Source organism: Desulfosarcina sp. BuS5, from assembly GCF_028752835.1.
GTDB lineage: Bacteria > Desulfobacterota > Desulfobacteria > Desulfobacterales > BuS5 > BuS5.
The window spans coordinates 3546886-3662228 of the sequence record NZ_CP087952.1 but is presented as its reverse complement, the minus strand read 5'-3'; the positions used below and the strand labels follow the sequence as shown (position 1 = coordinate 3662228).

The 115343-nt window shown below is 40.7% G+C and carries 114 protein-coding genes and 1 tRNA gene (2 of these 115 only partly in view); 52 read left to right on the top strand and 63 right to left on the bottom strand.

Annotated features, from left to right (window positions below):
* Both BuS5_RS17745 and BuS5_RS17740 read right to left on the bottom strand, forming a co-directional pair.
* A protein-coding gene (locus BuS5_RS17745) for a hypothetical protein (protein WP_274427840.1) crosses the window boundary here: on the bottom strand, positions 1-284 show its 5' portion. 40 nt of this gene lie to the left of the window's left edge; 284 of the gene's 324 nt are visible here — the first part of the coding sequence; the start codon lies at positions 282-284; the stop codon falls past the left edge of the window.
* A 1002-nt stretch (positions 285-1286) separates the two neighbouring features.
* Positions 1287-1460, bottom strand: a complete 174-nt coding sequence (locus tag BuS5_RS17740) for a hypothetical protein (protein WP_157487422.1) — start codon at positions 1458-1460, stop codon at positions 1287-1289.
* Between the two features lie 1441 nt (positions 1461-2901).
* On the opposite strand from BuS5_RS17740, the gene BuS5_RS17735 reads away from it, so the two are divergent.
* From BuS5_RS17735 to BuS5_RS17720, 4 genes are read left to right on the top strand one after another with little or no spacing between them, the layout of a single operon-like run.
* Positions 2902-4299 carry an AAA family ATPase gene (locus tag BuS5_RS17735; protein WP_051374890.1) on the top strand — a complete coding sequence of 466 codons (1398 nt, stop codon included), beginning with the start codon at positions 2902-2904 and terminating at the stop codon, positions 4297-4299.
* Between the two features lie 26 nt (positions 4300-4325).
* On the top strand, positions 4326-5432 hold the full coding sequence (locus BuS5_RS17730) for a tetratricopeptide repeat protein (RefSeq protein WP_198012275.1): 1107 nt from the start codon (positions 4326-4328) through the stop codon (positions 5430-5432).
* Complete coding sequence (locus tag BuS5_RS17725; protein WP_027354333.1) at positions 5429-7078, top strand: GspE/PulE family protein; 1650 nt, start codon at positions 5429-5431, stop codon at positions 7076-7078. The genes BuS5_RS17730 and BuS5_RS17725 overlap by 4 nt, the downstream gene beginning before the upstream one ends.
* The gene (locus BuS5_RS17720) at positions 7071-8288 is read left to right on the top strand and encodes a type II secretion system F family protein (protein WP_027354334.1); all 1218 of its coding nucleotides are present in this window, start codon (positions 7071-7073) and stop codon (positions 8286-8288) included. The genes BuS5_RS17725 and BuS5_RS17720 overlap by 8 nt, the downstream gene beginning before the upstream one ends.
* A gap of 133 nt (positions 8289-8421) precedes the next feature.
* On the opposite strand, the gene BuS5_RS17715 is transcribed toward BuS5_RS17720, so the two are convergent.
* The 9 genes from BuS5_RS17715 to BuS5_RS17675 all read right to left on the bottom strand — a co-directional run bounded on the left by BuS5_RS17715 (position 8422) and on the right by BuS5_RS17675 (position 16821).
* Entirely contained in the window at positions 8422-9294 is an 873-nt protein-coding gene (locus BuS5_RS17715; protein ID WP_027354335.1) for a type II secretion system protein, read from the bottom strand.
* Positions 9295-9319: 25 nt separating this feature from the next.
* On the bottom strand, positions 9320-9748 hold the full coding sequence (locus BuS5_RS17710) for a hypothetical protein (protein ID WP_157487420.1): 429 nt from the start codon (positions 9746-9748) through the stop codon (positions 9320-9322).
* On the bottom strand, positions 9718-9894 hold the full coding sequence (locus BuS5_RS17705; RefSeq protein WP_198012276.1) for a prepilin-type N-terminal cleavage/methylation domain-containing protein: 177 nt from the start codon (positions 9892-9894) through the stop codon (positions 9718-9720). The genes BuS5_RS17710 and BuS5_RS17705 overlap by 31 nt, the downstream gene beginning before the upstream one ends.
* A gap of 119 nt (positions 9895-10013) precedes the next feature.
* Complete coding sequence (locus BuS5_RS17700) at positions 10014-11462, bottom strand: type II secretion system protein GspD (RefSeq protein WP_274427837.1); 1449 nt, start codon at positions 11460-11462, stop codon at positions 10014-10016.
* A gap of 86 nt (positions 11463-11548) precedes the next feature.
* The gene (locus tag BuS5_RS17695) at positions 11549-12091 is read right to left on the bottom strand and encodes a hypothetical protein (RefSeq protein WP_027354337.1); all 543 of its coding nucleotides are present in this window, start codon (positions 12089-12091) and stop codon (positions 11549-11551) included.
* 1 nt (position 12092) lies between these two features.
* On the bottom strand, positions 12093-12623 hold the full coding sequence (locus BuS5_RS17690; protein WP_027354338.1) for a hypothetical protein: 531 nt from the start codon (positions 12621-12623) through the stop codon (positions 12093-12095).
* On the bottom strand, positions 12620-13984 hold the full coding sequence (locus BuS5_RS17685; RefSeq protein WP_027354339.1) for a hypothetical protein: 1365 nt from the start codon (positions 13982-13984) through the stop codon (positions 12620-12622). Before BuS5_RS17685 ends, BuS5_RS17690 begins: the two co-directional genes overlap by 4 nt.
* Positions 13985-14107: 123 nt before the next feature.
* Positions 14108-14752: a flagellar brake domain-containing protein gene (locus BuS5_RS17680; RefSeq protein ID WP_027354340.1), complete on the bottom strand. Its 645-nt coding sequence runs from the start codon at positions 14750-14752 to the stop codon at positions 14108-14110.
* An 86-nt stretch (positions 14753-14838) separates the two neighbouring features.
* The gene (locus tag BuS5_RS17675) at positions 14839-16821 is read right to left on the bottom strand and encodes a peptidase U32 family protein (RefSeq protein WP_027354341.1); all 1983 of its coding nucleotides are present in this window, start codon (positions 16819-16821) and stop codon (positions 14839-14841) included.
* A gap of 99 nt (positions 16822-16920) precedes the next feature.
* Between BuS5_RS17675 and BuS5_RS17670 the strand changes: the two genes are divergently transcribed.
* Positions 16921-17370: a thioredoxin family protein gene (locus BuS5_RS17670; protein ID WP_051374895.1), complete on the top strand. Its 450-nt coding sequence runs from the start codon at positions 16921-16923 to the stop codon at positions 17368-17370.
* Between the two features lie 101 nt (positions 17371-17471).
* Positions 17472-17948: an NUDIX hydrolase gene (locus BuS5_RS17665; protein WP_232223081.1), complete on the top strand. Its 477-nt coding sequence runs from the start codon at positions 17472-17474 to the stop codon at positions 17946-17948.
* 5 nt (positions 17949-17953) lie between these two features.
* On the opposite strand, the gene BuS5_RS17660 is transcribed toward BuS5_RS17665, so the two are convergent.
* Entirely contained in the window at positions 17954-18196 is a 243-nt protein-coding gene (locus tag BuS5_RS17660) for a hypothetical protein (RefSeq protein WP_027354343.1), read from the bottom strand.
* A 29-nt stretch (positions 18197-18225) separates the two neighbouring features.
* Positions 18226-18582 carry a sulfite exporter TauE/SafE family protein gene (locus tag BuS5_RS17655; protein WP_035265694.1) on the bottom strand — a complete coding sequence of 119 codons (357 nt, stop codon included), beginning with the start codon at positions 18580-18582 and terminating at the stop codon, positions 18226-18228.
* A gap of 115 nt (positions 18583-18697) precedes the next feature.
* On the opposite strand from BuS5_RS17655, the gene BuS5_RS17650 reads away from it, so the two are divergent.
* The 5 genes from BuS5_RS17650 to BuS5_RS17630 are packed head-to-tail and all read left to right on the top strand — an operon-like array spanning position 18698 to position 24193.
* Positions 18698-19738, top strand: coding sequence for a 3-oxoacyl-ACP synthase III (locus BuS5_RS17650; protein ID WP_027354345.1), 1041 nt, complete (start codon positions 18698-18700; stop codon positions 19736-19738).
* Positions 19732-20655: an alpha/beta fold hydrolase gene (locus BuS5_RS17645; RefSeq protein ID WP_035265696.1), complete on the top strand. Its 924-nt coding sequence runs from the start codon at positions 19732-19734 to the stop codon at positions 20653-20655. Before BuS5_RS17650 ends, BuS5_RS17645 begins: the two co-directional genes overlap by 7 nt.
* Before the next feature lie 28 nt (positions 20656-20683).
* Positions 20684-22354: a fatty acid CoA ligase family protein gene (locus tag BuS5_RS17640; protein ID WP_027354347.1), complete on the top strand. Its 1671-nt coding sequence runs from the start codon at positions 20684-20686 to the stop codon at positions 22352-22354.
* 4 nt (positions 22355-22358) lie between these two features.
* Positions 22359-23369: an NAD-dependent epimerase/dehydratase family protein gene (locus BuS5_RS17635; RefSeq protein ID WP_027354348.1), complete on the top strand. Its 1011-nt coding sequence runs from the start codon at positions 22359-22361 to the stop codon at positions 23367-23369.
* Positions 23342-24193, top strand: a complete 852-nt coding sequence (locus BuS5_RS17630; RefSeq protein ID WP_232223082.1) for a glycosyltransferase family 2 protein — start codon at positions 23342-23344, stop codon at positions 24191-24193. The genes BuS5_RS17635 and BuS5_RS17630 overlap by 28 nt, the downstream gene beginning before the upstream one ends.
* A 314-nt stretch (positions 24194-24507) precedes the next feature.
* Here BuS5_RS17630 and BuS5_RS17625 read toward each other — a convergent pair whose 3' ends face one another.
* Positions 24508-24783 carry a hypothetical protein gene (locus tag BuS5_RS17625; protein ID WP_157487421.1) on the bottom strand — a complete coding sequence of 92 codons (276 nt, stop codon included), beginning with the start codon at positions 24781-24783 and terminating at the stop codon, positions 24508-24510.
* A gap of 300 nt (positions 24784-25083) precedes the next feature.
* Between BuS5_RS17625 and BuS5_RS17620 the strand changes: the two genes are divergently transcribed.
* Both BuS5_RS17620 and BuS5_RS17615 read left to right on the top strand, forming a co-directional pair.
* Positions 25084-26238 carry an IS4 family transposase gene (locus BuS5_RS17620; protein WP_036019371.1) on the top strand — a complete coding sequence of 385 codons (1155 nt, stop codon included), beginning with the start codon at positions 25084-25086 and terminating at the stop codon, positions 26236-26238.
* Positions 26239-26324: 86 nt separating this feature from the next.
* A complete protein-coding gene (locus tag BuS5_RS17615) occupies positions 26325-27524 on the top strand; it encodes an ISL3 family transposase (RefSeq protein ID WP_274427836.1) in 1200 nt (399 codons plus the stop codon).
* Here the strand turns inward: BuS5_RS17615 and BuS5_RS17610 are convergent.
* From BuS5_RS17610 to BuS5_RS17500, 23 genes are all read right to left on the bottom strand, one after another.
* Positions 27521-27973 (bottom strand): hypothetical protein, encoded by a 453-nt coding sequence (locus BuS5_RS17610; RefSeq protein ID WP_035266568.1) that lies wholly within the window; start codon positions 27971-27973, stop codon positions 27521-27523. The genes BuS5_RS17615 and BuS5_RS17610 overlap by 4 nt on opposite strands.
* A gap of 822 nt (positions 27974-28795) precedes the next feature.
* Positions 28796-30577, bottom strand: a complete 1782-nt coding sequence (locus tag BuS5_RS17605; RefSeq protein ID WP_027355047.1) for an AAA family ATPase — start codon at positions 30575-30577, stop codon at positions 28796-28798.
* A gap of 161 nt (positions 30578-30738) precedes the next feature.
* On the bottom strand, positions 30739-31284 hold the full coding sequence (locus BuS5_RS17600) for a hypothetical protein (RefSeq protein WP_274427835.1): 546 nt from the start codon (positions 31282-31284) through the stop codon (positions 30739-30741).
* 102 nt (positions 31285-31386) lie between these two features.
* Complete coding sequence (locus BuS5_RS17595) at positions 31387-31866, bottom strand: hypothetical protein (protein ID WP_274427834.1); 480 nt, start codon at positions 31864-31866, stop codon at positions 31387-31389.
* Between the two features lie 122 nt (positions 31867-31988).
* A complete protein-coding gene (locus BuS5_RS17590) occupies positions 31989-32393 on the bottom strand; it encodes a hydantoinase/oxoprolinase N-terminal domain-containing protein (protein ID WP_338000294.1) in 405 nt (134 codons plus the stop codon).
* A gap of 5 nt (positions 32394-32398) precedes the next feature.
* A complete protein-coding gene (locus BuS5_RS17585; RefSeq protein WP_051374871.1) occupies positions 32399-33445 on the bottom strand; it encodes an RluA family pseudouridine synthase in 1047 nt (348 codons plus the stop codon).
* Positions 33417-33989: a CarD family transcriptional regulator gene (locus BuS5_RS17580; protein ID WP_157487413.1), complete on the bottom strand. Its 573-nt coding sequence runs from the start codon at positions 33987-33989 to the stop codon at positions 33417-33419. The genes BuS5_RS17585 and BuS5_RS17580 overlap by 29 nt, the downstream gene beginning before the upstream one ends.
* 205 nt (positions 33990-34194) lie before the next feature.
* Complete coding sequence (locus tag BuS5_RS17575) at positions 34195-36228, bottom strand: sodium-translocating pyrophosphatase (RefSeq protein ID WP_035265645.1); 2034 nt, start codon at positions 36226-36228, stop codon at positions 34195-34197.
* Positions 36229-36325: 97 nt separating this feature from the next.
* Positions 36326-36913 (bottom strand): aminoacyl-tRNA hydrolase, encoded by a 588-nt coding sequence (gene pth, locus BuS5_RS17570; RefSeq protein WP_051374873.1) that lies wholly within the window; start codon positions 36911-36913, stop codon positions 36326-36328.
* Between the two features lie 3 nt (positions 36914-36916).
* Complete coding sequence (locus tag BuS5_RS17565) at positions 36917-37567, bottom strand: 50S ribosomal protein L25 (RefSeq protein ID WP_027354263.1); 651 nt, start codon at positions 37565-37567, stop codon at positions 36917-36919.
* A gap of 237 nt (positions 37568-37804) precedes the next feature.
* Positions 37805-38743: a ribose-phosphate diphosphokinase gene (locus tag BuS5_RS17560; protein ID WP_027354264.1), complete on the bottom strand. Its 939-nt coding sequence runs from the start codon at positions 38741-38743 to the stop codon at positions 37805-37807.
* Positions 38744-38804: 61 nt separating this feature from the next.
* Positions 38805-38879 (bottom strand) — tRNA-Gln (locus BuS5_RS17555).
* Between the two features lie 36 nt (positions 38880-38915).
* The gene (gene ispE / locus BuS5_RS17550; protein ID WP_051374875.1) at positions 38916-39818 is read right to left on the bottom strand and encodes a 4-(cytidine 5'-diphospho)-2-C-methyl-D-erythritol kinase; all 903 of its coding nucleotides are present in this window, start codon (positions 39816-39818) and stop codon (positions 38916-38918) included.
* Positions 39819-40173: 355 nt separating this feature from the next.
* Entirely contained in the window at positions 40174-40479 is a 306-nt protein-coding gene (locus BuS5_RS17545) for a DUF1844 domain-containing protein (protein WP_027354266.1), read from the bottom strand.
* Between the two features lie 34 nt (positions 40480-40513).
* Entirely contained in the window at positions 40514-42094 is a 1581-nt protein-coding gene (serA, locus tag BuS5_RS17540; RefSeq protein ID WP_027354267.1) for a phosphoglycerate dehydrogenase, read from the bottom strand.
* 173 nt (positions 42095-42267) lie between these two features.
* Positions 42268-43056: an MlaA family lipoprotein gene (locus BuS5_RS17535; protein ID WP_027354268.1), complete on the bottom strand. Its 789-nt coding sequence runs from the start codon at positions 43054-43056 to the stop codon at positions 42268-42270.
* On the bottom strand, positions 43040-43669 hold the full coding sequence (locus BuS5_RS17530; protein ID WP_027354269.1) for a Tgt2/MlaC family protein: 630 nt from the start codon (positions 43667-43669) through the stop codon (positions 43040-43042). Before BuS5_RS17530 ends, BuS5_RS17535 begins: the two co-directional genes overlap by 17 nt.
* A 12-nt stretch (positions 43670-43681) precedes the next feature.
* Positions 43682-44131 (bottom strand): outer membrane lipid asymmetry maintenance protein MlaD, encoded by a 450-nt coding sequence (gene mlaD, locus BuS5_RS17525; RefSeq protein ID WP_027354270.1) that lies wholly within the window; start codon positions 44129-44131, stop codon positions 43682-43684.
* Positions 44128-45351, bottom strand: coding sequence for an ATP-binding cassette domain-containing protein (locus BuS5_RS17520; protein WP_232223075.1), 1224 nt, complete (start codon positions 45349-45351; stop codon positions 44128-44130). Before BuS5_RS17520 ends, mlaD begins: the two co-directional genes overlap by 4 nt.
* An 18-nt stretch (positions 45352-45369) precedes the next feature.
* Positions 45370-46248 (bottom strand): MlaE family ABC transporter permease, encoded by an 879-nt coding sequence (locus tag BuS5_RS17515; RefSeq protein WP_084446049.1) that lies wholly within the window; start codon positions 46246-46248, stop codon positions 45370-45372.
* A gap of 30 nt (positions 46249-46278) precedes the next feature.
* A complete protein-coding gene (trpD, locus tag BuS5_RS17510) occupies positions 46279-47289 on the bottom strand; it encodes an anthranilate phosphoribosyltransferase (protein ID WP_027354272.1) in 1011 nt (336 codons plus the stop codon).
* Positions 47282-47848 carry an anthranilate synthase component II gene (locus tag BuS5_RS17505; protein ID WP_027354273.1) on the bottom strand — a complete coding sequence of 189 codons (567 nt, stop codon included), beginning with the start codon at positions 47846-47848 and terminating at the stop codon, positions 47282-47284. The genes trpD and BuS5_RS17505 overlap by 8 nt, the downstream gene beginning before the upstream one ends.
* Positions 47845-49365: an anthranilate synthase component I family protein gene (locus BuS5_RS17500; protein WP_027354274.1), complete on the bottom strand. Its 1521-nt coding sequence runs from the start codon at positions 49363-49365 to the stop codon at positions 47845-47847. Before BuS5_RS17500 ends, BuS5_RS17505 begins: the two co-directional genes overlap by 4 nt.
* A gap of 480 nt (positions 49366-49845) precedes the next feature.
* Here BuS5_RS17500 and BuS5_RS17495 point away from each other — a divergent pair, with 480 nt between their 5' ends.
* Entirely contained in the window at positions 49846-50151 is a 306-nt protein-coding gene (locus tag BuS5_RS17495; protein WP_027354275.1) for a hypothetical protein, read from the top strand.
* A 67-nt stretch (positions 50152-50218) separates the two neighbouring features.
* Entirely contained in the window at positions 50219-50341 is a 123-nt protein-coding gene (locus BuS5_RS17490) for a hypothetical protein (protein WP_255342822.1), read from the top strand.
* Between the two features lie 88 nt (positions 50342-50429).
* Here BuS5_RS17490 and BuS5_RS17485 read toward each other — a convergent pair whose 3' ends face one another.
* Both BuS5_RS17485 and BuS5_RS17480 read right to left on the bottom strand, forming a co-directional pair.
* On the bottom strand, positions 50430-51233 hold the full coding sequence (locus BuS5_RS17485; RefSeq protein ID WP_027354276.1) for a hypothetical protein: 804 nt from the start codon (positions 51231-51233) through the stop codon (positions 50430-50432).
* A complete protein-coding gene (locus tag BuS5_RS17480; protein WP_274427833.1) occupies positions 51223-51939 on the bottom strand; it encodes a hypothetical protein in 717 nt (238 codons plus the stop codon). The genes BuS5_RS17485 and BuS5_RS17480 overlap by 11 nt, the downstream gene beginning before the upstream one ends.
* A 40-nt stretch (positions 51940-51979) precedes the next feature.
* Between BuS5_RS17480 and BuS5_RS17475 the strand changes: the two genes are divergently transcribed.
* The 4 genes from BuS5_RS17475 (at position 51980) to BuS5_RS17460 (ending at position 53538) form a co-directional block, all read left to right on the top strand.
* The gene (locus tag BuS5_RS17475) at positions 51980-52195 is read left to right on the top strand and encodes a hypothetical protein (protein ID WP_274427832.1); all 216 of its coding nucleotides are present in this window, start codon (positions 51980-51982) and stop codon (positions 52193-52195) included.
* A gap of 51 nt (positions 52196-52246) precedes the next feature.
* On the top strand, positions 52247-52708 hold the full coding sequence (locus BuS5_RS17470; protein ID WP_274427831.1) for a hypothetical protein: 462 nt from the start codon (positions 52247-52249) through the stop codon (positions 52706-52708).
* A gap of 276 nt (positions 52709-52984) precedes the next feature.
* Entirely contained in the window at positions 52985-53254 is a 270-nt protein-coding gene (locus tag BuS5_RS17465; protein WP_232223076.1) for an antitoxin, RHH family protein, read from the top strand.
* Positions 53254-53538, top strand: coding sequence for a type II toxin-antitoxin system RelE family toxin (locus BuS5_RS17460; protein ID WP_051374879.1), 285 nt, complete (start codon positions 53254-53256; stop codon positions 53536-53538). Before BuS5_RS17465 ends, BuS5_RS17460 begins: the two co-directional genes overlap by 1 nt.
* Positions 53539-54002: 464 nt before the next feature.
* On the opposite strand, the gene BuS5_RS17455 is transcribed toward BuS5_RS17460, so the two are convergent.
* The 3 genes from BuS5_RS17455 to BuS5_RS17445 all read right to left on the bottom strand — a co-directional run bounded on the left by BuS5_RS17455 (position 54003) and on the right by BuS5_RS17445 (position 55697).
* The gene (locus BuS5_RS17455) at positions 54003-54233 is read right to left on the bottom strand and encodes a hypothetical protein (protein WP_157487416.1); all 231 of its coding nucleotides are present in this window, start codon (positions 54231-54233) and stop codon (positions 54003-54005) included.
* Between the two features lie 565 nt (positions 54234-54798).
* Positions 54799-55050, bottom strand: coding sequence for a hypothetical protein (locus tag BuS5_RS17450; RefSeq protein WP_027354280.1), 252 nt, complete (start codon positions 55048-55050; stop codon positions 54799-54801).
* Positions 55051-55223: 173 nt separating this feature from the next.
* Complete coding sequence (locus BuS5_RS17445; RefSeq protein ID WP_232223077.1) at positions 55224-55697, bottom strand: transposase; 474 nt, start codon at positions 55695-55697, stop codon at positions 55224-55226.
* Between the two features lie 202 nt (positions 55698-55899).
* On the opposite strand from BuS5_RS17445, the gene BuS5_RS17440 reads away from it, so the two are divergent.
* From BuS5_RS17440 to BuS5_RS17425, 4 genes are all read left to right on the top strand, one after another.
* Complete coding sequence (locus BuS5_RS17440) at positions 55900-56190, top strand: AbrB/MazE/SpoVT family DNA-binding domain-containing protein (RefSeq protein ID WP_035265648.1); 291 nt, start codon at positions 55900-55902, stop codon at positions 56188-56190.
* Positions 56190-56591, top strand: coding sequence for a PIN domain-containing protein (locus BuS5_RS17435; protein ID WP_027354281.1), 402 nt, complete (start codon positions 56190-56192; stop codon positions 56589-56591). Before BuS5_RS17440 ends, BuS5_RS17435 begins: the two co-directional genes overlap by 1 nt.
* Positions 56592-56726: 135 nt before the next feature.
* Positions 56727-57846, top strand: a protein-coding gene (locus tag BuS5_RS17430; RefSeq protein ID WP_245266731.1) for an IS3 family transposase whose coding sequence is annotated in 2 segments (ribosomal slippage) — positions 56727-56999 and positions 57001-57846 — 1119 coding nt in all. Because the reading frame shifts where the segments join, the coding sequence is not laid out codon by codon here.
* A 234-nt stretch (positions 57847-58080) separates the two neighbouring features.
* Positions 58081-58278, top strand: a complete 198-nt coding sequence (locus tag BuS5_RS17425) for a hypothetical protein (protein ID WP_274427654.1) — start codon at positions 58081-58083, stop codon at positions 58276-58278.
* Between the two features lie 336 nt (positions 58279-58614).
* On the opposite strand, the gene BuS5_RS17420 is transcribed toward BuS5_RS17425, so the two are convergent.
* Both BuS5_RS17420 and BuS5_RS17415 read right to left on the bottom strand, forming a co-directional pair.
* Entirely contained in the window at positions 58615-58896 is a 282-nt protein-coding gene (locus tag BuS5_RS17420; protein ID WP_027353684.1) for a nucleotidyl transferase AbiEii/AbiGii toxin family protein, read from the bottom strand.
* Positions 58893-59519 carry a type IV toxin-antitoxin system AbiEi family antitoxin domain-containing protein gene (locus BuS5_RS17415; RefSeq protein WP_027353685.1) on the bottom strand — a complete coding sequence of 209 codons (627 nt, stop codon included), beginning with the start codon at positions 59517-59519 and terminating at the stop codon, positions 58893-58895. Before BuS5_RS17415 ends, BuS5_RS17420 begins: the two co-directional genes overlap by 4 nt.
* A gap of 472 nt (positions 59520-59991) precedes the next feature.
* Here BuS5_RS17415 and moaC point away from each other — a divergent pair, with 472 nt between their 5' ends.
* The 6 genes from moaC to BuS5_RS17385 all read left to right on the top strand — a co-directional run bounded on the left by moaC (position 59992) and on the right by BuS5_RS17385 (position 67294).
* Positions 59992-60474, top strand: a complete 483-nt coding sequence (moaC, locus tag BuS5_RS17410) for a cyclic pyranopterin monophosphate synthase MoaC (protein WP_027353686.1) — start codon at positions 59992-59994, stop codon at positions 60472-60474.
* Between the two features lie 5 nt (positions 60475-60479).
* A complete protein-coding gene (uvrA, locus tag BuS5_RS17405; RefSeq protein WP_027353687.1) occupies positions 60480-63308 on the top strand; it encodes an excinuclease ABC subunit UvrA in 2829 nt (942 codons plus the stop codon).
* 257 nt (positions 63309-63565) lie between these two features.
* Positions 63566-64828, top strand: a complete 1263-nt coding sequence (locus BuS5_RS17400; protein ID WP_157487365.1) for an ATP-binding protein — start codon at positions 63566-63568, stop codon at positions 64826-64828.
* Positions 64829-65121: 293 nt separating this feature from the next.
* Positions 65122-65382, top strand: a complete 261-nt coding sequence (locus BuS5_RS17395) for a BrnT family toxin (RefSeq protein WP_027353689.1) — start codon at positions 65122-65124, stop codon at positions 65380-65382.
* Positions 65372-65602, top strand: coding sequence for a type II toxin-antitoxin system BrnA family antitoxin (gene brnA / locus BuS5_RS17390; protein WP_027353690.1), 231 nt, complete (start codon positions 65372-65374; stop codon positions 65600-65602). Before BuS5_RS17395 ends, brnA begins: the two co-directional genes overlap by 11 nt.
* 381 nt (positions 65603-65983) lie before the next feature.
* A complete protein-coding gene (locus BuS5_RS17385) occupies positions 65984-67294 on the top strand; it encodes an ATP-binding protein (RefSeq protein WP_035265152.1) in 1311 nt (436 codons plus the stop codon).
* Between the two features lie 83 nt (positions 67295-67377).
* Here the strand turns inward: BuS5_RS17385 and BuS5_RS17380 are convergent, their stop codons facing one another.
* The 3 genes from BuS5_RS17380 to BuS5_RS17370 all read right to left on the bottom strand — a co-directional run bounded on the left by BuS5_RS17380 (position 67378) and on the right by BuS5_RS17370 (position 73684).
* Positions 67378-68352 carry a transposase gene (locus BuS5_RS17380; protein WP_027353691.1) on the bottom strand — a complete coding sequence of 325 codons (975 nt, stop codon included), beginning with the start codon at positions 68350-68352 and terminating at the stop codon, positions 67378-67380.
* 170 nt (positions 68353-68522) lie between these two features.
* Positions 68523-71234 (bottom strand): DUF262 domain-containing protein, encoded by a 2712-nt coding sequence (locus BuS5_RS17375; RefSeq protein ID WP_027353692.1) that lies wholly within the window; start codon positions 71232-71234, stop codon positions 68523-68525.
* Between the two features lie 212 nt (positions 71235-71446).
* Positions 71447-73684: an AAA family ATPase gene (locus tag BuS5_RS17370; protein WP_027353693.1), complete on the bottom strand. Its 2238-nt coding sequence runs from the start codon at positions 73682-73684 to the stop codon at positions 71447-71449.
* Between the two features lie 94 nt (positions 73685-73778).
* On the opposite strand from BuS5_RS17370, the gene BuS5_RS17365 reads away from it, so the two are divergent.
* Complete coding sequence (locus tag BuS5_RS17365; RefSeq protein ID WP_027353694.1) at positions 73779-74804, top strand: helix-turn-helix transcriptional regulator; 1026 nt, start codon at positions 73779-73781, stop codon at positions 74802-74804.
* 76 nt (positions 74805-74880) lie between these two features.
* On the opposite strand, the gene truA is transcribed toward BuS5_RS17365, so the two are convergent.
* Entirely contained in the window at positions 74881-75636 is a 756-nt protein-coding gene (gene truA / locus BuS5_RS17360) for a tRNA pseudouridine(38-40) synthase TruA (RefSeq protein WP_035265155.1), read from the bottom strand.
* A 180-nt stretch (positions 75637-75816) separates the two neighbouring features.
* A complete protein-coding gene (locus BuS5_RS17355; protein ID WP_198012232.1) occupies positions 75817-76131 on the bottom strand; it encodes a transposase in 315 nt (104 codons plus the stop codon).
* A gap of 468 nt (positions 76132-76599) precedes the next feature.
* Here BuS5_RS17355 and dfsP point away from each other — a divergent pair, with 468 nt between their 5' ends.
* On the top strand, positions 76600-77289 hold the full coding sequence (gene dfsP, locus BuS5_RS17350) for a DUF166 family (seleno)protein DfsP (protein ID WP_274427830.1): 690 nt from the start codon (positions 76600-76602) through the stop codon (positions 77287-77289).
* On the opposite strand, the gene BuS5_RS17345 is transcribed toward dfsP, so the two are convergent.
* Together BuS5_RS17345 and BuS5_RS17340 are read right to left on the bottom strand one after the other, a co-directional pair.
* Entirely contained in the window at positions 77280-77780 is a 501-nt protein-coding gene (locus tag BuS5_RS17345; RefSeq protein WP_027353696.1) for an NUDIX hydrolase, read from the bottom strand. The genes dfsP and BuS5_RS17345 overlap by 10 nt on opposite strands.
* 2 nt (positions 77781-77782) lie before the next feature.
* The gene (locus BuS5_RS17340) at positions 77783-79078 is read right to left on the bottom strand and encodes a class II fructose-bisphosphate aldolase (RefSeq protein WP_027353697.1); all 1296 of its coding nucleotides are present in this window, start codon (positions 79076-79078) and stop codon (positions 77783-77785) included.
* A 190-nt stretch (positions 79079-79268) separates the two neighbouring features.
* On the opposite strand from BuS5_RS17340, the gene BuS5_RS17335 reads away from it, so the two are divergent.
* Positions 79269-80279 (top strand): FAD:protein FMN transferase, encoded by a 1011-nt coding sequence (locus BuS5_RS17335; protein ID WP_035265158.1) that lies wholly within the window; start codon positions 79269-79271, stop codon positions 80277-80279.
* Positions 80280-80343: 64 nt separating this feature from the next.
* On the opposite strand, the gene BuS5_RS17330 is transcribed toward BuS5_RS17335, so the two are convergent.
* Positions 80344-80601 carry a hypothetical protein gene (locus tag BuS5_RS17330; protein ID WP_051374718.1) on the bottom strand — a complete coding sequence of 86 codons (258 nt, stop codon included), beginning with the start codon at positions 80599-80601 and terminating at the stop codon, positions 80344-80346.
* A gap of 111 nt (positions 80602-80712) precedes the next feature.
* On the opposite strand from BuS5_RS17330, the gene BuS5_RS17325 reads away from it, so the two are divergent.
* Positions 80713-82641 (top strand): penicillin-binding protein 1A, encoded by a 1929-nt coding sequence (locus BuS5_RS17325; RefSeq protein WP_051374719.1) that lies wholly within the window; start codon positions 80713-80715, stop codon positions 82639-82641.
* A gap of 24 nt (positions 82642-82665) precedes the next feature.
* Here the strand turns inward: BuS5_RS17325 and BuS5_RS17320 are convergent, their stop codons facing one another.
* From BuS5_RS17320 to BuS5_RS17300, 5 genes are all read right to left on the bottom strand, one after another.
* Positions 82666-83124 (bottom strand): DVU0298 family protein, encoded by a 459-nt coding sequence (locus BuS5_RS17320; protein WP_051374720.1) that lies wholly within the window; start codon positions 83122-83124, stop codon positions 82666-82668.
* A gap of 62 nt (positions 83125-83186) precedes the next feature.
* A complete protein-coding gene (gene rd / locus BuS5_RS17315; protein WP_084445856.1) occupies positions 83187-83348 on the bottom strand; it encodes a rubredoxin in 162 nt (53 codons plus the stop codon).
* A gap of 147 nt (positions 83349-83495) precedes the next feature.
* The gene (locus BuS5_RS17310; RefSeq protein WP_027353698.1) at positions 83496-83933 is read right to left on the bottom strand and encodes a flavodoxin domain-containing protein; all 438 of its coding nucleotides are present in this window, start codon (positions 83931-83933) and stop codon (positions 83496-83498) included.
* 13 nt (positions 83934-83946) lie between these two features.
* Entirely contained in the window at positions 83947-84426 is a 480-nt protein-coding gene (locus BuS5_RS17305; RefSeq protein ID WP_027353699.1) for a ferritin-like domain-containing protein, read from the bottom strand.
* Between the two features lie 432 nt (positions 84427-84858).
* Positions 84859-85845, bottom strand: coding sequence for a DHH family phosphoesterase (locus BuS5_RS17300; RefSeq protein WP_027353700.1), 987 nt, complete (start codon positions 85843-85845; stop codon positions 84859-84861).
* A gap of 254 nt (positions 85846-86099) precedes the next feature.
* On the opposite strand from BuS5_RS17300, the gene BuS5_RS17295 reads away from it, so the two are divergent.
* From BuS5_RS17295 to BuS5_RS17245, 11 genes are all read left to right on the top strand, one after another.
* Positions 86100-86462 carry a DVU0772 family protein gene (locus BuS5_RS17295; RefSeq protein ID WP_027353701.1) on the top strand — a complete coding sequence of 121 codons (363 nt, stop codon included), beginning with the start codon at positions 86100-86102 and terminating at the stop codon, positions 86460-86462.
* Between the two features lie 34 nt (positions 86463-86496).
* Positions 86497-88647, top strand: a complete 2151-nt coding sequence (locus BuS5_RS17290) for an acetate--CoA ligase family protein (protein ID WP_027353702.1) — start codon at positions 86497-86499, stop codon at positions 88645-88647.
* Positions 88648-88977: 330 nt separating this feature from the next.
* Positions 88978-90375, top strand: a complete 1398-nt coding sequence (gene extI / locus BuS5_RS17285; protein WP_027353703.1) for a selenite/tellurite reduction operon porin ExtI — start codon at positions 88978-88980, stop codon at positions 90373-90375.
* A 36-nt stretch (positions 90376-90411) separates the two neighbouring features.
* Positions 90412-91506 (top strand): YedE family putative selenium transporter, encoded by a 1095-nt coding sequence (yedE, locus tag BuS5_RS17280; RefSeq protein WP_274427829.1) that lies wholly within the window; start codon positions 90412-90414, stop codon positions 91504-91506.
* A 17-nt stretch (positions 91507-91523) separates the two neighbouring features.
* Positions 91524-91742 (top strand): sulfurtransferase TusA family protein, encoded by a 219-nt coding sequence (locus tag BuS5_RS17275; RefSeq protein ID WP_027353705.1) that lies wholly within the window; start codon positions 91524-91526, stop codon positions 91740-91742.
* A 4-nt stretch (positions 91743-91746) separates the two neighbouring features.
* Positions 91747-92301: a DUF3343 domain-containing protein gene (locus BuS5_RS17270; RefSeq protein WP_027353706.1), complete on the top strand. Its 555-nt coding sequence runs from the start codon at positions 91747-91749 to the stop codon at positions 92299-92301.
* Positions 92289-93164, top strand: coding sequence for an NAD(P)H-hydrate dehydratase (locus tag BuS5_RS17265; RefSeq protein ID WP_027353707.1), 876 nt, complete (start codon positions 92289-92291; stop codon positions 93162-93164). The genes BuS5_RS17270 and BuS5_RS17265 overlap by 13 nt, the downstream gene beginning before the upstream one ends.
* 761 nt (positions 93165-93925) lie before the next feature.
* Positions 93926-94531 (top strand): ATP-binding protein, encoded by a 606-nt coding sequence (locus tag BuS5_RS17260; RefSeq protein ID WP_051374721.1) that lies wholly within the window; start codon positions 93926-93928, stop codon positions 94529-94531.
* A gap of 36 nt (positions 94532-94567) precedes the next feature.
* The gene (locus BuS5_RS17255; RefSeq protein WP_027353708.1) at positions 94568-95575 is read left to right on the top strand and encodes a transposase; all 1008 of its coding nucleotides are present in this window, start codon (positions 94568-94570) and stop codon (positions 95573-95575) included.
* A gap of 67 nt (positions 95576-95642) precedes the next feature.
* Positions 95643-96482: a pyrroline-5-carboxylate reductase gene (gene proC, locus BuS5_RS17250; RefSeq protein WP_027353709.1), complete on the top strand. Its 840-nt coding sequence runs from the start codon at positions 95643-95645 to the stop codon at positions 96480-96482.
* A gap of 11 nt (positions 96483-96493) precedes the next feature.
* The gene (locus tag BuS5_RS17245) at positions 96494-96991 is read left to right on the top strand and encodes a MauE/DoxX family redox-associated membrane protein (protein WP_051374722.1); all 498 of its coding nucleotides are present in this window, start codon (positions 96494-96496) and stop codon (positions 96989-96991) included.
* Here BuS5_RS17245 and BuS5_RS17240 read toward each other — a convergent pair.
* Entirely contained in the window at positions 96985-98490 is a 1506-nt protein-coding gene (locus BuS5_RS17240; protein WP_027353710.1) for an AAA family ATPase, read from the bottom strand. The genes BuS5_RS17245 and BuS5_RS17240 overlap by 7 nt on opposite strands.
* A gap of 339 nt (positions 98491-98829) precedes the next feature.
* Between BuS5_RS17240 and BuS5_RS17235 the strand changes: the two genes are divergently transcribed.
* From BuS5_RS17235 to BuS5_RS17215, 5 genes are all read left to right on the top strand, one after another.
* Positions 98830-100143 carry an FHA domain-containing protein gene (locus BuS5_RS17235; protein ID WP_198012233.1) on the top strand — a complete coding sequence of 438 codons (1314 nt, stop codon included), beginning with the start codon at positions 98830-98832 and terminating at the stop codon, positions 100141-100143.
* A gap of 334 nt (positions 100144-100477) precedes the next feature.
* Positions 100478-101794 (top strand): transposase, encoded by a 1317-nt coding sequence (locus BuS5_RS17230; RefSeq protein WP_274427662.1) that lies wholly within the window; start codon positions 100478-100480, stop codon positions 101792-101794.
* Between the two features lie 246 nt (positions 101795-102040).
* Complete coding sequence (gene fusA / locus BuS5_RS17225) at positions 102041-104116, top strand: elongation factor G (RefSeq protein WP_027352966.1); 2076 nt, start codon at positions 102041-102043, stop codon at positions 104114-104116.
* Positions 104117-104121: 5 nt separating this feature from the next.
* The gene (locus BuS5_RS17220; protein ID WP_051374577.1) at positions 104122-105276 is read left to right on the top strand and encodes an SPL family radical SAM protein; all 1155 of its coding nucleotides are present in this window, start codon (positions 104122-104124) and stop codon (positions 105274-105276) included.
* Between the two features lie 60 nt (positions 105277-105336).
* On the top strand, positions 105337-105675 hold the full coding sequence (locus BuS5_RS17215; RefSeq protein WP_027352968.1) for an AAA family ATPase: 339 nt from the start codon (positions 105337-105339) through the stop codon (positions 105673-105675).
* Positions 105676-105688: 13 nt separating this feature from the next.
* On the opposite strand, the gene BuS5_RS17210 is transcribed toward BuS5_RS17215, so the two are convergent.
* From BuS5_RS17210 to BuS5_RS17195, 4 genes are all read right to left on the bottom strand, one after another.
* A complete protein-coding gene (locus BuS5_RS17210; protein WP_255342793.1) occupies positions 105689-105811 on the bottom strand; it encodes a hypothetical protein in 123 nt (40 codons plus the stop codon).
* 292 nt (positions 105812-106103) lie between these two features.
* Positions 106104-106583, bottom strand: a complete 480-nt coding sequence (locus tag BuS5_RS17205; protein WP_051374578.1) for a DUF5658 family protein — start codon at positions 106581-106583, stop codon at positions 106104-106106.
* A gap of 199 nt (positions 106584-106782) precedes the next feature.
* Positions 106783-110847, bottom strand: coding sequence for a hypothetical protein (locus BuS5_RS17200; RefSeq protein ID WP_035264373.1), 4065 nt, complete (start codon positions 110845-110847; stop codon positions 106783-106785).
* A 73-nt stretch (positions 110848-110920) separates the two neighbouring features.
* Positions 110921-111145, bottom strand: a complete 225-nt coding sequence (locus tag BuS5_RS17195; protein WP_027352970.1) for a type II toxin-antitoxin system MqsA family antitoxin — start codon at positions 111143-111145, stop codon at positions 110921-110923.
* A gap of 140 nt (positions 111146-111285) precedes the next feature.
* Here BuS5_RS17195 and BuS5_RS17190 point away from each other — a divergent pair, with 140 nt between their 5' ends.
* From BuS5_RS17190 to BuS5_RS17180, 3 genes are all read left to right on the top strand, one after another.
* The gene (locus tag BuS5_RS17190) at positions 111286-111435 is read left to right on the top strand and encodes a hypothetical protein (protein ID WP_157487313.1); all 150 of its coding nucleotides are present in this window, start codon (positions 111286-111288) and stop codon (positions 111433-111435) included.
* A gap of 309 nt (positions 111436-111744) precedes the next feature.
* Positions 111745-112980: a hypothetical protein gene (locus tag BuS5_RS17185; RefSeq protein WP_274427826.1), complete on the top strand. Its 1236-nt coding sequence runs from the start codon at positions 111745-111747 to the stop codon at positions 112978-112980.
* A complete protein-coding gene (locus BuS5_RS17180) occupies positions 112973-115246 on the top strand; it encodes a S16 family serine protease (protein WP_027352972.1) in 2274 nt (757 codons plus the stop codon). Before BuS5_RS17185 ends, BuS5_RS17180 begins: the two co-directional genes overlap by 8 nt.
* A 35-nt stretch (positions 115247-115281) precedes the next feature.
* Here the strand turns inward: BuS5_RS17180 and BuS5_RS17175 are convergent, their stop codons facing one another.
* A protein-coding gene (locus tag BuS5_RS17175; protein ID WP_027352973.1) for a hypothetical protein crosses the window boundary here: on the bottom strand, positions 115282-115343 show its final stretch. It continues 127 nt past the right edge of the window; 62 of the gene's 189 nt are visible here — the last part of the coding sequence; its start codon lies beyond the right edge, outside the window; it ends in the stop codon at positions 115282-115284.

Genomic DNA, 115343 nt, shown 5'->3' with positions numbered 1-115343 from the left:
GGAAGAGCATAATCTCTTGTCAGACTTTTTTTTGTGTGCATGGGAACCAGGCCGACGCTGAAGTCGTATTTCATAGCAAGACCCAAAACCGTCTTGATGACATCCAGTGCCCCTGAAACCACCACGTGGCCTACCCCGTCAAGCAATCCTTCAGGATCCTGCATCATTGTGTCAAATGCAACAGGGGTTATTTTTACACCAAAAGGATTGTTTTGGAGTCGCTCGATCAGATCCTTGGTATCCTGAGTGTAAACAAACAGTGCGGAGTCTACATGATCTGTCATAAATATGTTCTCCCAAGCCAAAGATGGCCATCAAAGTAACGATCTTCGTCCTTGATTCCAGCTAAGCCATAGATGATAAGATTCAAATACTGTAACGCTTTTTTTCGAGGTCCTTTTTAAGGTAGGATCTTTATCTTTTGTGAAATCAGTCGGTTAAAAAAATATTGCAAAAAGGAAGATTTGCAAAATATTGTAACGATCAAATAAAATTTCATTTTTAGCCATAGAGCGCTAAAATGAAAAACATAAGGCAGTTAATATTTATCCAATGAAATAAAATACTTAGGAGTAATTAATGCGGCTACAAAAAGAAAATGTCTCCAATTGAAGACAAAGTGCAAATCCTGTAAATTTAGCTTTTTCGAATTTTTTCGACAGATAACATGTTATTTTGATCGTTGCAAGTATAATTTCAAAAGCCGGGTAATACGGCGGAATAAGCTGGGTACTTTTTTAAATTTCAGATGGATAAGCGGCGGGATAAAATCCAGCCAAGGCGTTACATTATTTTGTCATTGATTCGGGGGTAAGGCGTTACACTATTTGAATCTTAGCACATAGATTGTCAGATAATAACCCTGTTTTAAAATTTGGCACAAGGCCAGGGGGGGCAGGGGTTCAAAATCTTGACCCCCTACTCCGACGACCGATAACGCAGTAAAATTATTTATGTGACAATCTATAATACGATGCATCTGAGTGGGGAGCTGAATCTGAAAATTTATTCAACCAGGATAAGGTGTTGTCGGATAATTTTGTAAAAAAGGACTTGAGACACTACGCCATAAAATATAACCCTTTTATGGGTCCCGTTTGTGGGTATTGTTTCGGATTATTTTGTTTCAGAGAAATAGAAACGGGGGCGAAATAACGTCCCCAACTATACATCATGGCTTCAGGCTGAATTTTGTGTGATTAGATGGATAAAATTTGGGCAGAAGCCTACATAACATTGATTTTCTTCAGACCATTCAACAATTTTTAGATAGCGATCAGAATTTTTCATTTTTTTGACTCCTCAATTGCCTTTTGAACATCCTTTTCTTGGTAGTGCAAAGCGTCAGTCCCAATTTTTCCTAAAATAATAACAGGCTTTGCCACTTTCGGATGAACAAAGTTCCGGTGACTTCCTTTCCCTCCACGATTAATAAATCCAGCTTTTTCAAGTTCTTTGATAAGTTGTTTTACCTTCCGTCAATAAAAATATAATATTATTTTGATACTGCTAAGTCAATTTTCTATTTAAAATGAGGCTCTTCCACTAATACGGTGCCGGCTCACGTCGGAACAAGGTAAAATCCCAGGGAGTTACATCCCGGAATCAGGGCTTGCGACTATTCCGGTGTCTATGTCGGAATAGTTTTGTAAAAAAGGGTTTGAGACACTATGCCATAAAATATAACCCGTTTATGGGGGGCAGGGGTCAAATCTTTTGATTTGACAAAAGGTTAAGTTCATCCGCTGATTTTTTTTCAATTAAAGCTCCAGCAGTTTCTTCTGCGCTTTCTACTTGATGATTATTTGATGTCTCCAATTTTTCCCTCATAGCGTCAGGAATGCGGATAAATTGTAAGCGCTGCAGATAATTGCAAGCAATCTTTATGCAAATTTTGAACAGCGCCGTTCGAATGTTACAAGCCCAGGAGCCATGCAGGGATGTCCCTTTGGAATACCCTTACATTCCTGTATCGGATTTCCCGATCATTCCCATCAAGCATTAAAAGTGTGTTGTCTCCGGCATCAAGGTTCGTATTCTGCAAGAGGAACGAAGACATTTCCCTTTCATAATTATCGTCATGAAGGGTTTTCGTAACTTGATACTTATCGAAATTACCGTCTTTGGAGCGCGCAATAAAATCTATTTCCTTTCCTGAAGAAAGAGCTCCGAAACAAATAGTTTTACGATCTCTTTTGAGCTTGAAAAATACAACATTTTCAAGCTATTTTGAAACATTACTCACGGAAGGAGGATACACATTGATCAGACCTGTATCAACCGCATAATACTTCCGGGTCGTGCCAAACAATTTTCCTGATTTCCAGTCGAACTTGTTTGTTTCGTAAATCGCAAATGATTTCAGCATGTACTGCACATACTTTATGACGGTTTCCTGCTTAATACTGGTGCCCACTTGTTTTAGATAGTTGGATATCTTTTAAAAGGATACGATGTTCCCTGCCGCTGAAAGCAGATAAAAAAGATCCTTTCCAAAACCATTGAATGCTTTATGTTAAACCGCTTAATAATATCATCCAGAATAACTTTACTGATAATGCCTTCAATATAGGAAAAACAGGCCGTGTCACTTTGAATGGTCAGGATTTCAGGGAGCCCGCCAAATTTCAAATATCGATAGAAGTGCTTTTCTCCTTTTAATTTCGATATCTTTTTCAACTGTTAACCGTAAACTGATAACCGTGAACGGTTAGGAATATCTTAAGCCTTATAAGATTCAGTCAAAAAATTGACATTCACTCAAGGCAGGGGCGGATTTCATATCCGCCAAAAATGATACAGGGGCAGAAATGGATTCTGCCCCTACACCTTGGCACATTAAATGCAGTAATCTTACCAGGAACTTTATAATATAGCCGGCAGCCGATAGCAGGATCATATTTGTTCATAGATATTACAATGCATAAAACCGAAGCAAAGGTGGTTTATCTTGATTATTACGGCCTTCGGGAAGCGCCGTTTTCCATAACTCCGGATCCGGAATTCCTGTTTGCTTCAGGTACCCACCAGAGCGTTCTCGACAGAATTATATACGGTATAGAAAATTGGTTCGGATTTATCCTGCTGGTGGGAGAAGTGGGAACAGGGAAAACGACTATTTGCAGATCTATCCTGGACAGACTCGAAAACAGAGCCAGGACAGTATTGATTATTAATCCTGCTGTTTCAGGAAAAGAGCTTATTTCCGGCATTCTGCATGATTTGAAAGTTACCCATCGCAAGAATGCATCAAAAAAGGAGTTGATAGATTGTTTAAACCGGTTTTTAATTAAAGTTGCAGATAACATTCCTGTAGTCGTTATTATTGATGATGCACAGGCAATGCCGTTTGATGCTCTCGAAGATCTCAGGCTTCTATCTAACCTTGAAACTGACAAGAAAAAGCTGCTTCAGATAGTGCTTGCAGGCCAGCCTGAACTGGCGGAAAATATTTCCCGCAGAGAATTAAGGCAGCTTCGGCAAAGGATTTCGATCGACTGCCGTCTTGATGTTTTGTCAAAAAACGAAATCGAAGGATATATCCGGCACCGGCTTTATATCTCAGGAGATAATGGCCGCATCTGCTTTACGGGCAAAGCGCTTAAGCTGATATTTCGATTATCAAGGGGGATACCAAGATTAATCAACAAGCTTTGTGATTATGCTTTAACCGCAGGTTATATAACAAACGACTATGTGATCGACCGAAGTCATGTAAAAAAAGCAGAAAAAGAACTTTTTAGTCCTGTTTTTAAAAATAATTTTTTTAAAAGCGCTGGATTGCGAGCCTCCTCATGGAATATGGTAAAGTATTGGCCGGTTTTGCTCTTTCTGATTATTTTACCGATGGCGCTTTGCTGGCGGGATATTATTCCCTCTACTATTTTATCCGTCAAGGCTTTGACAAAACAAGAGATAGCGTCATGGGTAATAAAAAATCAACACGTTGCTGATAATACAAAAACCGGATTTTATAAAATACCGGACCAGAATGGGAAAAATATTTATAGTAAAACTGATGGGGCTAAAAAATTTCAAAATCAGATAACTGCAGTTAAACAGGTTGAAGGTGAAAAGAACTGGGTTATACAGGTAGCCTCTTTAAAAAAATCAAAAGCTGCGGATAGAATGGTTGCAGAACTTCAAAATAAAGGTTTTCAGGCCTTTACTCAAAAAAAAGAGGTTCCGGGCAAAGGCGTCCGGCACAGAATCCGAATCGGTTATTTTAAAGATATTGATCAAGCCCGTTTAGCGCAAACAAGATTAAAATCGCTAAACTATCAAGGAGTAATCTATTAATTTTTTGCGAAAAAATGGAGCTGAGGATGAGCCTGTTAAACGATGCCTTGAGAAAAAATAATGCCGGGCGTAAAAAAAAGGAACCACTCGATGCGCCGGAATTAAAAATAAACGGCGCGTCAAAAATAAAAACCTGGTTAAAGCTTTCAGCCTGTGGCGGGGTCGCATTTTTTTTAGCGCTTTTTATCTGCCGGCAGGTTTTTTTCTGTTCCGATTCCGACGGCATGGAACAAAAGCCTGGTAATTTTTTTAATGCGGCAAAACATACGCCGGAAAAGGTCGAACCTGTTTTAACCTGTGAAATAGCGTCCAGGAAAAAAAGCGGTTTTTCAAGCGCGCCTGAAAAAAAAGAATCACAAGCTGAAAAGGTTATTTCTGAGCCGGAAGTTATTGCCAAAATTGATTTGCCTGTAAAAAAGAAAGACACAAGCAATAAACTTTTAGCAAAAAAAAAATTTTCCTCCAAAAAAAATAAACAAAAAGAAAATTATGAAAAAAAGGTAAGATCAGAGGAAATTTTTTATAAAAAAGCCTTAACATATCAAAAAGCAAACAGGTTCAATCAGGCAATCCGGATGTACAGGGAAGTTTTGAAAAATAATCCTGAGCGCCGGGATGCGCTGTTAAATATAGGAGCATGCTATATAAAAATTTCCGAGTTTTCAAACGCAATCATATATCTTGACAAGCTTAAAACCCTGGAAACCGGATCTTGTGATGGATTGATAAACATTGCGGTTGCGCAGATCAAACTGGGTCGGTTCAATAAAGCCCTTGTCTGCCTGGACGAAGCGGAAGCGCTGATAAAAATCCCGCGATTCGAAATATTTCTTTATCGCGGGTTGGCTTTCAGCCGGCTTAATGAACCGGATCAAGCCTTAAAGTGGTACCGCAAGGCAGAGCAGCTTGTTCCGAAAAATTCTCTTTTACTTTTTAACATGGCAATTTTATTTGATAAGCAGAAGATCTATCCCGAGGCGGTAAAATACTATTCAGCCTGTTTGGGAGGCGCTGATTTACTCTCGGATGAGGAACAAAAAGCCGTTAAAAAACAGGTAGGCTTGATTAAGAGATTTATGAAGCCGCGCGAATATGCCGGCCTGAAAATTACCGGAAATAAAAAGGCAAAATGAAAAAAAGAATCGGAGATATTTTGGTCGAAATGGGGTTTATAGACAATGACCAGATAGAATTGGCCTTTGTTGAAGCAAAAAAGACAGGCCTGATGCTGGGAGAGGTCCTGTTAAGGCTGGACTGGATTAGCGAAGAAGAGCTTCAGATGGCTATTGCCGTTCAAAGCGGGGCTGAAATGCTCAATACCTCCACCGTGGAGATTGACCGGGGGCTGATTTCGCAGATACCTGTCGATTTTGTAAAAAAAAATTCAGTTTTTCCCTTTGCCAGAGTCGATAAGACCATCAAAGTGGCCACTGCCAATCCTTTTGATGTGATTGCCAAAGACAATATTGCCAGAATGACCGGCTGCCGGGTGAAAACATACCTGGCGCCGGCGGAATGGGTTGCAAAGTCAATCAGGCTCTATTACCAGACAGCAGCAATGGTCGATAGTGAAATAGAAGAGATAACCCGGAGCGGAGCGGAAAAAGGGACGCAGGACGAAAACCGGGTAATCAGGCTTGCCGGGCTGCTTGTGGAAAAAGGGCATGTTCTGGGGGCCAGTGATATTCACGTAGTGCCGGATACAAATCTGGTCAGAGTCTTTTACCGGGTTGACGGGGTGCTTCTGCAGGAATATCTTTTCCCCAAAAAATTTCACCAGGGTCTTGTAACCCGTTTTAAAATTATGGGCGACATGGATATTTCAAATCCGAACATACCGCATGACGGCCACATCAAATATCAGGGCCCGGCCGGCAAATTTGATCTCAGAGTTTCCACCTTTCCTACTCATCTTGGCGAAACCGTTGTAATGCGGCTCCTGATTTACAGCAGTGTTGTCGGTGAAATAGAAGATCTTGGTTTTGAAAAGGATGAGCTTGCAAGATTTTTGGCAAATTTAAAGAGGCCTTATGGTCTGATCCTTACAACCGGCCCGACCGGGTCCGGCAAAACCACCACCCTTTATTCAGCTCTTATGGCAGTGAACCGGCCTGAAATTAATGTGATGACTGTTGAAGATCCGATTGAATATGTAATTCCCACAATAAGGCAGACCGGGGTAAATCCAAAGGCGAATTTTACATTTTCCAATGCATTAAGAGCAGCCATGCGGCAGGACCCGGACATAATCCTGGTAGGAGAAATCAGGGATCGGGAAACAGCCGAGCTGGCCATGCGGGCTTCGATCACCGGCCATCTGGTTCTGTCAACGCTGCACACCAATGACGCTGCTTCCGCGATCAACAGACTTATCGATATCGGAATTAATCCCAGCACCCTGGCGTCTTCACTCTCTATGGTTGTGGCCCAAAGGCTTATGCGACGTATTTGCCCGCAATGCCTCAACGTAAGGACTGCTGCGTCAGACGAAAAAGAGCTCTTTATCCGGCACGGCATCAAACCGCCTGCAAAAATACCAAGCCCCGGAAAATGCGACAGCTGCCACCGGTCCGGCTACAGCGGCCGTACCGGAATCTATGAAATCATGGTTGTTAACAGGGCGATAGTCGAGATAATCCATGCTGGAGCTCTGAAAGCCTCTATTGAAGATGCAGCGGTAAAGGGAGGAACAAATCTTTTAATAAAACAGGCCTTAAAAAAAGTAGCCCGTGGTATTACATCCATGGAAGAGGTCTTCAGGGTGGTTGCAGATGCCTAATTATAAATACAGCGCAATTGATAAATCAGGCAAACTGGTTAAAGGAACAGCGGCTGCCATTGGAGAAGAGAACCTGGAAAATCGTCTGCAAAATGATGGCTTGACTCTGATTAAAGCAAAGCAGGTTAAAAGCAATATTTCCAGTTTTTTTTTAAAAAAGAATAATGTCAAGCCGAGAATTTTGATCGAATTTTATCACCGGCTTTCCCAGGCTATGAACCTGGGGCTTCCGTTGATGTCTGCCCTGGATGAAAACGCCAGGTCACTCCCTTCGGCTCGATTAAAAGATGTGGTTGGCGAGGTTCGGGTTGCCGTTGAGAGCGGCAATACTCTTTATGAAGCCATGAGCCGGTATCACAAAATATTTGGGAAATTAGACCTCGGCATAGTCAGGATGGGCGAACTTGCCGGAGTTTTGCCGAAATGCATGAGTGATTTGGCTGATTTTCTGGAATGGAAGGAGGATATCAGGTCAACCCTTAAAAGAGCTGCCATGTATCCTGTTTTTATGATGGTTGTGATTGTTGCTGTAATAGGTGTCTGGGTTGGATACGTTCTGCCGCAGATGGCCGCAGTGTTGATTGAGATGGGGGTAAAACTTCCCGGCATAACAGAGACGGTTTTAGGGCTAAGCGGTTTTGTCCGGGCCAACTGGTTATTTTTAATCGGGTTGATATTCGGATCTCTGGCCGTATCTATTTTTTATTGTAAAACAGTAAATGGAAAAATCAGGTTTCACAAATACCTGCTAAAGGTCCCTTTAATAGGAACGGTTATCGCAAATTCTGTTTTTGCCCAGCTAAGCCACAATTTTGCCACAATGTACAGGTCGGGAATGAAAATAACCGATATTTTCGATATCCTGGCGAATAATGTGCTCGGGAACAGGTATGTTGAAAAGCGTCTTGAAATTGTGTTTCAGTATATCCAGGAAGGCCATCAGATTGCTGAAGGTTTTGAAACGGTAAATATTTTTCCGCCGTTGCTGCTTGGCGCTATCAGAAGCGGGGAGATAACAGGTACCCTGGATGATTCTTTTAAACGCCTGGGGGATTATTACGATGGTGAAGTCAAGCGAAGCGTTCAGACCATGATAAACGCGGTTGAACCGGCCACCATAATTTTTTTGGGGGCTGTTTTTGGTATTATTGTTTTATCTATTTTGCTGCCGCTTTATGATGTAATCGGGTCATTTGGAAGCGCTTATTAATTTATTGGACACGGATTTGCACAGATAAACACGGATTGGGTAAAAAAAAACCATTCGTAGAAATTATTTGAGGATTAAATTTTTAGAGCAACGCAGATATCGGGCGAAATAGCCATTTATGGATAGACACTGACTACGGAATATCAATGCTCATCCCGTTCCCGGCCAAAGTAACCGGGTTGGGCGGCGTGGTCGGGACAATAGCGCCTGTGCCGTTTTGCGCAGTTTCGATTGTAATAGTTGTTCCGGATAAAATATGCTGGGTAAAGATGTTGCCAGAATTGAGGCTGCACAGATCCGTGCCGCCGGTCTGATCCCGCACATAAACAGTAGCGGTGGAATTGTTGTTAACTGAAAGAACCGGATCCCCGCAAATCATGCCGAATAATTCATTTCCGCTTATATATGCAACAAGGTCGTCAAACCCTGTAACCGGAGGATGACGAATATAGTTGGGAACACCGTCGGTGTTATCGCCGTTATGGGTACTGCCGGTAATATCATCAAAGACATTCCCGTTATTGTCGGCATCCATCGGCCCGGCGCTGACAATCACAGCCGCCGCAGGAAAAGCTGTTCCGCTGCCGTCTGCATCCACAATCTCCGGACTTCCCGAAAGGCCGTTTTTAAGTGTGCGGCAGCCTGTCGGCCTGTCGACTGACAGGCTGCTGTTGGTTTCATATATTAAAACTCTTTTGTAAAAATCCGTTGGAGTGAGATTAAGGGTCAGGTAGGGCAACCTTCCGCGGGCCGAGCCGGTATTTTCATTTCCGTCATTATCCGTATCCGCCCATGGGAGCCGACCGCTGATATTGGCGAAACTGATCAAAGCCTCTTTTGTTGATTTTAAATAAGCAATGGTTTCGTTCCTGGCTTTCCGTTCGGTCAGAACTGAAAGCAAAGAGATGCCGCCCCCTGCCAGGATACCTAATATTACCAGCACAATGGCAATCTCTATCAGGGTAAAACCATCCTGTTTTGTAATAGGTAAAAGATGCTTGTTCATTTTGAATAACCTGCCAACCTGATTTTTAAAGAGCCCAGATAATATAACCTATGGGGCCGCTGGATTCAGCATATCTTTCACTTGAACGGATTGATCCTGTTTTTTCTTTGCCGTCATCATATTTCATGTCTATCTCCATGGCGGCATCCCAGGGCAGGCCCCACATTACAATATAATGATCAGCAGGCGCACTAAGGGCCTTCGTCCAGTAAATCGCAACATTGCCGCCAAACGCATGCTTGGGGAGGTTTTTTTCTCCGTCATAACTCCCTGATATAAAACCTGCTTTCATCAGGTCTTCGAATACCATATACCGTTCCTCGTAGGACATAAATCCGTTTCCGTTGCCCTCGTGCTTGTCTTTTGGTGGAATTTTTTTGTTGTTTTCGTCTCCCGGATAAGCGCCGTATTTGTCATAAAAGGTCATTGTTGCCGCGCGGAGTTCATCCGCCATTTTGACGGTTTTTTTACCTTGGCGCTCTTTATCATCTCCTTGCCTTTTAAAACGCCTCCCAGTAAAAGACCGATAATAACAAGAACAATTGCGATTTCAACCAGCGTAAAACCGGACTGGTTTTTTTTAAGGTTTATCAATTGCATAAAATTTCCTCCTCATAAAAATAAAACAGCTAATCAAAAAACATTGCCTGTAATTTATTATCCTGTGAAAATTTTAAAGCTTTAGGGCCAGGGGGTATTTTTGATAAAAATAATTCCGGTTAAATCGGATTTCTGACATATGGGGTAATAAAAATTACCAGTTCCTTGTTTTCCAGATTATCTTCCACGTTTTGAAACAGGCGGCCCAGGAAAGGTATGCTTCCTAAAAAAGGAAGGCCTTCGTGCTTTATATCTTTTACCTGACTGATCAAACCTGCCAAAACAATAGTCTGGCCATGTTTTACCCTTACTGTGGTAAAGAGTTCCTGCAAGTCAATTACAGGATTTGAAATGACCTGCACCTCATTGGCAGCCACCGGCACACTGACGTCTTCTTCTCTCTGGATTCTGGTTATTGTCGGCACTATATGGAGTGTAATAATTCCCCCGGAGGATATTTGCGGGGTTATCCCGAGCTGGATGCCTAAAATAGCCCGTTTTATTTCAGATCCATAGGTAATCATCCCTGTTTCCGTATCACGGTCCACACCATCTATGCTACCATAAGGGAACTGGTATCCGACCGTTAATAAAGCAGATTGGCGGTTCATAACCGAAAGATGCGGGTTTGAAAGAACACTTACATCTCCCTGAGTTCTTAAAAAATCGAGCGCAGCAGTAACACTCGACTGACCGGATAAAACAATTGAGCCGGAGTTAACGTTTAAATTAAAAGAATCAGGCCAGAAACCGGAGCTGGACGTAAAAGTTGTCGCAAGGTTTGACCAGTTTATGCCATACTTGTTTTTATCGCTTAAACGCACTTCATAGATATTGGCATCAATATAGACCTGCCGGTGTAAAACCTCCGATATGGAATCCAGAAAATTCACCATAGCCTCGACTTTTTCCGGATAATCGGACATATAGATGACCCCTCCGGTTCTGTTCACCCGAAGCAGGCCTTCGGGTGATTTAAAACCCTCCAGCATTTCCTGCAAATATTGCCAGATATTGCCGGCTTCTTTTTTTTTTTCGGCATTTACTTTAAATTTTCCGGCTACCCCGGAATCTTCCACACTCGATGCAAGCATATCTCCGCCGACTGCAATTTCAGTTGTGCCTGTCAGATCCAGATAATCGAAGTTATAAATTTTTTCCACAAATCGTTTGATGTAAATGCAGTCTTCCTTGATATCCCAGACATAACCGGCGCCTTTTGTAACAATCATCTCCAGCGCTTCATTAAGGGTTACATTTTTTAAACGCACAGTAACCGGTTTTACAAGATTGACACCCGATTCAACCGATATATTCAAATCTGAACTTTTTGTCAGTGCTGCAAGCGCAACTCCAAACTCTGTTTTATTAAAAACAAAAGAAAAAAGCCTTGAATCTTTTTTTGCGCTTTTACTCACAGGTTCCAGTTTTTCCAAAAATGGCGGAGGCCCGGGGCAGCCCGGGTGATGAGATTTACTTGCATTGATTAGTTTGCTTTTGGGATCTATCCTTTCCAATTCCGGCTGCTCGATTGTTCCGGGCTTTGAAAGATGGATACATCCCTGCAAAACAAAGCTGCCAAATATTAGCGCAGAAATAAAAACCGTAAATTTTATTGATTTTATGGAAAAATACATAGGCGTTGAACCTTTTATTATTTTGTCCGTGTTCCCAGAGAAAAAACAACTTCAGGCGCCTGGATATACCAGGAGTCTTCCCCTTTTTTCAGGGTAATTCCTTTTTCAGTAATTTTTTCAACTTTAAATTCATTAATTATCCCTTGCTCCGATAGAACCAGACCATCAAGCATTGCAAGCAGGCGGATTTTCCCATACACATTAAAACTTTTAACAATCCCCGTAAGATCGGGAAGCTTTGGTTCAACTTTTTTGATCACCTCCTTTTGAATCTCTTCCCGGGTCGCGGCTGTTTTAGGGGTAATTTTTGATTTTTTTGTAAATTTTGAAAATAACCGGTCATAGTCGATTCGATCAGCTTTATTATTTGCAACGTAATTTTGATTTTTAAACAAATCTTCACACTTAAGTTTAAGATGCGCCAGATTTTCCATGCCGATTGAAGCCTGTGGTTTATAAAAATTATTTATCACAAAACCATTGTATAAAAGCAGCAAAACAGCCACTAAAATCCATCCTCCAATAAAAATCGGTTTTTTATTATCAAGTAACGCAAGCATCTTATATTTTTTTATACCTTGACGTCATGCAAAGATTAAATTTATCGTTTATATCCTCCGGGTTGAGTATAATTTCCATTTTGCTGAAATAAAGCGACGGATATTTTTTATGCGCGGCATTAATAAGCTCAATAAAGCCTTTTAAGGGCCCTTCGCAGGATAATGTGATTTTAGTGGTCTGTATCCTGATTGGCACATCAGTCTGCATACTAAAGTTCTGATTTTGAGGGCTTTGAATGATGATTTTTGAGAGCCCGAATTTTGTCGCCAGGGCAGTAAAATCCTCTTTCAGATTCAGAACCCAGATCTTCGTGCTTTCGACTTCCTTGCAGAGCAAGCCTGTTTTTTGAAATGCCGTTTCAATCTCTTTGGAATATTCATGTGTAAATTGTTTTTGAGCCAGGTGCAGCAAATGACCTGATTTTTCTTTTGTCAGCATTCTGAGCTGACTGATATTTATAAAAAAAAGGATTAAGCTTGCGCCCCAGATGATAGAAACCCGGATAGAATATTTTTTAATATTATTTTTCATGACAGTTTAAATCTGAATTCAAAATCATAAAATTTTTCTATGGCGCTGCTTTTAAAATCTTTTATATTAATATCATCTATTGATAGAGTTGCGGCTGATTTAATATTTTTTTTCAGGCCGGACAAAAAAATTGAAAGTTTATCCTGAAGTTCAGAATGACCGGAAGCCTTTACCACGCCTTTTAAATTAACCTGTTGAACCGGATCTGTTTCAATTTTTATTTCGCTGATACGGATATTATCGGGAAGAGACTCAATAACTTTGATTATCAAATTCTGATAATCCGGGCGGGTAATTTCCGTGGATAGTTGATCAACCGCTTCAGAAAAATTACTGATTGTTTCTTCCAGTGCTATTGAGGATTGAATATCTTTGTTTTGGATTTGAAATCTGCCCGCTTTTGATATATAAACCGCTTCGCCGATCATTAGTAAGAAAAAAAAGATTCCAACGATGATACCTGTTTTTAAGACTATTCCCCATTTTTCAGCATTTTTTACATCATTGTGCGTAATGCAGAGCAGGTTGCCGGAATAGTCAAGATCAGCAGCACTAAAAAAAGTAAAAGGAGTTAAATCTTCGACATTTTTTTGCAGAGTGGGTTGTTCCGGAATGCTGAATTCTGCTGTCAGCACTTCTGTTTCGAGTTTTTGCGACAGCAAAGAGGCGTCCTGCTTATTCCCGGACAACAGGTAAAAGCGATCGATATTTTTTTTGGACTGCTGAGAAAAAAGATGCAGGGATTGATTTATTTCGTAGGTTAACAGGTCGAAATTTTCGGAAATGTCAGCAGCGGAAACAAGCTTGATATTGCGTGAAAAGACAAACTGCCCTTTTTCATAAAAATATAAAGAGCATTCATCCTTGCGAAGATGGATAAAGCCGGTTTCAGCCTGGCTGAAATTTGAGATAGTATTAAGTTTTTGCTGCCATAAAAAAGCATATGAAGTTATTTTTCCGGGTTGGATATTGAATGACAGAAGCTTTTCATAGACCAGGAAAAATTTCGGTTCATCAAAAAAATATACCCGCAGAAATTGTTCCGCTGAATCAGTATGATAAAGTTCATATTCAAAAAAATTTCCACTCCCGGGTATTTTTCTTTTAATAAAGCTTTCTATTACAGCCCTGTTTTTTGAATTAAATTTATACGATTTTGTGGAAATCCAGTAGTCCGGCACGATCAGCAAATCAATGGAAATATTCGAAGCTCTGTCCGGAGAAAGTTTAAACCTTTTGTCGCCGCTTAAAAATTCTTCAATTGAATAACTCTGCTGAAAATTGAGGCTGCCGCCTGAATCCGGCATTGCAAAATAGATTTTTTTTTCATTAAGGAAAAAAACAGCCGCTTGTTTTTTCAATTAAGGCTCCGGCGTTAAATATAATTATTTGAAGCTGATGGTGTTTTAAAAGAATAGAGAACGCAATATTAATGCCAGAGACAGGGTAATGTTTTTGTGCATTATCTTACAGGAGGTGATTGATTACTGATAGGGCGGAGCCCAATATTGATGGCTCGAAAATTCAATTCCAACACTGACCGAAGCTTTATCTTCTGCGGTCTGAATATTTCTTATATATCCAGGAAGCTCCTGGATACCTTTTATTCCTGGGAAAGGGAATGTTAACAGAAGCTCTTCATCAATTTTAAACACATTTTTTTGGGCGCCGGAAAGCGTGAATAAACAGCGGCATCCATTTTTGTTAATATCCTTTATCACTCCGCTTAACCCTTTTGTTTCAGTTTCACTTTTAAGTTCAACCCTGGTTGAAACCGAACAGTTAATTCTTTTAACCGAACGAAGCTCACGCAAGTGACAGGAATCCGGGTATGCAAGCAGGATCAATTCCACAGGTTCGGAAACAGTTTTGGTAACTTTGCTCTTAAATTCATAAACTCTATTGTTGTATAAATGCCGGGCAATTATTTCCTTTTCAGGAGAAAGCGTAATCATCAATGATTTCGGGGATTCAGGACGCGTTATGGCAAAATATTCATTTTTTTTTTCACCAACAAAAACAGCCTTCAGCATCGCGCCGGATTCTTTTGGCCTGATTTGCAAAAAATCACCAACTTTCAATCCCGGAACATTTGTGCTTTCGATTTGATCATTATTTGGTCTTTTCAATTTTCCCCCATTTGGCCGTAAGGAAGTCGGATGAAATTAAGTTCTACAAGCAATTACAAGCAATCTCCATGCCAAATTTAAATATCTCACGACAAACCTATATCCCAGTTCCAGAGACCTTTTCTCCTTTTAATTTCGATATCTTTGGACATAGGTTCAAAGATATTTATAAACATGGTGTATCCGGCTTTGCTTAGAATGTTTCTTTTTTTTGTCAGATCAATCTTCCAGTTAGGATAAATCCATTGATCCGAGCCGTATTGTCTGATCCAGCAGATTTCGCCCCTTGGACTTGTAACCGGTTTTTCTGTTTCAAGATTCGTTGAAAAAATTCTTGAAATAGAGAGAGGCCAGGACCCGGATAAAACGATCCCCAGCGGCAGCGGACTCTTTTCCGGCAGTTGCAGGTAGTCTTTTTTCCCGAGTTCAGGACTCACGATAACTCCTGAAAAGTCTAAAGCAGCAAGCGCTTTGATCGATAATCTGTTTGCAATATTGCAAAAGGGGCCGGCCCATAAATTCAGCCTTTTTTTAGAAGAAAAAAATACTCTTTGCCAGGGCGCATTCAGGACAAAATTCCGACTCCCTTTATTTGTGGTATAAAAAATCTGTTCCAGCAGCTTTTTCTCATCTTCAGGCCATATTACCGGAGGCAGCCACCACCAGACATCAGCGAATAAGGATTTTTTTAATTTTAAGGTATTGGCGGATAGCCATAATCCGGTATATTGATTTATCCTTTGCTTGCCCGGATAGCGGTATAGCAAAATCTCTTTATATTGTTTTTTCAGCTTGATTGCCGGCCGGGATTCCCTGGTGCGTTGAAACGTCAGAGCTTGCAGCTCAGGAACTTTTTTCCGTTTTTTTTCCAGCTCTTGTTCTAAAGCCGACAACTTCTCCTCAAGCGCTTTTTCACGCCTGTCAATCAGGAAGACGGGAATGCCTTTAACAGCTTTTTGGTCGGCATCAACCTTAATATGCAAGCGACCTTTTTTGGGCACATATCGGGTCACTTTTTTAACAGCGTGGAAAGATTCTCCTTCGTATCCTATACGCAGGATATCACCGGCAAGGAGTTCTTCTCTCGGCACAAGGCAGGGGTTGTGCCTGGAACCTGTCATTTTCCCGATAAAAAGACCGGACCCTGTTTGCCCGCTGATTTTAACCGGATCTTTATTCCTTTGCGGCAGAAAATTGAAGCGCGTCACCGGGCGCCCCAGGGCCATGGCCAGCAATTGCAGGGCTGCCTTTTTAACTTGCGAATCTTTACCATGATCCCGCAGCATTTTGTATGCAGTCACAGTGTAAAATACATAGTGGGGCCCTTTTTTGCGGCCTTCGATTTTCCATATCCGTATTTGCGGAACAGGAAGCAGGATTTTAACCAATAGATCCAGGCTTAAATCCCGGCACGAAAAATATTTACCCTTTTGGCCGTTTTGAACATAAAGTCTGCGGCAGGGCTGCACACACCTGCCCCTGAGCCCGCTTTTACCGCCGAGATAACTGCTCCAGTAGCATCGCCCGGAAACTCCATAGCAAAGAGCGCCATGGACAAACAATTCAAGGTCGAGTCCTTCAGGACAGGCAGCGGCCATCTGTTTGATTTCATCGATATTCAGCTCCCTTGGAATAACAACCCGGTTTATCCCCAACTCTTTTTTAACCAGGCTCAAAGCCGCGGGAAAGCTGACATTCGACAGGGTTGACAGATGTATTTCTTTAAACCAGCCTGTCTCGCGTGCCAGTTGAACGACTGAAAGATCCTGAACAATCAGTGCATCCGGTTTGACATAAATTGCGAGCTGTTTTATAAGTAACCTCGCTTTTTTTATATCATCGGTTTTTAAAAGAGAATTAAAGGTAATATATATTTTCGCCCCTTTTTCATGAGCCAGTTCCGTTAAAGAAATCAATTCGGCAATAGAAAAATTTTTTGCTTCCATACGTGCGGAAAGGCTCTTTAAACCACAATAGATAGCATCAGCGCCGGCTGCCAGAGCCGCTAGAAATGAATCTTTATTTCCGGCCGGGGCAAGAATTAACGGGGGATTAAATTTTTTTTCCATGAAATCAATAATTGTTCCTGTAAGTGATTCATGGCGAATACAATTTACAAGCAGGTTTTGCAACGAGAATTTTTAATCCCGAACAGGAGATATACAAAAATGAATCTGAAAATAATACGTATGGCCATCTTGATCTTATTGGTATGCTTGATTAGTTGTAATGCTTATTCGGATAAAATTAACTGGCATTCTTATGATGAAGGTTTAAAACTGGCACAGACGGAAAACAAAAAGGTGTTTCTTCATTTTTGGGCTGCATGGTGCGGGTACTGCACTAAAATGGCAACCCAAACTTTTAAGGATGCATCCGTAGCCGATTATTTGAATAAAAATTTTATTTCTGTTAAAGTAAATACGGATAAAGAAAAAGCCCTTGCCGTTAAATATAAAGTTAAAGGATTGCCTGATACATGGTTTTTAACAGGTGAAGGTGAACCTATTAGTGATATCGGTGGATATATCCCGCCCGGCAAACTACTTCCTGTTTTGAAATATATTTCTACTGACAGTTACAAAACCCAAAAATTCAATAAATTTATGAAATTTTAAAAATAAGGATTGACGCTATCCATTGTTCAGAATTAAAAAATATTATCCAAAACTCAGTTCATCCGGGGCCTCCGGACGACAGGGAGTATCATCCAACATCCGTGTTTCTGCTGCTGTATGATAAGGAAAGCCCGCATATACTCGCAATTCAAAAGTCGGATAATAAAGGCTATCCCTGGCGTAACCAGGTGGCCTTGCCCGGCGGTCATGTTGACGCGAATGATGTCAGCAGTTTACAGGCTGCCTTTCGTGAGCTCAAGGAAGAACTTGATATATCACAAAATCAGGTTGAATATATCGGCTCAATCGGTCATTTTCAGACCATTAATTGTAGAGATATTGAAGTATTTACAGGAATATGGCGTGAAAGAGGAGAGTTAATATACGATCGGAAAGAGATATCAAGGGTGCTTGAAATACCATTGCGGGAACTTGTACACACTCACAAGGAAAAATATTTTCATGGATGGGTGCCGGAAATAGAGTATCTGGAATATCCTTTTAAGGATGTTGTAATATGGGGAGTAACTGCAAAAATACTCCATTATTTTATCGAGCTTTTTTTTGAGCCGGGTTAAGGGCTCTATTTATATTGTTTTACGAGACGTATAACAGAGGCAATCAGAACTCCGGCGCTTACAGCAGTCAGCGCTACAGGCACCCAGATGTAATCGTTATACATTTCCGTTGCGTTTGCTGCGGATATTCCGACAAGACCGAACAAGAGTGCAAACAGCGTACATACAATAATAATCCGGCATACTATTTTTGAATCGTACCAGGGTACTATAACTTTTCTGAATAAAGGATTTTGTTCTATCCGCATAGCATTTTCCCCATCATAATTTTAGGCGCCTATTTTTTTAAAAAAAAATAGAGAGCAAGGCAGATTAATATTAAAGCAAAGATTTTTTTAAAATAGATAGTGGGAACATATTCAACCAGGCGCGCACCTGCCTGTGCACCGATTATTCCGCCTGCGCCCAGCAGGAGACCCACCTTATAATCTACATTAGATAGCTTGATATGAGCTAAAAAAGCTGAAATTGATATTATCAGGACACCCAAAAAGGATGTACCGACTGCTTTTTGTGCTGAGTACCCAAAAAATATGAGCAGGGGCACTATCATAAATCCGCCGCCCAGCCCGGAAAAAGCTGCGCAAAGACCAATAATGACACCAACAATAATAATAACCGGGGTATTCACCATAATTTTATAAGTATCTGAAAAATTTAGTTTGAAAGCAAGAAAAATATTGCCAAAAGATTATGCTTTGAGATATTTTTACTTGTTATGATATATTAAAAATTAATTAATAGACAGTATGAAATATTCTAAAGTTTATATGGATTCCTTCGGTTATGAACTGGCTCCTAATATCATAACCTCCGAAGATATTGAAAATCGACTGGAGCCTTTTTATAAGGCGCTTCATTTTCAAAAAGGTCAACTCGAAGCACTGACCGGAATCAGTGAAAGACGATTCTGGGATAAAGGCTATAAAATGTGCACCGGCGCTGTTAAAGCTGGAGCAAAAGCGATCAAGTCTTCAGCGGTCGATGTTGATCAGATTGGAATGCTCGTTTACGGAGGCGTTTGCCGGGATCATCTCGAACCTGCGACAGCCTGCGCTGTATCGCATGAGCTGGGACTTGGCGCGGATGCAATGGTTTACGATGTTTCCAATGCCTGCCTGGGAATATTAAACGGGATAGTCCAGGTTGCAAATGCCATTGAACTCGGCCAGATCAGGGCCGGCCTTGTTCTTTCATGTGAATCAGCCAGGCAGATCATGGACATTACAATTGAGCGGCTGCTTAAAGAAAAAAGCATGGAGAGTTTTAAAAAAACGGTAGCCACGCTTACCGGTGGATCAGGCGCAGCGGCAGTATTATTATGTGACAAATCCTTATCACGCAAAGGTCATTTACTGGAGGGCGGCATAGTAAAAAATGCCGTCGAGTACCATGAACTTTGCCGCTGGGGACCCGATACCGGAATACCGGCCAGCGGTCTGCATGCGATGGAGACCGATTCTGTGGGAGTCCTTAATAACGGAGTCGCCCTGGGTGTTAAAACATTCAGGGCCTTTATCCAAAAAATAGGCTGGCCTGAAAACAAGCCTGACAAAATAATATGTCATCAAGTCGGATCTTCACATCAGAAAACAATACTTAATGCCATAGGTATCCCTGCTGAAAAAGATTTTACAACTTTTCAGTATCTTGGGAATATCGGTACGGTTTCATTGCCGATAACCGCCGCCATAGCATCCGAGCGTGAATTCCTCATCCCCGGGGATTATGTCGGTTTTTTCGGGATAGGAAGCGGACTTAACTGTATTATGCTTGGAATAAGATGGTAATAAACAGCCCGATTAACATCTCCGGTTTTCGCCGGCTTTATCCGTTCAAGTCTCATTACTTCGACTTGAACGGTCTTAAATATCACTACCTGGACGAAGGCTCCGGCGATCCTGTTGTAATGATTCACGGAAATCCGACCTGGTCTTTTTATTTCAGGAGGCTGGTCAAGGAACTTTCCGCAGATTACCGCGCAATAGCTGTTGATCATATAGGCTGCGGACTCTCTGACAAACCTGAGATCAGCAAGTATGGTTACAGGTTAAAAAGCAGGATCGACGATCTGGATGCCCTGTTTGCTCACCTGAACCCAAACAAAAAATTGACCCTGATTATGCATGACTGGGGCGGAATGATCGGTATGGCCTTTGCACTCAGGCATTGGAAAAAAATCGGACGCCTGGTTATAATGAATACGGCGGCCTTTCTGCCACCAGGCAAGAAAAAACTTCCTTTCAGGTTATGGGTCATACGTAATTGCAAAATATTATCAAAGCTTGCTGTTCAGGGATTCAATATCTTTTCATACGCTGCGTTGTTTATGGCTTCTTTTAAAGGCCTTGCCGGAGATGTTAAAGCCGGATTGAAAGCCCCCTACAATTCCTGGCAGAACAGGATTGCCACTTTAAAGTTTGTTCAGGATATCCCGGTAACGGAAAAAGACCCGAGCTATCATATTGTAAAAAAAACCGATGATGATCTTTATAAACTGTCCGGCATCCCGATGCTGATCTGCTGGGGCAAACATGATTTTGTTTTTGATGATACTTACCTGAAAGAATGGAAGCGGCGGTTCCCAAAGGCCATTCTCCATTATTTTACCACTGCCGGTCATTATGTGCTTGAAGATGAACCTGACAAGATATGCGCAACAGTTAAAACTTTTTTGAAAAACAATCCGATAAGGAATTTAGGTTGAAGTTTGAAGGTGGAAAGCCTAAATTAAAATGAGTACATGTGACAATAAACAGAATACCGGTGTTAATGTTGCCTTATATCTAAGGCGTATGGCCAATGAGCGGCCTTATCATAAGGCTGTAATCTCTCCGGCCGGCAGGGATAAAAATGGACGGATTGCTTACAGCCATCTAACATTTCAGCAACTGGACCGGGAATCCGATTGTATGGCCCATGGTCTGGAACGGGCCGGCATCAAACGGGGCGTCAGAACAGTCTTGATGGTAAAGCCGGGCATTGAATTTTTTTGTCTGATTTTTGCGCTTTTCAAAACCGGCGCAGTACCGGTTGTGGTCGATCCGGGTATGGGTCTAAGCCGGATGGTCAGATGTTTTAAGGAATGCGCGCCTGAAGCCTTTATCGGGATTCCGATTGCCCATATTCTCCGAAAAATTTACCCGGGCTTTTTCAAAGATGTAAAAATCTGGATTACAGCCGGCCGGCGATGGTTCTGGGGTGGTTTTAACCTGAAAAATATCTGCATAAAACCCTGGCAGCCGTTTGAAATAAAAAAAACCGGGCAAAATGAAATTGCGGCAATTCTTTTTACAACCGGAAGCACCGGCCCTGCCAAGGGGGTTGTCTATACTCATGGGACCTTCGATGACCAGGTGCGCCGTATAAAAGACCATTTTCAAATAACTGCCGATGAGGTCGATCTGCCCACCTTTCCTCTTTTTGCCTTATTTGATCCGGCCTTCGGAATTACGGCCGTGATACCCGATATGGACCCCACCAAACCCGCCTTTGTAAATCCTGGAAAAATAGTAGAAGCAATTACTAACCACGGTGTTACCAATATGTTTGCCTCTCCCGCCTTATTGAACCGGGTGGGAATTTATATAAAGAAAAAAGGTATTAAACTGCCATCTTTAAAGAGGGTTGTATCGGCCGGCGCCCCTGTTGCTCCTGAAAATTCAGGCCGCTTTGCCTCCATGCTGTGCAATGGAGCGCAGATTCATACTCCTTACGGCGCTACGGAAGCCATGCCGGTCGCATCAATCGGAAGCAATGAAATTCTTTCAGAAACAGCGGTCTTGAGTAAAGCAGGGCATGGCATATGTGTAGGAAGACCGATCGGTGACATAGAAGTAAAAATTATAAAAATTACCGATGATCCTGTTGAGCAATGGTCTGATGATTTAATAATCCCGGATGGTGAGGTCGGAGAAATTACCGTTAAGGGTGATATTGTCACAAAGCATTACTATCGCAGGCCGGAAGCTGAATCAAATGCAAAAATACATCATAATTGCACAACATGGCACAGAATGGGCGATCTGGGGCGAATAGATGAAAAAGGGCGTATATGGTTTTGCGGCCGCAAGAATCATCGGGTTATCACCAAAAAAGAAACACTGTTTACCATTCCGTGCGAGGCTCTTTTTAACAATCACAAAAGGGTTTTACGCAGCGCTCTTGTGGGTGCTGGAACCCGCCCCAACCAGGAACCTGTAATATGTATAGAGCTTCAAAAAAATGATAGCCGAAACGGCTTGAATCTACTTAAAAAAGAGCTGCTGGAGATTGCGGCTGGCAATGATTTAACCAAAAATATAAAAACGGTTTTGTTTAAAAAAACTTTCCCCGTGGATATCAGGCATAATTCCAAAATATTCAGGGAAAAGCTCGCACAATGGGCCAGCAGCCATATAGACTGAAATTATGAGTTTACAATCAGCGCAAAGAGTTCTGGTTACAGGCGGCGGTGGTTTTCTAGGCGGCGCCGTAGTAAAAAAACTGATAAAACGCGGCTGTTATGTGCGAACTTTTTCGCGGAATTTTTATCATAACCTTGAAAAATCCGGCATTGACCAGGTTAAAGGAGATCTTTGCAGCAAAGAAGAAGTGGAAAAAGCTTGTCAAGATATCGAGATTGTATTTCATGCCGCCGCCATGACTGGCGTCTGGGGCAGCTATAAAGATTATTATAATATTAATTATACAGGCACCTGCAACATTATACAAGCATGCCGAAGCAACAATGTTGACAGGCTGATCTATACAAGCTCTCCAAGTGTGATTTTTGACGGTTCCGATATGGAAGGCGTTGATGAAAGCATCCCCTACCCGGCTAAGTATCATGCCTTTTATCCTGCGACCAAGGCCCTCGCGGAACAGGCTGTTATAGAGGCGTCAAAGTATGGGTTAAAAACCATAAGCTTAAGGCCGCATTTGATCTGGGGGCCGGGAGATACAAATCTGGTCCCCCGGATAATCAAAAGAGCCGCAAGCCTTGTACGGGTGGGCAACGGTAAAAATCTGGTCGATACCATTTATATCGATAATGCCGCTGACGCGCATATCATGGCTGCGGATCAATTAAAAGAGGATAGCAGCCTGTCCGGCAGGGTATATTTTATCAGCCAGGATGAACCGGTCTATTTATGGGATATGGTAGATAATATTCTTAAGGCAGCCGGCTTAAACCAGGTCAAAAAATCGATAAGCAAAAATATGGCCTGGGCCATCGGGGCTGTGCTGGAAACCTGTTACAAGATTTTTAAAATTAAACAGGAACCCCGGATGACCCGTTTTGTCGCCCACGAGCTTGCCACGGCGCACTGGTTTAACATCAGCGCCGCAAAAAAAGATTTAGGTTTTCGGCCGAAAATATCGACCCGGGAGGGGCTTGCCAGGCTTGGAGAATGGTTAAAAAAATATCCTGTACAATAATGCAAAAACCTCAAATCAGCGTAATTATACCCACCTATAATCGCGGCTGGGTATTAAAAGAAGCTGTTGATTCCGTTCTGTCCCAGTACTGCACCGACTTTGAACTGATTGTAGTGGATGACGGCTCAACCGATAATACCACCGCTTTACTCCAGGGATACAAAGGCAGACTAAAGGTCTTGCAACAGGATAACCGTGGCGTAAGCGCCGCACGCAACCTAGGGATAAAAAACTCATTCGGTCAATATATAGCTTTTCTTGATTCGGATGACCTTTGGCGCCCGGAGAAGCTATCCTTCCAGTTGGAGTTTTTTGCTTCCCATAAGGAAGCTTTGATTTGCCAGACGGAAGAGATATGGATCAGAAACGGCATCAGGGTGAACCCCGGGAAAAAGCACAAAAAAATTTCAGGCCATATCTTTGAACAATCCTTATCTTTATGCCTGGTCAGCCCGTCAGCCGTGATGATGGACCGGCGACTATTTGATGAGACAGGAATGTTTGATGAAAATCTGCCGGCCTGTGAGGATTATGACCTTTGGCTGCGCACAAGCCTTCAATACCCTGTGTTTCTGCTGGATAAGCCGCTTGTAATAAAAAGAGGCGGCCATGATGATCAGCTTTCAAAGGCTCCGGGACTCGATAAATACCGGGTTGCGTCCATACTGAAGCTGCTGCAAAGCGACAGGCTTTCAAACAGCAGGCATAAAAAAGCCGTCAAAATGCTTCTGAAAAAATGTAAAATATATGGGGCCGGCTGTGCAAAACGCGGCAGATATGATGAAGCGGAGCATTATCAGAAGCTTGTAAAGAAATATGCGTAATTTACACATAGATTAGAATATTTCCATATTAATCAATATCCTGTCGATACTTTTTGGTTATAACCGGTAGCCTGCAAGTGGCCGGACTATAGCCGGGTTTGATTTCAATATTCGTAACCGTTCACGGTTATAGGTTCACAGTTAACGGTTGAAAAATACAGCGGGTTTCAGTGGATTCGCTTCGCTTAATCCACCCTACAAACTTACGTTGCTCTTGAACCGTAGGGTGGATTAAGGAGCGTAAGCGACGAATCCACCAAAGTAGCTGTCCCGCCTTACGTTGATGGCCTGAGATTCAATTTATAAACAGGAAATTATGCCGCTTGTAACCGTGAACGGTTACGCAGCATCTTTGTTCTTGGGCTGGATGAAGCTTCGTCCCGCTTTATGGTTTCAAGAATGGTAGTTTTAAAGCGATCAAGCCGCGAAAGGCTATTGTTAAATTCTATAATCGAACGTCCCGTAAAAGCATTGCCGTCCAGATAAAAACTTCCATCCTGATTCTGCTCCAGCTTGTTAATAACCACATCCACAGGTATTTTTTCCGATACAATAGGGTTCATCGCGGAATAGTGTGAAAAAATAGACATCCTTCAAATTTAGTTTACACTTTTTAGATGCTGGTTCTTGCCTGGTTCCCATGCTCCAGCGTGGGAACGAGAAGTGCAATTTTACATTAAAAAGTGTAAACTACTTTTGGCCTTTAATGAAGGATGTCGAAAAATATATGAAAAAATTTAAAAAAAAAGTCAGTAGTGTCCGGTTAGGTTTTTGCATGTTATATGGGATAAAAAAATTAGAAAAATGTTCATTTTTTACTTGACAAACCAAATAAAAATTTTTTATCGTTTTGTTATAAAATATAATTATAACAAGGAGTTAAGACAAAAATGGACATATTCAATATCCCAAAAAAGAATTTTAATCCCCAATCTCATGCTCGATTTCTCAAACCTTTGCAAAAGATTTTTCCTGACACGCCACAGCTTAAATCCCGAGGTCACAGGCCATTGAAAATGACTTTTGAAGATCAGCTTCACGCACTGATATTTTTCCATCTACAAGAACATGAATCAGCTCGTGATCTTATTCAACACCTTAAAGAAGACGATTTTGCCAAAGAATGTGTCGCTCCAGATGGAGGGATCAGTCGTAGCAGTTTTTCCGAAATTATCAATTCTCGAGGGCTTGAACAGCTTGAATATGTTTTTCAAGCTCTTTGCAGCCAGGCACAAAATGCTTTACCATCAAATTATTCAGATCTCGGTGAACTCGTTTCCATTGATGGATCTTTAATTGATGCAGTTCTGTCCATGTACTGGGCTGATTACAGAAAAGGCGCTAAAAAAGCAAAAGGCCATTTCGGCTTTGATGTCAATCGCAAGATTCCTATAAAAATTCATCTGACAAATGGAAATGGCGCTGAACGCCCCTTTGTCAGGTCTATCCTTACAAAAGGCCAAACAGGAATCATGGATCGGGGGTATCAATCACATAAGGATTTTGATCTTCTTCAGGATGAAAAAAAACATTTTGTTTGCCGCATCAAAGCGAAAACAACAAGAACTATTATCAAAGAGCAGCCTGTTGATCCCGACAGCTATATTTTTTATGATGCTGTGGTTCTTCTTGGCACTCCTGGGGTAAACCAGACCAGAAAGCCGGTTCGACTGGTTGGTTATAAAATTGCCGGTGTCAAATATTTTGTGGCAACTGATCGTTATGATCTTACAGCCGAGCAGGTTGCAACCGTTTATAAGCTTAGATGGGATATCGAAACTTTTTTCAAATGGTGGAAGAAACATTTAAAAGTGTACCACTTGATTGCTCACAGTAGATATGGCCTGATGGTTCAAATCCTTGCGGGGTTAATAACCTACCTGCTTATGGCCATATACTGCCATGAACAGTTTAATGAACCTGTATCAATAAAGAGGATTCGTCAGCTTAGAAATACCATCCAGAACGAATTACGTACTGACGAAAAAAACGTATGGTCTAATAATCTGATTATCAAAGAGCAAATGCTATATGCAAAAACTTAACCGGACACTACTGAAAAAAAGTAGACCAAGTCAATTATTTGTAATAGTTAACAATGGGAAAAACCCTAATAAGGAGTAATTCCCAGATGTTACTTTTGCCAATTTCATTTATTAAGGATGCTGCTCGATCAGTGAAACGTATTTGTAAAGCAGAATTTAAAAAAGCTAACGATACCGTATTAACAGAGTTACTTGGTATTTCAGCATTGATTGTAACTATGTACATGGTTCGCCGTGAAGATACTTATGAGGTATTGCATCTATACTGTATCCATCAAAATGATGTTGCTATTTGCCCAAAATGTGGGGCAATCTGCGAAAATATACATGCTGAAGAAAAGCGATGTGTACGCCATTTAGACATTTGGGGGAAGAAAACCTTTCTTCATTTTATATCCCGCCGTTTTAAATGTGATCAGTGTAATAAAGTATTCACTGAGGAGCTGTCTTTTATTGATGCCTATCGGAGGCAGACCCATGCTTTTGAACGACATGTTTATGAATCTTGCTTATCAAGTAATCGAAAAAAAGTAGCTAATAAAGAAAGCTTAAGCCAGTCAACTGTATGTGACATTTTAAAACATTATTCTTCTCAAAAGAACTGCATTGATAGAATGGAAACAAGAGTTTTAGGAATTGATGAGATATCTTTAAAAAAACGGTATAAACAATATGTGCTCGTTATTTCGGATATTGACAGAAAATGCATTCTCGCAATTTTGCCTGATCGAGAGAAAAAGTCATTAGAAAAATGGATAACGGCCTTAAGTTACAGACAAAAAAAGTCTATACGTTACGTATCAATAGATATGTGGAGGCCATACGCACAAGCCGTTAAAAAAAAATTGCCTCGTTCAATGGTAGTTGTCGATCGATTTCATGTAATGAAACAATTAAACGAACGTATGAATCAAGTTCGTAGAAGACTTCAAAATAAAGATACCGACATGAAATTGGAATTCGTGGTGGTTATCTTTATAATGTCAATGATGGCCTTTTTTGTCGCCGCTACTTTCAGTACCGTGACTGACAATGCCGCTGTAAATACCGCCATTGAAGAGATGTATAATATAAAAAAAAGTATAACCGATTTTTTTTATCCGGATCTCGGGATAGCGCCGCAGGATTTCGGAGAAGATCCGGAAGACCCGAACTTAGCCAGGCCCTGGTTTGCGACCAGGTTTTTATGCATTCAGGATGACCGTCCCGACCGGAAAGGAACCCCTGACCCTGTATCTTTGGCGGATACTGACAGGGCGGATATAGAATCCGTCCCTACTTTTTAAAACAACCCAAAAAGTTTTCCAAACATCCCGATTACCGCAACAAGAGAGAAAGAGAGCGCAAATGTGAAAAGTCTTACAGTCATATTCCGGTTTTCTTTTAAACCTCTATCAATCTTGACATCAATACGTTCAATCAGATTGTCTATTTTGTCTTCAAGCCGCTGAAATCTGTGATCCACCTGCTGAAACCTTTGATCAATCTGATCAAACCTTTGATTTACCTGCTGAAACCTTTGATCCACCTTATCAAAGCGTTTATCAGTATCTCCTTTAAAATCTCTGAGTTGCTCCTTGATCTGTTCCTGATTTCTTCTTGATTCATCGATTTGAACCTGTAAAAGATCAAACCGGCTGTCAAAATATTTTGTATTAGGGAAAAAACCGGCGATAAGAGTCTGGAAATCCTGCGGCAGTTTCATCTGCTCCTGCTGTTTTATTTCATTTTCCATAATTAATTCTCCCGTTAATGTGTGAGGATGCCGGTGATTATGACTTTATTTTTTCCCATGCTTCAAAATCAAGAATGCCACTACCTCTTTGGGGTTGACTGGAAATTGTTCCGAGATCACTTTTTTGAATTTTCCTTACTTCTTATAAATTTAGCAAAAAGATTGATAACTGTAAAGCTGATTATATCTGTTCCGGCAGTTAAGGGTTTAAAAAAAATGGGTTCCTACGCCGGAGTATTGGAACCAGGCATGATCTAATTATGTTCATCTTCGGCGGCGGGAACACCAGAACCCCTGAGGCTCAATAGCGCCTGAGGAGAAGTTATTTCGTCATCGTTTCTAATCAGGGAAATCCCAAAATCATATAAAATCACAGTTCAGACAATTATCTGAACTGTGATTTATATGATTAAATGATGGGCTATGATTAAAAAAAGCTGGAGATTTTTTCCCTCATTCCCAGGCAGAGCCTGGGAACGAGGGAACGAAGGTAAAATATATCCTTGCCTGGTTCCCATGCTCCAGCGTGGGAACCCCACATGGTATGCGTTCCCACGCTGGAGCGTGGAAACGATAAACCAATTATTTTCTTACTGTAAATTTTCTACAACAGACCTCGGTATTTGAGTTCGACAATGTTTTTATAAATTTTACCACTAACTTATTGAATTAATTTAAACAAAACGATGGCATGAAAATTGCCGTGTCCAATTTTTATACAGCTTTACACTATAGCTTTAATTATAAATATATTCAGATTATTAGATATCATAGCGTCTAATTAATATTGATAAAAATACGAGGTCTGTACAATAATCGTTGTTACACTTCTTCCCACAACAATCTTTCAAAGCCAAGCGACACCACGGCGTATCGTTTAAGCCGTAGATCACTGTATTTTTTCTCCAGCGCATCGCCATATTGCCTGATCTGCTTTTTGGCCTCTTCCATCCCGGCCTGCATTGCGGGAATAAGGCGAAGTTCGTCCATGGTCAGGGCTTTTGCTTTTGCTCCTGTTAAACCGGCTTCTTTAAGCCCTGCATATTTAAATTCTATCAAAACATCAAGAATTTTGAACCGCCTCATGTCGGGACGGATGATCATGGTCAGGTCGGCATAACCGCCGCCTGCATCTTTTTCAGAATCAATAATATATAATATATCATTATAAAGGAGTGTTAAAAAAGCCGTTTTGACGGTAAATTCGTTTGCCCATCTATAATCCCGATTGTGAAATACCTTAAAAAATCTCTGTTCGACAAACTCGCATAACGGCTGCATATTTCCTTTGGTATAAAGCTGCCTTGCAGCAAAAACCCCGTCATCCCGGTCAACAGGTTCCGGCAGAAGCATCTGCTGAATCCGCTCCACATAAAGACCGCGGGTTACCAGGTTCGGAACCTGCAAAATCAACTCACCTTCGTCTGTTTCACCGGCTATTGTCAACACTCCAAAATAATATAAAAAAGAGATTGCAAAAACAAAATCTTTACTTTTGTCCGTCAGCATCTGCTGAATCCCGAAACGATCACTTAGATCAAATATTACAAGAAAATTATGTTTTTTTATCAGGTCAAGCAAAAGCTGCCCGCCTTTAGGTATTTGGGATATATACTGAAGCTTTGCCTCATCTGCCGCAAGGTTGGAATCGAGCATTTTCCTGGGATATTTGCAGGTTCCGGCAAATGCTTCAATAAAATAGATTGCCAGGGTGGGATTATAAACAGGCTCTTTTGCATCCGCCGCGAATTTATAGCCATTATAATAAACACGCATGAGATCAAGGGCTTCTGCAATATCTTTTTCTTTTAGTCCGCATTCTGCTGATATTGCATGCAAGGCTTTTTCTATCTCGTTTTTATAAAATCCGCACAAATCGTTAAAAACAGGATTCAAATATATATTTTTTGCGATATTGTAGCCGCTTGTAATATCGCTCATTACCACAGGCGATACCCCTGTAATGAAACTTCTGTCAAAACCGGAACCATCGGTTGAGGCCTTTACTGCCTTAAACAATGTTTTCAGCGGCCCTTCCTCATAAACAAGGGCTTCATATATATCTTCTTTTTTCTTCCGTATGCCCATCATGACTTCATTTGCAAAGTTATCATATTCATCTATCAACAGATAAACAGGATGCCCGGATTTGCGGGTTACAGATAAAAGAGATTTGATTGAGCGGGTGGCATCGTTAAGGTCAACCTTGATTTCCCGAACAAGGTAATCTTCATAATCCATGGCAAATGCTTCAATGCAGGAATTTATATGACCATGAAATGCGCGTTTAATATCTTTTGAGTTTCCTGAAGGGTCAACACAGGAAAAATCCCATTTAAGGATAAAGTATTGATTGTGCGAGGGAGTGGGGTTTTTGCCGATCAGAAGATGGCCGAAGAGATCCTGGAACCGATCTTTTCTTGCCAGATCGTAATAGTTTTCAAGCATCGAAAGCACAAGGCTTTTGCCGAATCTGCGGGGACGCAAAAAAAGAAGGAAATTTCCGGTATTTTCGAGCAAGGTAATAAAATTTGTGCGATCGCAATAAAAATAACCTTTGGTTATAATTTTGTTAAAATCGCATAATCCGTAAGGGAATCTCATTATGATCCTCTTTTTTATATGAAAATGATAAATTAACACTACAGCGACACTTCCGTGAAATACTTTTTTAACGTCGTCATTCCGGCATGTATTTAGCCGGAATCCAGGGATGTTTTTCTTGCAATACCAGGAAAAACGGTGCTCGCCCGCTACTACATTGATTATAAATCAGTAGCAATTTTTACAGTTAAGAGTTCTCTAAACGTCCAAACGTGGTCAGTAATTCCGGCTGCCATACCTGGAGTTTTTTGATTCCATTTTTTTTGAAAACGTTCTTCAGAATCACAGATCCTTTCCCGGAGACTCATATGTGAACGAGCAAAGTTATAAAATGCTTGAAAAAAAACAGTTTGTTTTTTAAGATTTTCTCTATTTTTGCTATAGCCAAGAGTCTTTCGTTTCAGAGGAGAGAGAGATTGCCTGATGGTAAGGTTCAATCTTTCAAGGAAACTGGTGCCTATTTTGAACCCCAGTTTAGCAAGTCGTTCTGCTCCACACCTGATGCGGTAAGTGATCTTGAGGAGTTTTCCATTTTTCTTCTCTTTTACCATCTGGCCATATACCAACTCAGAATGAGGCTCTTTAACAGGCTCTTTCGGATGTCCCCTTTGTCCGGTTTTTGGGAAGATTTTTATTTCATGGTAGTATTCAAGCAGAGCATTGAAGTAGCAGCTAAACCCGTCGCTAAAGAAGCAGAGAACTCCCAATACTATGCCAGCAGTCATTGCAATGAGTGAAAGAGCGGTTTCAAATGTCCTGGGGCCAACAACCATAGCCAGAATAAGACGGAATTGCGGAGCATAACTGATTCAGATCCATTGTCGACCATCTTCTGCTTCTTGACTGCTCTCAGGTTTCGTATTCTCAGATTTTTTACTTACTTTTCGCCTGACAAAGCTACACATTTCATCCAATTCCACATGAGTTACAGGAAGTTCCTTGAGAAGCGCTTTGTTAATTGCATCTGCGTTTTTATATGCTTTATCCAACCAGAACAAAACGGTATCCTCTTTAATACCAAGCACGAAAGCGATTCCACTTATTCCAACATTTACCAGGATCATCTTCAATGCCATCATTACCTTTTCTTCTTCAGTTTTTAGATCGAAAAAAGCAGTGTCACGTGTTTCGGAAAATCTTTCGCCACAGATAGAACATTTAAAAATACGCCTTTTACCACTTTTTGTCATATAAGTACTGATAGAACTAATATTTCTTTGATTTACTTGCCCATAGCACTTACAATTTTTGTTCGGGCAAGGTTGATTCCAATCTGATGATTTTCTCATAATCTTTTCCTCCCAAACTGGGTAGCAAGAAGCAAAAATGAGTCCTTGTTTGTTTTAAAAATAAGCATCAAATCAGAATTAAAAATAAACAGTATGTAACAAAAAGCTATGTTAACTTTCAATTAAAACATTAAACCTGCTCGGTTTATAATCAATGTAGTAGCGGGAGAGCACCGATTTTTAAAAGAAAACAAGAATGATACCGCAACCGATTCCGCACCTGATGCTTCTATTCTTTTGATTATTTCGTGTAATTCTTTATCATCAGGTTCCTGGAGAACCGTGCCATCAGAGTTGACCCTGCAATTGACGCCGAAACGCAGTTGCTGCGCCACAAGCGACGCCGGTTTTCGATAAAAAAGCTCGTACAGGTTGTGCCTGTTCTGCCTTCCGATCTCGATCACATCCTCAAAACCCTTGTTTGTTATAAGCGCTGTTACAGCGCCCTTTCTTTCAAGAATAGCATTTGTAGCTACGGTGGATCCATGCACGATGCGGACATCCCGGCGGCCGGCAATATGTGCGATCCCGTTTAGAACCGCTTCGGCCGGATTCGATGGAAAGGTAAGGGTTCGATCGACGTGCCGGCAGTAAGCTTAACCCCGGACCGCAGAGCACTAAGTACCTGCTCCATATCGGAAGGAATAGGCGCTTCAAGAAAAATTCTATTCCCTTTTATGGGATGCAAAAATTCAAGTCTCCAGGCATGCAGCATTTGTCGGGATGTTTTTTCTTCAACAAACTTATCCCTTTTTTTCCCGCCATATATCTGATCGCCTAAAACCGGATGCCCCAATACAGCTGTATGAACGCGAATCTGGTGCGTCCTGCCGGTCTTTAGATTAACTTCAATAAGTGTTGCGTTTTCAAAACACTCTTTGACCTTCCATATCGTTACAGCTTCCCTGCTATTTCTGCTGATTGTCGACATCTTCTTTCTCTGAACAGGATGCCTGCCTATGGGAAGTGAGATTCTACCGTGTTGGGATTCCATTTTACCGTGCACAAGGGCAAGATAATTTTTCTTTATTGTTCTTGATTTAAACTGATCGGCAAGCCTGTTATGAGCCTGTCGGTTTTTAGCAATAACCAGCAGGCCTGATGTGTCCTTATCAATCCTGTGCACAATACCAGGCCTGAATTGCTCGCCGGTATCAACAAGGCCGGGGCAATGATAAAGCAGTCCATTAACAAGGGTGCCGGTATAATGTCCCGGCGCAGGGTGCACCACCAAGCCTGGTGGTTTATTTACTACAATAATATCTATATCTTCAAAAATAATATCTATATTGATTGGTTCGGGAGTGCATGTTAAGGCTTCCTGAGGCGTAATAATTCCATTTATCTCTTCCCCTGCAGATACTCGGTATCCGGGCTTTCTTTGTGTCTCGGCAACAAGAATATATCCATTGCGGATATGACTTGTTATAAGAGTGCGGGAATATTCGGGAAGGGTAGATGCAATGACCTGATCAAGGCGTTTTCCGGTATCTTTTTTAGTTACATTAAAGGAAAAAGCGCCATGGTTATACATTATTCTATGAGAAGTTTTAATCAGGCATTGTTGATGAATTTTCATCGGAGAATGTTTCAAAAAGAGAATTAATTTCGGACTTGATTTCAGCCTCATCTACATTTCTTGCAGTTGACAGCTCTGTCACCAGTAGAACCCGGGCAGTGTCAAAAAGTTTGCGTTCTCCAAAGGACAAGTCTTTAGTAAGCTTAAGATGATAAAGATCACGGAATACTTCCGCCACATCATAAATAGAGCCTGTCTTGATCTTGTCCATATATTCCTTGTAACGGCGGTTCCAGGTCTGTTTGTCTACAACAGAGGCCTGCTCCTCTTTTATGACACCATATATTTTGGGAATATCATCAGGATCAACAACATTTCTTAGCCCAACCTGGTCAACATTCCAGGTCGGTATCATAATGACCATTCCGTTTTCTATGACCTTTAATATATAAAAATCATGCTGTTCTCCGTTGATCACTTTTTCTTCAATTGCCTCTATAAGTCCCACTCCGTGGGCCGGATAAACGGCCAGATCGCCGACTTTAAATTTACATACATTCTCAGTATGTTTTCTGGTCTGTTTCTTTATTATTTTGATTTCCATAAAATTTAAGCAGTTCCTTTGCGGTAAAAGTATCGATGATAACATGGAGAAAAGTAATAGCTACTCTATTGCGCCCAAAAAAAGGACGCCAAAAATTATTTTATTTAATGTTACTAATATCATATATCCTTTGGACAATCAATAAAAAAGGATTGACCCTTTAAAGGGCCAATCCTTTTAAAACTACTTAAAAAATAAATCTTTCTTATAAAAACGGAACAAGGAGAAGCGCAACCACGTTAAGAATCTTGATCATCGGGTTGATCGCCGGACCGGCAGTATCCTTGTAAGGATCGCCAACTGTGTCGCCTGTTACGGCAGCTTTATGGGCATCACTACCCTTGCCGCCAAGATTGCCGTCTTCAATATATTTCTTAGCATTATCCCAGGCTGCCCCACCGGTTGTCATGGAAATACCTACAAAAATACCCGTAACAATACTTCCGATAAGGAGTCCGCCGAGAGCTACCGGGCCAAGACAGAAACCTACTATAATCGGTGTAATAACAGGCAGAAGGGCTGGTATCATCATTTCTGAAAGCGCAAATTTGGTTACAATATCAACACAGGCAGCATAATCCGGTTTTGCCGTGCCTTCCATGATTCCAGGAATTTCAGCAAACTGACGCCTAACCTCTTTAACAACAGCATGACCGGCTTTTCCAACGGCCTTCATTGCAAAAGAACCAAAAAGATAAGGAAGCAATCCACCGATAAAGAGCCCTACCAGAACGTCGACATTGGATAAATCAAACTCGAGGGTTGTTCCTAAATGTTTGAACTCCTGGGTGTAGGCGGAAAAAAGAACAAGCGCGGCAAGGGCAGCAGAACCAATGGCATAACCTTTTGTAACCGCCTTGGTGGTATTACCAACCGCATCCAGGGGATCGGTTATTGCGCGCACGGATTCATCCATTTCAGCCATTTCAGCAATTCCACCGGCATTATCAGTGATAGGACCGTAAGCATCAATCGCAATTACCATACCGGTCATGGAAAGCATTGAAACAGCAGCAATCGCAATACCGTAAAGTCCTGCAAAATAACTGGAGGCAAGTATTGCGCAACAGATGGCCAGGACCGGCAGTGCGGTCGACTGCATGCTGACAGCCAAGCCGGCTATTATGTTGGTGCCATGGCCGGTGGTGGAAGCTTCTGCAATATCTTTAACGGGTTTACGAACGCCGGTATAATATTCCGTAATAATAACTATTACAACGGTTAAAACCAGACCTACAAGGCATGAATAATAAAGACTCATGGCTGAAATACCCGGAACCTCGCTCATCATTTTTTTGGTTACAGGTAAAAAGGCTACTCCTGCCAAAATTGCAGCTCCGAACATACCCTTGTAAAGAGCGCCCATGATGTAATCATCGCCCTCTTTAAGTTTGACAAAAAAGACTGAAATTGCAGATGCAATAATCGAGACTGCTCCGAGTAGAAGCGGATAAACTACGGCTGCATTGCTTTTCGGAAAAAGAAGATGCGCAAGTACCATCGCCGCTACTGTAGTAACTGCGTATGTTTCAAAAAGATCAGCGGCCATTCCGGCGCAATCACCAACATTATCACCAACATTATCAGCTATTGTTGCAGGATTTCTCGGGTCATCCTCGGGGATTCCTGCTTCTACCTTGCCTACAAGGTCAGCGCCCACGTCAGCGCCCTTGGTGAAGATGCCGCCGCCGAGCCGCGCAAAAATAGAAATAAGGCTTCCACCAAAACCCAGGGCCACCATCGCAACAGAAATATGGCCCGGCTCTACCCCCTCTTTTACCAATATGGTGTAAAGACCGGCACAGGATGTTAATGCAAGACCGGCAACAATCATTCCTGTAACGGAACCACCTTTGAATGCCAGCCTAAGACCTGCATTAAGACCGTTTTTGCATGCTTCCGCTGTTCTTACATTGGCAAGAACTGAAACACGCATACCGATATATCCTGCAAGATAGGATGCAAGCGCACCTATGACAAAACCAAGCGTAGCCCAGGAACCGTATCCAGGAGCAAAAAAAAGTATGATGGCAATAATTATACCCACAAGACCCATACTTTTCATCTGTCTATTAAGATAAGCGATCGCTCCAGACTTGATAGCAGCGGCAATCTCGTTCATTTTTGCGTCTCCTGCTGGAGCAGCTTTGACGGCTCCTGCAAGAATTAAAGCAAATACAACACCGGCAATACCTGCAAATGTACATATTAATGGAATATTCTCCATCATTGATTCCATATTTATCCTCCGTTTTCAATAAAAGCGAGACCCCGCCAAAATTAAAATTTTATCAACCCATACACGGCTGAGTTAAATTTATAATCGCAAAGGCCTCTTAACAGTCAATAAAATTTACATTAAACCTGTTCATTCCTTCTTTGATACCATTACAAAGTATCTCAACAACCGCCTCCTTTGCCCTGGCAATGGTCAGTTCCATGACTTCAGACTCTCCAGACGTGAATCTGCCAAGAACATGGTCAATAATGCCCATATGCTCATTGGGGCGTCCGATTCCTATCCTAAGTCTTGAAAAATTAACGCCATTTAAAGCATTGATCAGCGATTTTATACCATTATGTCCGCCACCCCCTCCTTTCTCTTTTATTTTTAATCTTCCTAAGTTGAGGTCAATATCATCATGAATGACCAGAATATCCTGAGTTGATATTTTAAAATAGGCCGCCAGTTTCTGCACCGGGGGGCCGCTTCTGTTCATAAAGGATTGAGGCTTTACCAGAATAACTTCAACTCCTTCTATGGAGCCACGCCCGAATTCAGCATCGAACTTTTTTTTATCAAGGGCAATCGCGAAAGTATTCGAAATAGCATCGATAACCATGAAACCGGCATTATGACGTGTTTTTCTGTACTGTTCGCCGGGATTGCCAAGACCGATCACAAGACGGATTTCATCAGCCAAAGATTACTCATCTCCCTTGCTTTCAGAAGCATCTCCTTCTTCAGCCCCTTCTCCTTCGACTTCTTCTGCCTCTTCCTCTAATTCTTCATCAACCCTTGCTCCTATTACAGTAATAACTGTAAAATTTACTTCCGCCGGAATTTCAATACCTCCATCCAAAGAAATATCTTCAACATGAACTGAATCACCTATCTCAAGATCTGTCACATCTATCTCAATACTATTGGGAACTTCATTCGGCAAGCAGAATACCTCGAGTTCACGCCTGATTACCTGCAAAATTCCTCCAAGTTCCACGCCTTTTGACTTGCCTATCGGAATAAGCGGAACGTTGACCTTTATTTTGCGATCCAATGCGATTTCATAAAAATCAACATGCAGAAACATTCTTGTAATGGGATCGGTTTGCAACTCTTTAATCATTGCAGACCTGTTAGTGGTATTTCCATTCTGAATGGCCAAATTATAGATGGACATGCCCATTTTGCCCTTTTTTAAGCTCGTCTCCAATTCATTAACGTCGAGAGAGAGTAAAATCGGATCCACTGACGGGCCGTAAAGCACCCCGGGGACTTTTCCGGCAGATCGCAATGTCCGGGCAACGCCGGAACCGGATGTTTTTCTAATATTTGCTTTTAATTCAACAAAATCCAAAAAAAGAACCTCCTAAAATAATATAAAATTCAGCATTCTTCACTTTTCAGCTTACATTTACTTTGTACAAAAAACTAAATTTCAACGCTGAGAACGCTAAGATATTACATTAAATTTTAAGCAGTGCCTCTGCGCTTTCTGCGTCCTCTGCGGTAAGAATACCGATTTTAACATGGAAAAAAAGTGTTAAATACTTTTACGCCCCAATGCAAGACGCCTAAAATTCGTAAAAAAAATTTAAATAAAAAGAGAAGTTACAGAATCACCGTTATGACATCGGATCATCGCTTCCCCGACTATGTCGGCTATGGTAATGACCTTAATCTTATCGCACTCGGCTGCATTTTTACTTAGCGGAATTGTATCGGTCACCAAAAGGCTTTTCAAGACCGAATCATTAATACGCTGAAGGGCCGGGCCTGACAGAACAGGATGAGAACAACAGGCGTGAACCTCACGAGCTCCATTTGCATGCAATGCTGCCGCAGCCTCGGTCAATGTACCGGCAGTATCAACCATATCATCAAGAATTATCGTTATTTTTCCCTTTACATCACCTATAACCGCCATGGCTTTAGCCTTATTGGGAGCGCTTCTCCGCTTGTCAATAACTGCCAGTCCGGCCTTAAGCCGCTTGGCAAAGGCTCTGGCCCTTTCAGCGCCTCCGGCATCAGGCGAGACTATCACTAGATCATGGTCAAATTTTTCTTTAACATATTCAATGATCACAGGAGCTGCATAAAGATTGTCAACCGGAATATTGAAAAAACCCTGGATCTGACCAGCATGCAAGTCCATCGTGATTACCCTGGTGGCACCCGAAATGGTCAACAAATCTGCGATCAATTTTGCGCTGATAGGTACCCTCGGAGCTACTTTTTTGTCTTGCCTTGCGTACCCGTAATAAGGGATTACGGCTGTAATTTTGCTGGCCGAAGCACGCTTGAAAGCATCCAGCATAAGCAACAGTTCTACCAGGTTGTCATTTACGGGAGCACAGGTAGACTGAAGCAAAAAAACATCTTTTCCCCTTACATTTTCCTTGATTTCAATCTGAATCTCACCATCGCTAAAGGTCTTAACCGTGGCTGAGCCAAGGGGCTTATCAAGGTAAACAGATATTTTTTTTGCTAAATCGGAATTTGAATTTCCAGCAAATAATGACATTCCATTCATAAGGTCATTCCATTTATAAAATTAACATCTCCACACAGAAATCATTTCTCAAAACATCATATGGCTGGGGCGGGGGGATTCGAACCTCCGAATGCAGGAACCAAAATCCTGTGTCTTGCCACTTGACGACGCCCCAGTAAATTTATGGGTAAGGGCACGATGCATCGTGCCCTTACTTGGCATCGTGCCCCTGATAAACAATCAAATCAGTAAGGAAAAGCTTCCAGTTAATATTATGCGAAAGGGCATCATGGGCTATTTTTGCTCTACGAAAATCAGAAAAAAGGCCAAAAACAGCGGATCCGCTTCCTGTCATAAGTACCCCTTGCGCACCCTGACTCAAAAGAGCCTTTTTTGCATAAGATATTTCAGGATACCCTGCAACCGCAACTTCTTCAAGATCGTTCCATAACAAGGACTCAATTCTGACTTTGTCCTTTAATAAAAGTTTAAGTTTAATTTTTTTTTTAATTTTTGTCAATCTTAAATCGTATTTTTTAAATACCTCCGCAGTCGATATGCTGAAGCCCGGATATATCAATAAAAGATACCTGTTTGATAAACCATAAAACGATTCTATCTTTTCACCTATCCCGGAAACAATGGCAGGCTTACGGAAAATTAAAAAAGGTACATCGGCTCCAAGGGAGAGCCCAATTGAAAATAATTCATCTTTGGAAAAAGGATAACCATAATAATAATTCAAGGCCCGAAGGACTGCGGCGGCATTGCTGCTGCCTCCGCCCAGGCCTGCACCGACAGGTATTCGTTTTATTATATGAATTCCAACTTTTTCATAAATATCTATTGAGTTGAGGAAGGCGCTTGCGGCTTGAAGGGCTATGTTTTGCCTATCTAATGGAACTCCGGGATAGGTGCAGGTAACGGCTGTCTTCCCAGCGCCCAAATTGATATAGAGTGTATCATAAAGATTAATGCAACACATCAGGGAGACCAGATCATGAAATCCATCCGGTCTTTTCCCTGTAATATGTAAAAAAAGATTGATTTTGGCCGGTGAAAAAACCTTGATCCGCCCTGAAACATCAATAAGAGGCTCTTGAGAAATAATCATTATGAATGGACGCTATAGATTATAGATTGTCACATAAATAATTTCACTACGCTATCGGTCAAAATCTTCGGTCGACATACTGCCAGTACGCCTCACCCAAATTTTTTCCTCTATCCCTGTGAGATTAATTATGTGAAAATCTATATATAAAACGGCATCTTTCATTAATGCCCAAAAGTAGTTAACACTTTTTTTTAATGTCAGAATCAGTATTTTACCGCAAAGTTCGCTGAGATATTACATTAAAAATCAAGTAGTTTTCTCTGCGTTTTTTGCGTTCTCGGCGGTAAAATTTAATTTTTTATACAAAATAAATGTAAACTGAGAATGAAGGATGCCTATAAAACCATAGTTTCTATTGTTGTTTGAGATAAAGTATGCGCAGTTCATAGAGAAGATGTTTCAGCAGGTTGTCCTCCTCAGGGGTCAAGTTACCCCTGGTCTTTTCCTGCAGCATACTCAAAACATCTATGGTCTGTTTACCCATAACCAGGTTTTTACTTTTTTCTCCGGTCACAGGATCATCCATTATGCCAAAATTTACCAGAACAGATGCATTCAAGGACATCATGAATGTGGAAAAATCAATCCCCGGCATCACATCCTTTTGATTTTCTGCCGATTTATCCCCTTTTAATACAAAACCTTTTTCATCGGACATCTTTATCTCCCGCTCTTATCTCCCGTTCAAAAAATCAAAGCTCAAGAGGAATTACCGTCTTGACCAGGGGCAGACTTCTGAGGCATTCTATCACTTCATCAGTAAAAGGAGTGTCTGTGCGCAGAAATATAATATTTCTTTCACCATCCTCTTCCTGGCCCACATGCATCCTTCCTATATTAATGTTATGCTCACCTAGAACTGTTCCAATGCTGCCTATGGCGCCGGGCTTATCAATATTATGTATCAAAGCCAGATGCCCCCTTGGAATAAGTTCCAGCCTGAAATTATTTATTTTTACAACTCTAGGATCATGTTTGCCGACGATAGTGCCTGCAACAGTAATTGTATTACTGGCCGTTATTGTTTTAATGGTAATCAGATTTATATAGTCTTCGGATTCGGAGCTGGAGGTTTCCAGAACCTTTATGCCCCTTTCTTTTGCAATAACACTTGCATTAACAAAATTCACATCATCTTTAACGGCTGAAGAAAGAATTCCTTTTAAAACCGCAGTAGATACCGGAGACATATCTAGCCCCTGGAAATCGCCGCGATATTCAATGACAACTTCTTTTAAAGGGCCATCTATAAGCTGCGCCTGCAAGCAGCCCATACGATCTGCTATTGTCAAAAACGGACCCAATTTGTCAAGCAGGTCTCCTGTAACAGAAGGAACATTGACGGCATTAAGTATTGTTCCGTTTTTCAAATATTCTATTATCTGGCCTGCAACCGCAACTGCTACATTCGTTTGGGCCTCTTTGGTGGATGCGCCCAAGTGGGGAGTACATATAAACCTGTCGAATTCAAAAAGAGGAGATTCACCTGGAGGTTCGGATTCAAAAACATCCAGGGCAGCGCCTGCCACTTTGCCGGATTTCATGGCGTTATAAAGATCTGTTTCATCAACAATCCCGCCTCGTGCGCAATTTACCAGCATTACACCGTCCTTCATCCGATTAAAGGCCTCTTCATTCAGCATGCCGATAGTCTCTTTCAATTTTGGAACATGAATAGTAATATAATCGGATCTGCTGTAAAGCTCCTCCAGGGAAACGGGTTCAAGGCCTGCTTTTTCAATTAACTCAAGGGTAACAAAGGGATCATATACTATAACCTTCATCTTAAGGCCCTGGGCGCGATCTGCAACTATTGAACCGATTTTTCCAAAACCGATCAACCCCAATGTTTTGTTATAGACCTCTCTGCCCTGGAGCTTTTTTTTGTTCCACAGGCCGCTCTTTAGTGATGAAGTTCCTGCCGGTATATTACGCGTCAGGGAGAGTATCATTGCGATTGCATGTTCAGCAGTGGTAACAACATTGCCGCCCGGCGTGTTCATAACAACCACGCCCTGCTTTGTAGCAGCGGGGATATCGACATTATCGAGGCCTATGCCGGCCCGACCCACTACTTTCAATCTGCTTGCGGCTTCAATAAGTTCTTCAGTTACTTTGGTAGCGCTTCTAATAACCAGAGCGTCATATCCGGATATGATATCTTTTAATTCATCAGGAGCAAGCCCTGTTTTAACATCAACGTCAATATTCTCTTCTTTCCTAAACATCTCAATCCCAATTTCACCGAGATTATCACTGACCAGTACTTTCATTGAATCTCCTCATTCATTCGAGCCGGTTTCAAAATGTTCAATTTTGTTCGAGGTCAAGAAAGGCAAAAGTTTTAACCACAGGAATACACTGACGTATTTCGAGGATTAAACCCAATTTAAGATTTGGTTGTCTGACGCAGAGATCGGGCAAAAGGGGGCGTTTTGAAAACGGCTCATTCATTTATTTTTTTTATACGATTCTGTATATATGCATCCTTCAGGGCTTCATAAGGGTCTATGGCCGCAGCTTTAATGCTTTCATAATCACCTATTTTAAAAGATGTCTCGTTTACTGTTTTATAGCTTGTAATGCCTATGGACGCTTCCCGGGGTTTAACATAAAATATAGGGTCAAGGAATATATCACCAATCATGCCGACTGAATCACGCATAGATGAGGGCCCCAAAAACGGCCAGACTATATAAAAACCATTCCCTATACCATAAAATCCAAATGTCTGACCGAGGTCTTCATCTTTAGGTTTCAGGCTGTAATACTTTTTGGCAGGATCTCCAAAACCGAGTATACCCACTGTGCTGTTGATGGCAAATCTTGCTGTTTCCGTTCCGGCGTTTTTAATTTTCAATTGGAGGATACAGCTCACAAGTCGTATCGGTGTGGCAATGTTGGAAAAAAAATTTTTCACCCCAGAACGTATACTTTTGGATGTAACCGCAATATAACCTTTAGTCAAAGGTTTGAGACCCCAAAAGTAGAGCTTGTCATTAAAATGATACATGGTAATGTTCCAGTACTTGACAGGATCCGCAATCCGATAGTTTTCCGAATCACCAACTTCATCAAGCAGATCAAGCTCTTCGTCCGCCAAATCATCATCCGGTACGCTATCATTATTTATACTGCAGGCCGGCAAAGAAGATTCCGACGCATGGATAGAAGCCGGAGAACCAAATAAAAACAGAATAAAAATCGATAACAAAATCTTAAGGCTGTGAAGCATCGGTTTCTGTCTCTTGTCCTTTTAATTTTTCCTGGAGTTTTTGAATCAATATCTCAGGCTTTTCCTTAAAAAGAATTTGACTGAACTGCGTGCGATAATTTTTTACAAGGCTCACACCCTCCGCCTTTACATCATAAACAGACCAGACTCCGCCGTGAAGATGCATTCGGTAGTTCACCGCCATTTCACCTTTTTCCCGGAGGACCTTGGTTTTTACAATTGCTTTTTTTGCGGTCAGCATATCCTCGGCTATATAAAGAACCTCCTCATTGTTAAATTCCGAAAGCATTTTATTGATATATGTTTTGCCAAGGAGGTCGGTAAAAACATCGGTTAAATCCTTCAACTGTTCAGGCGTAAAGGACTTCCTGTATTTTCCGAGAGCCAGCTTTGTAATTGTTGGAAAATCAAACAAACCACGCACTATTTCAAAAATTTTGTCACGTTGCAGGTTTTTTTTACAGGCATCCTTGTATTGAGGGTCTTTAAGTATCATGAGAATATTATTAATAGGCGGCTTCAACGTTTCCAGCGGCTGCCGGCCATAAGCCATTGAAACAAAAGCGACCAGGAGAAGCAAAACAGATACCCGTATTATTTTGTTCAGAGTCATCCGAAATACCTCCTATTCCACACTGCCAAAGGCATATTTGCTGATTAAGTCTTCAATATCCAGAGATGATTCCGTCTCTGTAATGGTATCTCCATTGTGCAAAATCTCTTCAGAGCCGCCTGGAGATATCTTGACAAACTTGTCTCCGATCAAACCGGAGGTTTTAACCGAGGCGATAACATCATCCGTAAGTACAATCCCATTCTGAATTTTAAATTTTACAAGTGCAATCTGACGATCCTTGTCAAGATTTATGGAATCGACCTGCCCGATAGGGACACCCGCCATTTCAACCTGCGCGCCTACCTTTAAACCTGAAACCGACTCGAATCTGGCTGTAAGCTCATAATTATTATTTCCCAGCCATTCCATTTTGCCAAGTTTGATGGCAAGATATCCTATACATAAAATTCCGATCAGCACAAAAATGCCCACAGATGTTTCAAGGGAAAATTTTTTCATGGCGCCTCCGCTTCAGATATAGCACAAAATTCATCCAGTCTGATCCTTTGTAATTCTGCTGATGAAAGTAAATGATCAAAACGACTCAGTTTGTCAGCCTCTGCCAGACCGGCGCTGATTGATACGCGAAGTCCCTTGCAAGACAGCAGTTCCGTATATTTATTCCATTTTACCTTGTCTGCCAGTTTCGAGCAGAATTCCTGGGCCTGAGCCTTGTTTGCTCCCGGTAAAATTAATAAAACCTTGTCCAATCCGTATCTTATACATGTATCCCCAAACCTGAGACACTCTTTTAACTGTATCGAAAAATTCTTGACTACAGTCTGACCGGCAACATGTCCTGCCGTTTCATTGATTTTATCCATATTATCAACATAAAAAATGATAATGGAAAATACAAGTTTATCTTCCTGAAGCCTCTCCATTGACTCCATGAAGCTCTGGTCGACATCTATTTTTGTCCCCATACCGGTCAGCTTGTCCTGCTTTATATTTATGTCAAAACCATGTATAAACTGCCGAATTTCAGGCTCTGCCGACCTCTGGAGCTCATCGGCTGTGCCTTCAAAAAGTATGGTTCCGTTATCCAGCATTGCAACCCTCTGGGAAATATAGAAAATATCCGGTATCTCATGACTTACAAGCACCCCTGTATATTCAAACTTTTTCTGATAACCGGAGATCATGCTGTGTACCGCATTTTTCCGTATCGGGTCGAGACCAGTGGTAGGCTCATCAAAAAGAACAATTTCCGGTTCTGTAATCAAAGCACGTGCCATGGCCACACGTTTTTTCATACCTCCTGAAAGCTGTGACGGATATTTGTCGTCAATTTCATGGAGATCGAGCTGCGCCAGCATATTGTGCGCCTGATCCAGGATTTTAGATTCACGCATAGATGTTGTTTCACGAAGAGGAAGGGCAATATTGTCCAAAACCGTCATATAATCGAATAGGGCCGTACCCTGAAACATATAGCTGAATTTTTTTTTAAATTTATGCCGCTCTTTTTTATCCATCTCCGAAACCTGCCGCCCATTAAAAAGAATCTGTCCTGAATCAGGTTCCATCAGACCGATAATATGCTTCAGAAGCACACTTTTACCGCCTCCGCTTTTTCCTATAATGGTTGTTATTTCTCCCTTGTATATGTTTAAATTTGCATTGCGCAAGACAACATTTTGACCGAATTTTTTGCAAACATTTTTAAATTGTATCAACGGTTGATCCATAATTATCTATATCAAAAAAGATGTCAGTACATAGTCTGTAACAAGGACAAGCACACAGGAAATAACCACTGCCGATGTTGTTGAAAGGCTTACCCCTTTGGCCCCGAATCCATCTGTCCTGGTATGGGTATAATACCCCTGGGAAGAACAGATTGTCACAACCACCATGGCAAAAATTATAGATTTAATAAAGCCTCCGGAAACATCATCCATTACAACGCTGGATTCCACCCTCGCAAAATAGATTCCGGAATTTATACCAAGCAGGAGAGATCCGGTGAGGTACCCGCCCAGGATACCGATAACATCAAAAAGAGCCGTCAGAATGGGAAAACTGATTATAGCAGCCGTAAGCCGGGGACTGAAAAGAAATCGCACCGGATCGATATCCATGGTTTCCAGAGCATCGATTTGTTCTGAGATACGCATAATTCCAATTTCGGCCGCCATGGCGGAACCGGCCCTTCCGATTACCATAATCGCCGCCAGTACGGGTCCCATTTCACGGATCAGAGACAAGGCCACAGCAGCGCCAAGCATCCCTTCCGAGCCGAATTTCACCAATGTATAATAACCTTGAAGTCCCAAAACCATGCCCGTGAAAGCTCCGGTAAGAGCAATAACAAAAATAGATTTCGCCCCTATAAAATAGACTTGCTCCAGGACTTTTGCAAACTGCAGCGGCGGGAAAAATATGGAGAAAAAACCTTTTATAAAAAAAATAGATGTTCTCCCTATCCCCTGAAGCAGCAACAGAACCAGTCCGCCAAGAATAGAAAAAGGATTTTTTGTTATAACAGAGTCGCCCAAAATATTATCTTTTACTCTACTGTTGTTTATAAAAACAATTAATTTAAATTTAAATTTTAAAAAAAATAACGACATTCAGGCCGTTTGTCAAGCCGGCATCCAAATCTATTGTTGCGAAAACCGTACAAGCTCATCCAGCTTTCGTATGGCAGACCCATTATCGATGGAAGAGCATGCAAGCAGAATGCCCTCTGAAATATTTTTTGCCTTACCCCCCGCAACCAGAGCAAAGGAGGCATTTAATATTACAATATCACGTTTTGGACCGCTTTCTCCATTAAGAATTTGAAGCGTAATTTCTGCATTTTCCCTGGGAGTTCCTCCCATAATATCTTCAGGTTTTGCGGATGTACTGAAAAACTCATCCGGAAAAACATCATAAGTCTTGATCTTGTGCTCTTTCAACTCTGAAATCCTAGTGGGAGCGCAGACTGAAACTTCATCAAGGCCGTCATGTCCGTGCACAACAAAAGCCCGCTTGCTGCCAAGCAGCCTAAGAGCATTGGCCATCAGCCCGGTCAGTTCCGGCGCATAAACTCCTATTAGCTGACGATCCGCATTGGCCGGATTGGTTAAGGGTCCGATCATATTGAATATTGAGCGAACCCCGATCTCTTTTCTTGCTTTAGTCGCATATCGCATGGCGCCGTGAAACAGGGGAGCAAAGAAAAAGCCTATTCCGATTTCCGAAACCGCCCTGGCCGCAGTTTCAGGATCAGCGTCAATTTTTACTCCCAGAATTTCAAGCAACTCAGCGCTCCCGCACCTGCTGGAAACAGAACGATTGCCATGTTTGGCTACTTTTAACCCGCACCCGGCCACAACAAAAGCCGTTGTGGTGGATATATTAAATGTTTCGGCGCCGTCTCCTCCGGTTCCGCAGGTATCTATTACTTCAAAACCTGATATTTTAATATGACGCGCCTTGTCACGCATCGCTTTTGCGGCTCCGGCAACCTCTTCAAATGTCTCCCCCTTGGTCGCCAAAGCAGCCATGAATGCGCCGATCTGGGCATCCGTAATATTACCTGAAAAAATTTCCGTTATCATGGTATACATCTCTGTTTCGTTCAGATCTGTACGACTGATAATTTGATTAAGATATTTTTTAAACATAATTCAAATAATTTTCTAAAAGCCGCATGCCTGCGGCTGTCATTATAGATTCCGGATGAAACTGGATCCCTTCTGTAAAATATTTTTTGTGTCTTAAGCCCATAATCTCTCCATCATCCGATTCCGCCGTTATTTCAAGGCAATCCGGCAAGACATCCCGTGATACAGCCAAAGAATGGTACCTCATTGCCGCGAATTGTTTTTCCAGACCCTTATATAAAATCTTTCCGTCTGATTTTACTATAGAGGTTTTACCATGCATTATATATTTGGCCGGAACAATTTTACCGCCAAAAGCAAAGGCTATCGACTGGTGCCCGAGACAGACTCCCAGAATTGGTATTTTGCCGGAAAAATACTGAATCGCAGGAACAGACAATCCAGCGGATTCCGGCCTGCCGGGACCAGGAGAAATCACTATTCCAGAAGGAGATAGAGCAACAATCTCCTCAATTGTTACTGCATCATTTCTAAAAACCGTTACATCTGCTCCAAGCTGCCCCAAATATTGCACGAGGTTGTAAGTAAATGAATCATAATTGTCAATCATTACGATCATAATTTTTCACTCCCTTGATCCAGTCGGCCTGATCCATACTTCAGTAGCTCCAAAGCTTTCTGGATGGACATGGCCTTATTTACAGTCTCAACCCTCTCTTTTTCAGAATCTGAATCATACACAATCCCGGCTCCCGCTCTCACGGTCAGCCTGCCGTTTTCAATACATGCAGTTCTTATTGTTATGGCCAAATCCATATTGCCGTTAAAAGATATGTAACCGACTGCTCCTCCATAAGGACCTCTCGGTTCATCTTCCAGTTCGGATATTATCTCCATGGCTCTAACCTTGGGCGCGCCGGACAAAGTTCCGGCCGGAAAAGTCGCCTTAACAAGATCCCAGGCATCGCAATCCCGCTTTAACTTACAGGTAATATTCGATACAATATGCATTACATGGGAATACCGTTCCACAATCATAAGGTCAGTCACATTAACAGTGCCTGTTTGAGCAACTCTTCCCAGATCATTACGCCCGAGATCAACCAGCATAAGATGCTCCGCCCTTTCTTTCTCGTCTGCAAGCAGCTCTTCAGCCAGGTTGTCATCTTCTTTTTTATCCGATCCCCTGGGGCGTGTTCCCGCGATGGGACGCAGATTGGCTGTCCCATCCTCCAGGCGCACCATTGTTTCCGGAGATGACCCGACCAGAGCCATATCGTCCATATGCATAAAATAAAGATAGGGAGAAGGATTGACATATCTTTGAGCGCGGTACAGATGCCACAGGTCAGGTGTATCGGGAGATACAAACGGCTGCGCTATGACAGTCTGAATAACATCTCCGGCAAGGATATATTCCTTTACTTTTTTTACATATCCCCTGTATTCATCGTCACTCTTAACAGGCTTAAGACTGTAATCTTTGCTCTCCGGATATTCATATTCTTCCTGTTTTGACTGATTTATTGTATCAAGTATAGAGAGTATCTTTTTATTGGCGGATTTAAATAAGGTATCTATTTCATCCCTTGTGTAATTACGTTCTAAAAAAACGACTGACAATCCCATTAACGTATTACGGATATTATCAAATATCAGCAGTTCGTCAGGTATTATAAAATTGGCCAAGGGCTTGTCTTCCGGCATATTATTCGGGATCTTCTCAAAAAATGAAACCATTTCATATGTTAAATAACCAACCATACCACCCCAAAACCTGGGGAGGCCTTGGACATCCGCAGGGACAAAGCGTTTCATAAAATTCCTCAGGATTGATAGAGGATCTCCATGATGGGGGATATGTTTTGAGGAACCCTTTTCTTCAATTTCAACAAATGTTGAATAAATTCTTATTTTACAGCGGGCAGAAGCGCCGATAAAGCTGTATCTGCCCCATCGTTCGCCCCCCTCCACGCTCTCGAACAGGAAAATAGGCCCATCATTATTATATAATTTTTTTAAAATAGAGACCGGTGTTTCCGTATCGGCAAGAATTTCAACAGATACCGGAATCACATTATGCTTTTCAGCAAGTCTTCTGAATTCTGTTATATTAGGAAATCTTTTAATAAACATTTTTCATTTGTCCAATTTAGATAGGGATTGTCAGATAATTAATTTCACAAGGATAGAGGGACAAATCTAATGAAATTATTTATGTGGAAATCTATATATTGTTACAGTTTAAATTTATGTATGTATTTAAAAGAATTATGTCAAACTCTTTCAAGGGGCAGCCATGACGAATAGATAAGAATTTCGGGATGAAGGAACAGGTTTTTGATTTTTCAAAAAAAGTGGAGTAAAAAACATTCACAAAAAATATTATAATTACAAACATTTAGGAGCGTTTTACTGTAAAAACAATCGATTAATGTATGTATTTTCCGTCACAAAAAAATAATCGGCGATTGTTTGTCAATAGATAATATCAATAAAATCAAGTATATATATAGATATGCCGTAAATGGCACGTCACTTGCATACCCTTGCTGTTAATTTAACCACAAAGGCAATATTGAATGTCTTTGTAACTTTAAGCATAAGGAGAGAGAGATGAAAAAAAGAATGTTCACAGGATTAATTTGTTTGGCAATGATTGCTTTTCTGTCTGCCGTCGCGATTGCCTCTGAAGAAGCTGTTATTCCCCCTGAAGAATTTGTTATTGTAGGGACAATAATGCAGGACAATCAGATTGTTGACCAGGACGGTCAGTCATACGTAATTAAACAGATTAAAGAGGGAGATGATATCATCGAACTCGTCGGGAAAAAAGTACAGATCAAAGGAACCGTTTTAGAAGCCGACGGTAAAAAGACTATTGAAATGGTCTCTTATGAACTGGTTGAAGAACAAAAATAACTTTATAATAATATTTATGGCATCCCCATATGAAGGATGCCATATTTTTCTAAAAAAGGAGAGAAATATGAAAAAAAGAATGCTCACAGGATTAATTTGTTTGGCAATGATTGCTTTTCTGTCTGCCGTCGCGATTGCCTCTGAAAAAGCTGTTATTCCCGCTGAAGAATCTATTATTGTAGGACAATAATGGATGACAATCAGATTGTTGACCAGGACGGTCAGTCATACGTAATTAAACAGAATAAACAGGGAAATGTATATGAGTGTAACCAAAATTAAGCAACCATTTTTTTCTGTACATTTATCAAGTTATATTTATCAGGAAAAAATATATTATTTTGAGCTTGTGCTGTGAAAAATTCCCAGTATTCATCCCAATCCTTACTTTTTGCCACTGAGCGTAATTTCAGAATTGAATCTGATCCGTTAATTCCCCACCGGGCACCTGATATTTCCATTCTATCCTTAACTATGTGACTACAGGCCGATTCAACAACACCGGAACCTATTGGATAACCTTTTGATAGATACTGATCATAGTTCATATATTCTTTATGGTTTTTCAAGTAGGTTATTACTTTTAAAAATTTATCATTTTGGACTTTTTCCCACTTTTTGCTCAACATTTCTTTCTGCAACTCCATAATATATGAAGCGACCTTTCCTTGTAGTATGAGCAATAGCTTATTATATACATACTTTCTGCTCTCAGCACTTCCTTCTTTGTGCTTTATATGGGCAATAATCCAAATATATTCCAGAACATGAATAATATCTAAAATAAGAACTTTATTTTCTATATCTTTAAAAACATCTTTAAACAAAGTCCATAAATACAATGCTCCATCCATTACACAAACCAATGGCTTGCCATTGAAGTTTTCACCTTTTACTTCTTCATGGATTTCCTCCATTACTTTTTTCTTGGTTTTCTCAACGCTGGCTATATATCTGATGTTTTGGGCTTTTACTGGTTTATCGGTTTCATTTTTATCTTCTTTGTTATCCGGATATACCAGGTTAGTAGCAACTTCTTTAGCAATTCGGACATTAGCATTAACATCATATTTAACTCCCACCAACGCTTCTTTCTTTTTCTGCTTTTTTTCCTTTACCTTGTCTTACTACGATTTTAGCTGCTTCTGCCTTAATCATCGGTACGCCTTTGCCATCAAAGCTAACTACAACATAATCTTCTTCGCTTTCCAGCTTTGGAAGTCTGTTTTTTAGATCATAATAATCCTCATAACAATCTGAACTTTCACTGGAAATAATTTCCGAAGCTGAAATTGAAAGTTTTACACCAAAAAACTTCGTTAAAAGTTCGGATGTATTTTTATAAGCTCCGTTAATATTCAGTAAATTAGCGAATTCGGATAAAAAATATGAGTAACAACGTACTGGCAGATTTAATACAATATCTAAAGGCACAAAACTTACATCTTCTATATGATAAAGATAGCGAGCCACTTTCATCTTTCCAAAAATTGAAAAATATGACTTTACACTTGTTCTGCCTCTTTTGGCAATTCCTTGTGCGGTTTCTATTATTTTACCATAATTACCTTTATTTTGGATAGCAAAGAACAACTGCATTAAAATAAACCCCAACTTCATCAATTGCTTGAAAATTGATGCTTCCATTTTATGAGCATCCTGATTTCCTTCGTTGAGAACACCAAGCAATATTTGGTTGAACTTTTCTTTGCAACTATCCAAACATTGTTCAATCTCAGAAGAGTGTTTTTTTTGAGCAGCTACAGTGCCTTTGATAACATGTACCATTTTAATCCTCCAATGTTGATTAATTTATTAGAAAATTAATATGGCACGCACCGTATCGAATGTCTATAGCTATTTTATATCATTGCTTAATATTAACTTTAACGGTATGTTCAATTTTGGTTACACTCAATTGATTTTGCAGAACGGGCTTGATTTCATTCTTGTTTGCAAACCCGATTCTCATAAAACCCTTTACCAATGGGTTGAAGAACTTGATGGCCTGCAAGCTGTTGAAACGGTAGTGAAAAAAAGGTAGACAGGCAAAACCCATCATATTTATACCTATCGTTTTGTAAATCAAGTCCCTTTGCGTGATGGTAAAGATGCTCAGATGGTCAATTGGTGTGAACTTACAACAACGCTGCCCGATGGTACTATTATATACAAGAACGCTTTTGCAACCAATTTCAAAATTTCAAAGAACAATGTAAAGCAGATTGTAGCAGATGGTCGGGCTCGCTGGAAAATTGAAAACGAAAACAATAACATACTAAAAAACAGAAGATATCATCTTGCACACAACTTTGGTCATGGAAAGAAGTATTTATCTCAACTTATGATGACACTGAATCTTTTGACCTTCTTGTTTCATACCGTTCTTGAAATGATGGATAAAAAATATAAACTTATTCGTCGCAACCTTCCAACACGGAAAACCTTTTTCGATGACATACGCGCGTTGACTCGCTATCTTTACTTCGAAAGCTGGGATGCGATGTTAATTTTTATGCTCCATGGCCTCGAACTGGAGGTTCCGGATACAAGTTAATGGTTACTGCAATTCGTAAGTTCGGTTAAAACAAGATGATTTCAGAGCATCAATGGCCTGGTATATGCAAAAAAATGCGGCAAATATGCTGCGTATCGGCCAAAGGTCAAAAAAGTAGTTCTCGGTAAACCAGAAACTTACCATACCCACAAAAAATCTTCTTCTCTTTCTTAAACCCGTTGAAAAATAAATTTTTAATAATACTGCCGATGGCCGTTATTTCTAAAATTAGAATTGCTGTTCGCGATCGCGATTGATTGACAAGGTGTACCACTTGTGGTATATTATGATAAAAATTTGAAAGGGAGAAAAAACAAAATGCCTGCTAAAAATCCACGAATCAATATTGTCCTTGATATGTCTTTATATAAAAACGTGCAATTGCTTGCTGAGAAGGATGGTATGTCTCTTTCCTCAAAAGCTAGAGAACTACTTAAAGAGGCCATGGAAATTCATGAGGATATTTATTTGTCCGATATTGCCGAAGAGAGAGAGAGGACATTTGATATAACCTCAGCTCTGACTCACGAAGAAGTCTGGTCATAATGGCATATAAACTAATTTATCATATTGACGTAAAAAATACCGATTTGCCTAAAATAGACAACAAAAACAAGGTAATGATTAAAAGAGCCATAAAAGAACGCTTGGCTATACATCCGGAAAAATATGGAAGTCCTTTACGGCGAACCCTTAAAGGATATTGGAAATTACGTGTTGGCGACTACCGTGTTATTTTCAAAATATCAGGATATGATATATTCATTTTGGGTATAATGAATCGAAAAAGTGTGTATTCACAAATCAATAAACGCGTAATTGTTCAATAAAAATTTCAGAAATCCGCTATGATCGTAAAACTATGGGTACTTACCTTATCCCCCCCCTTCCTTGCTTCCAGCCTGATTTTATCTTTTCGTATATATCGCGTGTTACATTTTTATAACACTGGTCATGGATCTTTGTATTAAAAATCCTAACCCATCTTTTTGATTTTGATAGGCAAATGCTCAAAATAAGCCTCATTTTTGAATTTTTAAAAATTTAATTTTAATGATTTTAATAGGTTAAAAATAATTAGCTCCAGATTTATCAATGTAGTGCCATATGGACAACTTCAAGTGAAACAACAAATTGAAATAATTGTACTATTAAAAATAAATGGTAACCGTTCACGGTTGCCGGTTTACGGCTGACATTTTTGTCAGAGTTTCTGTTTCCGTTCCCATGGTTGAGCTGTTGTTGAAATTGTGGTGATGGCGGCCGGACTGTAGAGACAAGGCATGCCTTGTCTCTACGGTGTTGCCACTGTTACCATTGATTCCCATATAACCGGTGTTGCCGGCGTTACCGTTCTATTTTCAACCGTAAACCGTGAACGGTTACAATAAATGTAGTGCCATACAATTTCCTGCAACTTTGCTTCTCCAATTGTTCCATAGAACTTAACGATAATAGAATCATTCAGTGTAAAAATCTTATCGTAGCGTACATAGCTCGGTTTTGGCAGATAGCTGGTCACCATAGATTTTACATCAACTCCAACTGCGCATTCTTTTGTCAAAACAGATGTAACAGCTAATCATATAAAATCTCCCCGCCTATCCGGATTCGTCAGCACAAGCACAGAACGTCTCTTCCTGGTAGACAGGTCAGTAAATGGGAAAGGAATGCCTATAATTTCGCTGGGTTTACAGAGCATCCCATACCTCATCTTCCTTGTTATTCCAAATATGATCCATTACAGTTGATTGAGCCTGTTTTAAATAATCCATCTGCATATCTTTTGTTTCATACCTTGTTTTTATAAAAGCTGATAAAATTCAAGGCCTCTCGGGCCAAAGGCTCCGGCAGATGTTGCGCTTCTCGGCAAATTTCTTCGATAATATTCATTATAAAATTCTCCATTTTTTAAGCGAAAAAAAAACTTTGCTTCCATTCCACATGTACTCTCAACGCCAAAATAGTATATTTGCAAGATTTTTTTAAAGCTTTTTCATAGTAGTGCCCATCCATAAATGGTCTTTTTGCCTAATATATGCATTATCCCCCACTGGTACCGTCGGTTAGCTGGAAAAATTGACAGCTGATTACAACAACTTAACTAAAGTCGCTACAATAGCGGCCTGGACTACAAGCATACCGGCTACCCATTTAATGATTTTTGAAGTAACATCGGCTTCCAATACAGCAAGCCGTTCGTCAAGGTATTGCCTGGTGACAAGGCGTTCTTCAACCAATTCGGCAATAATTTTAGTTTGTTCGGCGGCCTGCTCTTCGGTAAAACCAACAGCTTTTAATCTTTTTACATTTTCAAACGTATCAAAAGCAAGTGATGTCATGGCTCACCTCCTATCTATCAAATTATAGCCTTAAAGCATCCTGGTCAACTTTTTTATTGACATCAAAACATGTCATATACAAACGTAGTCACGTTATAGTAAATCCCATGGCCCGGTTTGAGAGCCGGAATGATCACAAGGCGTGCAATCGCTATCAATTCTTCTACAAACTATTATTTCTTTTCGCCTAAAAGCTTCCTAACATCCTTGCTTTCTCCGATAAATCGGGATTTCCATTTCGATGGATGATCGACAACTCCGGCACGAACCATATTCAAATCAATATATGCAATGCATTGAATCAGGTGTAGGTCACTTGATACAGCAGTTGCATAATAACGGTCTTCCCAAAGCGCACCGTTTCGATTCTTTCTTTGGTTGTATTCATGACCGGTTCGACCGGCAACCAACTGAATAGATTTTGGAATGACATCTCGTTCACCACCGTCAAAGACTAAAAGATGGATATGGTTTGAAGTAACCATATAGGTCAATATACGGATTCCATATCGCTTCTTTGCCTCAAACAGCCATTGCAACCATCGGCGTCGATCTCTGGTAAATTTAAACAAAAATTCTTTTTTATGACACCGGTGCGTTATATACCAAACGTGACCTGGAAGGAAATGCCGTTTTGCTCTTGCCATCTGCCCGTGCTCTTTTCCTAAAAGTGCGTTTTTTGCCCTGAAAATGGCCATTTAAGGCCTTATCTGACGCTAAATTTTAACGTTTTATGTATTATCTTAATATGTTACTGCGGCCCGACCCCCATTCCGCCGCAAAATTCTTGACATTGTAGTTATACCTCGTTAATATATTAGTATAACTTATCTGGGTAGGAGAAAATATATGCGTGAAATTATAAAAAAGGCATTTACGATGAAGGTCTTCCCAAAAGGTCAGGTTGTCATTCCCATTGCCTTAAGGAAAAAATATGGCATTGATATTGGAGATCAGATTGATGTAATTCCGGAATCAAATGGAATCCTTTTAAAACCTACAACCAAAAGGATGATTGACAAATCTCTAACTGATCGACTTTTTGGTGTTTTCAACAGATATGCAACTGGAAAACCAGATCTTACCAAAGTAGATATTAAAAAAGCAGTCGAAAAAGGCTTCACTGAAGGTGGTATATAATGATCGCATTATTGGACACAAACGTTATCGTCCGCTTTTTGGTATCAGATCAATCTCCCAAATATAAAAACCTCTATTCGTTTTTTAAATCCCTGGAATATGGAAAAATGAAGGTTGAACTAAAGCTGATCGTTCTGTTTCAGGTTCTTTTTGTTCTAAAAAGCTTCTACAAAGTGCCAAAAGATCAAATTGCAAAGGGTATAACCGATCTTCTCAAATACAAAGGAATTGTCATTAAAAATAAAACGATGATTCGCCGTATGATGGAAATGTGGTACAATAAAAAATTGGATATTGTTGACTGCTATCTGATTGCCATATTGGAAAGTGATTCACAGAATCTACTTTATAGTTACGATCGCGATTTCGACAAGTTCAACATTAACCGAAAGGAGCCTTGATTTATTATCGCCAATTTACTGGTGTTTTTAAATGAATTTGATGATTCCTCAGATAGTATAATACTCCCCAAAAACTGGACAGTTGTTTAAGGTGTAAAATGAGTATATCCTGATCAACAAAAAGGAGGCTCATCAATGGGTAAAATTCGAAAAAATTACAGTGCATCATTCAAAGCTAAAGTAGCGCTTGAAACGGTTAAAAAGGAAAAGACGATTTCTCAACTATCTAGTGAATATGGAGTTCATTCAAATCAAATAAATCAATGGCGAAAGCGTCTATTAGAAGAATTGCCCGATATATTTTCAAAAAAGCGTCAAAAAAAAGAAAAAGACGCTGAAGAATTCCAGGCGGAGCTTTACCAACAAATCGGCCAATTAAAGGTCGAATTGGACTGGCTAAAAAAAAAATCTAACCTTCTCAATTGATATAAAGCGTCAATACATTGAGCCGAATCATTCTTTGATACCGGTAATGCGCCAGTGTGATCTTTTGGGAATAAACAGATCAACCTATTACTATCAATCCTGCAAAGATGAGAGCTATAACCTGGCTCTCATGCGATTGATAGACGAAGAATATACCCGATATCCGTTCTACGGTGTTGAAAAAATGACGGCCGTATTAAAGCGACAAGGGCACACTGTTAATCCTAAACGAATAAGACGTTTGATGCGGCTTATGGGACTTGAAGCTATATATCCAAAACCAAATTTGAGCAAAGCATCAAAAGAGCATAAAATTTATCCATACTTGCTGCGAGGCGTTTCCATTGAGCAAGTTGACCAGGTGTGGTCAACGGATATTACCTATATCCGTTTGAATTCAGGTTTTATCTATCTTGTAGCAGTGATAGACTGGTTTAGTCGGTATGTCCTGAGCTACGAATTTTCAACCACATTGGATAAGGATTTTTGTATAAAAGCCTTACAGGGTGCCTTAAAAATTGCAAAACCTAAGATTTTTAACACGGATCAAGGCAGTCAGTTTACCAGTGATGCCTTTACCGGCGTTTTAAAAAAAGCCGATGTGAAGATCAGCATGGACGGCCGGGGCCGTGCTCTGGATAACATTTTCGTAGAGCGCCTTTGGCGTACCGTGAAATATGAACGTGTTTATCTTCACAATTATGAGACCGTCAGGGAGGCTATTCAAAACATTGGAGAATATTTTGGCTTTTACAATAATGAACGACTCCATCAATCTTTGGATTACCAGACCCCGGCAGAGATATATTTTAAAACTTTTCCAGGGTAATTTCAGAACCACTTTGTATAATTAATTAGAATACCATTAAGTCGTATTGATATTATAAAAAATGTTTCCTGCTGCAAACAAGATAAAAGCGTACTATCCAACACATAATCAGTTGGTAGTAGAGTTTGTTTGAATATTGCATAACGCTAATCAAATATATAGCGTATTTTTAGGATGATTTTTTGAATAGCGTTGCACTTAATTCAACATACTATATGTTTTGGAGGTAAAAAAATGAGAGGAGGAAAACGTGCAGGGGCTGGTCGAAAAAAGAAACCAGACCATTTGAAACGAGAGCTTGTGACAATTAGATTACCACAGTGGATGATTTCACAGCTCAAGAGGAATGGTCAAATTGGTTATTTAATTGAGAGTCAATTGGCGAAAAAAGATTTTTTGAATTTGCCGGATGATTACGAAATTGATAGTTAAGATCGGACAAATTAAAGGAAGTAACAGGCAAGATTTATCAGCAATGGTGATCAATGTGAGGTTGTAAAAATAATATATTTTGGTGAATGCCCTATTCAACGTGCGGCATAAGTTATAAACATATTAATATTGAATTTTAACAGTATGTTAATGAGATACAAAAAAGTTATAAACATTTTATCAATAAGTTATGAACATTTTAGAATGGTATTATTGATTTATTAAATCAATTAGTTAAGTTGTTTATGAACATTTTTATGATAAACAGAAACATATTTTTTTTATTTACTATTATTTTTTTAATTTTCAGGATTATTTATAGCTCAAAAGCGCACCTTAAAAAACCTTGTTTTTTGTCTTGACAATGGGGAGTACCTTAGTCAGCGAAAAATCCTCATCTTTTTTAAGAAGCGAAAAATCAAGAACTTCAGAAAATCGATCAAGACCATATAATATTCTTAATGCAGATCCCCCATAAAAAGCGGCTTTCTCAAAAAATTTTGATCGCCAGAGGCCAAGCAGGGCTATTTCCTGGATAATCTCCTTTAGCGCATTTTCATAGTCATTTATGCTTTTGCAATTATACCGATCAAGCATTATACCTACTGCATCATTCATTTCATTTCCTTCAAAAAATGATAAAAAAGATTTACATTATGTCCATAGAGGCCGCCCAGCTTTTCAACTTTCCCCAGATTCAAATCTGTAAGAGCTTCCATGTCTAATCTCAAATTTTCAGACAGATATTTTTCTATTTGAGATTCATCGGTCATCTTATCCAAAAAATAGAGAATGTCTGAAAGCGCCTTTTCCCTGGTGGCTATTAAGATTGAATGATATTTGTCAACATCACAAAGAGTAATGCCATAAGAGTAAATTGAAGGGTTTATATATCTGTAGGAGAAAATGCCGATGGGTGTATTAAAAGATTTATTTCTTTTGTTTGTCACATTGGTAATTATTTCTACACGTTCAGGAATAAGATCGTAAAAAGAAAGAGCATACTCAAGTGAAATATATGAAGGGCCGTAAATCAGATTAGCAAGTGTTTCCTTTGAATAAGGTTCGCGCGCCAGTTCAGGGCCAAATACGTAAAGCCCTTTTTTGACGCGTATGATTTTACCTTTTTTCAGAAGATCATTTATCTTGATACGTGGATTCTTGTATTTATAAAGCGCATGCTTAATAAAATTATAATCAAATTCTTCAATTAAAGACAAATTTCTCAGGGCGGGGAGCATTACAAATACCTCCAGTATGTTATTATTTTACGAACTTACTGGTTGTACGTCAAGCATTGATTCAGTATATAGACTGTCACATAATTCATTTCACAAGGATAGAGCGAGGAGATAATACTATAGCGTGTCCCGTAAATCTTGATACTCGTAGAAAGCAACTTGTGACGCATGTTTACTGCCAAAAATTTGCATAACCAGTATCAAGACTTCCGAAACGTGCTATAATCGTATATCTCCGACTGATAACGCAGTGAAATTATTTATGTGACGGTCTATAGCGGATACAGCAGAGCCCGGGAACGAGGACGGGTTTATAAAATAATAGGTGTCATTTTTAGCAAAACCAAATACCCGGGCAAAACAGACGTTCCGTATTTCCCCCTGAAAACCAGTGGCGAATAACAATAATATATGTTATCTTAAAAAATTCAACTATAGATTTCGTCCACGTTTTTTAGCGAGGAGGCGACATTTGCCTGAATTTACCCATATAGATAAAGAAGGCCGTGTCAGAATGGTCGATGTTACGGATAAGGAGCATAGCCAGCGCGTTGCCGTTGCGCAGGGAGTGGTTTCTATGAATCCGGAGACATTTGAAAAGATACGCGATCAGTCTGTAAAAAAGGGGAATGTTCTTGAAACGGCCAGGATTGCCGGTATTATGGCCGCAAAAAAGACCAGCGAACTTATACCCATGTGTCATCCCCTGTTAATTTCACATGTTTCGGTCGATTTTTGTCCTGATAAAGCAATAAATTCAATCAGGATAGAAGCTTTGGCGCGGGTTACAGGTCAGACCGGGGTGGAGATGGAGGCCCTGACCGCTGTTTCCGTTGCCGCTTTAACAATTTACGATATGTGTAAATCCTACGACAGAAAGATGACTATTTCCGATATATTACTTCTGGAAAAATCAGGCGGTAAAAGCGGAAAATTTGTCAGACCCACCCCGTAAATAACATGGAATCAGAAAAAATAATTATCAGGGGCGCTAAACAGCACAACCTGAAAAATATTGATGTAGAAATGCCGCGTAACAAGCTGATAGTGGTGACAGGCTTGTCCGGCTCAGGCAAATCAACCCTGGCATTCGACACTCTTTACGCTGAAGGACAGCGCAGGTATGTGGAATCCCTTTCAACTTACGCCCGTCAATTCCTCGAGCGGCTCGACAAGCCGGACGTTGAAATGATAGAGGGGCTCTCTCCGGCAATTGCCATAGAACAGAAAACCGCTAGTCACAACCCCAGATCGACGGTGGGGACGGTTACCGAAATTTACGATTATCTTCGGCTTCTTTTTTCCAGAATCGGTATTCCCCACTGTTATAAATGCGGGATGCCGATTACTTCCCAAACTCTGGATCAGCTTATAGACCGTATAATGTCACTGCCTGAAAGAACCAGGATAATTATTATGGCGCCTTTGGTTTCCGGACGGAAAGGCTCCCATGAAAAGCTTGTTCAACAGCTTAAAAAAGAGGGTTTTGCAAGGGTTCGCATCGATGGAAAAATATTGGAAATCGAAGAGGTAGGTAAGCTGAATAAGAACAAGAAGCATTTTATAGATGTTGTTGTGGATCGCCTTGTTCTAAAAGAAAGTATAATAAACCGCCTGACCGATTCGCTTGAACTGGCCCTGGCCCAATCCGGCGGCCTTGTAACTATAGATGTTCTCAATGCTAAACCGATGCTGTTCAGTGAAAAAGCAGCCTGCATTAAATGCAACATTAGTTACCCGGAATTTACTCCGGCCGCTTTTTCATTTAATTCTCCCCTTGGCGCCTGCCCCAAATGCGACGGCCTCGGCACCACAACGGAATTTGATCCTGATCTTGTCATACCGAATCAGGCTCTTTCTTTAAGAGAGGGTGCCGTAGATTTATGGGCCAACAGGAATTCAGTCCACTTTATCGAATTCCTGGATGCTCTTACCGGCCATTACGGCGTCGATATCTACACGCCTTATAAGGATCTTCCCGATTCTTTTAAAGAGGTACTTCTTTACGGGTCTAAAGATGAACAGATAAGTTTTTACTTTGAACGTAATAATCGTCGTTTCACCTACAAAAAAACATTCGAAGGTATTATACCGCGAATAGAGCGCATATATCTTGAAACGGATTCATATCAATCAAGAGAGGAAGTAAAACGATATATGAATTTTCGGCCCTGCCCTGAATGCGGGGGTGAAAGATTAAACCGGATTTCCAGATCTGTAAAGTTGGCAGACTTTACCATATCGGATATTACTGCGCTTTCAGTGGAAAAAGCTTATTCTTTTTTTAAAAATCTCAGGCTGACAGCCAAACAGGAAGTAATAGCCAGGCGGATTTTAAAAGAAATAATCGAGCGTCTGGGATTTCTGAAAAATGTAGGACTCTCTTATTTGACCCTGGACAGGTCGGCATCGACTCTTTCAGGAGGTGAAAGCCAGAGAATCCGCCTGGCAACCCAGATAGGTTCAAAATTGACCGGGGTCCTTTATGTGCTTGATGAACCAAGCATAGGGCTGCATCAGAGAGATAATCAGAGACTCTTACAAACACTTGCCAGGATGCGCGATCTTGGCAATACGGTTCTTGTCGTGGAGCATGATGAAGAGACAATCCTCGCTGCGGATTATGTCATAGATATGGGACCGGGCGCAGGCATAAAAGGCGGTGAGGTGGTTTTTGCAGGAACTGCTGAAGAGTTGCTGCAGGACGATAATTCATTAACAGGCCGCTATCTTTCAGGAAAACAATTTATAAAAATTCCTGCCGAACGTCGTACCGGCAACGGCCAAAAACTTATAATAAACGGCGCATCAGGTAATAATCTCAAAAATATTGATACTGAATTTCCTCTTGGATGTTTTATTTGTATAACAGGAGTATCAGGTTCAGGCAAATCGACTCTTCTCCTTGAAACTCTTAATAATATTCTTGCCCGGAAACTTTATTACGCAAGGATTCCTGCTGCTCCCCACACTGAAGTTTTCGGCCTTGAACATGTGGACAAAGTTGTCAATATAGATCAGTCTCCCATAGGCAGAACCCCCCGCTCCAACCCTGGAACATATACAGGGGCTTTTACTTTTATAAGGGAACTTTTTTCCAAAACACCAGAGTCAAGAATGCGGGGATACAAGCCCGGACGTTTCAGTTTTAATGTAAAAGGCGGACGGTGCGAAGCATGCAAGGGTGACGGTATTATCAAGATAGAAATGCATTTTTTGCCGGATGTTTATGTTGCCTGCGATGTTTGCCATGGGAAAAGGTATAACCGGGAAACCCTTGAAATCCGGTACAAAGGGAAAAATATTTCCGAAATACTTGATATGACTGTTAACCAGGCATTGAATTTTTTTAAAAGCATAAAGACCATCAGTCTGAAACTTGAAACCCTGGTTGATGTGGGACTTGGATATATACACATCGGCCAGCCTGCCACAACCCTTTCCGGAGGCGAAGCCCAGCGTGTTAAACTATCAAAAGAACTCAGCAAAAGAGGCACCGGCAGAACAGTTTATATTCTTGACGAACCGACAACAGGTCTTCACATAGATGATATAAAAAAGCTTTTAAATGTGCTTAACAGGTTAGTTGAATCAGGAAATACAATTATTGTGATCGAGCACAATCTGGATGTAATTAAAACCGCTGATTATATAATAGATCTTGGCCCCGAAGGCGGTGATGAAGGAGGATATATTGTTGCTTGCGGCACGCCTGAAGATATAGTCATGGTCAATGAATCCTATACCGGGAAGTACTTGAAAAAAGCCTTAGGGTTCGCACAAAAATAAATTAGCAATTTTAAGTGTTGAGGCGCCTGGCTGGCAAGGCGCGAAAGCGTAGGAATATCAAGATATTTCTACGCTTTCGTAACGCAGCCAGGCGGGATGCATCGACGCTTAAAATGTAAAGTTATTTTTGCGCGAGCCCTTAGGGTAAATAAAGGGGTCAGACCTACACATTTGACAAAAATTAGGGGGACGTCCCTCATCCCGTCCCAAATTAAAATGGCTTGACCTATATCAATATTTGGCTTAATTTGGCTTGCATGGTATCTAAATTTATAAGCAGAGAGGTTTCTGATTTTGCTTTTTCCGGTGAATGGCTTGGCGGAGCCATGCTTTTTATCGCCGGCGCTCGCCAGTGTGGAAAAACCTCTCTGACCCGCAAGTTTCTTGATGAAAAAAAGTGTTCTTCCCTTTATTTTAACTTGGACGTTGAAAAAATAAGAAGAAGATACCGTAATGATCCCGATTTTATTATAAAAGAAGCATCCAGGCTTGAAATAAAAAAGCCGTATGTGGTTTTAGATGAAATACATAAGCTGACCAGGTGGAAAAATATTCTGAAAGGGCTTTTCGATGAATTCAATCAAGCCATAAATATAATTGTCACCGGCAGCGCTCGTCTTGATCTTTTCAGAAGGAGCGGGGATTCTCTTGCCGGACGTTATACTCTTGTTAATCTTTTTCCTTTTTCGTTTAGAGAATGGGCACAGATAACAGGCGCTTCATTTCCATGGCTGCATGAAGAAGAAGACTGGAAGGATCCTGCCGCTGCCTTTAGCAAAAAGCTTTCAGGAACATCACCGGTTTTTAAGGATATCGCTGGGGCCTATCTTACATTCGGTCCTTTTCCGGCTCCTCTTATATCAGGATCGATGCAGCGTTCCCGGAAATGGCACAGAGATTATATCTCATTGCTTATAAGGGAAGATTTGAGGGATCTTTCCGGTATTCGTGAACTTGACCGTGTTTCACACCTTGTTGAACTTTTGCCCGATAGAATTGGCTCACCTCTTTCTCTCAGAAGTCTGGCAGGAGATTTGGAAGCCAATCATTCAACAGTAAAAAACTGGCTGCTTGCTTTGCAAAAGCTGTATCTTCTCTGGCCCCTTCGTCCCCATTCCGCCAAATTTCAGCGTACTATCAGAAAAGAGCCCAAGTGGTATTTTTTAAACTGGATTTATGCAGGTAATGAAGGCAGCAGATTTGAAAACATGATTGCAACTTCGTTGTATCGTTTTGTTGTAAGTTTAAGCGACAGGGGCTGGCCTGAAGTCAAACTTCACTACTTAAAGACATATGATAAAAAAGAAATTAATTTCATACTTTTTTTAAATAAAAAACCGATTCTTGCTGTTGAATCCAAAATCATGTCCAAAAATATTCCACCCCAGCTTATACAACTACGGCATAATTATGGCGTGGATTTCCCGATAGTGCAAGTTGTCAACCAGCCTGGAGTTCTGCTAAAAAAAGGACTGAACGAATATATTGCCGGATATGACAGGTTGTTGTTTGTTTTATAAGGGGGTAGGCGGGGACGTCCATAAATAAGTAAATAACGTATCCTATTCAAATTCCGGGGTAGAATTTTATGATATCAATAAATATTATTATAACTTACTGTTTTTATTAATGCTCATAATTTAATTTTTAAGATTAAACAGCGTTTACCCCGAAATTTGAATAGGATACTAAATAACTTTGTTGAAGACTTGAGTTTCTTACTTATGGACGTCTCCTCCCCTCTTCCCCAGTTTCAGAGTGCCGGTGACATTCCAGTTGATAATATATACCAAATATGTATAATAATTATACCATGAGCTTTGAATTTGACCAGAAAAAATCGGATACTAACAAAATCAAGCATGGGATTGATTTTGTTGAGGCTCAAGAGCTTTTGAATGATGTTGATTTATTGGAGATCCCAGCAAAAACAATCGATGAATCGCGCTTCTTGGTCATTGGTAAAATAGGCGAAAAGCACTGGGCTGGGATTACCACTTATCGAAATAATAATATTCGAATTATCTCAGCACGGCGTGCCAGAGATGAGGAGATTGAGCTTTATGAAAGCTGAAGAATTAGATAAAAAGTTTGATGAAGGAAAAAGTATTTTAAAGAATTTTGACTTCTCAAAAGCAAGACGGCTGAACCAGGAGCAAAAAAGGGTTAATGTCGATTTTCCTATATGGATGATTCAGTCTTTAGATAAAGAAGCTAAACGTCTTGGCGTCCCTCGGCAATCCATTATTAAAATTTGGCTGGCGGAGAGATTGAACAAAACAGCCACCATATAGGAGGCAACGGGTGCTACCCATTAAGGGCGAGGAATGTGGGATGTCCAGGGAATTAGGGGGAAGGATCACTGATTATAATTCCAGCGGTTAGGGTTCGCACAAAAATAAGTTAGCAATTTTAAGTGTTGAGGCGCCTGGCTGGCAAGGCACGTAAAGCGTAGGAATATCAAGATATTTCTACGCTTTCGTAACGCAGCCAGGCAGGATGCATCGGAATCTTTCCATCCGGGTTAAAAATTCATTGATTTGACTTCTTTCCCCATACCGGCTTGGCCATGATAATAATTTTTCAATAAAACCCTTGCTTTTTTAAAAGATAAACCATAATTTAACCTTGTGTTTTAAATAAAGCTCTAAGCAGGTCTATGTTGGTATTGAATTGTGAAGCGATTTATTGATCAGGAACTCAAAAAATGGAAAAAAGCCGGGCGCCGAAAACCTCTCATTGTCCGTGGCGCCAGACAGGTCGGAAAAACTTATTCTGTGAGACAGTTCGGGAAAGATTACTTTGAGGCCCTTGCAATTGTGGATCTGGAACGTAATCCGGACTGGCATCGCATTTTTGAGGGCAATCTGCACCCGAAACGTATTTGTGCGGATTTAGAAATCGTGTTGCAGCAGAAGATAGTTTCAGGCAAAACGCTTCTTTTTATTGACGAAATCCAGGCTTGCCCAAGGGCGATTACGGCTCTTCGCTATTTCTATGAGGAATTGCCTGATCTGCATGTGATTGCAGCCGGTTCGCTACTTGAATTTGCCATGAAGAATATTTCTTTTCCGGTAGGCAGAGTACAATTTTCCAGACTTCACCCCTTGTGTTTTGCCGAATATCTTCAGGCAACCGGCAATAATGAAGCTTCAAATATCGTTCTTGGCTCTCCACGAACTGTTTCGCAAACAATTCATGAATTTCTTTGTGAAGAACTCCGCCGGTATTTTTTTGTAGGCGGGATGCCCGAAAGCATACTCGCTTATGTTGAAACCGGGTCAATACGGGAATCTTTCGAGGTGCAGGCGGAGATCTGCGATACCTATCGGCTGGACTTCTCGAAATATAGTCCGCAAGCCGATAAATATTGTCTCAATGCTGTGCTTACAACAGTAGCGCAAAGTGTTGGACAACAGATAAAGTATTCCAGGCTTGCCGATAGTTACTCAAATCCAACTCTGAAAAAAGCCTTTAACTTGCTCTGCCTTGCAAACGTTATCAGGAAAGTCCCTTCGGTTGATCCGTCCGGACTGCCTTTGGGGGCTGCTGCCTCTGCAAAGATTTTTAAAACGCTGATGGTTGATATTGGTCTTATGAGACATCTTACTGGCATGCCGGTAAAGGTTGAATACAGGAAAGCGGATTTGCTCAACATCTATCGCGGAGCTGTGGCGGAACAGTTTGTCGGACAGGAAATGGCATTATCTCAGAAAGAGAATCTTTATTACTGGTCGAGACGGGCAAAGAGCAGTTCGGCAGAAGTGGATTACGTGGCAGTTATTGACGGCAGAATACATCCTGTAGAAGTAAAAAGCGGAGCTTCCGGCAGGTTGAAAAGCCTGCATCTCTTCCTGGAAAAGTATAAAAACTCTCCAAAAGGCATTGTGTTTTCAATGCGGCCTTATGCTGAACCAATAGAAAAAAAAATCGTGTTTATGCCGTTGTATTTTGCCTTTTCAGCTACGCGGGGAAGTAATAGCTGAGTGAAAATTTTACTGCAAGATACTGGACGTTTTCATCGTTTGCATGATACGAAAACAGAAGATAGGAAAACGTTGTTGAAAAATTATACATTCTTATTTCTCCGCAACAGTTGGGCTATTCCCGAAGTTGACACGCCTAACTGCCTTGCTGTTTCGGCTAATGAGACGCCATATTTATTTACTAATTTTACTGTAAGCTCTTTTCTGATATTTGGTAAGGGCCTTCGACGACTGCCTGATCGAAGCATGGAAACTTCTATCTTTTCCTGTTTACATAGCTTTTCTATTTCTTCCTTGATACAGTTTTGTAAATTTTTGGCCGGCAGCTGATATTTGACTTTTTCTTCTGCCTGATTGATCAATTCTGATACAAATTTTCCGCTGCCGAGTATTCTTGCATCACCTTTCTCTTTAACACTACTCTTTCTCAAGGCTTTTACAACCGACCATCCTCCCATTGATCGTATTAATCCGCCCCCTGTCAGATCAGGCCTTTTTCCCTGGGTAATCCCTTTTTTAATAAAGTTACGGTATGATTTCCTTGCTTCTCTATCTTCCTTTCCAAACCACTTTAAAACATAGTCTCTGTCATGCCAATCGTTTTCCCGGCGATTCATCACAACTGAATGCCCACACCATTTGTAATTATCAAGCTTTTGCAGTGATTCAACAATAACAGATCTCAATGGATTTAAATGAATATACCGCACAAGCTCTTTGAAATATGGATCTTCTTCACAAATGATTGATTTATATCGATTTTGAAACAAATGTCCATATCGCTTGTGTCTCCTGTTGTATGATATGGCATAACCTGAAAGAAATCGACGCATAAATGTCGGCAAACCTGTTTTCCCGCTGCGGAGTAAAATATGCGCGTGATTGGTCATTAGTGCCCACGCATAGATAGCTGTGTTTGTATCTATTGCTATTGCGCCCATTCGGGATACAAAATTTTCTCGATCATTGTCATCATCAACGATCTTGCGTCTATCAATACCCCTGACTATTACATGATGCAATGTCCCAGGTGCATCCAGTCTTGCCCCTCGCGGCATTTTTTTCCTCCATACTATTATTTATAACGTTACCCTTTCTTCCTTATCTGTCATGATTTTTCATTAATACATATATCTGTTTTGTATAATTTGTCAACAACGTCCCCTATGCCTTATAACTTAAACTACAATATAAGTTATTTACTTAGACGTTGACGTCCTAACTTATCCTAATTTTTATTCAATATTTCATTTTTGTATTGAACCCTGATGCTATTGTGAAACCTTTCAGTTGCTATTTTCTTGATCTTTTTATCATGGAAATTTTTTAACCAAGAATTAAAATTTCTAAAAATATCTATCACTGAAGTTTCAGAATATGAAATTAATGTGAAATATATTTCGATATAGTTCTCTTCCTGGCTATATTTATCTTCTAATTCTTTAGATATTTTTATGTTTCCAACGGTTTCATCTTCAATATATATTCCAAAACAAATTCCATCTTCTTCAAGAGTATCTCCATCTGTAGAGTATTGAAAATATAATATAACACCTTTTTCTTCAAACGGCAGGTTGTATGTCTGCCAACCTTCTTCCTCTTCTTCTCTTTTTACTTTTCCCCACATTCTCATATCAATAATATTTTCAAAAAGTTCTTTTATATCTTCCGGATTAGGACTTTCAGGAATCAAATCATCAATTTCAAGCTGATTATACCATTCTTCACAAATTTTATAATTTCTCTTTAAAATGCAATTGATAACTTGTTTTGCGCCATCATTATTTTTGATTTCTTCCTTTAAATCATTTTTTAAATCTAACCATTCTGAACCACAGAAAGACGCACCCAATAGATATTCTTTTAAAGTATTTTTATTTAACTCTTTATTTTTTAAATATTTTTTCCACCATTCTATTTCTTTCTCCTCATCTTTCTTCTTCTCAAATTTCTGATTTAACGGATTTAATTTTTTTGATGGAGCATCATTTTGATCAATGCGATTTAATGAATATGGCCAGGCCCTGAAGTTCCCATTTGAATTATACCAATCTTTCAATTCCGACCTAATATTTCTCTTATTATAAATATAGCTTTGGGGACAAATATGATCCCAATCAAAGGCTCTGTTTGTATCATCTAAATTGTAATCCTCAATTTCATGAAACCATTCGGATAAAGCACACCTTTGAGCATAAAGTATGATATCTTTGTTGAAAAACATTTTTTTGATAAAGTTACCATAATCTGAGTCATAAATTTTTGCAGATACCAAATTTGTAATATTTGTTTTACCTGAAGAAATTAATTTTTTTATTAATTTCTTCAGTTCTTTTAACTTCGGAAATGGCGTAAGTATTTCATATCCACTATCCTCTAACATGGCACGTTGAACAGTTTCATTTGACCAGAATCTTTCCGTATCTAAATTTTTAACACAAGGCCAAATATTATTAAGCAGCTTCCCATGATCTCTCTGTTTCTCACCTCTGCCCAACCATGCAAATAAAGTAATCATTCCTAAAACAGCAGGTTTACGGCCCGGTTCAATTTTGTCTTTTTTTATGAGCAAGCGGTATAAAAGCATAAACATAACTTCAGGTGCTTTATCTGCGAGTGTCGATGAAACAAATGAAGGTAAGCCATTCGGGTTATTTTTTTTATCGTAAGTCAATAACTTTTTGGTTTTTGCAATATGATCAATATCTATAAAATTCTCTGTAATAAACTTTACAAATTCTCCCTTTCCATCTCTCATGTTTCGCTGAAATTGTTTTGGTTTAACTCTCATACTGATAGAGTCTGTATCCCACGATCTGTTTTTGTCGGCAATATTATTAAACAGACGAAATGCTATAGTAATAAACCTCGGAGGTTTAAAAAAACCTTTGCATTTTTCCTCTATTTGATTCTGTAATTCATGTTCTATTTGCGCTTCCAAGATAGAATAATTCAGTTCTTCTCCGCTTAAAGGTGTTCCACCGGAATTCAGTCTGATAAACAGATTTTCAATTTCGTCAACATTTCTGTCTTCAACATTTTTTTGTCCATTTGCATCTGTTTCGTTGTTATATACGTCATCATCCGATTTAAGTTTTTCTGATTTTTTGTTTTCGCCGTTTTGTGATATTATAATATTATTATTTTCAGCATTATATAATTTTTGTAAATCAAGCAGCAATAACGGAATTTTCTGCTCAGCAAGCATTTTCTTAACATCATTAAAAATATCTTCAATCGAATAAAACTTTGTTTTTTTCTCATCTCTTTTTTTTATAACATTTAACCCTTTGCCTTTCTTCCATTCATTAATTTCTTTCTTTAAATCATCGATTTTTTCAGCTTCTTTTTTTAAATTATCATTTTTTGCAGCATTGAGAAATAATCCAAAAGGAATCGGGGCATAAGAATCATATGGCCAAAATTCTTTTAACGATTTTCGCAAATAATCGTAGCCTTCTATTTTATAATAATGCATTGCCTTTGCTATATTATGCGCCTCCAATGTCTTTTGATTTTCTTGTCTTCTATACCCCCATGGATGTGATTTCGTAATAACTCGAAACAGATATTTCCTATTGTCATTTTTGGACGCTGGTTTTGCAAGATCAATAAAAACCATAATGTTTTCAGTCGATGTTTTAAAAATTTCATTATTGGTTACTGGATTTTTATTATCATTAAGAGGACTATAAAATCCCAAACAAATTGCTGAAGCTCTTTGCTGTCCATCTAATAATTCATAGTTTTTTTGCGAATTGTTTTTTTTAGACAATACAAAAGAGCCGACAGGATAGCCTCTTAATAACGAATCCCAAAGATTTTCAATTTGATATGGTTTCCAAACAAACCCCCTTTGAACTGTTGGCAATGAAATTGTATTATTTATTGTTTTTTCCACGACATCACTTAATTTGAAGGAATCAGCCGTTTCAGCCATTTTTTAAGCTCCTTTAAGATTATATAAATTATTCTGTTACCAATTTCTCCATCCTATAATCATAGGCATATAGCAATTACCATGCCACCATTTATGACCTATCAATCCAACTCATCCAGCCCAACAGTTTGCCCCAAAATCCCGCCTTTCAAAATCCGAAGAATCAAACCATATACGAACCCGGCAGCAATAACCGCCGGATGCCTGACAACCTAAAACCCAACAACCTTCCTGCCGGACTGAAGGTTCTTGATGTGAGCTTCTTCTTTGAGTGCGGCAACAAATTGGCTGTGGCTCAATTTCTTTTTTGGATAAAATGCAAGCTGGTCGCGCACGGTTTTGAAGTCACCGGGAGTCAAATTCTCAAGCTTCCTGATCTGTTTTTCGGTTTCTGGATCAGGGAGACTTTTAAGCAGAGACAGCAGCAGTTTATTATAAAAAATTATATTCCCGTCCGGTGCCAAGTATTTAAACTCAATTTTGTGGTTAAATCGCCTGATCGAGGCCGGGTCCAGATCTTCAAGCTGATTGGTGGTACATATCAAGATGCCCCGGAACCTTTCCATCCTGGTTAAAAATTCATTGGTTTGACTCGTTTCCCAGGAACGTACGGCTCGTTTGCGGCTGAAGAGGATAGAGTCGGCCTCGTCAATGATGAGAATCGCGTCTTCTGCCTCGGCCTCTTCAAAGGCCAGCCTGATGTTTTTTTCCGATTCGCCTACGTATTTATCAAGAATATCGCTGAGCCTTTTACAGATAACCTCACGGTCAAGCCGTTCTCCAATATAGCGAGCCAGTTCACTCTTGCCGGCACCGGGAGGGCCGTAAAAAAGCAGGTTCATATTGCTGATATTCTCTCCACCTGTGCTTCGCAGGTGTTGATCGAATGCTTCAAGACAGAGCATCAGTGAATCAGGGTCATCTGAGATATTAAGCCCCTCCAGGGAATAACTTTTTTCAATCCTTTCCTTGTTGAGCGGAGGCTGCCCGTCATTGATCAGGCTCTGGTAGGCCTCCAGTCCAAGCCTGACGGCTCTGTGAAACTCATTTTTAGAGCCGGGCGCTGTTTCCCTGGCTTTTTTTACAGTAAGGTCAATTACCCCGGCATTGGCATTATACTTTTGGGCATAAGCATTTATTCCCTCGGCATTAAAAAAACGTTTGCACTTGTTGTTTTTGATAATATTGCACCAGAGCTGTGCCCGCTGGCGTTTGTTAAAAGGCTTGAAATGCAGGCTGAAAGCGAATCTCCGCAGCACGGATTTATCAATACCGTCGATCCTGTTTGTTATCCAGATTAAACGCAGCCCCGGCTGTTCCAGGAGCTCGTTCAACCAGCCCTTGTCCTGTGTTTCACCCCGTGAAAACCATGCATTATAAGTATTCAGAAGATTATCGGCTTCATCAACAATAATCAGCGACCCTTCCCCTGAATTTGTCATGTTTATGCAGGCCACAATGGAAGATCGTCTTGATTCCGCTTTATTATTATCTTTCCTGGCGATTTCGTAGGCCGGAATATCCAGCTCTTGCGCTAAGCGTTTGGCAAAGCTTGTTTTGCCTGTACCTGGAGCTCCATATAAAAGCAGATGGGTAGATGATTTCGGTTTTTGCTTCATGATATTGAGGATATGTTTCATTTTGGCATCCTCAATCATAAAATGATTTAAAGGAACAGGCGAGCGCTCTGCTGATGAATAAAAATTTTCCCTAAGGGTTCGCTGATCTGGATTTTGAAAAAAACAAATAAAATCATCATGAAGATTTATATCGTATTTGTCGGTTTCAAGTATTCCGGATTTGCTTAACTGACCGTTTAAGACGCTGTTTAAAATGGATCGATCCAGGTTGAGAATATTGCTCAAATATTTTCTGCCGGCAAACTTGGTGCAGTTTAAGTGAGAATCAAAAAAAGCTTCCGGCGCTTCATAAGTTTCGATGGCAAAAAGGAATATGCAAAGTTCGATATCGGCCTTGTTCAGCTTGAACATTTCCTGTAATTTACAGATATTTTTTTCGATTTCGGATTTTCCCCTGTATTTCAAATCATTATCTCTTTGATTAATCAAAGCACAGATAAACTCTTTGAGTTGCCGAAGCTCGGCGACAGAGAGTCTTTTTAGCATTTCCATGGCAACCCGGGCGTAATCGTCATAGTCTCCTGCTGTTTCGGCAAGTTCTTCAAGATATTCGGCATGCCGCTGGTCATCAAAAAAATCGAGCAGGAAATTTCCCATTGCTTCCATTTTCGGGCCGGCTATCCAGCAGATTATTGCCATTGTCTCCAGATCAAGTATCAAACAGCGCTCCAGGTGGCGTTTGAGATATGTCAGGCACCTTCGAATTATAAAGCAGTCGGTTTTATCGTAATCCGGATTAATCCCGGTGGTTGTCAAATTGATGCTTCCGCTACCACCCAGCCATTGTTTTTGTAAAGAGTTTCTATTCATTTCTTGCCCTCCTTTTTTTATTGTTTAAAACTATTATACTATGCTACCATTCCATATAACGGAACGGCTTTGCAGTTTTTTAAAAGGGCATAATATGAAAAAAAAACAAAAGGTTGAAAGGGATCAGGCTGCCAGGGCGATCAAACTTTTTGCAAAACTTTTATTTGCCGGCCGGCCGCATTCACTGACCGAACTGGCAAAAACGCTGAGATGCTCAAAACAGACTATCCTGAGGCTGGTCGATGTTATTGAAAATTCGTACAGCGTCTATGTGGAACTGTCTAAAAAGGGAAACCGGAATTATTATCAGATCAAAAAGAACCAGCGGCTGCCGACCCTCAATTTAACTGAAAGTGAGCTCCGGACCCTGTTCATCTGCTCCGTCTTTTCCAAACATTTGCTGGGGAATGATTTTTTTGACGAGGCAACCCGGGCGCTGGAAAAAAGCATTGCTCACTTGCCGCGGCAAAAAGAATTTTCACCGGAGCTTTATGGTGTCTTTGCTCCCGGAAGCATTGATTATACGCCCCATCAGAAGACGATGCGGCTCCTTGCCACGGCTATGGAAAACAAAAAAGTATGCAAGCTGACCTATAGAAATTTAGTGGAGGCCGGTTCAAAAACATTTTACATAAAACCGCTAAAAATTTTTTCAAGCAAGGATACGGTTTATCTCCATGCTCAAATGGCAAAGGCTCCCGGGAAAAAATATATGGAACCTGAATTTGACCCGCTCCTTGCGATTCACAGGATCAAAAAAATCGAAGTCACGGGTCGGGTTTTTGAATTTCCTGAAGACTATGATTTTGAAAAAGTGTTTAACCGGAATTTCGGGATAATCAAGGAAGAGACTTTTAAAGTGACGGTTGAATTTTCAGGATCAGCCGGGGCCTATGTTTTAGAACGGATCTGGAGTCCTGACCAAAAAATCGTCAAAAAAAGAAACGGCAACCTTCAACTGACATTCAGCGCATCATCCGAACCTGAAACAATCGCATGGATTCTTTCTTTTGGGAAAAGCGCTGAATTGATCAAGCCTCGAAAACTTGTGAAAAAAATTAAAATTGAACTCAAAACTATGGTTGATTTATATAGATTTTCAGATAATTATCGATTTTAAAATTTGGCACAAGGCCAGAGGGAGTAGGGGTTCAAAATCTTGAACCCCTACTCCGACGACCGATAACGCAGTGAAATTAATTATGTGGAAATCTATATTTCACTTCCATCAAAAACAGACCATGCGGCGGAGCGGTTGCGCCCGCGAGATTACGATCCTTTGAGAGAAATATTTTTTTAAAATCACCGGGAGTAATTTTTTCGAGTCCCACGTCCACAAGTGTTCCCACAATATTTCGCACCATGAATCTCAAAAAACCGTCGCCTTCAATTCTGAACTTCAGGTAACCGTTTTCCCGTTTTGCAAGACCGGCCTTCAAAACGGTTCTTATACTGTCTGATCTTGGGCTGCCTGCCCCTTCGAATGCTTGAAAATCATGCCGTCCGAGTATGTGAAGGATCGCCGATTGCATGGCGGATTCATTAAGTTTTTTTTGTATGAACCAGGAATAGTTTCGATCAATAGCAGAAGGGATTTTACGGTTCAGGATTCTATAATTATAAATTTTACTCGTTACATTATATCTGGCATGAAACTTACTATCAACAATAAGACAATCTTTGATTATAATATCCCTGGATAGAATGCTGTCGAGACCTTTTCGAAAATTTTCAGGTTCAATATTTTTATCGCAAAGAAAATTGGCTACCTGGCCCATAGCGTGAACACCGGCATCTGTCCTGCCGGAACCTGTAATCGCAATCCGGTCCCCGGTCATTCGAAGCAACGCCTTTTCAATTTCACCCTGAATAGTGCGGCAGTTTTTTTGGCGTTGCCATCCGTGATAGGCGATCCCGTCATATTCTATAATTATTTTAAAGTTTTTCAGCATATTTGTTATATCTATCTTAGTTCTTTAGTACCTTACTTCTGAAGCCCTGTCATAAAAAACAAGAAAATTATAATGAAAATTTAGCTACAAATTTTGTAGGTGGTCAACTTGATATTTGTAAATACAATGAGTTTGGCTGGGGTAGGGGCAGAATCTATTTCTGCCCCTGTATCTTTGGCTTTAGACATAATATTTATCTTCCTGCCATTTCAGTGGATTATTTCGGATGTATTCCGCAATTTGATAATACGATTTTTCATTACGGATGATATGTTCGTAATAATTGCGCTGCCAAATTCGTTTTTCAAAAGGCGGCATAATATTTAGTTTTACCATTTTTATGTATTCAATTGTTGTATGCCGTTTAAATGATTGCACAATTTCGGGTATGGCTGGGGTAGGGGCAGAATCTATTTCTGCCCCTGTATCTTTGGCGGATATGGAATCCGCCCCTACGGTGGTGATTTCAATGATTCCGTGAATATGGTTTGGCATAATGACAAATTCATGCAATTGAATATTGTGGAAATCATTCGGTATTCCGTTCCAAATCCGATGGACCATTATTCCGCATCATTCAATATTAGGATGGGGCGGATATGGAATCCGCCCCTACTGTTTTCAATATTACCTAATAATTTTGATCGGTTTTGGGTGCAAATGGTGATAAAATACAATCCCGGTTGGGAATAATCATATCTTTTCAACCGAATGGATCGGCGGTGGTGGATGTCCGAATTGTATTTTGCCATTTTGTTTTACCTTTGTTTTCCATTGCGACACGCCCTGACTTGGGTTGCGGGCATAGCCCGCCTTAGGTACAAATACAATTATTAATATAAAATTGACAAATTCAAGTTTACTTTGATAATATTTATTCGTTTTTAAGAAATTATTCCGTTTATACTCCTATGTGGAGGAAAATAAAAATCGGAGATTTTATTTATAAATTAGGAAATATTTATGCATAAAAATAATAACACAAAAACTCAACATATCCTGGTTTTTCAGCAAAACGGCAGCGGAAAAAGCAAGATAAGAGGTATCAGGAAATATGGTGGCGATCTTTTCAGGCTGGAGACTTGCTCCATTGATGAAGATCTTCCTCCGGTCGTGGACGACTCTTCCGGATATCTGCCGGATGATATAAAGGCGGATCTGGTTCTTGATTATCTAAAACATCTTGATCTTTCCCACGATCTGGCAAGAATGTGTATGAAAAAAAATATTCCTGTTGTCAGTCCCGGGAAAAAAATGCGCTTACCGGGAGTCTTTATACCTCCTACCTGATGTTGGCTTTCCAGGCAGGTCTGCCTGGGAACCTATGGTGAAAAATTCGGCGCGCCTGAATTCACAGTTAAGGTGTCTGATGGTAAATTTGTTGATATTACCATAAAAAGAGGAGCTCCCTGCGGAGCAACCTGGGATGCTATCCGGCGAGTGCTGAATATGCAGGTTGAAGAAGGAATAATCAGAATGGGCATTGAAGCACAGTTTTTCTGCACTGCCGACCCGGCCGGATGGGATCCCATATACGCAAAAAGTCCAGTCCATTTGGCAGGCCAGATACATGCTGCAGCGCTTGAAAAAGCAGTTGAGGCTCAACTACCAGTTTATGATTCTGAAACTGTAAAAGTCTCGCATCAACGATAAGCTGCGTAATATATTCTGGCAAAACTTCGGTGACTGTCAAATGCAATCTCGGGCAGCTTGTTATGCTCAAAAAAAGCCGCATCTATTGCATCATCGCCGGCCAACGGAGTTCCTGAATATTTTTTAACCAGATAACCCACCATCAGGATGGAACTATAATGAGAACTGGTGGTGGCTGTAACGCCAAGGAGTGTCTCAATCCGTCCCGACAGACTTGTCTCTTCTTTAAGTTCTCTCAAGGCAGCCTTTTCCGGTAATTCCCCGATTTCAATAAACCCGCCGGGCAGACACCAGTGGCCGATTTTCGGCTCAACGCTGCGCTTTACCAGCAACAACCTATCATTGTCGTCGACAAGCACAACGCATGTGGCCGGCAGCGGGTTTTCGTAGATAGGTTCATTACATTTTTCACAAAAAAGACGATCACGGCCGTCGTAAAATTTTTTTGTAAGTAATGAACCGCAAAAATGACAATTTGTTTTTTCAGGCATAATTAATCGTCAAAATCGCTATCGGGTCCCTTATCGCTTGTGATTAAAGAAGCGCGCTTTTTGATCTTTTCCTCTGTCCATTCTTCAGGAGACTCAATTCTGTTCACCCGGGGACCGGGATTGAATGAGCCGGCTTTTAGTATGGCATCCATACAGATAGGGGCTGTATCAGCGGCATTAAAAACATTTGCAAGGAGGTTATAAACAAAATCCTCTACCCTCCCGGCCATTCTTGACCTGATCTCGGCAGGCTGTCCCAGAATTTTATTTTCAAAGACTATATTCAGTTTCTTGTAATTACCACCTTTAATACCGTTGCTATCAGCATAGGAGACCATCTCGGACCAGAGTTCAGCAGTTAGTCCGTCTCCCTTAACTTTGGTAAAATTACCGTTATCATCGAGTATGGCATTACCATAATCATTAACCTCCAGACCCCAGGCAATCATCTGAAGCGCTGTTGCCACATTGGCCTTGGTGGTTCTTGTAACAGAGGCAATTTTTTTCAGTCTTTCCGAGCTGTTCCCGGAGGTGCCGTGCTGGGCGCCTGAGACTTTATATTTTTCCAAAGCATTATGAATTTCCGTTGTTAAATCAATCTGGATGCCCTGCGAGCTCGCCTCGATTCCATGGGTGGTTCCATTATTTAATGCTATCCAGTCCGGAAAAATATTATGAGCATTTAGACCCTGTATAAGAAAAAGAGCCTCTTTGACAGTTGAGAGCCCGGCCTTCCCTTTTATTTCACCGACTTCCGTCTCAAGGCCCGCCCATTCCGGCACCATTGGATTTAATGCAATATTGGCAAGCAGATTTAGGTCATCGGGCTGATGCGACGCATCTATGGCAATGGATGTAATGCCTGCGTCAAACATTGAAGGAATCTCCGTTCTTGCTTTTTGCACATCTTCATCATTCTTTATTCCATAATGATCAGCATGTATGGCCACAGGAACTGTAATATCAAGCTGGTTGCAGACCGCATCAACAATCATTGCCATGTTCCAGTAGTTTACGGCACAGTACGCGCTGGCCCCGCCTTCCGACTTTGCTATTTCAATAATTACAGCGGCATTGGCCCTCTGAGCAGCCTGCAAGGCTCCCTGTAAAACAAGCCGGCTTCTGGCGTTCGCCGCTATTGTCATAGCATTGCCTTTTATGATCATCGCCCTGTCTATAAATTTGCCGCTGACTATAAGAGCCCTGGAGTTGGGGAACAGTTTCACCACATTCGGCGGACGTCCGACTTTGAGTGCATTATCAAAATCTTTTGAATTTACAACTGATTGACCAGACATATATTACCTCCCATTTTTCAAAGATCTCTTTTAACCAATGAATTTCTTGCCAATTATAAATTTTTTAAATATTATAGCCGGCTATAACAGATATTGATAAAACTTGTATGATATTTTAAATTGATATGCAAATAAATTCATAGATCTACTGATGATTTTTTCCCCAGAATATAAACAAAGAAGAATAAATATGTATCATTTTATGCTGGTTTTTATTGTAACCCTGTTTTCGTGCTATGGTTGCAGCGGCAATGACTATACAATTATTGCCGGCAATACAATGGGGACAAGCTATCATATAAAAATTTTTTCAAGATCGTTCAATAATGTTTCAAGGCTAAAAAATAAAATAAATCAACGTCTTGATGAGATAAATCAGAGCATGTCAACTTATATCGGCGAAAGTGAAATCAGCAGGTTTAACCGCTCCAGGGCATCGGGGGAAAAAAATTATATTTCAGATGACTTCTTTAATGTAATGAAAATTGCCGAAAAAATTTATCATATTACCGACGGAGCATGGGATGGCACTGTTAAGCCTCTTGTGCATCTTTGGGGGTTCGATGATTCAACAATAACAGGATCGGTTCCTGAACAGAAATCGATAGAAAAAGCATTATTAAAGACAGGTTTTAATAAAATAGAAGTTTCAGAAAAAAAATTTATAGTGAAAAATGAGGCTCAAGTCACTTTGGATCTTGCTTCAATTGCAAAGGGTTATGCTGTAGATCAGATAGGGCAAGTTATCAAAAATCACGGTATTTCTGATTTTATAGTGGAGATCGGGGGGGAGGTTTACGCGTCGGGATTTAAAAAAAATGACAAAAAGTGGCAAATCGGCATCAACACCCCTGAAAAAAATGCCGGGTTTGAAAAAGTGTACAAAAAAATATCTCTAATAAACAAAGCCCTTGCAACCAGCGGTGATTACCGGCAATTTTTTGAAACTAAGGGAATCCGCTATTCTCATGTTATTAATCCAAGAACAGGATACCCAGTGAGCAACGGAGTGGTAAGCGTTTCAATCCTGGCGGATGAATGCATCCTGGCAGACGGACTTGCAACCGCCGTTATGGTAATGGGAATGGAAAAAGGGCTTGAACTTATCAACAGTTTAGACGGAGTGGAATGCCTTATTATTATCCGCGAAGATGACGGTTCATTCTCCGACTATGCCACAAGCGGTTTTATTACATCATGAGCGCTGAGATATAGATTTCCAACTGAAGAAAAAAGTTCCTGGATTTTTTATAACTCCATCAACGTTATGCAGTCAGACTTTTCAAAGCTTCTCTGAATTTGTCGTTAATTTGAAGTGTCATCTCAGCCGCTTCCCGGATCATTGCGCAGGCCTGATCAAGATTATTATCTTTTGCTTTTTCAGACCAATCCTTATATGTTTCGGCATGATCGTCATTATGCTTGATCCAGTGTTCAAGCAGTTTGACCATCTTTTCATCAAAAGAGAGACTGCTTTGCGAATCATGATTATGGTGATGTCCGTGATCGTGTGTATGGCTCATTTATCTACTCCTTTTTTCACATCATACATTCGAAATCCTGAATTGTAAAAATACATCCATAAGGCAAGATAGTCAATTAGAATTAACCTTCTTCAAGTATTCATACCCACAATGAGTTTAAACAAAAGATATATTGTTTTTATAATAATAATTATTACAGGATGTTTAGCAGGTGTGACCATAGGCGTTTTTTTAGCCATTACACGCGACCTTCCCCAGATAAAATCTCTTGAGACCTACAGGCCGTCCGCAGTTACCAGAATATATTCATCTGATAATATACTCCTTGCGGAACTGTTTGCGGAAAAAAGAGATCCCGTGCCCATAGAAGATATACCAGCTTTCCTGAAAGAAGCGCTCGTAGCGACTGAAGACCGAAATTTCTATAATCATATAGGAATAGATCTGAAAGGTATAATGCGCGCCATAATCAAGGATATAATGGCAGGTAAGTTTGTGGAAGGCGCCAGCACAATAACCCAGCAATTGACAAAAACACTCTTCCTTACTCCCAGGAAGACCCTGATGCGTAAAATCAAGGAAGCTTTATTGGCGTTGCAGCTTGAGAGGCGCTATACAAAAAATGAAATTCTCGAACTATACTTAAATCAAGTCTACTTTGGAAGCGGAGCTTACGGAGTGGAATCTGCAGCAAGGATTTTTTTCGAAAAATCAGTGAAAGAACTCAACCTTGCAGAGAGCGCCCTGATTGCAGGAATGCCCAAGGCTCCATCTGTATATTCTCCTCTGATTAATCCGGAACTTGCCATCAAGCGCAGAAATATCGTCTTAAAGCAGATGCTTCAAACTGATATAATAAACAAAAAGGCTTATAAAAACGCTATAAAAGAAGCTATGCATCCGGCAGCATCTGATCTTAAATCAGTTAAGGCTCCGTATTTTATAGGGTATATAAAAAAAATTCTGGAAAAAAATTTAAGCTCATCCATTCTTTACAAAGGCGGGCTTCGTATAACAACAACTCTTGCATATAATCTGCAGCAAAATGCCGAACATGCTGTTGCGCGTGGCCTCTCCGCACTTGAAAACAGGATGATAATAAACGGTATCAAGGAGCCGGCTCCCCAGGCCGCGCTCGTAGCCCTTGATGTCCGTACCGGGGGAATCTTGGCCATGGTTGGAGGAAAAGATTTTTATAAAAGCCCGTTTAACAGGGCCACATCTGCAAAAAGGCAGCCAGGTTCGGCATTCAAGCCGGTGATATATGCGCTTGCCATTGAACGGGGGTTCAGTCAAAACAGCATGATACTTGATGCGCCGGTTTTTTTTAAAGGTGTCGACAGGGACTGGAAACCGGAAAATTTTTCAAAAGATTACAAGGGAGAAATTACCTTTAGAAAGGCGCTTGCCCTTTCCAAAAATATACCTGCAGTGAGGCTGATGAAAAAACTGGGACCTTCCTCAGTTGTACAGTTTGCTCATTCTATGGGCATTGAATCATATATGCCGGCTGATCTTTCCTTGGCGCTCGGGACATCGGAAACAACCCTGCTTAATTTAACTTCCGTTTATGCGGTATTTCCCAATAAGGGCAACATGATCAAACCTTATGGAGTGATTGAAGTTTCCGACAGCAGTGGGCGAATCATCATGAGAGCGAAACCAAAAAAAAATGCCGCCATGTCGCGTGCCGGAGCAGCCATAATAACAGATATGCTCAGGGCGGTAGTCACAGAAGGCACCGGTAAAAAAGCAAAAAAACTAAGCCGACCGGTTGGCGGCAAAACCGGCACCACCAATAATTACAAAGACGCTCTGTTTATAGGTTTTTCTCCAACTGTTGCGGCAGGTGTGTGGGTTGGTCAGGACCGGATGGTTAATTTAGGCAAGGGAGAAACCGGGGCAAGAGCCGCTCTTCCAATATGGATAGATTTCATGGAGAAAATTCTGGAAGAAAGCCCTGCCTATTATTTTGATATGCCTGATGATGTGGTAAGGCTTTATATGGATACAGTTACAGGTGATATAAAATCCGAAGCAGAGCCAGGAACTGTAAGCTCTCTTTTTATAAAAAAATAGGGCAGAACCGGATATTGTTACGGGTTATTTCACTTCAGGCCTTTTGGAGGCAAGCCTTTTGATTCCTCTCTGTACGCTCCTTTGCAAACCTTCGTGCTCCAGATAATTAGCGCCTGGAACAGCATATGAAATCAAGATTTTATGATATTCATCAGCGAGTTTGTTGTTCCTCGTCATTATTTCAGCCATCGCCTCAGGCGCCCCCCAGCCTATACCGCCGGACTCGTCATTAAGGCTCCACATAAGCCGGCGCATAATAACACGCGCAGATTCAATGTCATGGACTGCGAGCCTGGAAACAACAATACCAATCGCAGTTACAGCCCGCTGTTGTATTTTTTCATCGGTGCTGTATAGTAAAGAGATAAATTGATTTACTACTTTCCTTGCAGGAAATCTGCTTATCTCTTCAACTGCTTTATCAAAATCATCCCGGCGGAGCAGTTCCCGAACTTTTTTTATTTTTCTGTAGCTGTTCCGCATTGTTATTTTAAAACTCCCTTTTGTGTTAACACTGCTGAATCAGGTGCCGGTATATGGTTATTTTAATCTTCTTTTACGAAATCAGACTTACCGGCTCCGCAGACAGGACACTCCCAGCCATCCGGCAGATCTTCAAATTTTGTCCCGGGGTCTACATCGTTGTCAGGATCTCCCTCGGCCGGGTTATAAACATAGCCACATAATTCGCATACATACTTAGACATAAAAAAACCTCCTTAATAAAGAATGTTAATCTTCTTGTTTGGTAAAAAACTTCTTTGGTACATAAAACCTTAGGATTCGTTCAAGAATAACTTCACATTTTTGCATCTCATCTTCAGTCTGAGAGGGCTGAAAAATGTATTGTGGAATTATGCCCCGATTTTAGCTGCGATTTCCTTCCCGTAATCCTGGGCCATCGCGATGCCTCCGCTAAGATAGCTGGATTTAAGTCTTAAAGAGCCGCTGACCATATTCATTTTATAAATATTTTTCATGGTGTCATAGATGCGGTCGGGGGCTTCACCACTCCACCCAAAGGCGCCGAAAGATCCCCCGACCTTACCCTCCAGATCGGCTTTTTCGGCCAGGAACAGAAAAGTTTTCATAGTATTAATCATATCGCCGTGATAGGTTGCAGATCCAAATACGTATGCATCGTAGCCGGCAAGGTCCCCTTCCTTTTTAATATCTTTTACATCAGCCATTGTTACATCAACCGCCGCGATACGCAGACCTTCGGCAACAAGCTCGCCGATGGCTTTTGTCTGACCGGCCCTGGTTGAATAAATAATAATCGCTTTTGACATTCCGTATTCTCCTTTATTGTTGTTTTAAAGCAACAAGCTTGTTGCTGAGTAGTTTTATGTGTGCCATTTCCTCTTTAATAATCTGATCAATCTTTTCTTTTCCAAGGTCATCCGGAACAAGATCCTTCATTCCAAGATAAAATACTATAGAGTCTTTCTCGGCTAACAGGGCTTCCTTCAGTATTTTTTCCATGGATGTAACGTCGATCTCCTTTTCGAAAAATATCCGTATATCCGCCAAGGCACGAAGATAAAGAGCGGCTTCGCCGTCAGGATCAAAGACGGTCGGCGCATTTTCATCTTTCGAAAGCTGAGTTCTTAGAGACGCGAAGGTTTTTTGATGCTGATCTTCCATTTGGGCAAGATCGAGAAGAAGATCTTTGTTTGAAGACTCTGCGATTTCTTCAGCAGCCTTTCTATAGAATTTAGCGCCGTTTTTTTCGATCTGTTCAGCCATTTCAAATATTTCGTCCATGTTAAAATCGTATCCCATTTTACCTCTCCCTGATTAATAGTTTACGCCAGGCAGCTCAAAGTATGCATAGCGCTTCAATTTTTTTTGTTTCATCTTCATTTTCAGGTGTGAATTCAACAAGATTTTTTTCAATATTGATTTTCATGGGAATTCTCCTTTTTAAAAAATTGTTATTTTTTGTGTTATTGCTCATAACATCAAGAAATGTGCCATGAAATTTTATTATGCTGTATATACCTGTTATTTTTTCATGCTACTGAATAATACCATGTATATCTGCACGGTTATAGTTTGCACGAGGAGTAGTCGGGGAAATTTATTTTGCGAATAAGCAGAGGTGATTTAAGAAGCGCATGTATCATAAATGCCGCAAGAGACACTTCTGTCTCACAATACAGTACGCAACAATCAAAAATTACTAACTTCTTATGAATATTGATTTAAATAGTTTCATGTTTTTAAAATTTTTTTTATTATCCATTTTAATATTTCTTTTTCCTGGATTTCTGTCTCCGGGCTGGTATCAATTTTTATATCACTAAACCGGATTTCAGCACGGGCCATACTCTTATGTCCGCCGGCCGGCCCCATATCTCCGAAAGCTTTTTGAGCTGTATGACCAGCATCCCTGCCAAAGCCGTCATTTCTGAAAATGACAACCAGCTTTTTATTATAAATACCGGAAACAATGCTCCAGCTCACCGAACTTACTCTCATGAAAAAGTCAGCTATAAGCACACAGACGTCGGGATTTATCACTTTGCCAAGATGCGCAAAAACCTTTCTTTTTTTAATTACTTTATGCTCCAGGGCTTTTGAAAAGTATTTAAGAAATTCAGGTTTTATATCCGCCTGTTCGATTCTTGTAGCCATATGAAGGTTGGCATGTTGGTACAAAAACTGAAACGCACGTATGTCTTCAATTATGGTTTTACGAACAAAATTATTTGTATCTGTTTTAATGGCATAATAGAGGCCTGTGGCAAGCTTGGCAGAAGGGGTTATCTTGGCCGCCTTTAAATATTCAACCATAATTGTTGCAGTTGCGCCGTATTCAGGCCGAATATCTGAAAAATTGATCCCGCTGGAGGAAACCGGGTGATGATCAATTACAACATCCGGTTTGACCTGGCGGAAACTCTCATTGTGCTCAGGCTGTGAATCCACAATCACAAAACGATCAAATTCGCTTAAATGAATTTTATGAAAATTGATTAAATCCAGGCCTAAAATCCTCACCAACAAAATATTATCAGGACGCTTAATCACGTTGATATTGGTTATGGTAACTTCCGAGACTTTCCGCCATAGCAGCCTTTTGACAGCCATTGCGCTTGCAATGGCATCAGGATCGGCATTGATAAGAATAAGAACGCGATCTTTGCCTGAAAATTGTTTATAAAAGCCTTTTAGTTTTTCCGCTGCAGTTTTTGTCATTTTTGAAATATGCAGAACCTGAACTTGATACTCCGGGACCCTTTAAAAAGTACTAAATCAGATATGTTACAAATTCGTATCATGAATCAATTTAAAATAATAGTGATAAGTTCATTAAAGTTGCTGCGTTTAAGACAAACCGTATAAATTCAGTACGTCATGCGTAGAGGCGGGCATATCCGTCAAGGTGGCATAGACTTTGCCATATTTTTGTGTGAAAAGGTGAAAAAATAAATTAATATAAGGGGGCAGATATGTTACAATTTAAAGATTTAAAAAAGGATAGAAATCTTATTAATGAAATAGACTGGGAAATGACTCCCGAAGAGGCGGTAAGACTTTATCTTGAATGGGGCAATAATAGCTGGACCGGGAATAAGTACCCGGTTCGTTCAAAAAATGATGTTTCACATTATTTTGTGGTAAATACATGGAAGGAAACACCGAAAATTTTTTTAATAAAAAGAAATTCAGAGGAGGCTGAAGAGCTGGCCGAGTTTGAAATGCCTGAAGATATCAAAAAAAAATTTCTGGGCAGCAATGGACGACTTAAAGGTGTTTATTCGCTTGAAGGATATGTGAAAAAGTGGTTACAAAAGGAACTTGGACGTATATAATAAAAAATGAATATTATTTTAAAGGAAATTTAAAATGAATAATCTTGATGCGATTTTTTCACCTGAGTCTGTAGCTGTTGTGGGGGCGTCATCCAAACCGGGAAAGGTCGGTCATGATATTTTCAAAAATATCCTTTGGGGAGGTTACACCGGCACCCTTTATCCTGTAAACCCGAAAGCAAAATCAATTTTGTGCGTAAAAGCACTGCCCGGTCTGCTGAATATAGAAGACAAGGTTGATCTTGCAATGCTGATTATTCCTCCAAAACTGATCATAAAGGCTGTGGAAGACTGCATTAAAAAAGGCGTAAAAGGAATAGTGGTTGTCTCTGCCGGATTTCGTGAGGTTGGAAAGGAAGGCCTTGAAATAGAAAACAGGATTGCCGCTATGTGCAGGGCGGCAGGTATACGCCTTGTGGGCCCAAACTGCCTGGGTGTTATTAATCCCCATTCATCAATCAGGATGAATGCAAGTTTTGCTGCGAGAATGCCTGCCGTCGGAAATATATCTTTTATTTCCCAAAGCGGCGCTTTATGCACGGCTGTTCTGGATTTTGCCGACGACAGAGGGTTTGGATTTTCCAAATTTATATCAATCGGCAACAAGGCCGATGTGGATGAATTTGATCTTTTGAGATACTATCATAATGATCCTGACACTGATGTAATAATGATGTATATAGAAGAGCTGAGGCTTTGCGGTCAGGAGTTTATCGATGAAATCAAAGAAATAACTTCCGGAAATAACCCTACTCCTATCCTTGTTATAAAATCCGGAAAAACATCTGCCGGAGCAGCCGCCGCATCATCCCATACCGGCGCAATAGCCGGGACGGAGGCTGTATATGATGCCATTTTTGAAGAAGCGGGAATTATCCGGGTGGATACAGTAAACGAGCTTTTTGATTATGCTGAAGCTTTTATTCCAAAAAAAATTCCACGCAGCAACAGTATAGCAATTGTAACCAATGCAGGAGGCCCCGGTATTGTTGCCACGGATATGACAGAATCAGCAGGACTTAAACTGGCAAAGCTGGGGAAGGAAACTGTCAATGCACTTAAAAGCCATCTCCCGGCAACTGCAAACACTCATAACCCAATAGACGTTATCGGTGATGCATCAATGGAAAGATATGAAAAGGCGCTTGATGCGGTCATAAAGGATGAAAATGTTGACGGCGCCATGGTTATTCTTACTCCCCAGTCCATGACGGATGTCACGGGAACTGCAGAAGCTGTTGTTAAAATTGCAAAGCGTACTTCAAAGCCGGTTGTATGCAGTTTTATGGGAATATTTGATGTTTCGGCAGGAGTTAAAATATTGCAGCAGCATCATATCCCCACCTACACTTTTCCGGAAAATGCAGCCAAAGCCCTTGGAATTTTAAACACCCGTTCCAAATGGCTGAACAGGCAAATCCTTGCGCAGTATGAGTTTAAACATGCTAAAGAAAAGGCCGGGGAAATTATTAAAGGCTGCTTTAATAGAAAACAGATGTATCTTGGAGAGCTGGATGGCCTGGAAGTTTTAAAAAGCTATGGCTTTACTACACTAACCACAATCCTGGCCAAAGATGAAGAAGAAGCTGCAAAAACAGCGGATCGTATAGGTTATCCGGTTGTTATGAAAATAGTCTCTCCACAGATAATCCATAAATCTGATGCCGGGGGAGTAAAAGTCGGTCTGAAAAATGAAGATGAAGCAAGGAGAGCCTTCAGGGATATTGTTAAAAGTGCAAATGCGTTTAATCCTGATGCGGCAATCGATGGCGTGCTTGTACAGGAAATGGCCCGGCCGGGACATGAAGTGATTCTTGGAATGAACAGGTACCCGGTTTTCGGTCCGCTTATCATGTTCGGAATGGGTGGAATATTTGTTGAAATATTCAAGGATGTCGTCTTCAGGATAGCCCCTATTGGCAGGAATAACGCCCGAACTATGGTAAAAAGCGTAAAAGTTTTTCCCATGCTTGATGGCTTCAGGGGCACCCCCAAAGCTGATATTGAAGCGCTTCAGCAAATGATTGTCAGCCTTTCCGATCTTGTATTGGATAACCCCGAGATACGGGAACTTGATATAAACCCTCTGCTTGTACATGAAGATGGACAGGGAGTTACGGTTGCGGATGTACGAATTATTTTATCAGAACCGGACCCTGAGTGTGCCCTTGCAAAAAACTGCTGATAAAATATCATATATATTTTTCAGACGCTCACGCAGATTTACTTTTTACATTGTTTTACCATAATATCAAACAATTGATAAATGACACGACAATAGATTTTTCCTATTAAAACCGGCCTTACTATCGTTATTTCAATCTTTACAAATCGTAAATTCCGTTTTATATTCCACCTTCCTTATTTTTCATACTTAAATCAAAAAGTATCTTGTCATTGCGATGGAAAGCAATCTCGTGCGCATGGGATTGCTTTGCCGGACTTATTTGCCCGGGCCGCCAATTTTTGAGCGACCCCTTATCATAAATTTAAATTATTTTCAGGAGGAAAAAATTTGAAACGAGTTTTATGTAATTCATTTGTTTTATTATTTCTGTTATTCATTATAATCAATACATTGTGCATTCCCACTTTTGCCGCTGAAAAAAGTTCGGAAATTGAGTTATTAAAAATCAGGTTGCAACAGATAGAAGAGATGAAAAACATAGAGCTTGATGAACTCAAAAAAAGAATCGAGGCGCTTGAAAAGGAAAATAAACAACAAGCGGAAAAAGTTAAAGAGGTTGGAGAACTTAAACAGAGTGTCGGCAACCTGGAAAACAAGCTGGAAAAAAATGAACAAATTTTGAGCGGGATTTCCGGTTTGGTAACAGATCATAAGCTGAAGTTAGGCTTGAAAACCCAGTCCTGGTATCAGTTTGTTGAAGACGGCACGAAGGACGGCGATAAAGATTTACATGATTTTATGTTCCGCAGGTTTTATTTTTCATTAAAGGGAGAGGTAATTCCGAACCTCGGTTTTTTCGGCCATATTGCTGCTGACAGAATCGGACAGGACGGCTTGAATAATTCCGGCATGGGTTTAGGATCTGGAATAGCCGTAAGAGACGCCTGGATCTACTATAATTTTGACGAAGCCTTTAAAGTACAGATGGGAAGAATGTATATCCCTTTTACCAGATCTTTTGGAACCGAATCGACCTTTGCCCTTCTCACGCTGGATCTTCCATTTACCCAGGGAGGTATAAGAGGAGCCCCGTTCTTTACAAGCAAAGTAGGCAGGGACGATGGAATAGTCTTTTGGGGAAATCCCTTGAATGGAAAATTACAGTACAGACTTGGCATATCAGAGGGTGTTGAAAACGATGACAACCCGGATGATAGCCTGAGATATGCAGGCAGGGTATCATTTAATCTCCTTGAACCCGAGACATCCTGGTTCAACAAGGGTACCTACCTGGGGAAAAAGAAGGTCCTGGCGATAGGCGGCGGCTGTGATTACCAGAAAGACCTTACACTGGATGATAAGAAAGATCAGAACAACCTCGGCTGGACAATAGATCTCTTTTTTGATCATCCGGTGGGATGCGGAGCTATAACTGCGGAAGCCGCATATATTGATGAAAAAAATGTAACCCAGGAATTAAAATATAGCTGGCTCGCAGAGGGAGACGACGCGCAGATCTATTATATCCAGGGAGGCTATCTTTTGCCGGGCAATATCGGCCCTGGAAGGCTCCAGCCCTATTTTCGTTACGAGCGGCTGAATGTCGAGCATCGTCCGGATACCTCCTTTCCCAGCATTGGTCTAAATTATTTTCTTAAAGGACATAATGCCAAGATTACTCTTGACTGGACCATGATCAATCAAAAGAAAGATTTCAATGCTGCCGACAGTTACAGTGGAGACGACCAGAACCTGATTACCTTGCAGGTAGCTGCCGGTTTTTAAACTGCATTTTCAAAAATGAGAAGGGAGGATGAACTTTTGGGCCATATAAAAAATATATTCAGCAGCATATATGGAATTATAAGTGTGGGGGCTTTGATCGGTATCTTGGCAGCTCTCCTTCAAAAGCTTGGCAACCCTGGAAATATGGGGATTTGTGTAGCCTGTTTTGAGAGGGATATTGCAGGCGCAACAGGACTGCACCGGGCGGCAGTTGTCCAATATATACGCCCGGAAATCATAGGTTTTGTTCTTGGTTCTTTGATTGCAGCATATATCTTCAAGGAATTCAAATCCAGAACAGGTTCCGCTCCGGTTGTAAGATTTGTACTGGGAGTCTTTGCCATGATAGGCGCCCTGGTCTTCCTGGGTTGTCCATGGCGGGCCCTGCTGCGGCTTTCGGCTGGTGACGGAAATGCAATATTCGGCATGGCGGGTCTCATTGCAGGCATCTGGATAGGTACTCTTTTTCTTAAAAACGGGTATAACTTGGGGCGCACGGCCAGGACATATGCTTCAGTTGGATGGCTTATGCCCTTGACCATGTTGGGTTTTTTGACACTCATGCTCATTTTTCCCCAGGTAAAGGGCGAGGCCAAAAGCGGAATCCTTTTTTACAGTCCTAAAGGACCGGGAGCGCATCATGCACCCCTTATCATATCCCTTGCAGCCGGTCTTGTCATAGGGTTTCTGGCGCAAAGGAGCCGTTTCTGTACCATGGGGGCATTCAGGGATCTTATGCTGTTCCGGCAGGCCCATCTTTTTTCAGGGCTTATTGCTTTATTGGTCTTTGCCTTTATAACCAACCTGATTGCCGGCCAGTTCCATCCCGGATTTGCGGGCCAGCCGGTGGCGCATACCATGCAGGTCTGGAACTTTGGCGGCATGGTGTTGTCTGGTCTGGCCTTTGTTCTGGCAGGGGGGTGTCCCGGACGCCAGCTTTTCCTTGCGGGAGAGGGAGATGGAGACGCAGCGGTCTTTGTGTTCGGCATGATTGTCGGAGCAGGATTTTCCCATAACTTTGGTCTCGCAAGTTCCCCAAAGGGAATAGGACCGCATGGAATTGCAGCCGTGATAATCGGACTTATTGTCTGTCTTTTTATAGGTTTTACCATGAGAAAAAAGATTGCGTAACGAGTGAGGACTTAATAATGAGTAAAATCGTTGATGCTCGAGGGTTATCATGCCCCCAACCTGTAATTATAACCATGGATGAAATCAAAAAACAAAATTCAGGGGAGATCGTTGTCCTGGTGGATACGGATACATCCAGGGAGAATGTCGGACGGGCCGCAGAAAACCAGGGGTGGCAGGTAAAAGATATTAAAGAAGAGGATGATGGGTATCGGATCACCATCATGAAGGATTAAAAATTTGGGCTTTCTAAATTTTTTCAGACTCAGCCGTTCAAAATCAACTGGCGGACAGCACGTCCAGGTTCGTGGAATCCTGGTTTTTGAGAATACCAGCGAGGTAATCCGGGCTGAAAATATTTTGAAAAAAAATGGGTGGCAGATCAAGGTGGTGGGGCCGCCGCCTGAGATCAGGACGGGGTGCGACCTGGTGATTGAATTTCCCTTGATCGAGGAACTGAACATACTCCGGTTACTTAAAGAAGCAGATGTTTCACCAATAGAAGTGGTTCCTGTTAACAACCCACTCTTAAAGCCCGTTGACCTGTTTCAGATAAAGGATTTCGGCAAGCACCTGATGGTCCGCGCTGCCAACATGAAATTGACCGTTGATAAGGAAACACTCACCATTGTAAATGTCTCGGGCGGCGGCTGTCCGGATGTTCCCTATCTTGCCTGTGAAATGGTGGGGAAATCCCTTCAAGGAGCTCCAAGCCCTAATGAAATCGGCCATACCTTGTGCGGTTATGCGCTTCAACTGTCCTGTGAGGAAATGAAACGCATATGCTTGCGGTGATAGGCACTATTCCTGATACTGCCTTTCCCATGGTAAAAGGTGAGGTTTTTCTTGAAAATGAGATGATCCGTATCCGGGATAGATCCGCCCCGGTAAACAGGGGGACGGCTGCCTTGATTGCCGCTGCTGTAAAGACATCGGAATTTCTTGGGCAAAGCTTGCCCTTCGCCTGTCTTGCAGGAGATATCGGTCTGGGAAAAGGGAGCAGACGTATTTATCAAACCCTTGTCAAAGAGATTGGCAGCGCTGAAATTACTACAATTGTTTTTCATTACCTCCAGCCGGACGTTGATTGGCATAACAAGGTTCTTTTTGCAATAGATGATATGTCAAAAAGGCCTATTTTAATAGCGGATGCAGGTTTTATGTATGCTGCCAAGATGAGCGGGCAGGCCGGAGCATATGACCTTTTCACTCCTGATATGGGGGAACTGGCCTTTCTTGCAGATGAAAAAGCCCCACATCCCTTTTATACCAGGGGCTTTATCCTTCATGAAGACAACCGCGCGTCCGAATTGATCAGCAGGGCATATGCGAATGAAAATGCAGCCAGGTATCTCCTTGTCAAGGGAAGAGAGGATTATCTGGCAGACCATGAGGGTATTCTTGCCAATGTAAAGATCCATATAAATGAGTCCATGGAGGCTATTGGAGGAACCGGGGATACGCTTACCGGGATTGTTGCAGCGTTTGTCGAATCAGGAATGAAAATCAAGGATGCCGCAATCACGGCAGCAAAAGTAAACAGATTGGCAGGGTATAATGCAAAGCCTACACCCGCTACACAGGTTACGGAGATCATAAATCATATACCATCCGCCCTTTCTGAAATCCTGCGAAATAAAAAAACAGCAGCTACTTGAGTTAAAAGGCTCACCGTTTTTTTCCTTTCACTTCATCATTATCGTGCAAACTACTTTGATTGTCTTTTAGATGGAAAAACATAATCAGCTCGCCTTTAAATAGTTATAATTATCCGTATTCACAGGCAATACAAAAAATAGAATTAATTTATTTTAAAATTATAAATGCGGTTACCCTGTGGGGATTACTCTAAACGTCTTGACAAATAACCTGCAAAAAGATAAATTAATTTGCAATATGAAATTGTAAGATTTGTTAAGTGAATAATTTGAACAAACTGTCCTATTTTTGAGATTGACACTATTTAAAAATTAATTTCCCGGATTAAGATATTTTTATCTTAAATTCCGTGGGAATTTACAAGTTTTATAAAAAAGCCACGAAGGCATTACAGTGAAAAATTTCTGTTTTAGCATTCGTGGCTTTTTTTGTTGGGAGAGAATCGTCCCGTAGCAAGGATATGCGGCTCCCTCCCTGAAATAAAGCACCCTCGGCGTGACGGACACTTTAGCTTATTGATATCACCGCGTTATTCTTCCGTCAACTTCGAGGGTATATTAATCTCGAAGTTGTTAATGGAGGATAGAAAAAGGAACAGCCAAATCTACGGCTGTAAGAGCCCTGTCCGCGATCCTCCCTGAAATTGAAGTGATCAATAACTGCTCTTTTCAGCTTGCGCCGGAAGATGAGCATGCTATAAAAAAGGTGAAAAAAGGATCGAACCCGGGCTTCTTGCCGGTGCTCACAGGGGATACTCTATATGGACGAAGTCAACCTGCTTGATGATCATGTAGTTGATCTGCTTCTGGATTCCGCAGCCATGGGCGTTAATACGATAGAGCGGGAAGGGGTCTCCTTTTCTCATGCAGCCCGGTTTACTTTGGTGGGCACCATGAATCCGGAAGAGGGTGAGCTTCGCCTGCAGCTTCTTGATCGTTTCGGTTTATGCGTTCATATAGAGGGTATCCTCGACCCTGATGCCCGTGTTACCATTATGGAGCGGAGGGTTGCTGATGATGATCCCGCGTCTTTCTGTAGTAGATGGGAAAACGATTCAAAACTGATAGTTGAAAAAATAAAAAAAGGAGTGGATCTATATCCCAGGGTAACCATCGAACGCGCCCTTCTACTGGAAATTGCTAATTACTGCATAGACGTTGGAGTCGACGGGCATAGAGGAGATATTATAATGCTGAAAACAGCCAAAATCCTTGCAGCATTCGACGAAAGAGAAAAAGTAGTTAAAAAAGATATCGAAAAAGCAGCCGAACTCGCCCTGCCTAACCGCGTGCGGCGTCAGCCGCTGCAAGACATTGTGGTTGACATAAACAGCGCAAATAGGGGACGTCCATTTGTAAATAAATAACTTGACATTGCGTGCCTGATTTTATATTTTTTTCCTATGCCAAGACTTGCCCGATTAGATCCTCCTGGGGTTATACATCACGTTATTATTCGTGGAATAGAGAGCCGTAAAATATTTCGAGATAATAAAGATCGAAACGATATGCTTGATCGCCTTTCGGTTTTGTTGCCTACCACGAATACATCGTGCTATGCTTGGGCTTTATTGTCAAATCATGCGCATTTTCTGTTCCGCTCAGGAGACCAGGGGATTTCGAATTTAATGCGGCGGCTATTAACAGGGTATGCGATTATGTTCAATCGTAGACACAAACGCCATGGTCAACTTTTTCAAAATCGTTACAAATCTATCATCTGCCAAGAGGATATATATTTAAAGGAGTTGGTTCGTTATATCCATCTAAATCCATTAAGAGCAAAGATTGTTCAAGATATTAACGGGTTGAATAGATATAAATATAGTGGGCATAGCGTCCTGATGGGGAAAAAGAATTGCGATTGGCAGGATATAAAATATGTGCTTTCCAATTTTGGAAAAAGTATATTAAAGGGAAAACAGAACTATTCTTCTTATGTGAAAGAAGGTTTAGATCAAGGAAGACGCCCTGGGTTGGTTGGTGGAGGACTAGTAAGGAGCCTTGGTGGTTGGTCTGAGATCCGGAAGTTAAGATTGAAGGGTCAAGATCGCACGAAGGGGGATGAACGGATACTTGGGGATGGCGATTTTGTGATGGATGTTTTATCCAAAGCAAATGAGCGGATAGATCGCCGCTATAAATTAAAGAGTCTTGGATATACTATCGAAAGTCTTGAGCAAAGAGTTTTAGAGCTTTATCAGATTGAGAAAGAGGCGTTATACTCAAAAAGCAGACAAAAGGCGCGCGCGGAGGCCAGAAGTGTGTTTTGCTATTGGGCGGTACGGGAGTTGGGATTAGAAGGGACTCGTATGGCGAAGCGCTTAAACATGAGCCAGCCAGGGGTCGCCTATGCAGTTAAAAAGGGAGAAAAGATTGTTAAGACTAACAATTTTCAAATGGTTGAATAATTACTGGATTACAAATGGGCGTCCCCAGTTGGCCCCACTTAGTGAATGAGGAGATATTTAATAAATAATGAAAAAAATTGGCTTTATAGGTGCCGGTAATATGGGAGAAGCATTTATTGGTTCTATCATCAAATCAGGCATTTTCCCCCCTTCATCAATCTCGGCAAGTGATATCAATAAGGAACATTTAAAATTTTTGAAAAGCCAATATGATATTTCGGTTACGGATGACAATTTCAGGCTTTTTACAGAAAGTGATATCGTTATTCTTGCGGTAAAGCCCCAGCAGATGGTGCGGGTACTTTCCGAGATTATCGTTCAAAAAGCTTACAATGTTACCAGGCGTAAACTTGTAATTTCAATAGCAGCCGGAATTACTATCAAAAAAATCGAAGAGTTACTATATGGGCCGCTGGATGAAAACCAAAGGGGCAACCTCCCTATAATCAGGGTTATGCCCAATACCCCGGTACTTGTTTTAAAAGGGATGTCCGGTTTAAGCCCTAACCGATACGTGACCCAGGAAGAACTTGATGCGGCCAGGACTATTCTTGAAGCAACCGGAAAGGCTCTGGAATTTAGCGAAAAACTGATGGATGCCGTTACAGCCCTTTCGGGTTCAGGGCCTGCATATGTTTTTTATATGGTTGAGTCTATGATTAAAGGCGGCGTCGATGCAGGTCTTACTCCGGAGGATTCCCGCACTCTTTCCATAGCTACATTAAAAGGTGCGCTTGCGCTGATGGAGGAACTGAAGGAACTTCCTGAATCTTTACGTGCAAAAGTTACATCTCCTGGAGGTACTACTGAAGCGGCTATACAGGTAATGGAAGATGGCGGTATAAAGAAAACAATTATTAAAGCCATAGCAGCCGCTGTGCAGCGCTCCAAAAATCTTGGACAATGAGATCTTGGGAAATGAAACATTGGAGTCATATAAATACTCTCCTGAGGATCGCAATAGGTATAATCTTTGTATGGGCCAGCTATGGTAAAATACTTGACCCGGAAAGCTTCGGAGATATAATTCGAAATTACAGAATTTTGCCTGAGATTTTGATCAATCCCGTATCTGTAATCCTGCCCTGGGTTGAAGCGTTGGCAGGAATTCTGCTTATATCGGGGTTTCTTGTAACAGGAGCCTCTATGGTCATCAACCTTATGATGTTCACGTTTATTTCGGTTTTTCTGATCAATATTTATCGTGGCATAGATGTAAGCTGCGGATGTTTCAGTCTATCTATAGAGACAACCAAGAGTATGTATCGTTATTTAATCAGAGATTTTATTATTTTTTTAGCGAGTATATGGGTCTTTATTTACAAACTCAGAACTGATAAATATATCTTGTCAGATAATTACCCAATTTTAAAATTTGGCACAATGCCAGAGGGAGGAAAGCGTAAGGATCAGTGATGTAATTCTATTTCAATTCTGCGGTTTTTTGCCCTTCCCCCAGGGGTTGCATTAGAGGCTACAGGATTTTCCGGCCCCATGCCTATGGTGTCGATTTTTAGAGGGTCAATACCCTGGCCGATCAAATAGCTTTTTACGTTATTTGCTCTGAACCTTGCCAATAGTTTATTGTAGGCTTTATTGCCGGAAGAGTCGGTATACCCTTTTATTATGACTTCAGCATCAGGATATAGTAAAATTCTTTGAATGAATCTGTCTATCATCGTATAAGATTCAGGTACCAACTCATCAGAATTTTGAGAAATATTGATTGTCAACTTGTCATCCTGATAAGGTTCCGGCAATGTCTTTGCAAGGCCGGGAGGATCATCTTCTTTATTTTTATTCAGAGTGTCAGAGCTAAAGGCACTCTCTCCCATGTCGGATTCCGTCGGAACTATTTCAGCAGGCGTATCTTCAGCATCGCTTACTGAAGGAGCGGGATTTTCCTTATCGTTCATTCTATCATCAGCATTTACAATATTCGCTTTTGATTTGGCGGAATAGAGAGGTTTTCTTTCATCTTTATCGAAAAAATAATTGTATCCGCCGGCAATCAACAGCAGGATCAGCAGCGTCGCATATATAGGCACCAACCTGGCAAACTTTCTTCCGGTACCAGCAGCTCCATGGTCATTTTCCTTTTTGCTGCTTACCTTTGAGAGCGTGAGATCTTTTGCGGATTCTTTGATAATTGCGGCATCAATTGTGCCTTTTTCTTTAACAAATCCGGTTAAAAGAGCGCGATTACAAATAACATTAATACGCCGGGGATAACATTCTGAGAAGGAGATAATTTCACGGATTGCACCTGAATTGAAAAGGACCTTTTCGGTTCCGGCAACACTTAAACGAAACTGAATATAATCCTTGATATCGTTCTTTTTTAAAGGTCCTATATCATACCTGGTGGTTATTCTTTGTAATAATGCCCTGTTCCTTGTCTCCGCAAGGATTTTATTTAATTCATTCTGCCCCACAAGAAATATATTTAAAAGCTTTTTATCCTGCTTTTCTATGTTAGATAACAGGCGTATCTCTTCCAGCATTTCATGGGAGAGTCTCTGTGCTTCATCGATTATCAGAAGCACTTTTTTATCTGCCTTATTTGCCTTGTGCAGAAAATGTATAAAATGAACCAGAAAGTCACCCTTGGTAGTGAAACTTTTGCTCATCTTAAAGTTAGTCGCAAGAAAATTATAAAAATCAAGAACATCCAAACCCGGATCGGTTATTTTGGCCACAATAGTACTTTTATCCAGAGTCTCCAGAAATCCATTGATAAGCGTTGTTTTACCGGTTCCCACATCCCCGACCAGAAGTAAAAATCCACTATTGTCAAGTAGCCCATATTTTAAAATGGCAAGGGCCTCTTTGTGCGTTTCCCCAAGCCACAAGAATGCGGGATCCGGGCTTATCTGAAATGGCTTTACATTTAAATTATAATATGAAAGGTACATAATTGTTTGAAACTCGTCATTAATTTGAAATTAAATTTTAATGGTATGCTAATAGCCGAAATTTATATATCCTTTATTTCTCAAAAAATCAAATAGCAGGTTTAACAGCCATCATAACGTATAAAAAATTGTTAAAAAATGAAAAATAGAAAAATTAAAAAAGGTATCTTTCGGAATTTATTTTGTGTCATAATAATTATTTTCGCGTCAATTTGCTATGGATCTTCTAGGGATACAGATGAAATAAAAAAAATACAACCTGATCTCATAGAAAAACCTATTATTACAGAAATAAAGACTGATAATAGCGCAATTAAGCTGGATAACTCCTCAATAAGGATGAAAGCTGATATTATACTTGTTATAGACAACTCCGGCAGTATGAAAAAAAATGATCCAAAATTTATAACAAGGGATGTCGTTACCGAACTACTCAACAATACAGGTGAAGGATTTCGCCTGGGTATGCTGATATTTGATCAAAAGGCAAGACTGGTCGAACATCTTACAGATATGAACAACAAGGACGCCACGGCAAAATTTTTCAAAAGCCTCAACAACATAAATTACAAAGGCCTTTTCACTGACACTCCGGCAGGAGTGGAGCGAGCCATTTATGAACTCAAGATCCATGGCAGAGAAGATGCCATAAAAATTCTTATTCTTTTAACCGACGGTATTATAGATACGGGTAACAAGGAACGGGATGTTGAAGGAGAAATGTGGCTTAAAGATCATCTTGCCGGTGAAAGCAAAAAATTGGGGATCAAAATTTTTGGTATTGCCTTTACAGATAAGGCCGACTTCCGGCTCATTCAGATATTGGCATCAAAGACAGGCGGAGAATATTTCAGAGCCTTTGGCGCTGAAGATATTCCTGGTATATTTAAAAAGATAAATGCAATAATAACAAAATCTCAAGCCGGGGCGGAACCAGTGTCTACGGATACCCGTAAATCCGGGCTCCTTGAAAACCGACCTGTGGAGATTGAGAGCGGCAAGGAACTATCAACCCGGAACCAAACAATTCCCGATGAAAAAATAGTAGAGCCGCCACTTGACTTATCAGTGCAAAAAAAAATGAATGGAACAACAGCGGCAGAAAACAAAAAGCCCTTTACAAAATCGAGCGCCGCCGACAAGCTCTTCAAAAAACAAAATGATAGAGCGCCGATCAATTATACAGTAGTTATATTTTTTTCTATTATATTAGTCATTTTGCTGATAATCTATAAACGGCAGAAAGACAAAATCAAATCTGACTCTTTACAAGAATTACAGGGCGATAACTCCGCATATCATCCGCTTTTTCAAGCAGAGCTTATAGATGTAGATCATATAACTGCTAAAGAATCCGTATCTTTTATTTTGAACAAACAAACGGTACGCATAGGCCGGGACCCAAACAACGAGATTATCATTCCCAGGGAGTTCATATCCAGCCTGCATGCTACCATTGAATACAAAAACGGTTATTATTACCTGGAGGACTACAGAAGCACCAACGGGACCTACCTTAATAATAGAAAAATCTCACAAAATAGTCCTGCAAGACTTAAAAGCGGAGATACGATCCATTTTGCCAAATGTGAATTCCGATTCCTTATGCACGATCAGGCGCCTTATGGAGAAACCGTTATGATCCAGACTTAGGAACTGGAAATAAATAACTCAAGTCCCTTAAATTAAATAATTCGATTGATTTTTTTTCAACAAGCAGATAAAAAGCTGATATTAAGAAAAAAATTTATCTATGGATTTTCAGATAATTACTTGATTTTAGAATTTGAAACAAGGCCAGAGGGAGTATGGGTTCAAAATCTTAAACCCATACTCAGCCGACCGATAACGCATTGAAATTATTTAGTATCTGCTGAATTTCTTTTTTATGAAAGAAATGCTTTGCTATCCATAGCAGTATATGCCATTTTTTAAATTGCAGCTAAATGGTATTTTAAGCACTCTAAAAAGGATAGGAGGTATTCTGATGATAAAAAATACTTTTGAAGAAGTTCTTTCTGATGAATGGGTGAAAGCAAATATAACCAATCCAGTTCAGGAATTGGTTATTATCCGTGGGATAATTCCATGGCAAAAAATGATTACAAAGTTGTGTAAATTTTATAACACCAGTCAGGGTGCTTTTGGAAAATCTCTCAGGATGATGACAGCGATTTTGATTTGTATAAAATACTATCAATTAAGTGATAGGCAAATGGTTAAGCATATAAAAGAAAACCACTATATTCAATATTTTTGTAACATCACAAATGAGGAATTGCAAACATGCCTGGATCCGAGTTCTATATGTGTATTTCGAAAACGTATAGGTGAAGAAGGTGTTGAAATTATAGAAAAAGAAGTTTTTGAGGTTCTACGCAAAGCTGGGATAATACAGGGTGATAATGCTATGATAGATTCAAGCGTATTGAAAAATAACGTTATCTATCCAAATGATGTACATTTAATTTTTAAAGCTTTTGACAAAATGAAACAATTTGCCGTTTTGCATCAAATCTCCTTGTGGTGGGACAATAATGAAGTAAAAAAATTATGGCGAGAATTTTTTTTGAACAAAAAACAAAACCGTTTGGAATGGTTACTCAAATTTAATATATTATTTATTCCTGCTCTAAAAATATTTGATAAAAAAGTTGAATCATTAAAGACCACAAAGAAAAAACAAATAAAAGCTGACAATATGTTTGCTATTCTTACTATTCTTGAAGCACAAACCTTAGAAAAACTCGAAGGTAAAAAACAGATAAAAAACCGGATTGTATCCATTGATGAACCGGATGCCCGCCCGATTGTAAAAGGAAAAGAGCATCCGAAGTGTGAATTCGGCACAACAATGGAAATGACTTTCAATAGGGAAGGATTCATGATTACCATTGAAAATTTTATCGGTAATCCAAATGATAAAACGCTTTTTGCTGGAACACTCGAACAGTTCAAAAAACGGATGAAAGGCGAACCGGAAAATATTATTACCGACCTTGGTTACAGAAGCAATGGTAATTTTAAAATTGCAGACAATATCAGTAACGTTTTTTTGGGGCGTAAAAAAGATGTATCCGAAGAAAAACAGAGTTTTTGCTGTAAAGCCCGTTCAGCAACAGAAGGTTTCATAGCTATTGCAAAAAATATTAGAGGTTTTGGATGCAGTCTTTATAGAGGATTTGAAGGAGACCGTATATGGTCATTGCTTTGTCAAACCGCTTATAATCTTAAAAAGTTTATTCAGCTTCTAATGGGAGAAAAGATTGAAGAAAAAAAACTGATGAAACTCGGGCTGGCATAAGCCGAACAAGGATTTTATCAAAAATAGTTGATTTTAAAAAATATGCGGATAGGAGAGGTGCGTCTATAGGTGTTAACAATTTGCCGTTTTTTACCAAAATTCAATTAAAATACCACAAATGAGCTTAAAATTTTAGATTAAAATTCTCTATGATTAATATATGAACAATGCTGATATACTATGTTATTATCGAAATTCAGCGGATACTATTTATGTGGAAATCTATAAACCGAATGAGGAATTTAAATGGATGAAATCGCTAAACTTAGGAATGTAGCTATAGTAGGTCACGGTGGAGCCGGTAAAACATCTCTTGCAGAAGCTATGCTTTATAATGCCGGTGTCACAAACAGACTCGGACGCGTAGAAGATGGAAACACTGCAATGGATTTTGAGCCTGAAGAGCTTAAGCGGCAGGCAAGTTTAAGCAGTGGTTTTTATCAGTATGACTGGGCAAAAACTACAATAAGCCTTATCGATACACCGGGAGATCAAAATTTTTTTTCCGACAGCAGACTTTGCATGCAGGCCGCAGACGGAGCCGTGGTTGTAATAGATGCTGTTGACGGTGTGAAAGTCCAGACAGAGCAGGCTTGGGAATTTGCTGATGAATTTAATCTGCCTTGTATGATTTTTATCAATAAGCTGGATAGAGAGAGATCTGATTTTTTACGAACATTTAATGATGCAGCAGAATCGTTTAAGCCTAAACCTGTTGTTTTCCAGCTACCCATAGGAAAAGAAGCCGATTTTAAAGGTATTGTGGATCTTATCAGCCTGAAAGCCTTTAATTATGATGATAACGGAAAAGCCGCGCCATGCGATATACCTGCGGATATGCAGGAACAGGTTGATGCTGAAAGAGAAGCGCTTGTTGAAAATATTGCGGAATCCGATGATGAACTGCTGGAGCGATATCTTGAAGGCGAAACTCTAACTGACGATGAACTGAATACAGCCTTAAAAAAAGGCATTCTTACACGAGAGCTTGCGCCCGTCCTCTGCGGTTCGGCAACCCAAAATATCGGGATAGATCTTTTAGCTGATTTTATCGGCAACTGTATGCCTTCACCATTAGAGAAAGCTCCGGTGCTTTGCACGGATCCCGACGGGAAAGAAGAAATAGAATGTAAACCTGATCCGGATGAGCCCTTTGCGGCCTTTGTATTTAAAACAATAGCAGATCCCTATGCCGGGCGTTTAAATATATTTAAGGTAATTTCAGGCACACTGGGCGGGGACGGCAACTTTTTAAATACAAACAAGGATGCTAAAGAAAGATTCAACCAGCTTCTTATCCTGGCCGGGAAAGAACAGAAACCGATCAATCAGGCGCTGCCGGGATCAATTATCGCTGTAGCAAAATTAAAAGAAACTAAAACAGGCGACACAATCTGTGATCCTTCAAGGAAAGTTAAATTCAAGTGCGCCAAGCCTCTGCCGGCTTTAATCTCTTTTGCCGTTTCAGCCAAAAACCAGAGTGATGAAGATAAGGTATTCATAGCTCTTAACAAATTGCTTGAAGAAGATGTTGCTCTAAATCTCGACCGGAACGTTGAAACCAAGGAAATATTAATTTCCGGAAGCGGCCAGGTGCACATTGAGGCTATTACCGAAAAACTGAATAGAAAATATAATGTTGAAGTTCTGCTCAACACTCCCAAAGTACCCTACCGGGAAACCATCAAGAAAAGGGTCAGGGTGCAGGGCAAACATAAAAAACAGTCCGGTGGTCATGGTCAGTTCGGTGACTGCTGGATACAGGTGGAACCTCTGCCGAGAGGAGGAGGGTTTGAGTTTGTTGATGCAATTGTGGGTGGGGTTATCCCGAAAACTTATATTCCGGCTGTGGAAAAAGGTGTTGTTGAAGCATGTCAGAAAGGTGTCTTGGCAGGCTTTCCATGTGTCGATTTTAAGGTAACCCTTGATGACGGTTCATACCATTCTGTTGATTCATCGGAAATGTCTTTTAAAATTGCAGGTGCCCTGGCTTTCAGGACTGCAATAAAGGAGGCCAAGCCCGTACTTTTGGAACCGATAATGAAAGTAGCCGTTATAACGCCTGACGAATTTATGGGTGACATTATGGGAGATCTGAACGGCCGCCGCGGCAGAGTTTTGGGAATGGATACCAAGGGAAAAAACCAGGTCATTAACGCCAATGTTCCTCTTTCCGAATTTTTGACATATGCACCTGACCTGAGATCCATGACAGGCGGACGCGGTATGTTTACAATGGATTTTTCACACTATGATGAAGTTCCCGCCCAGATAGCCGAAAAGGTTATCGAGGAAATTAACAAAGAAAAAGAAGAGAGTTAACCTCTATGCCGGGGGCAAAGAAAAAAACTTTGCGTCCCGGCATAGCGCGCACCTTGAAGATTTCAACACTCTATATTGACCGTCAGGTATCAGATTCACCCCTGGTCAAATCGATACGCTCCCGTATTAAAGCTCCCGCCGTAGTCGTGGAAGATTCTTCCCGGGTTTATGATATTCTATCCCGTTCTGATGATCCAGTTCAAAAAGGTAAAGAAATCCTGTTTTTAACCAGAAACAAGGGAGCGTTTATCAAAGACTGCCCCGGCACCAGTTATTACACGTGCTGCGGATACAAAATTCTGCACATAGGAACATTCTGTATAATGGACTGCTCTTATTGTGTTTTGCAGTCTTATTTTCATCCACCCCTCCTGCAGTTTTTTGTCAATCATGACGAACTCCTTGCAAGTCTTGATTCTCTATTTAAAGAAAACGGAATCAACCGTATAGGAACCGGTGAGTTCACAGACAGTTTGATATGGGAATTATGCACGGATCTTTCATCAATCCTTGTGCCTAAGTTTGCCGGACAGTCGAGCTCTATCCTGGAGTTGAAAACCAAAACCACCGTCATTAATAATCTGAAAAAACTCAAGCATAACCGCAAAACAATAATATCATGGTCACTTAATACGGAAAGGATTATTCATACCGAGGAAAGGAAAACCGCCTCATTGTCCGCGCGTTTATCAGCCGCAACTCAATGTGAGTCATGGGGTTATCCCCTTTCCTTTCACTTTGATCCTGTTATTCTCTATGAAGGATGTGAAAAGGAATACAAAAATGTTTTGCAAAAACTTTTTGCAGCTGTCTCTGCCGAAAACATTGTATGGATAAGCCTGGGGACATTCCGTTTTATGCCGAATCTTAAAGCGATTACAGCCCAAAGGTTCAGGAACTCAAAAATTGTGTATGGTGAATTTATACCAGGCCTTGACGGTAAAATGAGGTATTTCAAGCCTCTGAGGCTGGAATTTTATAAAAAAATGGTCTCCTGGATCAAAGAGCTGGGGCCTGATGTTTTAGTATATTTTTGTATGGAGGATGACGATGTATGGGAAAAAGCCATAGGCTTTCTTCCATCGGAACGTGGCGGCCTGTCGCGGATGCTTGACGAAAGCGCTGTTTGTCATTGCGGCCTTAATAATTTCGTCCCTTAATAATTTTGCTTATACGCAAAAATAGTTTGACAATCCTGAAAAGCATAGTATTGGTGTTATATGCTTAAAAACAGGTATTTAACACAATATATTATTGAAGATTTTGCTAAAAAAATGGTGTTTGTCGGCGGACCGCGGCAGGTCGGTAAAACAACCCTTGCCAGAGAACTGGTGGCTGCATCTTTCAATAATGCCGCCTATTATAACTGGGACAGCCGGAACGACCGGCGCAAAATTATGCAATCCGACTGGCCGGGAAACGCCGGGTTGATTATTTTTGACGAAATCCATAAATACAAAAAATGGAAATCAATAGTAAAAGGAGAATACGACACACTTAAAGACAAATACCGGAAGCGCCCGTCTCGATATTTTATAGAAAAGGCGGTGATTCAATGACCGGACGTTATCATTATTTTCGGCTGCATCCATTTTCCCTGGCGGAATTAACCGGAAAAATCATGGTTCCACCCATTTTTACGTAAATACCGATCAGTTCCCATAACCAGGAAGATGCGTTTTCTGCTTTGGACATATTCGGCGGTTTTTCGGAGCCATTTTTAAAACAAAACTTGAGAACATTGAGAAGATGGCAGAATGAAAAAATCGACCGGCTGTTCCGTGAGAATATAAGAGATTAGGACTGGCTCAAGGCTTAATTTCGTCAGGAACTTCAGTTTAAAGAAAAGTTGAACATACCTTATTTGTATCAAGTTGTTAAAAAAAGCGGCACGGACAGATTGATCCGAGGCATGCGAGTTGTATCGGCTGACAGATTTTTTGCCGGACTTATTTAGAGCGGGAGGAAAGAAGGGGCGACCCTTACCTCATAATAAAGATATTAGAAAAAATTCCCAGCAAATAACCAGGAAAAAAGGTATTATTATCATGCCAAAGAGGGCTTTTGTTCTTAACCTTGTTTTAAAGAGGTAGGTATTGGAATAAATAAGAATTATTACTATCGAAAAAGTTGTAAGCAGGTATTTAATCCAAAAAAAAGCCATGGGGCCATGAGTAAGGGAATAAGCCATAACAGGATTAATTTCTACGGCCCCATTGTCTAAAAGAATCAGAGTCAAAACAGCATCACATATGCTGAGAAAAATAATCATAAGTATAGGAGTAAGCAGCTTGCGGTTATACCGATCAACTAAATACGCATCTTCTCTGTCCTCCCTGCGCCTGAAGGATTCTCGGTTCCCGGCAAACAGATGTTTGTTTAATATCTGCCTACGTTCCTTTCTGCGGTCCCCCCCGCTTCTACGTTCCAATATATGAAACCGATTTATATGCTTTTCCATCTCCATTTTTTTCACTGCCCCTTATCTTGTTTGTCATTCATTAATCTTAAGAATACAGCAAAAAAAATGCCACAACCATGTTGTGGCAAATCTTCTTATATTTCAACTATTTATAAATTTCCACCAGTCCTTTTTATTTTTTGATCAATGGATAAATTTTCATAATATAAGTTAATTTTTATATATTTTGGTAAATTATTTTAACTTATGCGGTATCATCCATATCTTTGATGTCAGGCTTTTTTCTTCTAAAAGTCATTTTTTGCCAAAGGCCGCCCTCAGAAAAGCAGTCCCATCCCCATCGAAGCCAGTTCAGTAGAGAAAATGCAAGCCAGAGTGACCAGAGCAACATTAAAATATGATATACAATCAGGGGAAGAGAAAGAACCCACGGGCACGGCATCGTGGAACCGATTCTATCCTGCGTCCAATGCAAATTAAAGCTGTTTGAATGATTTCCGCGGATCTGCATATCAGGAATGCCCAGCAGCCCGTTTTTTATGGCCATATATAAGCCGGACAGAGCCGCTATGGTCAGGCAGGCTATAAGCAGTTGTACTAAATTAAACTTGAACCAGTTGTCATGCTGAAAATGCTTTTTACGCAGTCCCAAAGCGAGCAGCCAGCCAACAATCATAACAGCGATAAATGCCGGAACTTGTGTCAACCCCAGCCCTAGCAAAAGCCATTGATGTGTCTTAAGAGGCGTTAAGGTTATTTTTCCAAGAGCAAAGGAAAACAGAACAACAACAAAAATATAGCTCCAGAACAGAACCGCCGGGCCGAGTCTCGGCCCATGAGTCCATAGAATCCATCTATTTTGCGGCATTTTGAATGTCATTCCGGCATTTACAGCCTGATCACCCGTTTTTACAAGAGACCCCTTGAGAAGGGTTAATGATTTGGCTGGCTGGTGCCATTCATAGTATATTTTTTGAGCGCCTGGCTTCAGCGGAATGGTAACCTCCTGCCCAACCTGTCTTACAGGCTGGATATCACTGCCGATTTTTACGAGCTGTAAGGATGCCTCCCCAGGAAGGATTATCTTGTGTTGTCCCCCCTTGCTGCTCCTTATTTGAAGGAGAAGTTCGGACTTGTTAAACCGGCGGCCGGGAATCAGGTTCAGCGCAGCCTTATCTATGGTGACCATTCTTCCAGGTATGGCCTTTGGGCGCGACACTTTAAGTGTTGCTTTTTCTCCCGGCCAAGGGTTCCATTCCGGTCTCCATACTCCTGATTCACTTTGATGGTGAATAATCGGAATTCCTGAAAGATCACAATGCCATATCGGACTTGCATCTAAAATCCATGATTCCGTCCATGGGACGGATTGTGGAGCAGATAAAGTTATTTCGGGTGATATTGCAAGCGTGGAACCCCATTGAATAGTTTTAGTATTCGATCCCATGTTGATTAGTGCTCTCTTATCCCTAACCGATATGCCGGCTGTTGTGACCGATTCCCCATCTATTAATGGGACTGAAACGATTACCGGTACACCGGCAGGTGTCAGACGTTTTATGGTCGTGTCAACCTGCCATGTGAGCCCTAAACGCAAAATCCTTTTTATGTTGAAAAAGGGCTGAATAACGTTTTCTCCTGCTGGAGATATTTTATGACCGTTCTTTTTTAACCGGGTTAACTTGATACTTGACTCGACATTTCCGTTTTTGTCAACGCCCTGGATATTCCATCCGTGATTTATTAATGATACTTTATGCGGAGTCAAGGGGAGAGGAATCCGGACTATGTCGCCGGGATCAGGCTTGCCGGCCAGCACGATTATATGCACCCCTTTTGGTATAAGTATCCATAAAAGTCCCTCGCTATCCCTTGCAAGAGCCGTAGCAGGCTTTTGGTCAAGCAGGATCTGTTCGGGATTCCATGATTTTAAAGTTACAGGGAGAGGTATTGCCGTTCTGCAGGCAGCTTCGATATTTAAAACAATATTGAGGTGGTCCGGATCCGCTCTTAACTCCATTGCCGTGCAGTCGGCACAATACGGCAAACAGTCAGGCTGCTCAAGCAGCCTGACTTTCAGTTCTTCCAAAAGCTCGGGAGAAGGGTAACATCCGTTTTGGGCATTTGCATCGGAAATTACGGAAAATAATAATAGGCAGGCAGCTATCGCTCCGCTTTTATAAAATTTTCCTTTCAATGACCTGCGCCAATAACCGATATTGATAACACCCAGCATCAATAGCGCAAGTAGAATAACCCTTAATATGGCAAGTATCAAATTTGTTACAGGAGACAAAAGCCACAATCTTATAGATTGATTTTTTTCTACAGGCCCGTTCCACCTTATGCCGATTGAGCGCCACCTCCATGATGGAAGTCCGGGGCCTGTCTGTATAAGTGCGTCAGGGTCATGTTCAAGCATCAGACTCTTACGAACGGCCTGGTCACGATCCAGCATTACCTGTGAGGATAACCCTGTATACGATTTTTTGCGCGATTTAAGGGCCCTGGCTTTTTCATACTGACCCGGCTCTGATTCTGCAAGTTCATCTATAGTTTCCAGCCGGTCTGAGAAACCCGGCACCTGACCGACCCTTTCAAGCTGCGGGTAAAATCCGCACCTGATCTGTTGAACCATAAAAGGTATGGATATAACCAGCAAAGAGATTATTGATATAACATACCATAATACGGCGATTTTTTTAAACCAGCTGTCAGGCAGCACATTTACGAGCGCGTATGCTGCCAGTAAACTTAGCCAGACCATATGGGGGGCTCCGGGTTCGTGATATATCAACGCCATTGTAATCAGGGCTATCCCTCCCCATGCCGGACTCCTCATCTTATAAACTGCAATAGAAATGATCAGAACTAAAAAAAGGTCCAGCAGCGTCCATCTCTCCAACCATGTTCCAGGCAAAACATCAATGCCGGTTGCATGCAGAAGCTTCCAGCCGGGAGGAAGATTAAGTGTACCCGCAGCGCTTTTGAAATTATGGTCCCAGCCGACTGCCGGAATGCTGCCGGCCGGCTCATCCAGCCTTGAAACAGCCGTAAGATCAAGCTGCCCACGGCGCACCTCCACACCAGGTGTGTTATTTTTTCCGCAAGCAATGATCAAGCGATCTTCACCGTCCACTGTTATCCGCCCGGGAATTTCGGGGTGATTCATGGATAGATACCAGTTGCTGCTCATGGTGCCGGTTATATGATCGAGTATAGTAAACCCCTTACCATTAAAGTCGAGCCACCAGGTTCTGTTTATATTTAACTGATCCGGCGCCGGCTCCGGGTCTCCGCGGCGGATTGTATTAAAGATTACTTCGACTCCGGGCTTAACAAGATATGCAGGAAATTTTTTCCAGTTTTGAGGCATATCCGTACGGCCCGGCTCCACTCCCGGAACCGATTCTATCTTTACCATGCGGAGGCTGTTTTCAGCCTGAAAGGTCCAGATCTCCTGCCCAAACTTCCCTTGAACCGGTCCGATCTGTTTAATATTTTTTTTAAAACGGGTTGTTATTAAAATCTCCCAACGGCCAGGCCTCGCCTGAATCAACAACTCTCCCCGGCTGCCGATTCTGGCCGGTATCGGGCTTTTAAGATTCATCGGCACAGAGTTTTCAAGAAAAACCCCATCCAGCGTTATTTCACGAGCTTTGCCTGATATGTTAATTTTAATAAGGTTGTTTACCTTCATGGGGATGGTATCTTTTACAAGCCGGTAGATTTTTACATCCAGACGGTCCGGCTGATCTTTGGAGGCAGCCTGCTTTTGCAGCCATAGCCGCCCGCTTTTATCCATAATTGGAAAGTCAATTTTTTTACCATCTATAAAAAGTTTTAAGATACCTGCTTCAGGAGGTATTCTTATAGTCTCAGGCGTATTGACCCATTGAAATTTCCCTGTTACCTCATGCTCACCTTTTTCCAAACGGATATGCGGTATATTGTTGCGGCTGACAACCGGCGCTTTTTCTCCGTTTAATTTAATCTCCCTGGGCCATAATTTTTTGCCGCCCGGAATAGGCACCCAGCCCCTGGCAAAAACCAGCCATTTCTGTTTAAAGTTGCCTCCATCCGGTTCAATATATAACTCTACAGCAGATGGCCAGTAACATACATGAATTTGACCGTTATTATAATTTGTCGGACAACGTTGTTTTTCTTCATTGTGCAGCACCCAGGACTTCCATTCCGACAGGTCAGCCGGTACCGCAATATGTTCTGAAGACGCTGCACAGAAAGTTGAGCAAAAGAGAATACCTGTAAGCCATAATATGTAACAAACAATTTTTTTGATGTTCATAGTTATTTCCTTCTGCAAGAGGCGGTCTGGTGATTTGTTGTTCAGTGAAATATTTTTTAATTTTATTAATAAGTTAAGCCGCAAACTCAAGTAATTCCAAAGTAATGCCACGATTTTTTTCATCTCTTGCAAAATTTAAAAGTTTTCTATTCACATCTGAAGAAATATACTCCTCACCGCAATTATTACAAATATTGGCCGGAACTCGTTTAAATATTAGTATTGTTTTGTCCCGTTCTAATACAACTGTTGTAAAACCCTTTTCTGTATTACCGTTTCGACAGATTGCACATTTCATTTGATTCTCCTTGAAAACTTGGTAACCGTTCACGGTTGCCGGTTTACGGCTGACATTTTTGTCAGAGTTTCCGTTTCCGTTCCCATGGTTGAGTTGTTGTTGAAATTGTGGTGATGGCGGCCGGGCTGTAGAGACAAGGCATGCCTTGTCTCTACGGTGTTGCCACTGTTACCATTGATTCCCACATAACCGGTGTTGCAGGCGTTACCGTTCTATTTTCAACCGTAAACCGTGAACGGTTACGTTATTTCCTTATGAAAAATATTAAACTTCTATACCTTTTGACATAAAAAACAATAATTTGAAAGTCGAAAACCACTCCAAATGTTCACTTTTGTGTGAAATAAATTACATAAAAACATAAAAAAAAATAACACCGATCCTCCCCGTTCAAAGTTCCTTATGACGTAATTATTTGAAAATGCAACATTTATTTACAAGAATTTTTTTGGCCTGCTTTTTGCTGTTAAATGCAGTATTATATCTAAATCTGTCTTTATATAGATTTTCTGAGAATTAATTTCACAAGGCCAGGGGGAGTAGGGGTTCAAAATCTTGAACCCCTACTCCGGCGACCGATACGCAGTGAAATTATTTATGTGAAAAGTTATAGAGCGTTTAATAATTATTTAAGGGATAATCTTATGACCAAGCAAATGAATAATTCCGCCAACCCGCATAGAGGTATATGGATAATCTCAAAGAGAAAGAATGTTGAGTCGCTTTTGGCAGGAACCGAAGGAAATTTTCGTGGGAAGTCAGTTGCGGAGTATAGAATTTCTCAACTGGCCTGGTATCTACTGAATCCTGATCAAATAGAAATAAAAAAGAGGCTGGTCGGATGCAAGATCAGTTTCAAAAAATCGCGCGCCTGCCGTATTAAAGATAAATTAAGCAAAATTTTGCCAAAGAGACTAAGGAAAGTTATTACATCAGATGATATTAACCATGAAATTTTGCTTTCAGATGGCGAATATGATCTGCCTGAAGTCAATGACAACAGTCTTGGTTCGCATATAAAAAAGGTTGCAGATATATTAAGCCGGCACAATGTAGTAATCAACAGGCTGTCTGCACTGGATATTAATAACATATCTGATATTGCTGGAATTTGCGATGATTATGGCGGCAACCGTTCGCTATTGAATCTGCAGGGGAAATTAGATGAAAAAATAAAATATATTTATAATTTTATACTGAAAGATGTTGGAGTGATTCTTGCAAGAGCTTATCTCGCAAAAGGTCTTTTCGAAATGCGTGGTTTTGATTTCCAATCCTACAAACCTGAAAAATATTACCGCTTAATTAAAATGTCGGGTAACCCTTCCGGCAGATATTGTGTTCTGGGTTTAAACAATAATATCGAATACTGGGTTGATGATGACAGCCATGTAAAGATGCTCCATCTTCTTGAGCAGTCTATTCGAACGGATCATAAATTCAGGGAGTCTTTAGACGAGTGCACCAGCGGGAAATGCAAACCTTTGAAAATATTTTTCAATAAACAACTTGAGATTGATTATTCAAAAGAGAATATTCCATACGCATATAAAAATATCTTTAACAGTCATGAGATCAAGTTGGGAGAAAGAGAAAAAGTCGCCGATTCATTAAAGCAACTGCAGCTCGGCATAGCTTTTAATTCTGTTTCCGTTGCAGACGCCGGCAACAGGAAACTCTGTACCAATATATCTGTTATGCATAATATTAAAGCCCTGGATCAGATAAAAGATGATCTGCCCTGGTTATATTCCAAGATTGAAGAAAAAGTATTTTTTTCCGAAGCAGGCAGGTTTTATCTGTTAGATTCCATAAGAGGATTTCAGAATGGATAATATTTATAGCAAGAATGATTATGATTGGATCAAAGAGTTGCTGGAATACCCGCAAACTCTTGAGGCAAGGCTTGATTTTTTTGAAGATACATCCGGAATTGATATCCCGGATGATCCACTTGACAAGGTTATATTTCAAGGCCGGGCAAAAGAAGCAATAAGGAAAATAGCACAGAATAAAGGGCATATGCTGATGGTCGGCCGGCCTGGTACAGGCAAGTCGATGCTGGCCGATATGTTTCATTTGGTTCTGGATAAATCACTTGGTGATTTTTTAAGACCCACAAAAGCAATAGTGGCTTATCCGGGCACTGACAACAATCATATCAGGTTTGCATATGAAGAGCCTGATATTGTAGATAATTTATTGGCAAAGATGCATAAGGCCATAGAAAAAATACAAAACAGCGCCCTGAAATTCAGCCTTTCGGAACAGATCCGGTCTGTCGGTAGAGTGAAGAAGTGGCTCTTGTGGATTACAGGCATCAGTGTAGCGGCGGGTTTTTTCTTTCCCCCGGCCTTTATTGCAACAGGGCTTACCGGTATCGGGGCTATTTTCATGTTTATGCAGGAGAACAATCATAAAGCACAGGAAAAAATTCAGCAGCAAGCCGATGCTTCAGGAAAAAACAGGGTCAAGCATTTGCAGGACATGGTTCCGGAAGTTTTGTATGACCCCAGAAAAGATAATGGGCTTATGTCAAGAGTGTCGGAACCGGATGCCAGAAAAATGAAGGGTGGGTTCAAGCACGATCCCTATCAGTCGGGAAATTTGCAGACTCCGGCGCACAAAAGAGCATATCTTGGAGCACATGCCAAATCGCCGATAATTTATATTGACGAACTGAAAACCCTTGTAAAATCTGGTTACATGTCTGATCTTCTTGAAATTATGCAGAACAAGGAGTTTATCCTGGAAGGCGGTCTGAATTCCGGAAGCGGGGCCGCTGATAGGTCTGAAAACTCATTGAAAGCGGATAATATTATAATAGCCTGTTGTAATCATGATACTCTAAACTATCTTCAAAAGGAAGGAGACGGAGCGTTCCTGAGCAGAATCGAGGACCGGGGAGAGATTGTTCAACTTGAGAGCGCAGTGCCTGAAGATGAAAACAGCATCAGGCAGTTGGCTCAATATATAAAACAGGAAATAATCAATCTCGGAAAAGAATTAAAAGAAACATGGACAGGAGTAATTGAAAAGGAAGGTTACGAAGGTGTAAAAAAGAGAAGCGAATATATATTCGGAAAACCTCTTCCGGAAGGCTACCGGCTTCATGAAAGGGAGTTCTCTAAAAAAGCGGTGATGGAAATCATTAAGGAACTCAGATGCAGGAGTTCGGACAAAAAAATAAGCAGCATCCTGAGGCCTGTCAATGGTATAATAAAGACAGCCGAATTTGAGGCCATACTTGACAATTCAAGATTGGTCCGGGCTGAACATGTCAGGCGGGCGCTTGAAAAGCATTTAAGCCTTGAAGGTGCAATTCATAAAGAGATCCTTGAGCATAAGAAAGATCTGAAAAAATATATAAGTTCAATGACAGATTCCATCGGCTATGTTGTAGGGCTTGCAGTCATCACTTCCGGAACAAGCGGGCAGGTATATGGGCAACCATTGCCCATGCACTGCCAGATTACGGTGGGCGGTTCGGATACGGTGGTTTCACCCGGCAAGACCGGTGAAATAGCAAAAGCAGCGGCCAAAAATGTCAGGGCCTCGATTAAAAAGGCTTTTAACAAAATACAATCGCCTTATATCGGTTATGAAATGCATGTGGAATATATCCAGGTTCACGGCGGCGTGGAGGGTGACAGCGCTTCAGTCGCTATGGACATAGCCCTTATCTCGGACTATATAAGGCAGCCGGTGAATCAGAAATATGGTGTTACAGGGTCTTTAACAGGTGACATTATCCTGGCAGTAGGCGGGGTAACGGAAAAAGTCAGATCTATAATGGATCCCGACCTGGGAATGGAAGGAGCCTGCATACCATGGCAAAACAAGCACGATATCGAGCCGCTTCTGATAAATGTCGATTCTGAATATATCCAGAATGACGAAATTCCCGGGATAAGAATCTACAGGGATTCTGAAAAACATAACCCATTTGATATATTTTTCTGTAAAACCAAGTATAATGCTTACAGGGTTATGATGGAACTTGAACAGGGAGAGGTTGAGGCGAAGATGGCGGAAAGAAGCAAGAAAGATTTTGAGTTTATGATGAACATGAAGAATGCCCGGGAGGCAAATCAGGCATAAAGATTTGTAGGGGCACGATGCATCGTGCCCCTACCCTATAGATCAAAAGCTATCTTAATGAAGATCAGTATGCATAATATTACAAGGATCAATATGC

Bases quoted from the DNA above. Each gene is read 5' to 3' on its own strand.
- BuS5_RS17695 (WP_027354337.1), bottom strand. From the start codon at position 12,091: ATGCTTGCGTTACTTGATAATAAAAAACCGATTTTTATTGGAGGATGG.
- BuS5_RS17650 (WP_027354345.1), top strand. From the start codon at position 18,698: ATGAAATATTCTAAAGTTTATATGGATTCCTTCGGTTATGAACTGGCT.
- BuS5_RS17210 (WP_255342793.1), bottom strand. From the start codon at position 105,811: ATGTCCAAAGCAGAAAACGCATCTTCCTGGTTATGGGAACTGATCGGT.
- rd (WP_084445856.1), bottom strand. From the start codon at position 83,348: ATGTCTAAGTATGTATGCGAATTATGTGGCTATGTTTATAACCCGGCC.
- BuS5_RS17355 (WP_198012232.1), bottom strand. From the start codon at position 76,131: ATGCCAAACCATATTCACGGAATCATTGAAATCACCACCGTAGGGGCG.
- BuS5_RS17715 (WP_027354335.1), bottom strand. From the start codon at position 9,294: ATGAACAAGCATCTTTTACCTATTACAAAACAGGATGGTTTTACCCTG.
- mlaD (WP_027354270.1), bottom strand. From the start codon at position 44,131: ATGAAAAAATTTTCCCTTGAAACATCTGTGGGCATTTTTGTGCTGATC.
- BuS5_RS17660 (WP_027354343.1), bottom strand. From the start codon at position 18,196: ATGCGGATAGAACAAAATCCTTTATTCAGAAAAGTTATAGTACCCTGG.
- BuS5_RS17290 (WP_027353702.1), top strand. From the start codon at position 86,497: ATGAATAATCTTGATGCGATTTTTTCACCTGAGTCTGTAGCTGTTGTG.
- BuS5_RS17515 (WP_084446049.1), bottom strand. From the start codon at position 46,248: ATGTCGTTATTTTTTTTAAAATTTAAATTTAAATTAATTGTTTTTATA.
- BuS5_RS17400 (WP_157487365.1), top strand. From the start codon at position 63,566: ATGGTATCTAAATTTATAAGCAGAGAGGTTTCTGATTTTGCTTTTTCC.
- BuS5_RS17190 (WP_157487313.1), top strand. From the start codon at position 111,286: ATGCCTTGTCTCTACGGTGTTGCCACTGTTACCATTGATTCCCACATA.
- truA (WP_035265155.1), bottom strand. From the start codon at position 75,636: ATGCTGAAAAACTTTAAAATAATTATAGAATATGACGGGATCGCCTAT.
- BuS5_RS17255 (WP_027353708.1), top strand. From the start codon at position 94,568: ATGCCAAGACTTGCCCGATTAGATCCTCCTGGGGTTATACATCACGTT.
- BuS5_RS17300 (WP_027353700.1), bottom strand. From the start codon at position 85,845: ATGACAAAAACTGCAGCGGAAAAACTAAAAGGCTTTTATAAACAATTT.
- BuS5_RS17640 (WP_027354347.1), top strand. From the start codon at position 20,684: ATGAGTACATGTGACAATAAACAGAATACCGGTGTTAATGTTGCCTTA.
- BuS5_RS17205 (WP_051374578.1), bottom strand. From the start codon at position 106,583: ATGGAGATGGAAAAGCATATAAATCGGTTTCATATATTGGAACGTAGA.
- BuS5_RS17710 (WP_157487420.1), bottom strand. From the start codon at position 9,748: ATGGCGGATGAACTCCGCGCGGCAACAATGACCTTTTATGACAAATAC.
- BuS5_RS17365 (WP_027353694.1), top strand. From the start codon at position 73,779: ATGAAAAAAAAACAAAAGGTTGAAAGGGATCAGGCTGCCAGGGCGATC.
- BuS5_RS17690 (WP_027354338.1), bottom strand. From the start codon at position 12,623: ATGAAAAATAATATTAAAAAATATTCTATCCGGGTTTCTATCATCTGG.
- BuS5_RS17340 (WP_027353697.1), bottom strand. From the start codon at position 79,078: ATGTCTGGTCAATCAGTTGTAAATTCAAAAGATTTTGATAATGCACTC.
- BuS5_RS17480 (WP_274427833.1), bottom strand. From the start codon at position 51,939: ATGGTACATGTTATCAAAGGCACTGTAGCTGCTCAAAAAAAACACTCT.
- BuS5_RS17380 (WP_027353691.1), bottom strand. From the start codon at position 68,352: ATGCCGCGAGGGGCAAGACTGGATGCACCTGGGACATTGCATCATGTA.
- BuS5_RS17505 (WP_027354273.1), bottom strand. From the start codon at position 47,848: ATGATCGTAATGATTGACAATTATGATTCATTTACTTACAACCTCGTG.
- BuS5_RS17345 (WP_027353696.1), bottom strand. From the start codon at position 77,780: ATGCCTGAAAAAACAAATTGTCATTTTTGCGGTTCATTACTTACAAAA.
- BuS5_RS17200 (WP_035264373.1), bottom strand. From the start codon at position 110,847: ATGAACATCAAAAAAATTGTTTGTTACATATTATGGCTTACAGGTATT.
- BuS5_RS17325 (WP_051374719.1), top strand. From the start codon at position 80,713: ATGAGTTTAAACAAAAGATATATTGTTTTTATAATAATAATTATTACA.
- BuS5_RS17275 (WP_027353705.1), top strand. From the start codon at position 91,524: ATGAGTAAAATCGTTGATGCTCGAGGGTTATCATGCCCCCAACCTGTA.
- fusA (WP_027352966.1), top strand. From the start codon at position 102,041: ATGGATGAAATCGCTAAACTTAGGAATGTAGCTATAGTAGGTCACGGT.
- BuS5_RS17455 (WP_157487416.1), bottom strand. From the start codon at position 54,233: ATGGTGACCAGCTATCTGCCAAAACCGAGCTATGTACGCTACGATAAG.
- BuS5_RS17330 (WP_051374718.1), bottom strand. From the start codon at position 80,601: ATGAGCCATACACACGATCACGGACATCACCATAATCATGATTCGCAA.
- BuS5_RS17490 (WP_255342822.1), top strand. From the start codon at position 50,219: ATGAAAAAAAGAATGCTCACAGGATTAATTTGTTTGGCAATGATTGCT.
- BuS5_RS17730 (WP_198012275.1), top strand. From the start codon at position 4,326: ATGAGCCTGTTAAACGATGCCTTGAGAAAAAATAATGCCGGGCGTAAA.
- BuS5_RS17580 (WP_157487413.1), bottom strand. From the start codon at position 33,989: ATGGAAATCAAAATAATAAAGAAACAGACCAGAAAACATACTGAGAAT.
- BuS5_RS17705 (WP_198012276.1), bottom strand. From the start codon at position 9,894: ATGCAATTGATAAACCTTAAAAAAAACCAGTCCGGTTTTACGCTGGTT.
- BuS5_RS17310 (WP_027353698.1), bottom strand. From the start codon at position 83,933: ATGTCAAAAGCGATTATTATTTATTCAACCAGGGCCGGTCAGACAAAA.
- BuS5_RS17605 (WP_027355047.1), bottom strand. From the start codon at position 30,577: ATGAGATTCCCTTACGGATTATGCGATTTTAACAAAATTATAACCAAA.
- BuS5_RS17575 (WP_035265645.1), bottom strand. From the start codon at position 36,228: ATGGAATCAATGATGGAGAATATTCCATTAATATGTACATTTGCAGGT.
- BuS5_RS17215 (WP_027352968.1), top strand. From the start codon at position 105,337: ATGCTTAAAAACAGGTATTTAACACAATATATTATTGAAGATTTTGCT.
- serA (WP_027354267.1), bottom strand. From the start codon at position 42,094: ATGAAAGTACTGGTCAGTGATAATCTCGGTGAAATTGGGATTGAGATG.
- BuS5_RS17675 (WP_027354341.1), bottom strand. From the start codon at position 16,821: ATGGAAAAAAAATTTAATCCCCCGTTAATTCTTGCCCCGGCCGGAAAT.
- BuS5_RS17535 (WP_027354268.1), bottom strand. From the start codon at position 43,056: ATGCTTCACAGCCTTAAGATTTTGTTATCGATTTTTATTCTGTTTTTA.
- BuS5_RS17440 (WP_035265648.1), top strand. From the start codon at position 55,900: ATGCGTGAAATTATAAAAAAGGCATTTACGATGAAGGTCTTCCCAAAA.
- BuS5_RS17500 (WP_027354274.1), bottom strand. From the start codon at position 49,365: ATGTTTATTAAAAGATTTCCTAATATAACAGAATTCAGAAGACTTGCT.
- BuS5_RS17180 (WP_027352972.1), top strand. From the start codon at position 112,973: ATGGATAATATTTATAGCAAGAATGATTATGATTGGATCAAAGAGTTG.
- BuS5_RS17615 (WP_274427836.1), top strand. From the start codon at position 26,325: ATGTTACTTTTGCCAATTTCATTTATTAAGGATGCTGCTCGATCAGTG.
- BuS5_RS17375 (WP_027353692.1), bottom strand. From the start codon at position 71,234: ATGGCTGAAACGGCTGATTCCTTCAAATTAAGTGATGTCGTGGAAAAA.
- BuS5_RS17670 (WP_051374895.1), top strand. From the start codon at position 16,921: ATGAATCTGAAAATAATACGTATGGCCATCTTGATCTTATTGGTATGC.
- BuS5_RS17265 (WP_027353707.1), top strand. From the start codon at position 92,289: ATGCTTGCGGTGATAGGCACTATTCCTGATACTGCCTTTCCCATGGTA.
- brnA (WP_027353690.1), top strand. From the start codon at position 65,372: ATGAAAGCTGAAGAATTAGATAAAAAGTTTGATGAAGGAAAAAGTATT.
- BuS5_RS17420 (WP_027353684.1), bottom strand. From the start codon at position 58,896: ATGAATGATGCAGTAGGTATAATGCTTGATCGGTATAATTGCAAAAGC.
- BuS5_RS17635 (WP_027354348.1), top strand. From the start codon at position 22,359: ATGAGTTTACAATCAGCGCAAAGAGTTCTGGTTACAGGCGGCGGTGGT.
- BuS5_RS17435 (WP_027354281.1), top strand. From the start codon at position 56,190: ATGATCGCATTATTGGACACAAACGTTATCGTCCGCTTTTTGGTATCA.
- BuS5_RS17585 (WP_051374871.1), bottom strand. From the start codon at position 33,445: ATGAAAATTCATCAACAATGCCTGATTAAAACTTCTCATAGAATAATG.
- BuS5_RS17530 (WP_027354269.1), bottom strand. From the start codon at position 43,669: ATGACTCTGAACAAAATAATACGGGTATCTGTTTTGCTTCTCCTGGTC.
- BuS5_RS17335 (WP_035265158.1), top strand. From the start codon at position 79,269: ATGTATCATTTTATGCTGGTTTTTATTGTAACCCTGTTTTCGTGCTAT.
- BuS5_RS17235 (WP_198012233.1), top strand. From the start codon at position 98,830: ATGAAAGCTGATATTATACTTGTTATAGACAACTCCGGCAGTATGAAA.
- BuS5_RS17630 (WP_232223082.1), top strand. From the start codon at position 23,342: ATGGTTAAAAAAATATCCTGTACAATAATGCAAAAACCTCAAATCAGC.
- BuS5_RS17230 (WP_274427662.1), top strand. From the start codon at position 100,478: ATGATAAAAAATACTTTTGAAGAAGTTCTTTCTGATGAATGGGTGAAA.
- BuS5_RS17595 (WP_274427834.1), bottom strand. From the start codon at position 31,866: ATGAGAAAATCATCAGATTGGAATCAACCTTGCCCGAACAAAAATTGT.
- BuS5_RS17195 (WP_027352970.1), bottom strand. From the start codon at position 111,145: ATGAAATGTGCAATCTGTCGAAACGGTAATACAGAAAAGGGTTTTACA.
- BuS5_RS17240 (WP_027353710.1), bottom strand. From the start codon at position 98,490: ATGTACCTTTCATATTATAATTTAAATGTAAAGCCATTTCAGATAAGC.
- BuS5_RS17395 (WP_027353689.1), top strand. From the start codon at position 65,122: ATGAGCTTTGAATTTGACCAGAAAAAATCGGATACTAACAAAATCAAG.
- BuS5_RS17425 (WP_274427654.1), top strand. From the start codon at position 58,081: ATGAGAGGAGGAAAACGTGCAGGGGCTGGTCGAAAAAAGAAACCAGAC.
- BuS5_RS17495 (WP_027354275.1), top strand. From the start codon at position 49,846: ATGAAAAAAAGAATGTTCACAGGATTAATTTGTTTGGCAATGATTGCT.
- BuS5_RS17610 (WP_035266568.1), bottom strand. From the start codon at position 27,973: ATGGAAAATGAAATAAAACAGCAGGAGCAGATGAAACTGCCGCAGGAT.
- BuS5_RS17560 (WP_027354264.1), bottom strand. From the start codon at position 38,743: ATGAATGGAATGTCATTATTTGCTGGAAATTCAAATTCCGATTTAGCA.
- trpD (WP_027354272.1), bottom strand. From the start codon at position 47,289: ATGTTTAAAAAATATCTTAATCAAATTATCAGTCGTACAGATCTGAAC.
- BuS5_RS17245 (WP_051374722.1), top strand. From the start codon at position 96,494: ATGAAACATTGGAGTCATATAAATACTCTCCTGAGGATCGCAATAGGT.
- BuS5_RS17620 (WP_036019371.1), top strand. From the start codon at position 25,084: ATGGACATATTCAATATCCCAAAAAAGAATTTTAATCCCCAATCTCAT.
- ispE (WP_051374875.1), bottom strand. From the start codon at position 39,818: ATGATTATTTCTCAAGAGCCTCTTATTGATGTTTCAGGGCGGATCAAG.
- BuS5_RS17305 (WP_027353699.1), bottom strand. From the start codon at position 84,426: ATGGGATACGATTTTAACATGGACGAAATATTTGAAATGGCTGAACAG.
- BuS5_RS17545 (WP_027354266.1), bottom strand. From the start codon at position 40,479: ATGTCCGATGAAAAAGGTTTTGTATTAAAAGGGGATAAATCGGCAGAA.
- BuS5_RS17625 (WP_157487421.1), bottom strand. From the start codon at position 24,783: ATGTCTATTTTTTCACACTATTCCGCGATGAACCCTATTGTATCGGAA.
- BuS5_RS17415 (WP_027353685.1), bottom strand. From the start codon at position 59,519: ATGCTCCCCGCCCTGAGAAATTTGTCTTTAATTGAAGAATTTGATTAT.
- BuS5_RS17260 (WP_051374721.1), top strand. From the start codon at position 93,926: ATGGACGAAGTCAACCTGCTTGATGATCATGTAGTTGATCTGCTTCTG.
- BuS5_RS17645 (WP_035265696.1), top strand. From the start codon at position 19,732: ATGGTAATAAACAGCCCGATTAACATCTCCGGTTTTCGCCGGCTTTAT.
- BuS5_RS17370 (WP_027353693.1), bottom strand. From the start codon at position 73,684: ATGAATAGAAACTCTTTACAAAAACAATGGCTGGGTGGTAGCGGAAGC.
- BuS5_RS17445 (WP_232223077.1), bottom strand. From the start codon at position 55,697: ATGGCAAGAGCAAAACGGCATTTCCTTCCAGGTCACGTTTGGTATATA.
- BuS5_RS17475 (WP_274427832.1), top strand. From the start codon at position 51,980: ATGGCACGCACCGTATCGAATGTCTATAGCTATTTTATATCATTGCTT.
- proC (WP_027353709.1), top strand. From the start codon at position 95,643: ATGAAAAAAATTGGCTTTATAGGTGCCGGTAATATGGGAGAAGCATTT.
- BuS5_RS17295 (WP_027353701.1), top strand. From the start codon at position 86,100: ATGTTACAATTTAAAGATTTAAAAAAGGATAGAAATCTTATTAATGAA.
- BuS5_RS17720 (WP_027354334.1), top strand. From the start codon at position 7,071: ATGCCTAATTATAAATACAGCGCAATTGATAAATCAGGCAAACTGGTT.
- BuS5_RS17460 (WP_051374879.1), top strand. From the start codon at position 53,254: ATGGCATATAAACTAATTTATCATATTGACGTAAAAAATACCGATTTG.
- uvrA (WP_027353687.1), top strand. From the start codon at position 60,480: ATGGAATCAGAAAAAATAATTATCAGGGGCGCTAAACAGCACAACCTG.
- BuS5_RS17220 (WP_051374577.1), top strand. From the start codon at position 104,122: ATGCCGGGGGCAAAGAAAAAAACTTTGCGTCCCGGCATAGCGCGCACC.
- BuS5_RS17655 (WP_035265694.1), bottom strand. From the start codon at position 18,582: ATGGTGAATACCCCGGTTATTATTATTGTTGGTGTCATTATTGGTCTT.
- BuS5_RS17320 (WP_051374720.1), bottom strand. From the start codon at position 83,124: ATGCGGAACAGCTACAGAAAAATAAAAAAAGTTCGGGAACTGCTCCGC.
- BuS5_RS17725 (WP_027354333.1), top strand. From the start codon at position 5,429: ATGAAAAAAAGAATCGGAGATATTTTGGTCGAAATGGGGTTTATAGAC.
- BuS5_RS17450 (WP_027354280.1), bottom strand. From the start codon at position 55,050: ATGACATCACTTGCTTTTGATACGTTTGAAAATGTAAAAAGATTAAAA.